The sequence below is a fragment of the Pseudomonas sp. Pmew2 genome (assembly GCF_058129885.1).
This window is the reverse complement of the sequence record NZ_CM176702.1, coordinates 5,919,134-6,034,476: the sequence shown is the minus strand read 5'-3', so window position 1 is coordinate 6,034,476 and position 115,343 is coordinate 5,919,134. Positions and strand designations below refer to the sequence as shown.

General features: G+C 56.1%; 80 protein-coding genes and 9 pseudogenes (2 of these 89 running past the window's edge). 47 read left to right on the top strand and 42 right to left on the bottom strand.

The genetic code is table 11. The annotated features are described in order from the left end of the window. Positions 1–1,692: the 5' portion of a transketolase gene (gene tkt, locus AC4ANK_RS27820; RefSeq protein WP_002555696.1), read on the bottom strand. The gene continues 306 nt to the left of window position 1, outside the view; only the first 1,692 of its 1,998 coding nucleotides appear in the window; it begins with the start codon at positions 1,690–1,692; its stop codon lies beyond the left edge, outside the window. A gap of 258 nt (positions 1,693–1,950) precedes the next feature. Between tkt and AC4ANK_RS27815 the strand changes: the two genes are divergently transcribed. The 4 genes from AC4ANK_RS27815 (at position 1,951) to AC4ANK_RS27800 (ending at position 6,672) form a co-directional block, all read left to right on the top strand. Continuing rightward, positions 1,951–2,946, top strand: coding sequence for an ArsR/SmtB family transcription factor (locus AC4ANK_RS27815; RefSeq protein ID WP_002555697.1), 996 nt, complete (start codon positions 1,951–1,953; stop codon positions 2,944–2,946). A 20-nt stretch (positions 2,947–2,966) separates the two neighbouring features. Beyond that, positions 2,967–4,157, top strand: a complete 1,191-nt coding sequence (metK, locus tag AC4ANK_RS27810) for a methionine adenosyltransferase (protein ID WP_002555698.1) — start codon at positions 2,967–2,969, stop codon at positions 4,155–4,157. A 379-nt stretch (positions 4,158–4,536) separates the two neighbouring features. Next, complete coding sequence (gene ligB, locus AC4ANK_RS27805; RefSeq protein ID WP_460383815.1) at positions 4,537–6,222, top strand: NAD-dependent DNA ligase LigB; 1,686 nt, start codon at positions 4,537–4,539, stop codon at positions 6,220–6,222. Between the two features lie 39 nt (positions 6,223–6,261). After that, complete coding sequence (locus AC4ANK_RS27800) at positions 6,262–6,672, top strand: DUF1090 domain-containing protein (protein WP_002555700.1); 411 nt, start codon at positions 6,262–6,264, stop codon at positions 6,670–6,672. A gap of 47 nt (positions 6,673–6,719) precedes the next feature. Here the strand turns inward: AC4ANK_RS27800 and AC4ANK_RS27795 are convergent, their stop codons facing one another. From AC4ANK_RS27795 to AC4ANK_RS27785, 3 genes are all read right to left on the bottom strand, one after another. Continuing rightward, on the bottom strand, positions 6,720–7,121 hold the full coding sequence (locus tag AC4ANK_RS27795; RefSeq protein ID WP_002555701.1) for an MAPEG family protein: 402 nt from the start codon (positions 7,119–7,121) through the stop codon (positions 6,720–6,722). Between the two features lie 114 nt (positions 7,122–7,235). Next, complete coding sequence (locus tag AC4ANK_RS27790) at positions 7,236–8,627, bottom strand: heavy metal sensor histidine kinase (RefSeq protein WP_044320866.1); 1,392 nt, start codon at positions 8,625–8,627, stop codon at positions 7,236–7,238. Beyond that, positions 8,624–9,298: a heavy metal response regulator transcription factor gene (locus AC4ANK_RS27785; protein WP_002555704.1), complete on the bottom strand. Its 675-nt coding sequence runs from the start codon at positions 9,296–9,298 to the stop codon at positions 8,624–8,626. The genes AC4ANK_RS27790 and AC4ANK_RS27785 overlap by 4 nt, the downstream gene beginning before the upstream one ends. A gap of 266 nt (positions 9,299–9,564) precedes the next feature. Between AC4ANK_RS27785 and AC4ANK_RS27780 the strand changes: the two genes are divergently transcribed. From AC4ANK_RS27780 to AC4ANK_RS27735, 10 genes and pseudogenes are all read left to right on the top strand, one after another. Next, entirely contained in the window at positions 9,565–10,791 is a 1,227-nt protein-coding gene (locus AC4ANK_RS27780; RefSeq protein WP_002555705.1) for a TolC family protein, read from the top strand. A 67-nt stretch (positions 10,792–10,858) separates the two neighbouring features. Next, entirely contained in the window at positions 10,859–12,112 is a 1,254-nt protein-coding gene (locus AC4ANK_RS27775) for an efflux RND transporter periplasmic adaptor subunit (protein ID WP_460383811.1), read from the top strand. Between the two features lie 24 nt (positions 12,113–12,136). Further along, on the top strand, positions 12,137–15,301 hold the full coding sequence (locus AC4ANK_RS27770) for a CusA/CzcA family heavy metal efflux RND transporter (RefSeq protein ID WP_044423942.1): 3,165 nt from the start codon (positions 12,137–12,139) through the stop codon (positions 15,299–15,301). A 280-nt stretch (positions 15,302–15,581) separates the two neighbouring features. Continuing rightward, a complete protein-coding gene (locus AC4ANK_RS27765; RefSeq protein ID WP_002555708.1) occupies positions 15,582–16,169 on the top strand; it encodes a hypothetical protein in 588 nt (195 codons plus the stop codon). A gap of 111 nt (positions 16,170–16,280) precedes the next feature. Next, a complete protein-coding gene (locus AC4ANK_RS27760) occupies positions 16,281–20,507 on the top strand; it encodes an RHS repeat-associated core domain-containing protein (RefSeq protein ID WP_460383809.1) in 4,227 nt (1,408 codons plus the stop codon). Continuing rightward, positions 20,485–20,937, top strand: a complete 453-nt coding sequence (locus tag AC4ANK_RS27755) for an NTF2 fold immunity protein (protein WP_080718958.1) — start codon at positions 20,485–20,487, stop codon at positions 20,935–20,937. Before AC4ANK_RS27760 ends, AC4ANK_RS27755 begins: the two co-directional genes overlap by 23 nt. Positions 20,938–21,069: 132 nt before the next feature. Next, positions 21,070–22,608: pseudogene (locus AC4ANK_RS27750) on the top strand (RHS repeat domain-containing protein); the annotation flags it as partial. A gap of 473 nt (positions 22,609–23,081) precedes the next feature. Continuing rightward, entirely contained in the window at positions 23,082–23,345 is a 264-nt protein-coding gene (locus AC4ANK_RS27745; protein ID WP_057431362.1) for a hypothetical protein, read from the top strand. Positions 23,346–23,430: 85 nt separating this feature from the next. After that, complete coding sequence (locus AC4ANK_RS27740) at positions 23,431–23,820, top strand: hypothetical protein (RefSeq protein WP_169790068.1); 390 nt, start codon at positions 23,431–23,433, stop codon at positions 23,818–23,820. A gap of 87 nt (positions 23,821–23,907) precedes the next feature. Further along, the gene (locus AC4ANK_RS27735) at positions 23,908–25,167 is read left to right on the top strand and encodes an IS256-like element ISPsy17 family transposase (protein WP_054082596.1); all 1,260 of its coding nucleotides are present in this window, start codon (positions 23,908–23,910) and stop codon (positions 25,165–25,167) included. Positions 25,168–25,436: 269 nt separating this feature from the next. Here the strand turns inward: AC4ANK_RS27735 and AC4ANK_RS27730 are convergent, their stop codons facing one another. Together AC4ANK_RS27730 and AC4ANK_RS27725 are read right to left on the bottom strand one after the other, a co-directional pair. Continuing rightward, positions 25,437–26,750 (bottom strand): OprD family porin, encoded by a 1,314-nt coding sequence (locus AC4ANK_RS27730; RefSeq protein WP_044423795.1) that lies wholly within the window; start codon positions 26,748–26,750, stop codon positions 25,437–25,439. 451 nt (positions 26,751–27,201) lie between these two features. Beyond that, positions 27,202–27,426: a hypothetical protein gene (locus tag AC4ANK_RS27725; RefSeq protein WP_004663296.1), complete on the bottom strand. Its 225-nt coding sequence runs from the start codon at positions 27,424–27,426 to the stop codon at positions 27,202–27,204. 217 nt (positions 27,427–27,643) lie between these two features. Here AC4ANK_RS27725 and AC4ANK_RS27720 point away from each other — a divergent pair, with 217 nt between their 5' ends. Both AC4ANK_RS27720 and AC4ANK_RS27715 read left to right on the top strand, forming a co-directional pair. Further along, a complete protein-coding gene (locus AC4ANK_RS27720) occupies positions 27,644–27,973 on the top strand; it encodes a DUF2790 domain-containing protein (RefSeq protein WP_004663292.1) in 330 nt (109 codons plus the stop codon). Between the two features lie 279 nt (positions 27,974–28,252). After that, positions 28,253–29,511, top strand: a pseudogene (locus tag AC4ANK_RS27715) (cation:proton antiporter). On the opposite strand, the gene AC4ANK_RS27710 reads toward AC4ANK_RS27715, so the two are convergent. Beyond that, complete coding sequence (locus AC4ANK_RS27710) at positions 29,512–30,411, bottom strand: AraC family transcriptional regulator (RefSeq protein WP_054072679.1); 900 nt, start codon at positions 30,409–30,411, stop codon at positions 29,512–29,514. 87 nt (positions 30,412–30,498) lie between these two features. Next, positions 30,499–31,248 (bottom strand): IS5 family transposase, encoded by a 750-nt coding sequence (locus AC4ANK_RS27705; protein WP_460382697.1) that lies wholly within the window; start codon positions 31,246–31,248, stop codon positions 30,499–30,501. Between the two features lie 303 nt (positions 31,249–31,551). Between AC4ANK_RS27705 and AC4ANK_RS27700 the strand changes: the two genes are divergently transcribed. From AC4ANK_RS27700 to AC4ANK_RS27690, 3 genes are all read left to right on the top strand, one after another. Beyond that, positions 31,552–32,868, top strand: coding sequence for an ABC transporter substrate-binding protein (locus tag AC4ANK_RS27700; RefSeq protein WP_002555711.1), 1,317 nt, complete (start codon positions 31,552–31,554; stop codon positions 32,866–32,868). Between the two features lie 39 nt (positions 32,869–32,907). After that, positions 32,908–33,681 (top strand): L-iditol 2-dehydrogenase, encoded by a 774-nt coding sequence (locus AC4ANK_RS27695; protein WP_460383804.1) that lies wholly within the window; start codon positions 32,908–32,910, stop codon positions 33,679–33,681. Positions 33,682–33,804: 123 nt separating this feature from the next. Further along, positions 33,805–34,626: a DeoR/GlpR family DNA-binding transcription regulator gene (locus tag AC4ANK_RS27690; RefSeq protein WP_002555713.1), complete on the top strand. Its 822-nt coding sequence runs from the start codon at positions 33,805–33,807 to the stop codon at positions 34,624–34,626. 110 nt (positions 34,627–34,736) lie between these two features. On the opposite strand, the gene typA is transcribed toward AC4ANK_RS27690, so the two are convergent. Together typA and thiI are read right to left on the bottom strand one after the other, a co-directional pair. Beyond that, on the bottom strand, positions 34,737–36,557 hold the full coding sequence (gene typA / locus AC4ANK_RS27685) for a translational GTPase TypA (protein ID WP_002555714.1): 1,821 nt from the start codon (positions 36,555–36,557) through the stop codon (positions 34,737–34,739). 167 nt (positions 36,558–36,724) lie between these two features. Then, on the bottom strand, positions 36,725–38,179 hold the full coding sequence (gene thiI, locus AC4ANK_RS27680) for a tRNA uracil 4-sulfurtransferase ThiI (RefSeq protein WP_002555715.1): 1,455 nt from the start codon (positions 38,177–38,179) through the stop codon (positions 36,725–36,727). A 335-nt stretch (positions 38,180–38,514) separates the two neighbouring features. Here thiI and glnA point away from each other — a divergent pair, with 335 nt between their 5' ends. The 8 genes from glnA to AC4ANK_RS27640 all read left to right on the top strand — a co-directional run bounded on the left by glnA (position 38,515) and on the right by AC4ANK_RS27640 (position 46,762). After that, positions 38,515–39,921, top strand: a complete 1,407-nt coding sequence (gene glnA / locus AC4ANK_RS27675) for a glutamate--ammonia ligase (protein ID WP_002555716.1) — start codon at positions 38,515–38,517, stop codon at positions 39,919–39,921. 164 nt (positions 39,922–40,085) lie between these two features. Beyond that, positions 40,086–40,643 carry a chorismate mutase gene (locus tag AC4ANK_RS27670; protein WP_002555717.1) on the top strand — a complete coding sequence of 186 codons (558 nt, stop codon included), beginning with the start codon at positions 40,086–40,088 and terminating at the stop codon, positions 40,641–40,643. A 78-nt stretch (positions 40,644–40,721) separates the two neighbouring features. Continuing rightward, positions 40,722–41,264 (top strand): DUF4124 domain-containing protein, encoded by a 543-nt coding sequence (locus AC4ANK_RS27665; RefSeq protein ID WP_002555718.1) that lies wholly within the window; start codon positions 40,722–40,724, stop codon positions 41,262–41,264. An 11-nt stretch (positions 41,265–41,275) separates the two neighbouring features. Beyond that, positions 41,276–41,893 (top strand): DUF4124 domain-containing protein, encoded by a 618-nt coding sequence (locus tag AC4ANK_RS27660; RefSeq protein WP_005733882.1) that lies wholly within the window; start codon positions 41,276–41,278, stop codon positions 41,891–41,893. A gap of 283 nt (positions 41,894–42,176) precedes the next feature. Further along, positions 42,177–43,262, top strand: a complete 1,086-nt coding sequence (glnL, locus tag AC4ANK_RS27655; RefSeq protein WP_002555720.1) for a nitrogen regulation protein NR(II) — start codon at positions 42,177–42,179, stop codon at positions 43,260–43,262. Next, a complete protein-coding gene (gene ntrC / locus AC4ANK_RS27650) occupies positions 43,259–44,695 on the top strand; it encodes a nitrogen regulation protein NR(I) (RefSeq protein ID WP_002555721.1) in 1,437 nt (478 codons plus the stop codon). The genes glnL and ntrC overlap by 4 nt, the downstream gene beginning before the upstream one ends. Positions 44,696–44,789: 94 nt before the next feature. Further along, a complete protein-coding gene (locus AC4ANK_RS27645) occupies positions 44,790–46,583 on the top strand; it encodes an amidase (protein ID WP_002555722.1) in 1,794 nt (597 codons plus the stop codon). Beyond that, complete coding sequence (locus AC4ANK_RS27640) at positions 46,580–46,762, top strand: hypothetical protein (protein WP_002555723.1); 183 nt, start codon at positions 46,580–46,582, stop codon at positions 46,760–46,762. The genes AC4ANK_RS27645 and AC4ANK_RS27640 overlap by 4 nt, the downstream gene beginning before the upstream one ends. Here AC4ANK_RS27640 and mgrA read toward each other — a convergent pair. From mgrA to AC4ANK_RS27620, 4 genes are all read right to left on the bottom strand, one after another. Further along, positions 46,728–47,765, bottom strand: coding sequence for an L-glyceraldehyde 3-phosphate reductase (gene mgrA, locus AC4ANK_RS27635; protein ID WP_002555724.1), 1,038 nt, complete (start codon positions 47,763–47,765; stop codon positions 46,728–46,730). The two genes, AC4ANK_RS27640 and mgrA, sit on opposite strands and share 35 nt — an antisense overlap. 82 nt (positions 47,766–47,847) lie before the next feature. Further along, on the bottom strand, positions 47,848–48,783 hold the full coding sequence (locus tag AC4ANK_RS27630) for a sulfonate ABC transporter substrate-binding protein (protein ID WP_002555725.1): 936 nt from the start codon (positions 48,781–48,783) through the stop codon (positions 47,848–47,850). Positions 48,784–48,998: 215 nt separating this feature from the next. Then, positions 48,999–50,324, bottom strand: a complete 1,326-nt coding sequence (locus AC4ANK_RS27625) for an LLM class flavin-dependent oxidoreductase (protein ID WP_002555726.1) — start codon at positions 50,322–50,324, stop codon at positions 48,999–49,001. Between the two features lie 35 nt (positions 50,325–50,359). Next, positions 50,360–52,675, bottom strand: a complete 2,316-nt coding sequence (locus tag AC4ANK_RS27620; protein ID WP_460385230.1) for a TonB-dependent receptor — start codon at positions 52,673–52,675, stop codon at positions 50,360–50,362. Positions 52,676–52,848: 173 nt separating this feature from the next. Between AC4ANK_RS27620 and AC4ANK_RS27615 the strand changes: the two genes are divergently transcribed. Then, entirely contained in the window at positions 52,849–53,895 is a 1,047-nt protein-coding gene (locus AC4ANK_RS27615) for a LacI family DNA-binding transcriptional regulator (RefSeq protein ID WP_002555728.1), read from the top strand. A gap of 160 nt (positions 53,896–54,055) precedes the next feature. Here the strand turns inward: AC4ANK_RS27615 and betT are convergent, their stop codons facing one another. After that, entirely contained in the window at positions 54,056–56,011 is a 1,956-nt protein-coding gene (betT, locus tag AC4ANK_RS27610; RefSeq protein ID WP_004663279.1) for a choline transporter BetT, read from the bottom strand. 651 nt (positions 56,012–56,662) lie between these two features. Here betT and hutU point away from each other — a divergent pair. The 5 genes and pseudogenes from hutU to AC4ANK_RS27585 form a co-directional block, all read left to right on the top strand. Next, positions 56,663–58,360, top strand: coding sequence for a urocanate hydratase (hutU, locus tag AC4ANK_RS27605; RefSeq protein ID WP_002555730.1), 1,698 nt, complete (start codon positions 56,663–56,665; stop codon positions 58,358–58,360). A 113-nt stretch (positions 58,361–58,473) separates the two neighbouring features. Continuing rightward, positions 58,474–59,442, top strand: a complete 969-nt coding sequence (locus tag AC4ANK_RS27600; RefSeq protein WP_460383797.1) for an ABC transporter substrate-binding protein — start codon at positions 58,474–58,476, stop codon at positions 59,440–59,442. Between the two features lie 73 nt (positions 59,443–59,515). Next, positions 59,516–60,367 (top strand): ABC transporter permease, encoded by an 852-nt coding sequence (locus AC4ANK_RS27595; RefSeq protein WP_002555732.1) that lies wholly within the window; start codon positions 59,516–59,518, stop codon positions 60,365–60,367. After that, positions 60,364–61,194 (top strand): quaternary amine ABC transporter ATP-binding protein, encoded by an 831-nt coding sequence (locus AC4ANK_RS27590; protein WP_002555733.1) that lies wholly within the window; start codon positions 60,364–60,366, stop codon positions 61,192–61,194. Before AC4ANK_RS27595 ends, AC4ANK_RS27590 begins: the two co-directional genes overlap by 4 nt. Positions 61,195–61,206: 12 nt before the next feature. Further along, positions 61,207–62,490: pseudogene (locus AC4ANK_RS27585) on the top strand (HAL/PAL/TAL family ammonia-lyase); the annotation flags it as partial. Between the two features lie 15 nt (positions 62,491–62,505). Here AC4ANK_RS27585 and AC4ANK_RS27580 read toward each other — a convergent pair. Further along, positions 62,506–63,255 carry an IS5 family transposase gene (locus tag AC4ANK_RS27580; RefSeq protein ID WP_460382697.1) on the bottom strand — a complete coding sequence of 250 codons (750 nt, stop codon included), beginning with the start codon at positions 63,253–63,255 and terminating at the stop codon, positions 62,506–62,508. A 76-nt stretch (positions 63,256–63,331) separates the two neighbouring features. Here AC4ANK_RS27580 and AC4ANK_RS27575 point away from each other — a divergent pair. The 5 genes and pseudogenes from AC4ANK_RS27575 to hutG all read left to right on the top strand — a co-directional run. After that, positions 63,332–63,595, top strand: a pseudogene (locus tag AC4ANK_RS27575) (histidine ammonia-lyase); the annotation flags it as partial. Between the two features lie 55 nt (positions 63,596–63,650). Next, positions 63,651–65,198, top strand: a complete 1,548-nt coding sequence (gene hutH / locus AC4ANK_RS27570) for a histidine ammonia-lyase (protein ID WP_002555735.1) — start codon at positions 63,651–63,653, stop codon at positions 65,196–65,198. A gap of 106 nt (positions 65,199–65,304) precedes the next feature. Then, positions 65,305–66,681 carry an amino acid permease gene (locus AC4ANK_RS27565; RefSeq protein WP_002555736.1) on the top strand — a complete coding sequence of 459 codons (1,377 nt, stop codon included), beginning with the start codon at positions 65,305–65,307 and terminating at the stop codon, positions 66,679–66,681. A gap of 15 nt (positions 66,682–66,696) precedes the next feature. Next, positions 66,697–67,902 (top strand): imidazolonepropionase, encoded by a 1,206-nt coding sequence (gene hutI, locus AC4ANK_RS27560; protein WP_002555737.1) that lies wholly within the window; start codon positions 66,697–66,699, stop codon positions 67,900–67,902. A gap of 11 nt (positions 67,903–67,913) precedes the next feature. Continuing rightward, positions 67,914–68,714: an N-formylglutamate deformylase gene (gene hutG, locus AC4ANK_RS27555; RefSeq protein WP_002555738.1), complete on the top strand. Its 801-nt coding sequence runs from the start codon at positions 67,914–67,916 to the stop codon at positions 68,712–68,714. Positions 68,715–68,899: 185 nt separating this feature from the next. On the opposite strand, the gene AC4ANK_RS27550 is transcribed toward hutG, so the two are convergent. Further along, positions 68,900–71,140, bottom strand: coding sequence for a heavy metal translocating P-type ATPase (locus AC4ANK_RS27550; RefSeq protein ID WP_002555739.1), 2,241 nt, complete (start codon positions 71,138–71,140; stop codon positions 68,900–68,902). Positions 71,141–71,226: 86 nt separating this feature from the next. Between AC4ANK_RS27550 and cadR the strand changes: the two genes are divergently transcribed. Beyond that, positions 71,227–71,673 (top strand): Cd(II)/Pb(II)-responsive transcriptional regulator, encoded by a 447-nt coding sequence (cadR, locus tag AC4ANK_RS27545; RefSeq protein ID WP_002555740.1) that lies wholly within the window; start codon positions 71,227–71,229, stop codon positions 71,671–71,673. 21 nt (positions 71,674–71,694) lie between these two features. Here the strand turns inward: cadR and AC4ANK_RS27540 are convergent. The 5 genes and pseudogenes from AC4ANK_RS27540 to AC4ANK_RS27520 form a co-directional block, all read right to left on the bottom strand. After that, a pseudogene (locus tag AC4ANK_RS27540) lies at positions 71,695–72,315 on the bottom strand (hypothetical protein); the annotation flags it as partial. A 122-nt stretch (positions 72,316–72,437) separates the two neighbouring features. Continuing rightward, the gene (locus AC4ANK_RS27535) at positions 72,438–73,418 is read right to left on the bottom strand and encodes an IS5 family transposase (RefSeq protein WP_044424202.1); all 981 of its coding nucleotides are present in this window, start codon (positions 73,416–73,418) and stop codon (positions 72,438–72,440) included. 20 nt (positions 73,419–73,438) lie between these two features. Next, a complete protein-coding gene (locus tag AC4ANK_RS27530) occupies positions 73,439–74,113 on the bottom strand; it encodes a hypothetical protein (protein WP_460383792.1) in 675 nt (224 codons plus the stop codon). Between the two features lie 272 nt (positions 74,114–74,385). Next, positions 74,386–79,080 carry an amino acid adenylation domain-containing protein gene (locus AC4ANK_RS27525; RefSeq protein ID WP_460383790.1) on the bottom strand — a complete coding sequence of 1,565 codons (4,695 nt, stop codon included), beginning with the start codon at positions 79,078–79,080 and terminating at the stop codon, positions 74,386–74,388. Further along, on the bottom strand, positions 79,077–79,559 hold the full coding sequence (locus tag AC4ANK_RS27520; protein WP_460385229.1) for a phosphopantetheine-binding protein: 483 nt from the start codon (positions 79,557–79,559) through the stop codon (positions 79,077–79,079). Before AC4ANK_RS27520 ends, AC4ANK_RS27525 begins: the two co-directional genes overlap by 4 nt. Before the next feature lie 249 nt (positions 79,560–79,808). Here AC4ANK_RS27520 and AC4ANK_RS27515 point away from each other — a divergent pair, with 249 nt between their 5' ends. After that, positions 79,809–81,053 (top strand): integrase domain-containing protein, encoded by a 1,245-nt coding sequence (locus AC4ANK_RS27515; RefSeq protein ID WP_460383360.1) that lies wholly within the window; start codon positions 79,809–79,811, stop codon positions 81,051–81,053. A 241-nt stretch (positions 81,054–81,294) separates the two neighbouring features. Continuing rightward, positions 81,295–82,011, top strand: a complete 717-nt coding sequence (locus AC4ANK_RS27510; protein ID WP_460383362.1) for a hypothetical protein — start codon at positions 81,295–81,297, stop codon at positions 82,009–82,011. Between the two features lie 42 nt (positions 82,012–82,053). Here the strand turns inward: AC4ANK_RS27510 and AC4ANK_RS27505 are convergent, their stop codons facing one another. Together AC4ANK_RS27505 and AC4ANK_RS27500 are read right to left on the bottom strand one after the other, a co-directional pair. Then, positions 82,054–83,127: a YagK/YfjJ domain-containing protein gene (locus AC4ANK_RS27505; protein ID WP_460383364.1), complete on the bottom strand. Its 1,074-nt coding sequence runs from the start codon at positions 83,125–83,127 to the stop codon at positions 82,054–82,056. Positions 83,128–83,365: 238 nt separating this feature from the next. Next, positions 83,366–83,542, bottom strand: a complete 177-nt coding sequence (locus AC4ANK_RS27500) for a helix-turn-helix transcriptional regulator (protein WP_460385228.1) — start codon at positions 83,540–83,542, stop codon at positions 83,366–83,368. Between the two features lie 94 nt (positions 83,543–83,636). Between AC4ANK_RS27500 and istA (AC4ANK_RS27495) the strand changes: the two genes are divergently transcribed. Together istA (AC4ANK_RS27495) and istB (AC4ANK_RS27490) are read left to right on the top strand one after the other, a co-directional pair. Beyond that, positions 83,637–84,659, top strand: a complete 1,023-nt coding sequence (gene istA / locus AC4ANK_RS27495) for an IS21-like element ISPsy4 family transposase (RefSeq protein ID WP_460383174.1) — start codon at positions 83,637–83,639, stop codon at positions 84,657–84,659. Then, on the top strand, positions 84,656–85,465 hold the full coding sequence (gene istB / locus AC4ANK_RS27490; RefSeq protein ID WP_460383172.1) for an IS21-like element ISPsy4 family helper ATPase IstB: 810 nt from the start codon (positions 84,656–84,658) through the stop codon (positions 85,463–85,465). Before istA (AC4ANK_RS27495) ends, istB (AC4ANK_RS27490) begins: the two co-directional genes overlap by 4 nt. A 790-nt stretch (positions 85,466–86,255) precedes the next feature. Here the strand turns inward: istB (AC4ANK_RS27490) and AC4ANK_RS27485 are convergent. Then, on the bottom strand, positions 86,256–86,501 hold the full coding sequence (locus tag AC4ANK_RS27485; protein ID WP_460383368.1) for a helix-turn-helix domain-containing protein: 246 nt from the start codon (positions 86,499–86,501) through the stop codon (positions 86,256–86,258). Positions 86,502–86,577: 76 nt separating this feature from the next. Here AC4ANK_RS27485 and AC4ANK_RS27480 point away from each other — a divergent pair, with 76 nt between their 5' ends. Together AC4ANK_RS27480 and AC4ANK_RS27475 are read left to right on the top strand one after the other, a co-directional pair. After that, positions 86,578–86,925 carry a hypothetical protein gene (locus AC4ANK_RS27480; RefSeq protein WP_460383370.1) on the top strand — a complete coding sequence of 116 codons (348 nt, stop codon included), beginning with the start codon at positions 86,578–86,580 and terminating at the stop codon, positions 86,923–86,925. Between the two features lie 491 nt (positions 86,926–87,416). After that, positions 87,417–88,385, top strand: coding sequence for a DUF932 domain-containing protein (locus AC4ANK_RS27475; protein WP_460383372.1), 969 nt, complete (start codon positions 87,417–87,419; stop codon positions 88,383–88,385). A gap of 400 nt (positions 88,386–88,785) precedes the next feature. On the opposite strand, the gene AC4ANK_RS27470 is transcribed toward AC4ANK_RS27475, so the two are convergent. The 13 genes and pseudogenes from AC4ANK_RS27470 to AC4ANK_RS27410 form a co-directional block, all read right to left on the bottom strand. Next, on the bottom strand, positions 88,786–90,522 hold the full coding sequence (locus AC4ANK_RS27470) for a DUF2326 domain-containing protein (protein WP_460383374.1): 1,737 nt from the start codon (positions 90,520–90,522) through the stop codon (positions 88,786–88,788). Then, on the bottom strand, positions 90,513–90,773 hold the full coding sequence (locus AC4ANK_RS27465) for an ABC-three component system middle component 6 (RefSeq protein WP_460383376.1): 261 nt from the start codon (positions 90,771–90,773) through the stop codon (positions 90,513–90,515). The genes AC4ANK_RS27470 and AC4ANK_RS27465 overlap by 10 nt, the downstream gene beginning before the upstream one ends. Continuing rightward, entirely contained in the window at positions 90,757–91,398 is a 642-nt protein-coding gene (locus AC4ANK_RS27460) for an ABC-three component system protein (protein ID WP_460383788.1), read from the bottom strand. The genes AC4ANK_RS27465 and AC4ANK_RS27460 overlap by 17 nt, the downstream gene beginning before the upstream one ends. Next, positions 91,395–92,198, bottom strand: coding sequence for an IS21-like element ISPsy20 family helper ATPase IstB (istB, locus tag AC4ANK_RS27455; RefSeq protein WP_031598096.1), 804 nt, complete (start codon positions 92,196–92,198; stop codon positions 91,395–91,397). The genes AC4ANK_RS27460 and istB (AC4ANK_RS27455) overlap by 4 nt, the downstream gene beginning before the upstream one ends. Beyond that, on the bottom strand, positions 92,191–93,690 hold the full coding sequence (gene istA / locus AC4ANK_RS27450) for an IS21-like element ISPsy20 family transposase (protein WP_122302115.1): 1,500 nt from the start codon (positions 93,688–93,690) through the stop codon (positions 92,191–92,193). Before istA (AC4ANK_RS27450) ends, istB (AC4ANK_RS27455) begins: the two co-directional genes overlap by 8 nt. Before the next feature lie 498 nt (positions 93,691–94,188). After that, positions 94,189–96,873, bottom strand: coding sequence for a TnsA endonuclease N-terminal domain-containing protein (locus AC4ANK_RS27445; protein ID WP_460383379.1), 2,685 nt, complete (start codon positions 96,871–96,873; stop codon positions 94,189–94,191). Next, positions 96,863–97,693, bottom strand: coding sequence for a hypothetical protein (locus tag AC4ANK_RS27440; protein ID WP_460385235.1), 831 nt, complete (start codon positions 97,691–97,693; stop codon positions 96,863–96,865). The genes AC4ANK_RS27445 and AC4ANK_RS27440 overlap by 11 nt, the downstream gene beginning before the upstream one ends. A 3-nt stretch (positions 97,694–97,696) precedes the next feature. Next, positions 97,697–97,954, bottom strand: a pseudogene (locus AC4ANK_RS27435) (DNA methyltransferase); the annotation flags it as partial. Next, a complete protein-coding gene (locus AC4ANK_RS27430) occupies positions 97,899–98,816 on the bottom strand; it encodes a DNA methyltransferase (protein WP_460383786.1) in 918 nt (305 codons plus the stop codon). The gene AC4ANK_RS27430 and the pseudogene AC4ANK_RS27435, both read right to left, overlap by 56 nt. Next, positions 98,816–101,731, bottom strand: coding sequence for an ATP-dependent helicase (locus AC4ANK_RS27425; protein WP_460383784.1), 2,916 nt, complete (start codon positions 101,729–101,731; stop codon positions 98,816–98,818). The genes AC4ANK_RS27430 and AC4ANK_RS27425 overlap by 1 nt, the downstream gene beginning before the upstream one ends. A gap of 386 nt (positions 101,732–102,117) precedes the next feature. Then, positions 102,118–106,524 (bottom strand): amino acid adenylation domain-containing protein, encoded by a 4,407-nt coding sequence (locus AC4ANK_RS27420; protein WP_489980875.1) that lies wholly within the window; start codon positions 106,522–106,524, stop codon positions 102,118–102,120. A 106-nt stretch (positions 106,525–106,630) separates the two neighbouring features. Continuing rightward, positions 106,631–107,907, bottom strand: a pseudogene (locus AC4ANK_RS27415) (lysine N(6)-hydroxylase/L-ornithine N(5)-oxygenase family protein). A 69-nt stretch (positions 107,908–107,976) separates the two neighbouring features. After that, positions 107,977–108,726, bottom strand: a complete 750-nt coding sequence (locus AC4ANK_RS27410) for an IS5 family transposase (protein WP_460382697.1) — start codon at positions 108,724–108,726, stop codon at positions 107,977–107,979. A 78-nt stretch (positions 108,727–108,804) separates the two neighbouring features. Here AC4ANK_RS27410 and AC4ANK_RS27405 point away from each other — a divergent pair. Together AC4ANK_RS27405 and hopAB1 are read left to right on the top strand one after the other, a co-directional pair. Further along, a pseudogene (locus tag AC4ANK_RS27405) lies at positions 108,805–108,933 on the top strand (HU family DNA-binding protein); the annotation flags it as partial. A gap of 664 nt (positions 108,934–109,597) precedes the next feature. Beyond that, a complete protein-coding gene (gene hopAB1, locus AC4ANK_RS27400) occupies positions 109,598–111,223 on the top strand; it encodes a type III secretion system effector protein HopAB1 (RefSeq protein WP_057425337.1) in 1,626 nt (541 codons plus the stop codon). Between the two features lie 340 nt (positions 111,224–111,563). On the opposite strand, the pseudogene AC4ANK_RS27395 reads toward hopAB1, so the two are convergent. From AC4ANK_RS27395 to istA (AC4ANK_RS27380), 4 genes and pseudogenes are all read right to left on the bottom strand, one after another. Beyond that, positions 111,564–112,677, bottom strand: a pseudogene (locus AC4ANK_RS27395) (IS91 family transposase). Positions 112,678–113,050: 373 nt separating this feature from the next. After that, positions 113,051–113,800, bottom strand: a complete 750-nt coding sequence (locus AC4ANK_RS27390; protein ID WP_460382697.1) for an IS5 family transposase — start codon at positions 113,798–113,800, stop codon at positions 113,051–113,053. Positions 113,801–114,048: 248 nt separating this feature from the next. Then, positions 114,049–114,804, bottom strand: a complete 756-nt coding sequence (gene istB / locus AC4ANK_RS27385; RefSeq protein ID WP_002552598.1) for an IS21-like element ISPsy14 family helper ATPase IstB — start codon at positions 114,802–114,804, stop codon at positions 114,049–114,051. A gap of 20 nt (positions 114,805–114,824) precedes the next feature. Next, positions 114,825–115,343, bottom strand: partial view of an IS21 family transposase gene (gene istA / locus AC4ANK_RS27380; protein ID WP_054082386.1) — the 3' end only. It continues 996 nt past the right edge of the window; the window shows 519 of its 1,515 coding nt (coding positions 997–1,515); its start codon lies off the right edge, out of view; the stop codon is at positions 114,825–114,827.

Genomic DNA, 115,343 nt, shown 5'->3' with positions numbered 1-115,343 from the left:
AGCCAGACCGACTTCAGAACCGGTCGCGATCAGAATTAGCTCAGGCTCTGCAGCGCAGTCACGCAGTACATAGCCGCCACGGGCAATGGCATCTATTTGCTGCTGTTCACGCGCTTGGTGAGTCAGGTTCTGACGCGAGAAAATCAACGCGGATGGGCCGTCATTGCGCTCGATGGCGTGTTTCCAGGCCACTGCCGATTCCACGGCATCTGCCGGACGCCAGGTGTCCAGGTTCGGCGTGGTACGCAGGCTGGTCAGTTGCTCGATCGGCTGGTGAGTCGGGCCGTCTTCGCCCAGACCGATGGAGTCGTGGGTGAATACGTAGATCACGCGCTTCTTCATCAGCGAGGCCATACGCACCGCGTTGCGAGCGTATTCCATGAAGATCAGGAAGGTTGCGCCATACGGCACGAAGCCGCCGTGCAGGGCAATACCGTTCATCATGGCGCCCATACCGAACTCACGAACACCGTAGTGCAGGTAGTTGCCGTTGGGGTCTTCGCCAGTGATGCTCTTGCAGCCTTTCCAGATGGTCAGGTTGGAGCCGGCCAGGTCGGCCGAACCACCGAGAATTTCCGGCAGCAACGGGCCCAGTGCGCTCAGGGCGTTCTGACTGGCCTTACGGCTGGCGATGGTTTCGCCTTTGGCGTTGACTTCGGCGACATAAGCAGCGGATTTCTCTGCAAAGTCAGCAGGCAACTCGCCGCTCATGCGACGAATGAAGTCGTTGGCCAGTTCAGGGAAAGCGGCGGAATAGGCAGCAAAGCGCTGATCCCACTCGGCTTCGGCAGCCAGGCCTTTTTCTTTCGCATTCCACTCGGCGTAGATATCAGCCGGAATTTCGAAAGGACCGTGGTTCCATTTCAGGGCCGCACGGGTCAGGGCGATTTCGTCCGCACCCAGCGGCGCACCATGGGATTCTTCCTTGCCCTGCTTGTTCGGCGAGCCAAAGCCGATGGTGGTCTTGCAGCAGATCAGCGTCGGCTTGTCGCTCTTGCGCGCGGTGTCGATGGCGGTCTTGATTTCTTCAGGGTCATGACCGTCGACATTGCGGATCACCAGCCAGCCGTAGGACTCGAAGCGCTTCGGCGTATCGTCGGTAAACCAGCCTTCGACTTCGCCATCGATGGAGATGCCGTTGTCGTCGTAAAACGCAATCAGCTTGTCCAGTTGCAGCGTACCGGCCAGGGAAGCGACTTCGTGGGAAATACCTTCCATCATGCAGCCATCACCCATAAACACGTAGGTATGGTGATCAACGATGGAATGGCCTGGACGGTTGAACTGTGCGGCGAGGGTTTTCTCGGCAGCGGCAAAACCGACGGCGTTGGCAAAACCCTGACCCAATGGGCCAGTAGTGGTTTCAACGCCTGGGGTATAGCCAAACTCGGGGTGACCCGGTGTGCGGCTGTGCAGCTGACGGAAGTTTTTCAGGTCGTCGATGGACAGGTCGTAGCCGGTCAGGTGCAGCAACGAATAGACCAGCATCGAACCATGGCCGTTGGACATGATGAAACGGTCACGGTCAGCAAACGCAGGGTTTGCAGGGTTGTGCCTCAGATAATCACGCCACAGAACCTCGGCGATATCCGCCATGCCCATCGGGGCACCCGGATGGCCGCTGTTGGCTTTTTGCACGGCATCCATGCTTAGGGCACGAATAGCATTGGCACGCTCACGACGGCTTGGCATCGCTGATCTCCTGGGAATTGTAAAATTAGGATCGGAAAAAAGACGGCCATTTTCCCTCAGGGACAGGCCGGGGGCAATCACAGATAGTCGACCATAGGCTTTTTTCCGGGGTTACGGACATTATTTGCCCTGTAAGACTGGATTACCCGTCAGCGCAACAAGTTCACAAGGCCTGACCGGTGCCACCCATCCAGCAATATCAAAACTTTTTGATATTGCCCTTGCAGCGCTCCGGATCGCTCTCTAGACTGCGCAGCTATGAACCTGCGTGTACCTGCCATTCGCCATGATGCATGCGACGACCTCTCTGCATTGTGCAAGGCCGGCGGCGATCCCTTGCGGCTTAATGTACTGCGTGTGCTGACCAACGATTCGTTCGGCGTGCTTGAGCTGGCGCAGATTTTTGCCATCGGCCAGTCTGGCATGAGTCATCACCTCAAGGTGCTGGCGCAGGCCGATCTGGTTGCAACGCGGCGTGAAGGCAATGCGATTTTCTACCGTCGCGCCCTGCCCCACACTGAATTGCCGGGTGGCAGGCTGCATGCGGCGCTGCTTGATGAAGTGGACACGCTGAACCTGCCGGACGACGTACAGAGCCGCATAGGCCTGGTGCATCGACAACGTGCACTGGCTAGCCAGGATTTCTTTGCCCGTACTGCCGAAAAGTTTCGTGCCCAGCAGGACCTGATCGCCGGTCTGGCGCAGTACAGCGAAAGCCTGCTGACCTTGCTCGACAAACTGAGCTTCGGCGCGCAGGCAACGGCGCTGGAAGTAGGCCCCGGCGACGGCGGCTTTCTGCCAGAGCTGGCCCGGCGCTTCGGTCAGGTTATCGCGATGGACAACAGCCCGGTGATGCTGGACCTGGCGCGCGGCGTCTGCGAGCGCAAGGCGCTGGCTAACGTTGAGCTGAGGCTGGCCGATGCACTGACGGACGCTAAAGTCAGTGCCGACTGCGTCGTCCTCAACATGGTGCTGCATCATTTCGCAGTCCCGGCCCAGGCCCTCAGGCAACTGGCTGAACACGTAAAACCCGGCGGTAGTTTGCTGGTAACAGAATTGTGTAGTCATGACCAGAGCTGGGCCAGGGAGGCCTGTGGCGATCTCTGGTTAGGTTTCGAGCAGGAAGACCTGGCCCGTTGGGCCATCGCTGCGGGGCTAGTTCCCGGGGAAAGCCTCTATGTAGGCTTACGTAATGGTTTCCAGATCCAGGTTCGCCATTTTCAGCGACCGGCTGGCGACACTCACCATCGGTAAAATGAAGGAAACCCGTAGAGATGAGCGAATATTCACTTTTCACCTCCGAGTCCGTGTCCGAAGGACATCCGGACAAGATCGCCGACCAGATTTCCGACGCGGTTCTGGACGCTATCATCGCTGAAGACAAATACGCCCGTGTAGCGTGCGAAACACTGGTCAAGACCGGTGTGGCAATCATCGCTGGCGAAGTGTCGACTTCGGCCTGGGTCGATCTGGAAGACATCGTGCGTAACGTCATCCTCGACATCGGCTACAACAGCTCCGACGTCGGTTTCGACGGCGCGACTTGCGGCGTGATGAACATCATCGGCAAACAGTCGGTAGACATCGCCCAAGGCGTTGACCGCAGCAAGCCTGAAGATCAGGGCGCTGGCGACCAGGGCCTGATGTTCGGCTACGCCAGCAACGAAACCGACGTGCTGATGCCAGCACCGATCACCTTCTCTCACCAATTGGTGCAGCGTCAGGCCGAAGCGCGTAAATCCGGCCTGCTGCCGTGGTTGCGCCCGGATGCAAAATCCCAGGTTACCTGCCGTTACGAAAACGGCAAGGTTGTCGGCGTCGACGCCATCGTACTGTCGACTCAGCACAACCCGGATGTGTCCTACAAGGACCTGCGCGAAGGCGTGATGGAGCTGATCGTCAAGCACGTCATCCCTGCGCACCTGCTGCACAAGGACACCCAGTTCCACATCAACCCGACCGGCAACTTCATCATCGGTGGCCCGGTAGGTGACTGTGGCCTGACCGGCCGCAAGATCATCGTCGACACCTACGGCGGCATGGCCCGTCACGGTGGCGGTGCATTCTCCGGCAAGGACCCATCGAAGGTTGACCGTTCGGCTGCTTACGCCGGTCGTTACGTGGCCAAGAATATCGTGGCTGCCGGTCTGGCCGAGCGTTGCGAAATTCAGGTGTCCTACGCTATCGGCGTGGCACAGCCGACGTCGATCTCGCTGAACACCTTCGGCACCGGCAAGCTGTCCGATGACAAGATCATCAAGCTGGTCCGCGACAACTTCGACCTGCGCCCATACGCCATCACCACCATGCTCGACCTGCTGCACCCGATGTACCAGGCCACTGCGGCCTACGGCCACTTCGGCCGTACCCCGGTCGAAATGACCGTTGGCGATGACACCTTCACCGCCTTCACCTGGGAAAAAACCGACCGCGCCGACGCCCTGCGCGCCGCTGCCGGTCTGTAAAAAACCAGAAAAAAGCCCCGAGCGACCTGGTCGTTCGGGGCTTTTTTTCGTCTGGCGATTATCGTGCGACGCTCCGCGTCGCATGCCGTTCTGGACGCTCTGCGTCCGATCTTGAATACGCGGCGCGGCACAGATCTGTGACGCGGAGCGTCACGCACTGCATTCCGACGCTGGAGCGTGCGGAACGATAACCTCAACTATCTCAACTATCTCAACTATCGTGCGACGCTCCGCGTCGTATGCCGTTCCGGACGCTCTGCGTCCTGTCATCAAACAGGCCGCGCAGGGCTTTGGCAAAACCCGGTAACCAAGCAACCCGTCTATAAACAACACCAGCAACTAGCCTCATCAAGCCCATTCCTAAAGCAAGGATGCTTCGATGTTGCCCACCATTCGCCTGATGACGCGTGCCCTTCTGTTTCTTCTGCCCGGCCTCGGCTATGCCAGTCAATGCCCTGACTGGTCTGCAGCCAAGGCGCGCAGCGAGGTCACAAACTTGCAACAGCAGATGGCTGCGTGGGACGACAGCTACCACCGCCAGGGCATTTCGCACATTCCGGACGAGCTCTACGATCAGGCGCGGCAGAAGCTGAACCTGTGGCGCTCGTGCTTTGCCGTTTCCACCCCAGAGGCCGATCCGCTAAAGACAGCAGTCGGCCCGTTGCCTCATCCCGTTGCGCACACGGGCGTCAACAAGCTGGCCGACGAAAGCAGCGTCAAGGACTGGCTCAAGGGCCGCAACGATCTGTGGATTCAACCCAAGGTCGATGGCGTGGCAGTCACACTCGTTTACGAAAAAGGTCAGCTGGTGCAAGCGATCAGTCGCGGCGACGGGCGCAAGGGCCAGGACTGGACTTCGCAGGCACGACTGATAAAGGCCATTCCTCAGCATCTATCCCACCATGACTCCCTGATCCTGCAAGGCGAGCTGTACTGGCGGTTGACCGATCATATTCAGGCAACATCCGGCAGCGTCAACGCGCGCAGCAAGGTGGCAGGCATGCTGGCCCGGCAGACAATCAGCCCGCAGCAGGCTGATGCCATCGGGCTATTCGTCTGGGACTGGCCAAACGGGCCTACCGATATGGCTCAACGACTCGCAGGCCTGCAAGCCATGGGCTTTGAAGGCAGCGAGGCGTACACGCACTCACTGGAAAATCATGTTCAGGCTGCGAGATGGCGCGAGCATTGGTACCGTAATCCTCTGCCGTTCGCGACAGATGGCGTGATCATGCGCCAGGGCCAGCGCCCACCGATGCAACGCTGGCAAGCCAGTGCGCCTTACTGGATCGCGGCCTGGAAGCACCCTTACGCACAGGCACTGGCCGAGGTGCGCAAGGTCAGCTTCAATATCGGTCGCAGCGGCAGGATTACCCCTGTGCTGGAGCTGACCCCGGTACGTCTCGACGACCGTACCGTCAGCCGCATCAGCACCGGCTCACTGCAACGCTGGCAAACACTGGATATAAGACCTGGCGATCAGGTAGCCGTGAGCCTGGCCGGGCTGACGATTCCGAGACTCGACGGCGTGATATCCCGCGCGGCTGAACGAGTTGAAATGATCACTCCGCAAGCCGACGACTTTCATGAGTTGAGCTGCTGGCAAGCCACCCCAGGCTGTGAAAGCCAGTTCCGCGCCAGACTGATCTGGCTCAGCGGCAAGAAAGGCCTTGCGCTGCCCGGCGTCGGTCCGGGGACCTGGGACAAGCTTATTGAAAACGGCCAAATAGAGAGCCTGCTCGATTGGATGACCCTGAATCATACTGAGCTTGCTAACATTCCCGGCTTCGCAGAGCGCAGCAGCGCTAAACTGCTCGCCAGCCTGCAAACAGCGCGTGAACGGCCGTTTCAGACGTGGCTCAAGGCCATCGGACTGCCGCCCACAGGAAGCGCAACACTTCCTGACAATTGGCAGGAACTGGCCGGGCGTAGCGTTGAGCAATGGCAAGCAGAGCCGGGCATAGGGTCTGGCCGGGCAGCGAAACTGAGGTCTTTTTTTCAGGCCCCAGAGGTGCAGGCATTGAGCTATCAATTGCAGGCTCAGGGTATTTCAGGTTTTAAGTAGCGGACGTCCATTTTTTGTCCGTGTTCAAACGGAGTTCATATGCAGTTTTTATCACCACTGATCCTTTTCACCAGTTGCACGCTACTGGCTACAACGCTGCTGGCAGATGAGCAGGCACCCGCACCTTCCGAGTGCCAGATCAAAAGCCAGGAAATCAGCAGCAAGATTCAGGACGCCAAGACCGAAGGTAACAAGGCCGAGCAGGCCGGGCTTGAGAAGGCCCTCGCCGAGGTCAATGCCAACTGCACCGAAACCTCATTGATCAAGCAGAGAAAGCAAAAGGTGCTGGACGCCAAGCAGGAAGTCAGCCGCCGCCAGACCGACTTGAACAAGGCCATGGACAAAGGTGATCCGGAGAAGATCAACAAGCGCAAGGACAAGCTGGCCGAGTCGCGCAAAGAGTTGCAGGAAGCCCAGACCGACCTTGAGAAAGTCCAGCCTGACGATTGATCAAGGTTGCGGCGCTGCGGATTATCGGCAGCGCCGCAACCTGGCTGTCAGGATACGGCCGGGAAAGCCGACACGCCGAACAGCGCGACGATGAGCCCCATGCCCACCAGCCAGACTATCGAACGCAGTGCGGCGAGGTCAGCCAGATAGAAGATGATGTACAACAGACGACTGGTGATGAACAGCACCGCCAGCACATCAATGGTCACCAGCTGCGCATTGCCGGCAATGTGCGCGATGATGACCGCTGCGGCAAACGCCGGTGTCGCTTCATAGCTGTTGAGCTGGGCAGCATGCGCACGGCGCGGGAAACCCTCCAGCTTGTCGAGAAAGGCGCGCGGGTCATGATTGTGTCCGCTGCCGAATTTGCCGCTGCCGAACTTGGCGATACCGGCACACATAATCGGCAGCAGGATCGCGACCAGCACGCACCAGAAAGCAACTGTCATACGTCCATCCTTATAGGTTCAGCTTCATCTGAAGCATCCGGGCACTACCCGCTCACAAGCTATGAGCCGGGGGGCAGCGAAAGGTTCTTGAAGAACGACCAGCAACCTGACGCATTACACCAGTTTAGGAAAGATCAGGCTGAACGTCGTGAAGTGTCCGGGCTCGCTCTCGACCGTCACCTGCCCTTCATGCAGGCTCATGATGGAACGCACAATCGCCAGCCCAAGCCCCGTCCCGCCCTGCTGTCGCGCGCGGCTGACATGAACCCGATAGAAGCGATCGAACAGCCGCGACAGGTGTTCGGCATCGATCCCCTCGCCCGCATTGCGCACCGCCAGTGACACTTCATCTGCATGCGTGGCAAGGGTGATGGTAATGACACTGCCGGACAGACCGTGGCGAATAGCGTTGGACAGCAGGTTCGAAATCGCTCGCTGAATCATCAGCCGCTCGCCTGTTGCCTTCGCGTTACCCTGAACCTGCAAGGTGATGTCGCGCTCTTCCGCCGAAGATGAAAACAGCTCGGCGACCTTATCGGCTTCTTCGCGCAGGTCGATGACCTCAACCGGCAACGGCGCGGCAGGCTGGCTGACACTGGCCAGAAACAGCATCTGGCTGATCATGCGCGACATGCGCTCCAGCTCCTCGGTACACGATTCCAGCGCCTGCTTGTACTCTACCGAAGGGCGCGGCCTGGACAGCGTGACCTGCGCCTTGCCCATCAGGTTGTTCATGGGCGAGCGCAACTCATGCGCGAGGTCGTCCGAGAACTGCGCCAGTTGCTGCACATCGCCGTCCAGCCGGTGCAGCATGAAATTGACCGCATGCGCCAGGTCGCGCAACTCATCAGGCAGGCCCTTCACTTTCATGCGATGAGACAGATCGCGAGCCGAGATCAGCGCCGTTACTTTTCTGAAAGCGCCCAACGGCCTGAGACCACGACGCACTACCCACCAGGCACCGAAGCCGACCAGCAGCAAGATCAGCGGCAGTATCAGGAAAGTCGATTTCAAATAAGCGTGCAGCAGCGTGCTGTCACTTTCCCGATCCATCGACAGCCTGACGAGAATATCCTGCCCTGTCTTGAGGTGTATTTCCCTGTAACCCATCAGAATCTTGTGGCCGTGTACCGACTGCAACTCCTGAAAGCCTTGAGGTATGTGATCTGCCTCGGGGACAGGCAGGTTCCGGCCTTCCTCGTTACCGACCATCATCAATTGCTGCCGAGGATTGCCCGCGTCGAGCACCATCAACGAATAGCTGTCGTGTCCGATGATCTGGTCACGCAGGGTATGAGGGTATTGAACAATGTCTTCGATGCCGAGAAAGCCCTCGCTCATGCTGTGTTCAATCTGCGCGAACTTCTCGTTCAGGCTGTCTTCGGCGCGCAGATCGAGCTGACGGGAAATAGCCGCATAAGCGAGCATTTCCATTACCAGCACCAGGCACGCAATCAGCGCAGTAACGGTCAGCCCCAGGCGCGTCGACAGACGCGTCGGTTTCATTCACGCACTTCCAGCACATAGCCCACGCCGCGCAACGTGTGGATCAGCTTGGTCTCGAAAGGATCGTCGATCTTCGCGCGCAGGCGACGGATCGACACTTCCACCACATTGGTGTCGCAATCGAAGTTCATGTCCCAGACCAGAGAAATGATCTGGGTACGCGACATGACTTCCCCGCTGTGACGCATCAGCAGGTGCAGGAGCGCGAACTCCTTGGTGGTCAGGTCGATGCGCTGGCTGCCGCGAAACGCCCGGTGCCGCCCTTGATCAAGCTCCAGATCGCCAACCTGCAACACCTTGGAGGTGGTGGTCTGCTCGCTGCGCCGCATCAACGTGCGGACCCTTGCCAATAGCTCGGGAAACTCGAACGGCTTGACCAGATAGTCATCCGCGCCCAATTCCAGACCCTTGACCTTCTCTTCCAGGCGCCCTCGTGCAGTGAGCATCATGACGCGCGTACTGACCGTCTTCCTCAGGCGACTCAACACCTCCCAGCCGTCCATTTCCGGCAGGTTCACATCCAGTATCACCACATCGTAAGCCTGATGCTGCGCGAGATAGAGGCCATCGAGCCCGGTTGCAGCGATATCGACGATATAGCCACTTTCGGTCAGACCCTGATGCATGTACTCGGCAGTTTTCGGCTCGTCCTCTACGACAAGGATTCGCATAACCAGGCTTCCTGTTTGATGAACGGATGATGACGATGCCGTGCAGTGTACTGAAAAGAAACGCTTATCTTGCTGGATAACAAAATCGTAATTTTCCAGCAATCCCTCTGATAGCTCCGGTTACATAAAGTCCCCACAGCCAACTTCAGCGCCAAGGTGCCTGTTTGTTTTTTGTTTTGATGGGGTGCTTCATGGACAGGGTAATTCATGCGACTGAAGAACAACGTACGCACTCCGCGTACCGGTCTGGTAACAGGGTGCCCGGCATGAAAGTCGCCGCACTTTGTCTACTGCTGTTGCCATTTGCTGCTCCCGGCATCGCAGCAGCCCAGGGCATCAGCCTGGCTCAGGCGCTGGACGCAGCCTTCGCCCGCAACCCGGAACTCGCCGCCGCGCAATGGGAGATCGGCGTTGCCGAAGGTGATCGCCAGCAGGCCGGGCTGATCCCCAACCCGGTGGTGTCGTGGGAGGTTGAAGACACACGCCGCGAGACCAGCACCACCACCGTGATGCTCAGCCAGGCACTGGAACTGGGCGGCAAGCGCGGAGCACGCATCGAAGCCGCCAGCAAGGGCCAGGACGCCGCCCGGCTGGAGCTGGAGCGACGCGGCAACGAACTGCGGGCCGAAGTGGTTCAGGCGTTCTACGCAGCGGCGCGGGCGCAGGCAGGTCTGGACCTGGCGCGCCAGTCCAGAATACTGGCCGAGCGCGGCCTGCAGGTTGCCGAAGGGCGTGTTCGGGCGGGCAAGGTGTCACCGGTGGAGGCCACGCGCGCTCAGGTGCAACTGGCTGAAACCGACCTGCTGGTAAGGCGCGCCGAGACCCTGAAGATCAACAGCAACCGTGAACTGGCGCGCACCACAGGTTCGCCGGTCGCCTCTTTTGAGCGTCTGGAATACACCGATCTGTCGCCGGGCAAGCTGCCACCGAGCGCAAAGCTACTGACCGCCATCAACCAGTCTGCCGAGCTACGCCTCGCTCAGGCGCAGATAGAACAGCGCGAAGCCGCGCTGGGTTCAGAACGCGCCAAGCGCATCCCTGACCTGACCGTCAGCGTCGGCAGCCAGTACAGCCGCGAAGAGCGCGAACGGGTCAACGTCGTGGGTCTGTCGATGCCGCTACCGTTATTCGACCGGAATCAGGGCAACGTACTTGCAGCATCACGCCGGGCCGACCAGTCACGCGACCTGCGCAATGCTGTTGAGCTCAAGCTGCGCACCCAGACCCAGTCCGCACTCGATCAGTGGAGTACTGCCGCGCAGGAAGTCGAGTCCTTCAATCAGGTCATCCTGCCCGCCGCGCAGCGCGCCGTCGACACCGCAACGCGCGGTTTCGAAATGGGCAAGTTCGGTTTTCTGGAAGTGCTGGATGCGCAACGAACGCTGATTTCAGCGCGCAGCCAGTACCTGGAATCGCTGGCGACTGCCACCGAAGCCCGAGTGGCTGTCGAGCGAATTCACGGTGATCTCAACCGGTTCAGCCTCAACCCCTGACTGTCTTTGTCCGCCTATATCGAGCGTATCGCAAGGTGCCGCAAGCGCCTGATCGCCGGGAGCCTTTATGAACAACAAACGAAGCATTGCCATCACGCTGGCGGTGGTGGCCATCATTGGTCTGGGCAGTCTGACGCTGAACCCGCAGATGCTGCCATTCGCAACTGGAACAGAGCCATCAGGCGAGAAACACGACCATGACGCCGAACCAGGTCATGCCGAGGAGCAAGGCCACTCCGACGAGCAGAAAACACCAGGCGCCGTAGCGTCAGAATCTTCCCATGAAGAGGAAGAAGGACACATCGAACTGAGCGCCGAGCAGATCAAGACTGCCGGCATCGAGCTGGCAAGCGCAGAACCTCGACAGATGAGCACCACTGTGACCTTCCCCGGCGAAATCCGCTTCGATGAGGACCGCACCGCGCATGTCGTGCCTCGGGTCAGCGGTGTGGTCGAATCAGTGAAGGTCGATCTGGGTCAAGCCGTGAAAAAGGGTCAGGTGCTGGCAGTGATTGCCAGCCAGCAGATCTCCGATCAACGCAGCGAACTGAACGCCGCACAACGCCGCCAGGAACTGGCCCGCCTGACGTTACAGCGCGAGAAAAAACTCTGGGAAGACAAGATTTCCGCCGAGCAGGACTACTTGCAAGCGCGCCAGGAGTTTCAGGAGGCCGACATCAACCTGGCCAACGCCCGGCAGAAGATCAGCGCCATCGGTGCCAGCCTGACCCCATCCGCAGGCAATCGCTACGAATTGATCGCGCCATTTGACGCCATGGTCGTGGAGAAACACCTCGGCATCGGCGAGATGGTCAGCGAAGCGAGCAATGCCTTCACGCTGTCCGACCTGTCGCGTGTCTGGGCCACCTTCGGCGTAGCGCCCAAGGACCTGGACAAGGTGGTGGTCGGTCGTCCGGTCATCGTCAGCGCGCCCGATCTGAATGCGCGGGTCGAAGGAAAGATTGGTTACGTCGGCAGCCTGCTGGGCGAGCAGACTCGCGCTGCCGCCGTGCGCGTGACCCTTGCCAACCCGCAGGGTGCCTGGCGTCCCGGCCTGTTCGTGTCGGTGGAAGTCGCCGCCGAGCAGACCAGCGTGGCGGTCAGCATTCCCGAGTCGGCGATTCAGTCGATTGAGGACAAACCCTCGGTCTTCGTACGCAACGCTGAAGGTTTTCAACTGACACCGGTAACGCTGGGTCGCCGCGATGGCGGCTACGTGGAAATCGTCAAAGGCCTGGCTGGCGGTACACAAGTGGCTGCCGCGGGCAGTTTCATCCTCAAGTCGGAGCTGGGCAAAGGCTCCGCCGAGCACGCCCATTGATCTGCGTCACACGAGTACACCTCCATGTTTGAACGGTTGATTCAATTCGCGATTGAACAGCGCATCGTTGTGATGCTTGCTGTGCTGCTCATGGCTGGGCTGGGCATTGCCAGTTACCAGAAACTGCCTATCGATGCCGTCCCCGACATCACCAACGTACAGGTGCAGATCAACACGTCGGCACCCGGCTTCTCGCCGCTGGAAACCGAACAGCGCATCACGTTCGCCATCGAGACCAACATGGCAGGCCTGCCCGGTCTGCAACAGACGCGCTCGCTGTCGCGCTCGGGCCTGTCTCAGGTCACAGTGATTTTCGAAGACGGCACTGACCTGTTCTTTGCCAGGCAGTTGGTGGGCGAGCGCCTGCAGATTGCCAAGGACCAGTTGCCTGAAGGCGTCGACGCGATGATGGGGCCGATTTCCACCGGCCTCGGCGAGATCTTTCTGTGGACGGTCGAGGCCCGAGAGGGCGCACTGAAAGAAGACGGCACGCCGTACACGCCGACCGACCTGCGGGTGATTCAGGACTGGATCATCAAGCCGCAATTACGCAACGTACCGGGCGTGGCCGAGATCAACACCATCGGCGGTTTTGCCAGGCAGTATCAGATTGCGCCCGATCCGAAGAAGCTGGCGGCCTACAAACTGACACTGAACGATCTGGTGGCTGCGCTTGAGCGCAACAACGCCAATGTCGGCGCAGGTTACATCGAGCGCGGCGGTGAGCAACTGCTGATACGCGCACCGGGCCAGCTCGGCACGGTGGACGATATCGCCAACATCGTCATCGCCAACGTGCAGGGCACGCCCATCAGGATCAGCAGCGTGGCCGAGGTCGGTATCGGCAAGGAAATGCGCTCCGGCGCAGCCACCGAAAACGGCCGTGAAGTGGTGCTTGGTACGGTGTTCATGCTGATCGGTGAAAACAGCCGGACGGTGTCACAGGCCGTAGCCGCCAAACTCGCCGACATCAATCGCACACTGCCCGAAGGCGTCGAGGCGGTAACGGTTTACGACCGCACCAACCTGGTCGAAAAAGCCATCGCAACAGTGAAAAAGAACCTGATCGAAGGCGCGATTCTGGTCATCGTGATTCTGTTCCTGTTTCTGGGCAACATCCGTGCTGCGCTGATCACCGCCATGGTGATTCCGCTGGCCATGCTGTTTACTTTCACCGGCATGTTCACCAACAAGGTCAGCGCCAACCTGATGAGCCTGGGCGCGCTGGACTTCGGCATTATCGTCGACGGCGCGGTGGTGATCGTCGAAAACGCCATTCGCAGGCTGGCGCATGCCCAGAAGAAATACGGCCGCATGCTGACCCGCTCCGAGCGTTTCCACGAGGTCTTCGCCGCCGCCAGAGAAGCCCGTCGACCGCTGATTTTCGGCCAGTTGATCATCATGGTCGTGTACCTGCCGATCTTCGCCCTCACCGGTGTGGAAGGCAAAATGTTCCACCCTATGGCGTTCACTGTGGTCATTGCCCTGCTCGGTGCCATGATCCTCTCGGTGACCTTCGTGCCTGCCGCCATCGCCATATTCGTCACCGGCAAGGTCAAGGAAGAAGAAGGTTTTGTGATGCGCACCGCTCGCCACCGTTACGCGCCGATACTGAGCTGGGTATTGGGGCATCGATCGATAGCGTTCGGTTTGGCCTTGGTGCTGATTGTCTTGTCGGGCTTCACCGCCAGCCGCATGGGCAGCGAGTTCATCCCAAGCTTGAGCGAAGGCGACTTCGCCTTGCAGGCGCTGCGGGTGCCCGGCACCAGCCTGACCCAGTCGGTGGACATGCAGCAGCGTCTGGAAAAAGCCATCATCGACAAGGTCCCGGAAGTGCAGCGCGTATTCGCCCGCACCGGCACCGCCGAGATCGCCGCCGACCCGATGCCGCCCAACATCTCTGACAGCTACGTGATGCTCAAGCCCCAAAGCGAATGGCCTGACCCGGACAAGTCTCGCGAAACGCTGATCGCCGACCTGCAAAAGGCCGCCGCCAGTGTGCCGGGCAGCAACTACGAACTGTCCCAGCCGATCCAGTTGCGCTTCAACGAACTGGTTTCCGGAGTGCGCAGCGACGTTGCAGTGAAGGTCTTCGGCGACGACATGAACGTGCTCAACCAGACCGCAGCAAAAATTGCCGCCACCCTGCAAAAAGTGCCAGGCGCTTCAGAAGTGAAGGTGGAACAGACCACCGGCCTGCCGGTACTGACCATCAACATCGATCGCGACAAAGCCGCGCGTTACGGCCTTAACGTGGCCGATGTGCAGGACGCCATCGCCATTGCGCTGGGCGGTCGTCAGGCGGGAACGTTGTATGAAGGCGATCGCCGCTTCGACCTGGTGGTGCGCCTGTCCGAGCAACTGCGCACCGACGTGAACGGGCTCTCCAGCCTGCTCATTCCGGTGCCTGCGAGTGCCAACAGCAACCAGCAGATCAGCTTCATCGCACTGTCCCAGGTCGCCAGCCTTGATCTGGTATTGGGCCCGAACCAGATCAGCCGCGAGAACGGCAAGCGTGTCGTTATCGTCAGCGCCAACGTGCGCGGCCGGGACCTCGGCTCGTTTGTCGAAGAAGCAGGCACCACCATCGACAGCGGCGTGCAGATCCCGGCGGGTTACTGGACCAATTGGGGCGGCCAGTTCGAGCAACTGCAATCGGCCGCCAAACGCCTGCAAATCGTCGTGCCAGTAGCATTGCTGCTGGTGCTGGCGCTGCTGTTCATGATGTTCAATAACCTCAAAGACGGCCTGCTGGTATTCACCGGCATCCCGTTCGCCCTCACCGGCGGCGTCATGGCCCTGTGGCTGCGCGATATTCCCCTGTCGATCTCCGCAGGCGTGGGCTTCATCGCCCTGTCGGGCGTGGCGGTGCTGAACGGTCTGGTGATGATCGCCTTCATCCGCAGCCTGCGCGAAGAAGGCCGCTCGCTGCACGACGCCATCACCGAAGGCGCCCTCACCCGCCTGCGCCCGGTGCTGATGACCGCACTGGTCGCATCCCTGGGCTTCATCCCCATGGCCCTCGCCACCGGCACTGGTGCCGAAGTGCAGCGACCGCTGGCGACGGTGGTGATTGGCGGGATTCTGTCGTCGACCGCGCTGACGTTGTTGGTGTTGCCGGCGTTGTATCAGTGGGCGCATCGGCGGGAGGAGGATGAGGTCGAGGCGTTGAAGCAGGGTTTCAAGTAACCGCCAAAGCTTCAGGAGGCTCGTGATAGAGCATCCTGAAGCTTTCACCTGCCCGCAGTGAACTTTCAGTTAAAGGAAGGTCGAAACACTCGCCATTGAAAGTAGCGTTCGTCCGTAGCTTTTATCCCACAGGATTTTCAGGGCTTTCCTGCTCATCAGTCCGCTCAGAGATATAGTCCGGTCCCGTTAAAGTGCTTATCGTCCAGTTACAAATGGGCCACGCGGCAGTACGTTGCCTGCGTAAGGAGATGTAGCAGTTGATGAACAACGTTCAAGCCGCATGACGCGCACCAGTCTCTACGACCGTATCTCTGAACGCCGACTGGCTGACGAAGCACTGGCGCGCGAGGAAACCGAGCGGGCTGCCGCTCAACAGGCGCTCGACATCATTCAGGCGGCTATCCCTGTCCCACAACCCTTGCTCGACGCACCCTGCAGTTTCAATTTTGGCGGGTTCCGCTTCGGCTTTCCGGAAGGGTTCGGGTGCAGCGCGATCGATGCCACCATTCAAGTCGATGGAGAGCCTGTGGTGGTCTCCATTCAGCGCAGCGATGTACCTGAAGAGGCGAACCTTGCCGGGGCGTTCGCCGAAGCGGTCAAAGCACTGCAGCCGTTGTATGGCAATGTCCGAGTCATCCGCCAGTATGAAACGTTACTGGCAGGGAATGCCGCGCTGGCGCTGGACTTCCATTTTCGCGTGGGCTTCGAAGAACGGCATGGACGCTTGATCGGTTCCATCGTACCGGTCGCCGATCAAAACGAACGCCAGTGGCTGAGCGTGGGCTGCGTAATCGACTCAGAAAAAACCGCGCTGAAAACATGGCTGCTGGACTTCGACGTCATGCTTGAAGGTATGACGGCCCCCTGAGCTCTACTTCATCGCTGACAGGACACGTTTTAATGGACTATCCGTTGCAGAGCATCAGCGTCACGTGGCTGATCGGGCCTCCACTACTCGCGGGCTACAGGAGTAATTGCGATGTTTGAGGCAGCCCGGTTACTGGATGAGATCGAACACACCGGTGCACTGACGGGCTTTTTGCTCGGCGCAGTGGTGGGTATCGCGGCAGTGGCATATGTGTCATTCACCTTCGTCACGTGCGGGTTCGGCGGGATTCTACTGGGACTGGCCGTCGGCCTGGCAGGCAACGCCCTTGCAAGTCTTGGGGAGGCCATAGGCAGCGCCTTCAGCTCTCCAGCGGGGCAGATCGAGTCTGCCTCGCCCAACGTCTTCATCAACGGCCGGCCTGCTGCTTTTGCTATCGAGAGCACCGCCGTGTGCGACAAGCACTCACCCATCGTCAAGGTGGCCGAAGGGTCCAGCAACGTCTTCATCAATGGCCTGCCCGCAGCGCGCAAAGGCGACAAACTGACCTGCGGCGCGAAAATCGGCACCGGCTCGCCCAACGTCTTCATCGGCGGAGGTACCCAACGCTACCTGCCGGTGGATGACGAAGTCTCGGCGATGTACCGCTACACCGTGGACATTCTGTTGATCGTGGCGGGCGGGGCCAAGGCCGTCACCAGTATCGCCAAACTGGGTATGCAGGCGGGCCTGAAAGCTGCTGGCCCTTGCGCACTGCGCTTCATGGGCGGTGTCTTTCTGGGGGACGCGATTTTTCGCTTCGGCGTTGCCCCCCTGGCCGAAAAAGTGCTGGGTGGCCTGCACGGCAACCCGGTCGACACCACCACTGGGCGCAAGCTGTTGATCGATGAGTCCGACTTCGGCCTGCCCGGCCTTATGCCCATCGAATGGACGCGCTTCTATGCCAGCGACCTGACTGTCGACAGCGCACTGGGCAAGGGCTGGGTATTGCCCTGGGAACAAAGCCTGCGCCGAAAAGGCAGCTTTCTGTACCTCAGTGACAATCAAGGCCGCAGCGTGCCGTTCGTGACACTGGACTACAACCAGCGCATCTACAACGCACAGGAACAGCTGTATCTGGTGCGTACCGAAGGCGGTCATTACCTGCTGCAAACGCTGGACAACGTTTTCTATTACTTCGGCGAAGTGCCCGACGACAACCAGCCGGTGCCACTGGAACGTATCGAAAACGCCCTCGGCCATTTTCTGCATTTCGTGCGCAGCGAAGACGGCGTTCTGACCGACATCTGCGCCACTGGCGGGCAACGCGTACACCTGCACTACGACGAAGTGACCAGCCGCCTGAGCACCGTCAAGCGCATCGTCGACGACAAAGCCGTTGAAACACTGGTGCGCTATGGCTACGACAGCAACGGCCAGTTGAACAGTGTATACAACCGCAATGGCGATGCCGTGCGCAACTTCAGCTACACCGACGGGCTGATGACCCGCCACGCCAATGCACTGGGGCTCAGTTGCGAGTACCGCTGGGAAACACTCGACGACAAGCCCCGCGTAGTCGAACACTGGACCAGCGACGGCGAGCACTTTCAGTTCGATTATGATTTCGAGGCGCGCCAGACGCGGGTGACGGATGTATTGGGGCGCCGTGCCGAGGTGACCTGGAACAAGGACCGTCGCGTCGTCGCCAGCACTGATTTCGGTGGTGAGCAGTACCGTATCGCGCTGGACGACACCGGCAATATCAACGGTCTGACGCTGCCCGACGGCAATCAACTGGGCTTCGAATACGATGATCTGTCACGCCTCACGGCAGAGACCGACCCGCTGGGCCGAACCACGCGTTATCAACATCACTACAAGACCACGCTGGTCAAACAGATCACCTACCCTGACGGCGCCGTGTGGAAGGCCCGTTATGATGAGCGAGGCAACCTCGTCGCCGAGATCGACGCACTGGGTCACAAGACCGAATACCTCAACGGCGAGGACGGCTTGCCCCATACCATCGTCGACCCGACGCTCAAGTCCAAATACCTGTGGTGGAACAACCTCGCGCAGGTAGAGCGCTTTCAGGACTGCTCGGGCAAAAGCACGTATTACCGTTATGACGAGCGCCATCAACTGGTCGCCGTTACCGATGCCCTGAACAACACCACCACGCTGGAGCGCAAACCCGGCGGCGAAGTGCTGCGCATCGACCACCCGGACGGCACCCGCGAGAGCTTCACCTACAACGCTCACGGTCAGGTTCTGACACACACTGACGGCAAGGACCAGACCACCCATCTGGCCCGCAACGCACGTGGCCTGCCGACCAGACGTCAGGACCCTAAAGGGCTGATGGTCGCCTACCAGTACGACAAAGCCCTGCGCCTTGCGGCGCTGAACAATGAAAACGACGCCACTTACACGTTCGCCTACGATGACTCCGACCGGCTGATCGAAGAAAAACGCATCGACCAGTTGACCCGCCGTTTCAGCTACAACCTTGGCGGGCATCTGACTCAGGTCGAAGAAACCGGCTACGGCGAAAAAGGCGAACGGCCACAGCGCAGCACGTATTTCGAGCGCGACCCGATTGGTCGACTGCTGGCCAGACTCAACAACGACGCCCGACAGGATTTCGCCTACGACGACAACGACCGCCTACTGTCCATTCAACGCACACCCACTGACGGCGGCAGAAAGCTCGGTGTCAGTGCCGAAAAACTGGAGTTTGCCTACGATATTCTGGGGCGTTTAACGCAGGAGACGTCGCTCCAAGGCGCACTGACCTACGACTACGATCCACTCAGCAACCTGACCACGCTGACCCTTCCTACCGGCCAGCACCTGAACCACCTGTATTACGGCAGCGGTCACCTGCATCAACTGAACCTCGATGGCCAGTTGATCAGCGACATGGAGCGCGACGACCTGCACCGCGAGATCTATCGCACGCAGGGCAAACTCACCAGTTGCTTCGGCTATGACGCTCTGGGGCGCAAGGCCTGGCAGTACGCAACCACCCTGCCCGCGGAAAAACTGTCACAGATCCAGAACCCGCTCATAAAACCAGAGCGCTACGTCGAACACGCCTACAACCCGATCCACCGCCGCTACGAATACGACCCGGCCGGCGAACTGAGCCGCACCCTCGACAAACTGCGTGGCGAAGTCACCTACGAATACGAAGCCAACGGCCGCCTGCTTGAACACAACCCCGAAAAACGCTTCGACGGCGAAGAATTCCGCTACGACGCCGCTGGCAACCGCCTCAACTTCAACACCAGCCGCTTCGACCGCGTCAAAGACAACCGTCTCAAGCAATGGAGCAACCACGAATACAAGTACGACGCATGGGGCAACCTGGTCGAGAAAATCGTCGGCATCGTGCGTTGGCAGACCTTCACCTACGACAGCGAAAACCGCCTGGTCAAAACCGAGACCATGGCCAACAGTCAGGTGGAAAGCACCAGCAGCTATCAGTACGACAGCCTGGGCAGGCGCGTTGGCAAACAGTGGGAGATCAAGGGTAAGACCGACCAGAAACGCTTTCTCTGGCAGGGATTGCGGATGTTGCGTGAAGAAAGTCCTGGGCAGAGCAGCCTGTACCTCTACGAACCCGGCAGTTATGCGCCGCTGGCCCGTGTTGATGAGAAAGAGGGCGAGGTAGAGAACAAGGTCTACTACTTCCACACCGACCAGATCGGTACGCCGCTGGAGATGACCGACGCCGAAGGGCAGATCGTCTGGCAGGCCAAATATCGGCCGTGGGGGGCGATTGAGAAGCTGGTGGTGAACGAGGTCGAGCAGAACCTGAGGTTTCAGGGTCAGTATTTCGATGTGGAGACGGGGCTTCACTACAACACGTTTCGGTATTACGATCCGGAGATTGGACGGTTTATTACGCAGGATCCGATTGGGCTGAGTGGGGGGGATAATCTTTATCTGTATGCGCCTAATCCTTATGGGTGGGTTGATCCGTTAGGCTGGTGCGTCAATGCCAGTGTTACCCGAGGCCCCGCAGGACAGCCTTTGCGAGCAACAGCTACGATTACCAAGGCCGACATCAAAAAAGGCGGAACAGCCACAAACGCGTCATCACGGAGCTGGGCGAGAAGCCTTGGAAATCAAAACGATGATGCTGGTCATATAATCGCTAAGCTTCTTGGTGGATCGGGTGGTAAGGATGGGGTGTTTCCGCAGTTATCAGAAGTTAATCGAGGGCTGTTCCGAGACTTCGAAAGAGTCATTGCGAACGAAGTGAAAAATAACGGACCAGTTGACATTGAAATTATTTTCAAATATGCAAATGGTGGCACACGGCCTACTAATATTTATTATGATTTTTACCGTAACGGGAAGTTAATCGATGGCACAGAGTTCAAAAACTAAAAGCGAAACAATTCTCAGCGAGGAAATTGTGGAGAAAACATTTCGTGATTTTTCGACTGCATTGTGCAACTGGGAGCTTTGGTTCTACAAACACAAAAGAGCGATGAGAGATGCAGATGATGATTTACCTGACGCGGATGAACGTGCGCATGCTGAATTACTAGCAATTTTTTCTACTCATGTTACTAGGAAAGGCAGAAACTATGACCGATTAGAAAACCTAGTATGCAGCGCACATCCTGAATATGAATTCGAACACAATTCGGTGAAACTAGAGGCACCCTCACAAAAAAAGGCAACTGTTGTATATAAGAAAAAACACGGTCTAGCACAGACATACAGATTGACTTTCTCGATAGCCGATAACGCATGCAAAATACAGAAGCGCGAATTTAAAGATAATGAAAAATGGAGAAGCACTTATATTTAAACTTTAACCTAGTCAACTATTAAAAGTACCAACTAGCGAAAACTTATCCATTGAACGCTTTTTTTGCGCCATGGATATCGAAAGTGTAAATATTGATCCTGGGTATTAAAAACCAGTTCATTAAAAACCGAATCAGACACCACCACGCTGGAGCGCAAGCCCGGCGGCGAAGTGCTGCGCATCGACCACCCGGACGGCACTCGCGAGAGCTTCACCTACAACGCTCACGGTCAGGTCCTGACACACAATGACGGCAAGGACCAGACCACCCATCTGGCCCGCAACGCACGTGGCCTGACGACCAGACGTCAGGCCCCTAAAGGGCTGATAGTCGCCTACCAGTACGACGCCTCGTGACGCTGAGCAATGAAAGCTACGACGCCCTTGGCCGCAAGACCTGGCAGTACGCAACCACCCTGCCCGCGGAAAAACTGTCACAGATCCAGAACCCGCTCATAAAGCCAGAACGCTACGTCGAGCACGCCTACAACCCGCTCCACCGCCGCTACGAATACGACCCGGCCGGCGAACTGAGCCGCACCCTCGACAAACTGCGCGGCGAGGTCACCTACGAATACGAAGCCAACAGCCGCCTGCTTGAACACAACCCCGAAAAACGCTTCGAAGGCGAAGAATTCCGCTACGACGCCGCTGGCAACCGCCTGAACTTCAACACCAACCGCTTCGACCGCGTCAAAGACAACCGTCTCAAGCAATGGAGCAACCACGAATACAAGTACGACGCGTGGGGCAACCTGGTCGAGAAAATCGTCGGCATCGTCCGCTGGCAAACCTTCACCTACGACAGCGAAAACCGCCTGGTCAAAACCGAGACCATGGCCAACAGCCAAGTGGAAAGCACCAGCAGCTATCAATACGACAGTCTGGGGAGGCGCATTGGCAAACAGTGGGAGATCAAGGGGCAGAAAGACCATCGACTATTTCTCTGGCAAGGCCTTCGCTTGCTGCGTGAAGAAAGCCCGGAACAAAGCAGCTTGTATCTGTATGAGCCTGGCAGCTATGCGCCTTTGGCCCGTGTTGATGAGAAAGAGGGCGAGGCAGAGAACAAGGTCTACTACTTCCACACCGATCAGATCGGTACGCCACTGGAGATGACCGACGCCGAAGGGCAGATCGTCTGGCAGGCCAAATATCGGCCGCGGGGGGCGATTGAGAAGCTGGTGGTGAACGAGGTCGAGCAGAACCTGAGGTTTCAGGGGCAGTATTTCGATGTCGAGACGGGGCTTCACTACAACACGTTTCGGTATTACGATCCTGAGATTGGGCGGTTTATTACGCAGGATCCGATTGGGCTGAGTGGGGGGGGATAATCTCTATCAATATGCACCTAATCCTTATGGGTGGGTTGATCCGTTAGGTCTATGCAATAGATTTTCGGGTGGTGCAAAAAAAATCGGAACGATTACTACCAGAACAACAAAGAACACCACTCGACTAGGTGGTAAGGCTGGTGAGCCGGGAGTGAAAATAACCTATAAAGACGGCACGGAATTCGATATGACCAGTACTCGAGTCAAAGAAACAGAACTTAACCCTTATGTACCTGGAGCAACACGCCCAATACGATATGAGAACCCTCTAGATACTAAAGATATCAAACGAGCTCCTACTCAGCAGGAGTTGGACTGGTTTAACAGCATTAATTGGTAGGTGAAATATGATTGATTCAAAAGTCGGAGAGAGAGTGGTGGTATCTATTCACTCGAAATATGGGCCTTACATTAGAGTATCAACATATGATGACGCAGGCGCATTAGAGGATTTGTTGGACGAGAAATATTTCGTGCTGTATTGGAATATCGACACCCCCTGAGCTGCTCGATGATGGAGGGAATGAATATTATTTTGGGAATGCTGCGGACCCGGTGAAACTACAGTTTATTTTAGACTCAATTATTTTCTGATTTCCAAAAGTGGCGATGTATAGGCAAAATATATCGAGCTGTACGGGTAGAATTTTGCGATATATAAAGATGAGGCCGAATAGCCCGAGTGGATATGTGGTAGAGTATAACGTTGAAAAGGCTATAGTCGTGAATACTTCCGGAAAGTCAACCAGCATTATTAAGGTAAATATTAGAAACTGAATCATGCATACAGCATTCACAAAATGAGATTGCGCTATGACTAATGATTTACTTAATGCCTTTTTGGAGCAGGAGTTTAACGATTCTGTCCGAGAGTTGCTTGCGACTGCTGTGAAGAAGTCTATAAAGCCAGGAGCCCAGCTCGCCATAAGAGGTTTGGAGCTCAACTGTTTCGATATTCTGTTAAACTTTGAGCGTGGAACTGCTACTTTAGGGGATGTCTTATCTTCAGGCACGGATAGTGAACAGGAAATGCCACTGCCGTTTTTTTTGAGGGCTTGTGGCTTAAGTGAGGATTAAGAGATGAAAAAACGGCAGTCAAGTGCTCATTTTAACATCATGAATACCGTATCAAAGCGAGCTCACAGCCCCGATATTAATAATCTTGAAAACCATCACCCAAATGAAAGCTAAAGATATAATAGAAAAAGTCGACTTCAAAACGTACGTTTCTTCGAATCTCTGCGACCCTATCACACGTAAATTAATTAAAAAATCCAAAATATCTGATATTTCATCCTTGCTACCTCCAGAAGTATCTATCTATGATGATCAAAATAAAAACACGTTAAAATTCATTATAGAATTCAGAGCCAGCAACCTGGCAGCCCAAGGGCGCCAACTTAATGGCGCAGACCTATGTGCAGCATCGCTTGAAGCTTCAAAAGATGAGGCATTGCGAAGCTGGGTCCCCTTGGAAATAGAAAATTATCTTGTAATTTTCATAATAAACTCTGAAAGCTTTGAGATTGACGGCTGCATGTCACTAAGATAAAAACCCGAGTTCGACACAACCAAACCCTGTAACAGAGACTGTCAGAAATTTTGTGTTCGGGCATAACATGTAGCTAGAGGTGCATGTATGCCGACCAAAAAGAAGTCCGCCAATGCAACAGCGAGGGAGTTGCCCTCGATTCCCCAAGAGCTGATCGAGCAGTTTGTTAAAGGCCCGATGAGCGCCGAAGCCATTCAAGACGCGTCCATGGCGTTCAAGAAGGCTCTGATCGAGCGTGCGCTAGGCGCCGAGCTGGGTCACCACCTTGGTTACCCTCAGGGCGCGGAGCGCCCTGAGGAGTCGACCAATCAGCGTAATGGCAAAAGCAGCAAGACGGTTCTGACCGACGACGGGCCGCTTCGCCTGGATATCCCCAGAGACCGCGATGGTAGCTTCGCCCCGATCCTGATTCCCAAGCACGAACGACGTTTTACAGGCTTCGACGACAAGATAATTGCCATGTACGCCCGGGGCATGACGGTGCGTGAGATCCGCGCTTTTCTATCTGAGCAGTATGGAACTAACGTGTCCCATGACTTCATCAGCTCAGTCACCGATGCGGTCATGGAAGAGGTGGGCACTTGGCAGCAACGACCCTTGGAACCGATGTATCCGGTGATCTTCTTCGATGCGTTACGGGTCAAAATCCGGGACGAGGGGTTAGTGTGCAACAAGGCTATTTATCTGGCGCTGGGGGTATTACCTGATGGCACGCGCGACATTCTGGGTATATGGATCGAGAGCACCGAGGGTGCCAAGTTTTGGATGAAGGTGTTCAACGACCTCAAGACTCGTGGCGTTGAAGATGTTCTGATCGCCGTCACGGATGGCCTCAAAGGAATACCGGAGGCGTTGGGGGCGGTTTTTCCTGCCACGACGCTGCAAACCTGCATCGTGCATCTGATCCGCAACAGCTTGGACTATGCCGCTTGGGATAAACGTCGGGCACTGGCCAAAGCACTCAAGCCGATCTACCAGGCGATCAATGCAGATGTGGCTGAGCAAGAGCTTAACGCCTTTGAAGCGGGCCCCTGGGGCAAGCAGTATCCGACTGTGGTTGCTGCATGGCGTCGCGCCTGGGATCGGGTTATACCGTTTTTTGTTTTCCCGGCGGGCATCCGCAAAGTGGTTTACACGACCAATGCCATCGAGAGCATCAATGCCCAGTTACGCAAGATCATCAAGACTCGAGGGCACTTCCCGACCGATGAGGCCGCGACGAAACTGATATGGCTTGGGTTGCGCAACATCACCGCCAACTGGGGTCATGCGGCACACGACTGGAAAGTGGCAATGAATCAATTTGCGATCCTGTACGGAGACCGATTTACCAGACCGAGCTGGTAAAACAAGGGCCTGCCTGACGGCAGGCCCTAACCAGCCCGAACACAAAAAAACTGATACTCCCCTGTAACAAGTTACAAACATCAGAACACCCAAAACCATCAAGAAATCAAACAATTTCAAATGCAAGCATCATCATTTGCAAAACATTAGCCAAGGATAGATGCCGTAATTCCGCTGCACATGCCAGTCATAAAACCTGGCCTGTCAGAGTATTCGCGCCTCTTCAAAAAAAAAGCGCCCCAAAGGACGCCTCACTCAATCATCCCCCCTCAAAGCACACTCAACGGATACTCCACAATCACCCTCACCTCATCCAGGTCCGATTCAAACGCCGTGGCCCGAGTCGTTGCCTGGCGCACGCGCAGCGACAGGTCTTTGAGTGACCCGGTCTGCACGATGTATTTCGCTTCGATATCGCGCTCCCAGCGTTTCTGGTCGGTCAGCGGGTTGCCTTGTGCGTCGCGGCGCATGTAGGTGCTGTTGGCGTTGGAGTAGTCGGCGTCGGTGCCTTTGCCGTAGCGGGTCATGAATGACAGGCCGGGCACGTCGAAGGTGGACATGTCGAGGTTGTAGGTGACCATCCACGAGCGCTCTTTGGGTGAGTTGAAGTCGCTGTACTGGATGGAGTTGGCCAGGTAGATGGAGTCGGACTGTCTGAGGTAGTCGAAATCGTCATCACCTTCGTTGCGCTGGTGCGAGAGCGACAGGGTATGCGCGCCGTATTGCAGGGCGACTTTTGCACTCCAGATGTCGTTGTCGAATTCGCCGAGCAGTTTTTTGCCTTCGTCAGTGGCGTTGTAGTAGTTCAGGCTGCTGGTCAGCGACAGGTCGTCAGAGAGCGGCAGCACGTAGGACGCTGAAGCGTATTTCTGATCCCAGGCGTCTTTGAGTCGGCTGGTGTAGAGGCCAAGGCTCAGCCTGTCGGTGGCCTGATAGTCACCGCCGAAGTAGGCAACCCATGGAGAGTCCACGGCACCGCCGTAGAAGGTGACGAAACCGTCGCGCTGGTTGCTGGAAACGGGCTGGCTCATGGAGTGCAGGCGACCGCCTTGCAGGGTCAGGCCGCTGATGCTGTTGTTGACGGCGGTAACGCCGCGAAAGCTTTCCGGCAGCAGTCGGGAGTCGCCGAAGGCAACCACGGGGGTGGAGGGAAAGACATCGCCCACGTTGACGACGGTGTCGAAGGCTCTGGCCTTCAGCGAGCCACCTACCTTGGTGTATTCGTCACGGGCGCGGCCTTCCCCATCGACCGGCAGCACGTCGAACGCGTTGCGGCCGTCACCGGTGTCGAGCTTGATACCGATCATGGCAAATGCATCGACCCCGACGCCGAAGGTGCCTTGAGTAAAACCTGACTGGAATCGCCCGATGATGCCTTGCGCCCACGCTTCGGAGTAACCATTGCCGGTAGGGCTGGATTCGCCGTTGCGGTGGTCGCGGTTCATGTAGAAGTTGCGGTTGAGTACGGTCAGCGTGCTGCCTTCGATGAAGCCTTCTTTCTGCTCTTCAGCGAATACGGCAGCCGGTGCGACACCGGCGAGGGTCGAACACAGGGCCAGTGATAGAGTTTTAAGTTGAGTCATGTGCGCTCCGTCCAATCGGCAGATTGTTATAAACATGTCGATCTGGCTGTTTTTATTAACCCGAGCGCTGCCAGTGGGGCACAATCTTGAAGTGGCGAATATAACGCCGAGGTGACGGAAAGATTACAAATATGAAAGGAAGTGCATTACAGCACGCCGTTGCTCAATAAAATAAAATACGCTTTGACCGGTGTAATCAGACATTCAAGATAGGACGCAGGGCGTCCAGAACGGCATTCCATGGTTCAAGTGCGTTCCTTCTGGCGGCTGTACCGGCCTTTTCGCGAGCAAGCTCGCTCCCACGGGCGCTGGAGCACGGGCGTGATAACGATTTGTGTAGATACGGGAATAAAAAAAGCGCCCCGAAGGACGCTTAAAGATTCGCCCCGACCAAAGGAGCAGGGAGCTACAAAGGGCGAATGGGGGTGCAGCGGGTCGGGCATCAAAGGCATCAGCCTTCGGACTTGGTCGACCGCTCGGCCTTGGCGTTGTCGTCTGTATTGACGTAGCGCTCGGCTTTGTTGCTGCTGTTCTGTTCCTTGAAGCGCAGTTCCTGTGCAAGACGCATCTTGTCAGCCGCTGTGCTTGCGTATTCGTTGCCGTCGTCGGCGAAGGCTGCAGTGGCGGACAAGGCAGCTACGGCGAAAACCATCGACTTGATCAGTTTCATCATCATTACCTCTTTCGGTGTGTAAGGAGTTCCTTAAAAGCGCAGTGCTCGTCAGGGATGAAACAAGCTTACGTCCGGGTAGCTAACAGGAAGGTGAGCAGAGGATGACAATACTGTTAGAAAGCTGACATCTGCGAGATTACCGATTTGTAATGTTTCAGCCACTTTCCGGTTAGTGCGCACTGGGTAAGGTTGAACCACATTCAAACGGAGACAAAAGAAAATGCGCACCGCCAAATCGTTGTTACTTGCTCTGGTCATTCTTTCGCCACTGAGTGCTTACGCTTACACCACTGATGAAGTCAAAGCCACCACAGTGATCAAGGAACACCAGGCCAGCGTGCAGAAATACGCGGCTATCCATAACAAGCCGATGCCGGAGATCAAGGAGTACAAATACGGAATGAAGCTCGACGTCGCCAAGGTCATTCGCAAATCCCCGGATCTGCAAACCTGTAGCGTGATGCCGAAACTGATGACCTACGAGGACTCCAAAGGCAAGTTGAACACCGTGCAGTACCAGGTCCTGAGCGGGTGCAGAAACAGCCAATGATTCTGAACCTGCCAGGGAGGCCACCCACTGTTACATCCCCCATCAGCCCGGACCGTTATCCGGGCTGACTTTTTTGTGTCTACAATGCCCCGCTTCTTGCGCTTTCAAGTCTGCCTCATTCACTGATTCCTGCCTTTTTTGCAACATCACCGCATCGGCGTGGTCAACGCAAACCCCACTGTGTCGTGTCGCGATGTGTCTGGACATGGATCCGGTCCATCAAACACAGGCTCGGTTACGGTGATCGAGACACTGCACTTACGGATTCTGGAATGACGGATGCTTGAACTTGCTGCTGGTTTTATCTGCCTCACTGCGCTGCTGACCTATGTGAACTATCGCTTTATCGGTCTGCCGCCCACCATCGGCGTGATGGTGACCGCGCTGATGTTCTCTTTGCTGCTGCAAGGACTGAGTTTTCTGGGCTATCCCGGTCTGGAAGATCGCGTACAACAGCTGATCGGTCAGATCGACTTCGGCGACCTGCTGATGAACTGGATGCTGTCCTTCCTGCTGTTCGCCGGGGCGCTGCACGTCAACCTTGCCGACCTGAGAAGCTATCGCTGGCCCATCGGCCTGCTGGCAACCTTCGGTGTGCTGATTGCCACCACCGTGATCGGCGCGCTGGCCTACTGGATCTTCGCCCTGTTCGGCTGGCACGTCAGCCCGCTGTACTGCCTGCTGTTTGGTGCGCTGATCTCGCCCACCGACCCGATTGCCGTGCTCGGTGTGTTGCGTACCGCCAACGCCTCCAAACCGCTGAAAACCACCATCGTTGGTGAAAGCCTGTTCAACGATGGCACGGCAGTGGTGGTGTTCACCGTTCTGCTGGGTATCGCGCAGTTGGGCGAGACGCCGACGGTTGGCGAAACCGCCCTGCTGTTCGTCCACGAAGCAGTCGGCGGTGTGCTGTTCGGCGGCCTGATTGGCTATGCCGTGTACCTGATGATCAAAAGCATCGAGCAGTATCAGATCGAAGTCATGCTGACTCTCGCACTGGTGATCGGCGGCTCGGCGATGGCCTCCGAGCTGCATGTGTCAGGCCCTATCGCGATGGTCGTGGCCGGGCTGATCATCGGCAACCTGGGGCGTAATCTGGCGATGAACTACATGACCCGTCGTTACATGGACGGTTTCTGGGAATTGCTGGATGACATGCTCAACGCGTTGCTGTTTGCTTTGATCGGCATGGAGCTGTTGCTGCTGCCGTTCTCTTGGCAGCACCTGATTGCCGCCAGCCTGTTGGCCGCGGCAATTCTGCTGTCGCGCTTTGTCACCGTGGCCCCGGCTATTCTGCTGCTGCGTCGCTGGCGTAAGGTGCCCACGGTACGATCCGCATCCTGACCTGGGGCGGCTTGCGCGGCGGTGTCTCGGTGGCACTGGCGCTGGCCTTGCCCACCGGGCCGGAGCGCGACCTGCTGCTGAGCATCACCTACATCGTGGTGTTGCTGTCGATCCTCTTGCAGGGCCTGACGATCGGTAAGCTGGTGCATGCCGTCACTCGTTCGCCTCAGGCGAAAGAGCCCGCAGAGCATTGATCAGCCGGATGCAGCGGCGCGCCGGTACTCACTGGGCGTCTGCTGCATCTCCACGCGGAAATGCCGGTTGAAGTTGGACAGGTTGGCGTAACCCACTTCAAAGCAGATGTCCGACACCGACATCTCGCTGTGCAGCAGCAACCGGCAAGCCCGCTGAACCCGCAGCTTGCGCATCAGATCAATAAAACAATGCCCGGTGGTGCGTTTGAAGAAGCGCGAAAAGCCCGGATCACTCATGTCCAGCCGTTGCGCGATGACTGACAGGCGAATATCGCTGGTCAATTCAGTCAGTAGATAATCGAACGCCTTGTTGATCCGCTCGGAACTGCGCGCATCCAGGGTCGGGGCGTACCAGGCGCTGGCCAGCAGACGAGCCTCCTGCACAGGTGCCTTCATCAGTGTATTGACCAGTTGTAGAAACAGAATCAGCCGTTCCAGGCCTTGTGCCGGGCCGATCTGCTCCAGCAGTTGCGCAGCCTGCATGGCCGTTTCGCCGGTGAACTCCAACCCGCGACGTGCCTGTTCGAACAGACGCTGCAAATCGCCCAGTTCCGGCAGCGTCTCACGTAGCGCCAGCAACGCCGCGCCATCGAACTGCAACACCACGTCACGCCCGGCCAAGTGCTCGCCGGGGGCCAGATCGCCGATCCAGTCGTGGGGCAGATCGGGACCGATCAGGGCCACATGACCGGCACCGAACTCACCGATGTAATCACCGGCCACCAGCTTGCCACTGCCCTGGCGGATCAGGTGGATTTCAAATTCTGGATGGTGGTTCCAGCGGGCCAGCGAGTAGGGATAGTCGTGCTCGTACCAGCGAAAGCAGTGGTCTGGTTGCGGGAGAATAACCTCAAGCTCGGCAGGACGCTGCTCAAACAAAGCCGCTCGGCTGTCAGGCACTGGATGCCCCTTTTATCGTTATAAATGCTCTATGGACACCTAAACATACGCCCTACGGCTCGGCCAGTGCTAGGGTCTGTTCCCGTTTCACATTGGCAGCCACAGAAAAGCGCAGGCCATTGCTATGACGCTTTCATAGTTTCTCTTGAGTTTGTCGAACCGAGAAGCCGCCGCCCGGAAATGCTTCAACCGGGCAAAGGCGTTTTCTACGAGATGTCGATTGCGATATAACCCTTTGTCCAGATCTGCGTTCCCTTTCAGAGAATTGCGCTTTCGTGGAATCACCACTTTGCTGCCTTGCTGCTCGACCTGAGCGCGTATCGCTTCAGTGTCGTAGCCCTTGTCCGCAATGATCACTTCTGCATTGGGCATCTTGGCAATCAACGAGGCCGCCTGCGAACAATCATTGGTCTGGCCTCCGGTCACGTCAAATGCAATGGGCAGCCCACAAGCGTCTACAGCCAGGTGAATCTTGCTGGTGTTACCGGCTCGGCTTTTTCCGATGGCCTGGTCCTGCGTGCTGGCAGCACCTGCACTGTGCTGATGAGCCTTTACATAACTGCCATCAATGAAAACCCACTCCATGTCAGGATCGGTCATCAGCACCTCAAGCACCTTGACCCACTTGCCTGAAGCAGACCAGGCATTGAACCGCTTGTAGACCTTGCTCCAGTTTCCAAACGCTTTCGGCAGGTCTCGCCAAGGGCAACCCACACGCATGCGGTACAGCATGCCTTCAACCGTGGTGCGCAAATCTCGCTTGTTGTAGATCGATTCGTGCAGCAAAATTTCTCGAAGCTTCGGCCAGTGCTCATCACTGAGCATTAATCGGGGCATTGCAGGCTCGTATTGGTGTTGTGTGAGAACTCCAACAATACGGGCCTGTTCTCATAGAGATCAATGGGTTACGTCGAAACGGGAACAGACCCTAGCTCACAATTAATCCGCTACTGGTACTTTTTTGCTTTCAGAGCGCCGCGTGGCAAGCGGTTAAAAAAGTATCAGCCGATCGTTCGCCGTGCGTTTGTTCAGGCCGCAACAGGCTGCTGTAATCGAGCCGTCCACCATGGTGATTCAGCCGTGGCCAACAACAAAAACAATGACTCCCGCCAGACAAGGCGCGGGGTGGAGAGCCCTGAGATGAACATCCGCAAAGCGCTTTTCCTGTCAGCGGGCGTGTCCGTCGCCCTCAGCAGCATGGCAGCGCAGGCCGCCGAGACCGTGACCATCGCTACCGTGAACAACGGCGACATGATCCGCATGCAGCGCCTGTCGAAAATCTTCGAACAGCAGCATCCTGATATCAAACTCAATTGGGTAGTGCTCGAAGAAAACGTCCTGCGCCAGCGCCTGACCACCGACATCGCCACGCAGGGCGGCCAGTTCGACGTGCTGACCATCGGCACCTACGAAACGCCACTGTGGGGTGCCAAGCAATGGCTGGAACCAATCACCGGCCTTGCGCCCGAGTACGAACTGGAAGACATATTTCCCTCGGTGCGCCAGGGTTTGTCGGTCAAGGACACGCTCTATGCCCTGCCCTTTTATGGCGAAAGCACGATCACCTATTACCGCACCGACCTGTTCAAGCAGGCAGGTCTGAGCATGCCGCAGCAGCCAACCTGGACCCAAATGGGTGAGTTCGCGGCGAAGCTGCATCAACCCGACAAGGGCGTTTACGGCATGTGCCTGCGCGGCAAGGCCGGTTGGGGCGAGAACATCGCGCTGCTGAGCACCATGGCCAACGCGTTTGGCGCGCGCTGGTTCGATGAGCAATGGAAGCCCGAACTGACCAGTCCGGAATGGAGCAAAGCGGCGAATTTCTACGTCGATACGCTGAAAAAGTACGGCCCGCCGGGCGTGTCGAGCAACGGTTTCAACGAAACCCTCGCGCTGTTCAACAGCGGCAAATGCGCCTTGTGGGTCGACGCCAGCGTGGCCGGCTCCTTCACGACGGACAAGGAACAGAGCAAGGTGGTCGACAGCGTCGGCTTTGCGCCTGCGCCGGTTGAAGTGACTGACAAGGGCTCTTCGTGGCTCTACGCCTGGTCGCTGGCGATACCGGCCACCTCAAAGCACAAGGACGCGGCCAAGACGTTCATCACCTGGGCGACGTCCAAAGCCTATATCCAGCTGGTCGCCGAGAAAGACGGCATCAGTAATGTGCCGCCTGGCACACGCGCCTCCACCTACAGCGAGGCTTACCTGAAAGCTGCGCCATTCGCCAAGGTCACGCTGCAGATGATGCAACACGCCGACCCGGCGCACCCCTCGGCCAAGCCTGTGCCCTACGTTGGTATCCAGTACGTGACCATTCCCGAGTTCCAGGCCATTGGCACGTCGGTCGGCAAGCTGTTCTCCGCTGCCGTGACCGGCCAGACCACCACTGAACAGGCGCTCAGCGCTGCACAGGCCGTCACCGAACGCGAGATGAAACGCGCCGGTTATCCGAAGTAAAGCTGCGGCCCTCAACTGTATTGGACGGATAATGAACCCATGAAACGACTTGAAGGTAAAAGCGCGCTGATCACCGGATCGGCGCGAGGCATCGGGCGGGCGTTTGCCCAGGCATATATCCAGGAAGGTGCTCGTGTAGCCATTGCCGATATCAATCTGCAACGCGCACAGGCCACGGCGAACGAGCTGGGGCCCAACGCCTACGCGGTCAGCATGGACGTGACGGATCAGACGTCCATCGATCAGGCCATCGCCGCCGTGGTCGCACAGACCGGCAAGCTGGATATCCTCATCAATAACGCCGCGCTGTTTGATCTGGCACCAATTGTCGATATCACCCGCGACAGTTACGAGCGGCTGTTTTCGATCAACGTCGCGGGCACCCTGTTCACTTTGCAGGCAGCAGCCAGGCAAATGATTGCCCAGGGGCACGGCGGCAAGATCATCAACATGGCCAGCCAGGCCGGTCGGCGTAGCGAGGCGCTGGTGGCGGTGTACTGCGCGACCAAGGCCGCGGTGATCAGCCTGACCCAATCGGCCGGGCTGGACCTTATCAGGCACGGTATCAACGTCAACGCCATCGCACCGGGCGTGGTCGATGGCGAACACTGGGATGGCGTGGATGCGATGTTCGCCCGCTATGAAAACCGCCCGCTGGGCGAGAAGAAGAAACTGGTCGGCGAACAGGTGCCATACGGACGCATGGGCACGGCGGACGACCTGACCGGCATGGCGATTTTCCTTGCTTCGCCGGACAGTGAATACGTGGTCGCGCAGACCTATAACGTCGATGGTGGCAACTGGATGAGCTGAGGTGTGTCGGCTTCAAAGATGAGCAAGTCCGTGCAAAAAGGCCCGTCGCTGCTTCCATTGCCGGAGCGATTGGCTAAGATGCGCGGACCGCCTGTTGTCTTGGCGGCTCATCAAGGAGCACGAATGTCCACTGAAGAGGAGATCGCCATTTCCGGCGGTACACCTATGATCCCCGATCAGCGCCGGGAGCTGATGCTGCGTCAATTGCGCAAGCATCAGGTACTCAGCGTTCATCAGTTGATGGAGATGTTCGACTGCTCGCACATGACCATCCGCCGCGATATCGCCCAGCTGGAACAGGAAGGCCGGGCCTATTCAGTCACCGGTGGCGTGCGTATCGCCAGCCAGGTGCACAGCGAGCCCAGCCATCAGTCCAAGGCGGTTATAGAGCTGCCGCACAAACAGGGCATGGCGAGGCTCGCGGCGGGTTTGCTGCACCCGGACATGACGATCTATCTGGACGCAGGCACCAGCACACTCGAAATCGTCCCTCATATCATCGCGCTGTCAGGCATGACTGTGGTCACCAATGATTTCGGCGTAGTCAACGCGCTGGCCGACGCTGCGCATGTGGATGTGATTCACACCGGCGGGCTGCTCGATCACCCGAACCGCTCCAGCGTAGGCGGGCTGGCGGCAGCGACGTTGCGGCAACTGGCGACCGATGTGGCCTTCATGTCGACCAGTTCGTGGGACCTGCAACGCGGCACGACTACACCGTCGGCGCTGAAAGTCGAGGTCAAACAGGCCGCCATGCAGTCAGCCTCGCAAACCGTATTGGTCGCGACCAGCTCGAAATACGGCACCTTCGGCATGTACAAGGTGGCCGGGCTCGAGCAGTTCGACACCATCATCACCGATGCCGCGCTTGCTGAAGCCGCAGCGGATGGTATCCGTAAGCAACGTATCGAATTGTTGCTGGCCCCGGTGGGTGGCAAGCGCTAGACACTTGATACCCGCCCTGAGCTTCAGCCGGTTGCGTGTCCCGATAATCCATCAGGCATAAAAAACCCCGGTCTCTCGACCGGGGTTTTTTATTCAGCGCGGGCTAAGTATCAAGCCTTGGCTTTCTTGGCAGCGCGGGTACGCTCGCTTTCGTCCAGGATCTTCTTGCGAAGACGGATGGACTTCGGCGTTACTTCGCACAGCTCGTCGTCCTGGATGAATTCCAGAGCCTGTTCAAGGGTGAACTTGACAGGTGGAACCAGGGCGATGGTTTCGTCTTTGCCCGAAGCACGCATGTTGTCGAGCTTCTTGCCTTTGGTAGGGTTCACACCCAGGTCGTTGTCGCGGCTGTTCAGACCAACGATCTGACCACCGTAGATTTCCTGACCGTGCTCGACGAACAGCTTGCCGCGCGCTTGCAGGGTTTCCAGGGAGTAGGTCAGCGCCTTGCCGGTTTCAACCGAAACCAGAACGCCGTTCTGACGGCCGGACATGTCGCCGGACTTCATCACGTCGTAACGGTCGAAGATCGAGGTCAGGATGCCAGCACCGGAGGTGAGGGTCAGGAACTCGTTACGGAAACCGATCAGGCCGCGGGCCGGGATGTTGTACTCGAGGCGAACACGGCCCTTGCCATCCGGAACCATGTTGGTCAGGTCGCCTTTACGCAGACCCATTTGCTCCATGATCGCGCCCTGGGATTCTTCCGGCAGGTCGATGGTCACGTTTTCGTACGGTTCGTGCTTCACGTCGCCTACGCGACGGATGATCACTTCCGGACGACCAACACCCATTTCGAAGCCTTCGCGACGCATGGTTTCGATCAGTACCGAGAGGTGCAGCTCACCACGGCCGGAGACTTTGAACTTGTCGGCGGTGTCGCCTTCTTCAACGCGCAGGGCAACGTTGTACAGCAGTTCCTTGTCCAGACGTTCCTTGATGTTACGGCTGGTGACGAACTTGCCTTCCTTGCCGCAGAACGGCGAATCGTTAACCTGGAAGGTCATCGAAACGGTAGGTTCGTCAACGGTCAGCGGCTTCATCGCTTCGACATTCAGTGGGTCGCACAGGGTGTCGGAGATGAACAGCTGGTCGAAGCCGCTGATGCAGACGATGTCGCCGGCAGCTGCTTCTTCAACGTCCACACGGTGCAGACCGTGGTGACCCATCAGCTTCAGGATACGACCGTTACGCTTCTTGCCTTCGGCATCGATGGCAACAACCGGAGTGTTTGGCTTGACGCGACCGCGAGCGATACGGCCAACACCGATGACGCCCAGGAAGCTGTTGTAGTCCAGAGCCGAGATCTGCATCTGGAAAGGACCGTCACGGTCAACTTTTGGCGCAGGAACGTGATCGACGATCGACTGGTACAGCGGAGTCATGTCTTCAGCCATGTCGGTGTGTTCCAGACCGGCAATGCCGTTCAGGGCCGAGGCGTAGACGACTTTGAAGTCCAGCTGTTCTTCGGTGGCACCCAGGTTGTCGAACAGGTCGAAGATCTGGTCCAGAACCCAGTCCGGACGCGCGCCTGGACGGTCAACCTTGTTGATGACCACGATTGGACGCAGGCCGGCTTCGAAAGCCTTCTTGGTCACAAAACGGGTTTGCGGCATAGGGCCGTCCTGGGCATCAACCAGCAGCAGTACGGAGTCGACCATCGACATCACGCGCTCTACTTCACCACCGAAGTCGGCGTGGCCCGGGGTGTCCACGATGTTGATGTGGTAGCCATTCCAGTTGATCGCGGTGTTCTTCGCGAGAATGGTAATACCGCGCTCTTTTTCCTGGTCGTTGGAGTCCATCACGCGCTCGTCGTTGAGCTCGTTGCGCTCAAGGGTGCCGGACTGGCGCAGGAGTTTGTCTACCAGGGTGGTCTTACCATGGTCAACGTGAGCAATGATGGCGATGTTGCGTAGATTTTCGATCACTTGTGTATCTCGATCAGAGGATTCGGTCTGCTGACTGTTTATAAGGCAGCGATTAACTATTTTATAAGGCAGCGATTAACTATTTCGAGTCGGCAAAAGCCGTTACGGCATGACGACTGGTGTCGGGGGGCCGGTGACGCAAGCCACAGGCAAACAGCCCCGGGCACTTAGCTCGGTCGATAAACGCGCACATTGGCATGCCCCTCACTGAGCAAATGGTGAGCATGCAGGCGACTCATGACGCCTTTGTCGCAATACAAAAGGTACTGGCGCGTGTCATCCAGTGCCTTGAAACGGCTGTTCAATGCGTAGAACGGCAACGTCTGTATCTCCACGCCAGGCACTTGCAGCGGCTGGTCCTCCTGGGCATCCGGGTGACGGATGTCGATGATGACCTGACCGGCCAGCGCCTGGCTGACTTCTTCTATGTCGACATTGCGGCTCAGATCGTCGATCACCCGATCGATCGAAATCAGCTTCGCGCGTTCAAGCGCTTGCTCGAGAATCGCCATGTCGAACTGTTTTTCTTCGTACTCAACGCGATTTCGCTTGGCGTTGGTCTTCGGGTTGACCGAAATCACCCCGCAATACTCAGGCATGTGGCGGGCAAAGTCGGCAGTGCCTATTTCAGTCGCCAGGTCCACGATGTCTTGCTTGTGGCTCGCGACCAGCGGTCGCAGGACCAGCTTGTCTGTAGCCGCGTCGATCAGCGACAGGTTTGGCAGCGTCTGGCTGGCAACCTGTGAAATCGCTTCGCCAGTTACCAGCACGTCGATTTCGAGACGATCAGCCACGGCGGATGCAGCGCGTAACATCATACGCTTCAAAACTACACCCATATGACTGTTATCGACTTTCTGCAGAATTTCTCCGAGAACTTCCTCGAATGGCACGCTGACAAACAGCACCCGCTGCGAACTGCCGTACTTCTTCCAGATAAAGTGAGCGACTTCCATCACGCCCAGTTCATGGGCTCTTCCGCCCAGATTGAAGAAGCAGAAGTGCGCCATAAGGCCGCGGCGCATGATCTGGTAGGCCGCAACGGTCGAATCGAAACCGCCGGACATCAATACCAGGGTCTGCTCCAGCGCACCCAGCGGGTAGCCGCCCATGCCCTGGTGCTGGTCATGAACGACAAACAACCGTTGGTCGCGAATTTCCATCCGTACGACAAGATCGGGCTTTTTCAGCTCGATTCCGGCAGCACCGCATTGCATGCGCAACTTGCTACCGACGTATTTCTCGACATCCATCGAGCTGAAATCGTGGCGACCGGCGCGCTTGCAACGCACTGAAAACATCTTGCCGGGCAGCAGGTCGGCGTAGTGCAGTTTGCACTTGGCAACGATGTCATCCATGTCGCCCAACGGGTACTCGGCCACCTGCAGAAAGTTGGCAATGCCGGGCATGCAACTTAGCCGGTCCCTGATGCCCTGAAGCACTTTGGGGTCGGTCTGGCGGGTCTCCACCTCAAGGTTGTCCCATACGCCACCCACGACAATGTCCGCGTCCATTTCACGGAGCACGGTACGAATGTTCTTGCCCAGTTGCCGGATGAATTTCTTGCGCACCGGCGGGCTTTTAATGGTGATTTCTGGAAAAACTTTAACGATTAGTTTCATGGAAACAGCGCGTGAGGTGCCGACTGAAAAAGGGGGGCGCGGATTATAGCGGAAATTGCTCAACGTTTAACCAGTTATCGTATACCCGATCATCAGCGCACCAAAAAGAGTCGACGCACCAAACTGCAGCGCCATAACGGTGCGTACTTTTCTCGGCAGACGCGTTTAAATCCCCTGAAAGCCTGCTTTTGAAGCAAAAAACCCAACACGGGGCACTGGCATGCAAATTGCTCCCTTGTGAGGCAGGTTGCCTTGGCAGAATATTCGCGCCGGCATCACCCAAATTCAAGGGACCCAGCCTATAGAAGGCGGTTCTTAGCCACCCGGAGGACACCATGTCGAAGTCGGTTCAACTCATCAAAGATCATGACGTTAAGTGGATTGATCTGCGCTTCACGGACACTAAAGGTACGCAGCACCACGTGACCATGCCAGCTCGCGATGCGCTGGAAGATGACTTCTTCGAAGTCGGCAAGATGTTCGACGGCTCCTCCATCTCTGGCTGGAAAGGCATCGAAGCTTCCGACATGATTTTGCTGCCGGACGACGAAACCGCTGTTCTGGACCCGTTCACCGAAGAACCGACCCTGATCCTGGTGTGCGACATCATCGAACCGTCGACCATGCAAGGTTACGATCGTGACCCACGCGCCATCGCTCGTCGCGCCGAGGAATACCTGAAGTCCACTGGTATCGGTGACACCGTATTCGCAGGCCCTGAGCCAGAATTCTTCATCTTCGACGAGGTGAAATTCAAGTCCGACATCTCGGGTTCCATGTTCAAGATCTTCTCTGAACAAGGTTCGTGGATGTCCGATCAGGACGTGGAAGGCGGCAACAAAGGCCACCGCCCAGGCGTCAAAGGCGGTTACTTCCCGGTTCCGCCGTTTGACCATGACCACGAAATCCGTACCGCCATGTGCAACGCTCTGGAAGAAATGGGCCAGACCGTTGAAGTTCACCACCACGAAGTGGCGACCGCTGGCCAGAACGAAATCGGCGTGAAATTCAACACGCTGGTTAAAAAGGCTGACGAAGTTCAGACCCTGAAATACGTTGTTCACAACGTTGCTGACGCTTACGGCCGCACCGCGACCTTCATGCCAAAGCCTCTGTACGGTGATAACGGTTCAGGCATGCACGTGCACATGTCCATCGCCAAAGATGGCAAGAACACCTTCGCAGGTGAAGGCTATGCCGGTCTGTCCGACCTTGCTCTGTACTTCATCGGCGGCATCATCAAGCACGGCAAGGCGCTGAACGGCTTCACCAACCCGTCCACCAACTCGTACAAGCGTCTGGTTCCAGGCTTCGAAGCACCGGTCATGCTGGCCTACTCGGCGCGTAACCGTTCCGCTTCGATCCGTATTCCTTACGTCAACAGCCCACGCGGCCGCCGTATCGAAGCACGCTTCCCGGATCCTTCGGCCAACCCGTACCTGGCCTTCGCGGCTCTGTTGATGGCTGGCCTGGACGGCATCCAGAACAAGATCCACCCTGGCGACGCAGCTGACAAGAACCTGTATGACCTGCCGCCTGAAGAGGCCAAAGAGATCCCACAAGTTTGCGGCAGCTTGAAAGAGGCGCTGGAAGAACTGGACAAGGGCCGTGCGTTCCTGACCAAAGGCGGCGTATTCAGCGACGACTTCATCGACGCTTACATCGCACTGAAAAGCGAAGAAGAAATCCGCGTTCGTACCTTCGTACACCCACTGGAATACGAGCTGTACTACAGCTGCTGATACAGACGCGCCAGCGTTGATGGCGTAACAAGAGACCTCCTTCGGGAGGTCTTTTTTTTGCCTGGATTTTGTGGCGTGAAGTTTTATTCACCCCGCAAGACTGGCCCTGATCCGGCAACTTGGCGTTAAATCTGCGTCTCATCAACAACTCGAGATGGACCGCCATGCGCCTGCTTCTGGCCTCTTCCCTGCTGACCCTGACGTGCATGTCTTCCTGCTTCGCCTTCGCCGCCGAGCAGAAGCCCTCTGCTATCGAGCCGCTGTTGCAAGCCATCAGCGAGCGCCTGACCATTGCGGATCAGGTTGCCCTGAGCAAATGGGACAGTGGCAAAGCGGTCGAGGACCCGCCGCGCGAGCTGCAAGTCATCAGCGCAGCGCAGGCCCGCGCTGCCGAGTTCAAGCTGAACCCCGATGATGTTCAACGTCTGTTCCGCGCCCAGATCGAAGCCAATAAACAGGTGCAGAACGCCCTGCTCGCCCAGTGGCACGCGGCAGGCAAAGCGCCCGACACGGTCAGACTCAGCCTGGTCGATGACATCCGTCCGAAGCTGGATCGCCTGCAAACCCAACTGCTCCAGGCCTACGCGGACTTCCAGCCACTGCGCAAGGCGGAAACCTGCCAGATGCAACTGGATGCGGCGCTGAAGCGTTATCAGACCGACCCGATTCACGATCAGGCGCTGGTACTGGCCACTGCCGACCTTTGTCCTGCGAAACTCTGACACATCAGGCGGATAGCGCAGCATAGGGCGATGTGTTCTATGCTGACGGCCAATTGTGCCATTGCTGTCGAGAGTCCCATGCGTCAAAGTCTGATTTGCCTGCTGCTGTTGATCAGCCTGCCCGCGCTGGCGCAGATCTATAAGTACACCGATGCGAACGGTAACACCGCGTTCAGCAACCAGCCGCCCAACGGGGCCAAGACCGAAGTGGTCGAGTTGCCGCCACTCAACAGCATAGAAACGCAGACGCCTTCCAGACCGGTCGTCAACAGTGCGCCGCAACCGGCCCCGGCACAACCTCAGCCACAATCACAGCCACAGACGGCCTATGACGTGCTGGAACTGACAGACCTGCCAGCCGATGAAGCATTACGTGCCAACAACGGCACGTTCATCATAGGCGTGAAGATTCAGCCACGCCTGCAACAGAACCATCGCCTGCAATTGCTGCTGGACGGCAATCTGTATGGGCAGCCCTCCAACCTGCCGCGCTTTCAGGTGGTCAACATCGATCGTGGCGAGCACAGCTTCGCGGTAGTGGTGAAAGACGGCGAGCGGATCATTCAGCAGAGCGAGACCATTACGCTGACCATTCAACGCGTGCACCTCGGCAAACCATGAACAGACACAGAATGCACAGCGCGCTGATCTGCTTGCTGCTGCTGATAGCGCTGCCAGCCGCTGCCGACGTCTATACCTACATCGACGCGCAAGGCAATCGGGTGTTTACCGACCAGCCGCGCAAGAACGCCACACGCGTTGATATTCCACCCAGCAACAACATGACCGGCACCCCGCCGACCCGAACCCTGAAAGCGCACCCCGCCAAACCCGCAGTGCAGCCGATGTTTCATTATCAACTGCTGAGAATTCTGGTGCCCGAGCCGGACGCCACGCTGGTCAATCCCAGTGGCGATCTGATCGTTACCGTCACCAGCGAACCGGTTTTACAGCCGGGTCACAGCTACCGGCTATTGCTGGATGGCGTTGCCGTCGGCGAGGCCGGACGCAGCCCTGTCTTCCCGCTGAGCAATGTGGATCGGGGCACGCATCAATTATCGGTAGAGATTTTCGACGAACTTGGCCGTGTCCTGGAAAAAACGCCGAACCAGCCGTTTCACGTGCAGCGCATTTCACTCGCGCAAAAGCGCGCGACTCATCCCTGCAAGGAGGGTGACTACGGAGTGCGCCCGGAATGTCCGCTCAAGGACAAGCCCGAGCCTAAAAGCAGCATCCTGCCTTTCTTCTGATCCTCGACAACGCAGAAGCACCTTTTTGGTGCGCCACCTGCACACCTGCGCAACAATACAGTCCAATTTGGTTCAGGAACGCACTGAAAGTAGCGCCGTATGCGGGCACTCGCTCGAAAAACGGCTCGACTTTGCAGATAAAGCGCTTCTTTTCGGAGCCTTGGTTTGGTTTTTGCAACTTCACTGAGACAGCACCGTATTGGTGGCCTTGCTCCTGCTGGCGCAGACCAACCAGCACCAGCATTGCGCAACTGCAATGTGCCAAAAGAGGTCAACACGATTCATGACTATCAGCGACGCGCTGCACAGACTGTTACTGGATAACCTGACCACTGCCACCATTCTGCTCAACGCCGACCTGCGACTTGAGTACATGAACCCGGCAGCGGAAATGCTGCTCGCCATCAGCGGGCAGCGCAGCCATGGGCAATTCATCAGCGAGCTGTTCACCGAGTCGGCTGAGGCACTGAGTTCGCTGCGTCAGGCAGTGGAACAGGCTCATCCTTTCACCAAGCGCGAAGCGATGCTCACCGCACTGACCGGTCAGACACTGACTGTCGACTATGCCGTGACGCCGATCCTCAGCAAGGGCGATACCCTGCTGCTGCTTGAAGTGCACCCACGTGACAGGCTGCTGCGCATTACCAAGGAAGAGGCCCAGTTGTCCAAGCAGGAAACCACCAAGATGCTGGTGCGTGGCCTGGCTCACGAAATAAAGAATCCGCTGGGCGGCATTCGCGGCGCCGCACAGCTGCTGGCCCGCGAGCTGCCTGAAGAAAGCCTCAAGGATTACACCAACGTGATCATCGAAGAGGCCGATCGTCTGCGTAATCTGGTCGACCGCATGCTCGGTTCCAACAAGCTGCCGTCGCTGGCGATGACCAACGTGCACGAAGTGCTTGAACGAGTGTGCAGCCTGGTCGAGGCCGAAAGTCAGGGCTGCATCACGCTGGTGCGCGACTATGACCCAAGCATTCCCGACGTCTTGATCGACCGCGAGCAAATGATCCAGGCCGTGCTCAATATCGTGCGCAACGCCATGCAGGCCATCAGCGGCCAGAACGAGCTGCGCCTGGGACGAATCACCCTGCGCACCCGCGCCATGCGTCAGTTCACTATCGGCCACGTTCGCCATCGGCTGGTCAGCAAGATCGAAATCATCGACAACGGCCCCGGTATTCCGGCCGAACTTCAGGAAACCATTTTTTACCCGATGGTCAGTGGCCGCCCGGATGGCACAGGGCTAGGTCTTGCCATTACCCAGAACATCATCAGCCAGCACCAGGGCCTGATCGAGTGTGACAGCCATCCCGGCCACACCACGTTCTCGATCTTCCTGCCGCTGGAACAAGGAGCAGCTTCGACATGAGCCGTAGTGAAACTGTCTGGATCGTAGACGACGATCGTTCTATCCGCTGGGTACTGGAAAAGGCCTTGCAACAGGAAGGCATGACCACGCAGAGCTTCGACAGCGCCGACGGGGTGATGAGCCGTCTGGCCCGTCAGCAGCCGGACGTGATCATTTCCGACATCCGCATGCCCGGTGCCAGTGGTCTGGACCTGCTGGCGCGGATTCGCGAGCAGCATCCACGTCTGCCGGTGATCATCATGACCGCCCATTCAGATCTGGACAGCGCCGTGGCGTCTTATCAGGGTGGCGCTTTCGAGTACCTGCCCAAGCCGTTCGACGTCGATGAAGCCGTCTCGCTGGTCAAACGCGCCAATCAGCACGCCCAGGAACAGCAAGGCTTGGACGTCGCACCGACCCTGACCCGCACCCCTGAAATCATTGGCGAAGCGCCAGCGATGCAGGAAGTATTTCGCGCTATCGGGCGCCTGAGCCACTCCAACATCACTGTTCTGATTAACGGTGAGTCGGGGACCGGTAAAGAGTTGGTCGCTCATGCACTGCACCGCCACAGCCCGCGTTCGGCCTCGCCGTTCATTGCACTGAACATGGCGGCGATTCCCAAGGACTTGATGGAGTCAGAGCTGTTCGGCCACGAAAAAGGCGCATTCACCGGCGCGGCCAACCTGCGTCGCGGTCGTTTTGAACAGGCCGACGGCGGCACACTGTTTCTCGATGAAATCGGCGATATGCCAGCCGACACCCAGACCCGTCTGCTGCGCGTGCTGGCCGATGGCGAGTTCTACCGGGTAGGCGGGCACACGCCGGTCAAGGTCGATGTGCGGATCATTGCCGCGACACACCAGAACCTGGAAACCCTGGTACAGGCCGGCAAGTTCCGTGAGGACTTGTTCCATCGCCTGAACGTGATCCGTATCCACATTCCGCGCATGTCGGACCGCCGCGAGGACATCCCGACCCTGGCCAAGCACTTCCTCAGCCGTGCGGCTCAGGAACTGGCAGTCGAACCCAAGCTGCTCAAGGCCGAGACCGAGGAATACCTCAAGCATCTGCCGTGGCCTGGCAACGTGCGACAGCTGGAAAACACTTGCCGCTGGATCACGGTCATGGCCTCGGGCCGTGAAGTGCACATCAGCGATCTGCCACCAGAACTGCTGAGCCTGCCGCAGGACGCAGCACCGGTCACCAACTGGGAACAGGCGCTGCGTCAGTGGGCCGACCAGGCGTTGTCTCGCGGTCAGTCCAGCCTGTTGGACAGCGCTGTGCCGACTTTCGAGCGGATCATGATCGAAACCGCCCTCAAGCACACCGCCGGCCGCCGCCGCGACGCCGCCGTGCTGCTGGGCTGGGGCCGCAACACCTTGACCCGCAAGATCAAGGAACTGGGCATGAAGGTCGATGGCGGGGATGACGACGAGGCTGACGAGGGCTGAGCCGTCTCAGGCACTGTCATTTCTGACAGTTACCCGCCCGTTAATGATTAGCTTCTTTTGACTCCACTCAAGGAGTCATAAGGAGCTGATCAATATGGAAAATAAATTACTCGGCGAACCTGACGCCCGACAGCACGCCAATAATTTACGTTTGCTTGCAGCACTGCCGCATGGTGCCAGCATTGAAAAACGCGAGCGGATTGTTGACTACGACATCGTCGAACTCGCCGCACTGCTGCGCGAGGGCAATCCTGAAAAGCTGACCTCTGAACAACTGTTCATGGCGTACTGGAACCGCATCCTTCAGTTCAATGGCCCGGAAGAAACCTACGGCAATAACGGCAAATACAACGCTTTTGTGCGGCTGGAAGATTTCTCGACACTGTTGAAGCAGGCAATACTCGCCGATCAATGGCTGACCACTCCAGACGATGAACGCGGTCCGGCACCTCCGCTGTGCGGAATCCCCTTCGGCATAAAAGACTCCTTCGCCCTCCAGGGCCTTGAAAGCAAAAACGGCACTCAGGCTTTTTCCGGCAACCTGGCATTACGTGATGCAACATGCGTAGCCCGGCTAAGGGCTCAGGGCGCAATCATTATCGGTCATACCATCTGCTCCGAACTCTCGACCCATACGGTCGGCCAGTTTGCTGGGAATGCGTGGGACCCTACACGTACGCCAGGCGGGTCCAGTCAGGGCTCGGGGGTCGCTCCGGTGGCGCGTCTGTGCGCCGCAGCGCTGGGCGAAGAGACGGCCGGCTCGATTATCATTCCTGCCGCAGCCAATGGTGCCAGCGCAATAAAACCATCGCTGGGGCTGGTGTCTGGCGCTGGCGTGATGCCACTGCGAAGCGGTTGGGATGTGGTCGGCCCCATGGCCCGTTCGATTCGCGATGCGTCGCTGATACTGTCCATCATTGCCGGCCCTGATGGAGAAAACGACCCGCAAAGCTTGTCGGCCCCATCGATAGGCGAGCAGCTTTGCATTACCCCTACCCCCGGCTCTGTTCCTCTGGAAGGGCTGACCATAGGCATTCCGCAGACGGACTGGATGTCTTCGCCAGGCCAACCACCTGCGCAGTCTTACGATCAGGACTACGGCGCTGCCTTCATCAGGTTCAAAGATCAGCTTGTAGCGCTGGGTGCCAAGGTCATCGACTTTCCTTGGCTGGATGCTGAAATCCTTGAAAACATTCCTTACTCCTCGCCAGAACCCATTCATGACCTGCTGAACAGTGATGGCAGCATTCTGATGAGCGTCAACGCTCAAGCCGTTACCAGTTACGCCAACCAACTGGAAACCCGGCACTGGTCGGCCGTGCGCGATTTTGCAGACTTGCTGGAGAATCAAGACCACAGAGACTATTTGCTACAAAGACATCCGGAGTCCTTCGATCAGGCTGCCTCACTCATTCCAGTGGGGATCAGACTTGAAGCGGAGAACAGACGTCGTCAACAACAGGGAGGTTTTGAAAAGGTACTGAATGACTATCAGATTGACTTCATGATGGTGCTACCGCTCGGAGCTCACATCGGCGAGCGGGCAGGCGCACTGGCGAAGACACTCCCGGTACAGCGTATGTACTTCGATATGCCCAACGCGCTGGCCTGGCCCATGCTGACACTGCCCATCGGTCATGGCGCGACAGGCGTGCCAAAGCAATTACCCATTACGGCGGCGTTCTGGGGCAGGCGCTTCAGTGAACCAATGCTCGTGCAGGCCGCCATCGACTTTCAGACGCACTATCCCGAGTATCACACCAAGGCGCCGCCAGACCCGGATTTCGCCCCGGCCGCAGCGTTTCATCTCTGGACACTGGACGAGATTCCATCGCAGTACTCAGCCGACCCATTGATCATTGCCGAGGGCAGAAGGAAAAAATCATGAGGACCTCCTTCTTCGTTATCCAGTGGAAGCCACTGAACAACCCGGCATTGCTGCCGGTGCAGGCGAGTGAGCCGCCAAGCGCATTTTTCAACGTGCGATGGCGGCCCACGCAGGGCCTGACTTATTACCCGGAAACGGCTGTGCTTACTCAGCCAGTGACGGCTTTTCCCACAGGTTGATTCCGCCTTCTACCGCAAAGCTGTCGATCTCGGCCAGTTCTTCCGGGCTGAACGCCAGGTTCTTCAGTGCGCCGACGTTTTCGACAATCTGCTCGGGACGGCTCGCACCGATCAGCGCTGACGTCACGCGCGGGTCACGCAGCGTCCAGGCCAGGGCCATTTGTGCCAGGCTCTGACCACGACGCTGGGCGATTTCGTTGAGCGCACGCACGTGGGCGATGTTCTGCTCGGACAGGTGCGAAGCCTGTAACGAGCCGCCGCCCGGACGATTGACCCGCGCATCCTTGGGCACGCCGTTCAGGTACTTGTCCGACAGCAGCCCTTGGGCCAGCGCAGTAAACGCGATCACGCCAGCGCCCAGCTCTTCAGTCGCGTCGAGCAGGTCTTTCTCGACCCAGCGGTTGAGCAGGTTGTAGGCCGGCTGGTGAATCAGCAACGGCACTTTCCACTCTTTGAGCAGCGCCGCTATTTCGCGGGTCTTGGCCCCGGAATACGACGAGATGCCGATATACAACGCCTTGCCCTGCTGCACTGCCGTAGCCAGCGCGCTGGCGGTTTCTTCCAGCGGGGTGTCCGGATCGAAGCGGTGCGAGTAGAAAATATCGACGTAATCCAGGCCCATGCGCTGCAGGCTCTGATCGAGGCTGGCAAGCACGTATTTACGCGAACCACCGCCCTGCCCGTACGGCCCTGGCCACATGTCCCAGCCAGCCTTGCTGGAGATGATCAGTTCATCGCGGTAGTGCTTGAAGTCTTCGCGCAGCAGGCGACCGAAGTTGATCTCGGCGCTGCCGTAGGGCGGGCCATAGTTGTTGGCCAGGTCGAAATGGTTGATGCCCAGATCGAACGCTGTGCGCAGCATGGCGCGCTGAGTGTCGATCGGCGTGCTGTCACCGAAGTTGTGCCACAGGCCGAGCGACAGCGCCGGAAGCACCAGCCCGCTGCGGCCGGTACGGCGATAAGGCATGTCGTTGTAACGATTTTCGGCAGCGATGTAAGTCATTGAATCCTCTCTTGTCTGGGGGATATTCGAGGCGTCTTGCGGTGCGTTGGCGAGCCAGAAGCGTCTGCTCGCCGCGCAAGAATCATGGCTTTTGCCAGACCACCTGCTGGATATCGACCCGCTTGGGTATCAGGTGGTTGTCGTAAAACAGATCGGCGGTCGCCTGCTGCGCACGCACGATCTCTGCTGTGATCGGCAGGCTGGGTGATTCAGGTCGATGATCAAGATACTGAGTGATGACCGCTTCGGACAAGCCCATGCTGCGCGCCAGGATCTGAATGCTTTCGTTGCGTTGCGAGCGAGTCAGCCCATCGGCCACCGTCAGTTCGTCGAGAACCTGCTGCACAAACGCCGCATTTTTCTCGGCAAAAGCCCGGCGTGCGGTATAGAACGGCCCGGACAGTCCAAGCCCTTCGCCATTGGCCAGCAGGCGGCTATGGCCTTCGTTCAGGGCGATGGAGTAGTACGGGTCCCAGATTGCCCAGGCATCGACACTGCCGTTTTCAAAGGCGGCGCGGGCATCGGCGGGGGTCAGGTAAATCGGCTGAACATCCTTGAACGTCAACCCTGCCTTGTTCAACAAGCGCAACACCACGTTATGCGAGCTGGAGCCTTTCTGAAGTGCGACCTTGCGGCCTTTCAGCTCTGCCACGCTGTGCAGCGGGCTTTCGTTGCGCACCAGTATGGTTTCCGCCTCTGGCTTGGCCGGTTCTGCGCCGATGTAGACCAGGTCTGCCCCGGCAACCTGAGCAAAGATCGGCGGAATGTCACCGGTAGAGGCAATGTCCAGACTGCCGATATTCAGTGCTTCAAGCATCTGCGGCCCGGCCGGGAATTCGATCCATTTGACTTTTGTAGCAGCAAAGCGCTTCTCCAGAAGGCCATGTTCCTTGGCCAGCACCAGCGTGATCGAGCCCTTCTGATAGCCAATGCGCAGAGTGCCAAGTTCGTCGGCAAAGGCTGTGTTGAGCAAACCGCTGAAAGCCAGAATGGCGGCGATAAACGTGAATGGTTTCATGGGGGATCCCTTAATTCTGTATAAAAATCTGCCTTTGATTCTGGCCGAAGGCCGTGGGAGCGAACTTGTTCGCGAAAGGGCCGGTACAAGCACTGAAAATTCATCGTCTGAAATACCGTCTTCGCGAACAATGCGGACCACCGCCCCGGTCGCTCCCACGCCCTGCGGGCAGAAGCCCGCTTTCTGCGCTCATCAGGACTTGCATGCGGCAACGATCAAAATTTGTAAGCAGGCCGCTGCAGCCCCAGGTTCTCGCGCAACGTTGTGCCTTCATATTCAGTACGAAACAGCCCGCGCCGCTGTAGCTCCGGCACCAGCAATTGCGCGACGTCTTCCAGACCTCCCGGCAAATGCGGCACCAGCACGTTGAAGCCGTCTGCCGCGCCGTGTTCGAACCAGGTTTGCAGCTCATCGGCGATCTGCTCAGGCGTACCGATCAGGCTGTAATGCCCTCGCCCACCGGCAATCCGCCGTCCCAGCTGCGCCAGGGTCAGGTTTTCCTGATCGGCCAGTTCGGTGAGCAGTTTCTGCCGGCTGCGCTGGCCGCTGTCAGTTAGCGGCAGCTCTGGCAACGGGCCGTCCAGCGGGTAGCCCGACAGGTCGAAATTGCCCAGCATACGGCCTAACAGGGCGACACCCACCTGAGGCTCGACCAGCTCCTGAAACGACTCGAATTTCGCTTTCGCCAACGCCTCGGTTTCGGCCACGACGATGAACACGCCGGGCATGACTTTCAACGAATCTGCGTCACGTCCGTATCCGCCAAGGCGGCCCTTGATGTCCGCATAAAACGCCTGGGCACTGGCCAGCGAGGTCTGTGCGGTGAACACCACTTCCGCGGTCTGCGCCGCCAGATCGCGGCCGACTTCAGAGGAACCCGCCTGCACGACCACGGGCTGCCCTTGCGGCGAACGCGCCACGTTCAGCGGGCCTTTGACACTGAAGTGCTCACCCTGATGATTGAGCACATGTAATTTGGCCGGGTCGTAATATTCACCGCTGGTCTTGTCGCGGGTAAACGCGTCATCTGCCCAGCTGTCCCACAGGCCGGTCACCACCTGATGAAACTCCCGTGCGCGGCTATAGCGCTCGGCATGCCCCACATGCTCGGCGCGCCCGAAGTTCTGCGCTTCGGCGGCGGCATCGGAGGTCACCAGATTCCAGCCCGCTCGCCCCCCGGACAAGTGATCCAGCGAGGCGAACTTGCGAGCAACGTGATACGGCTCGTTGTAGGTGGTGGTCGCCGTCGCGATCAGACCGATGTGATCGGTCACCGCGCTCAACGCCGAGAGCAGAGTCAGCGGCTCGAAATGATCAGAGCGGGCCATGCGGCTGGCGATATCGCCGGTGGCGGCAGCCACGCTGTCGGCCACGAACAACGTATCGAATTTTGCCGCTTCCGCGACCTTGGCCACGTGCCGATAGTGCTTGAAATCCAGCCCTGCATCGGCAGGCACATCAGGGTGACGCCAAGCCGCAACGTGGTGCCCGGTGGCCATCAGAAAAGCGCCGAGTTTCATCTGTCGAGCAGTCGTGCTCATTCTTCACTCCTTACTGTGTTACCGCGTGCCACGACTCAAAAATCCTTGCGTAGCTGTACGCCGAAATAACGCTCGTTATCACGCGGTACAGACCGGTAAACATAGCTACCACCGGTGGCCAGCATCGGCGAATAGGACTTGTCTGCCAGATTCTTGCCGAGCAGCGCCACGCGCCAGCCACTGTTGTAATCGGCCAATGCCACGCTGGCATTCCAGATGCCGTAAGCGCCTTGCTTGGTGTCCGGGTTCTGGCTGATGTCGTACTGCACTTCGCTCTGCCAGCTGTAATCGGTGCCCAACTCGATATCCAGACCGTTGTCCAGCGGGATGGTGTAGTCGGCACGAACGTAGCTTTTCCAGTCAGGGCTATACGGCAGGGTTTTGCCATCGACGTTGCACGACGCCGCTGCACCGGCCGGGCAGGCAAAGCTGTCGATGCGCGCCTTGGTGTAAGACAGCGCGCCGGAGAATTTCAGGTTACGGGTGGCCTGCAAGGCGTAATCCAGTTCGACGCCTTCAGTACTGACACTGCCTGCGTTGATCAGCCGCGTAACGACCTGCCCGGCAACGCTGTCGAAGAAGTTCGCCTGATAGTTATCGTAATCGCTATGGAACACCGCCAGGTTGGTGGTCAGGCGATTGTTCCAGGTGGTGGCCTTGACCCCGACTTCCCAGGTGTTCGAGGTCTCCGGTTTCAAAGCGTCGGTGTCACGCGGCTGCATGTTGAAGAACACGTTGTAAGCCGGGCCTTTATAGCCGCGCGAGTAGGTGATGTAGGTCATCACGCTGTCGCTCAGGTCATATTGCAGACCCAGCCGCCCGGACTTGCCATCCTCGTCCACCGAACCGGAACTGCTGGTCGCAGGCTGAATGCCGCTGACCGTGGTCGCCGATGTCGAAACGCGGCGATGGTCGTATTCCAGATCATCGTGGGTCCAGCGCGCCCCGGCAATCGCACGGAAGTCCGGGGTGAAGTTGAAGGTGGTTTCGCCGAATACCGAATAGCTGTCGGTGGTGGTGCTGTAATCGGCGATACCACGGTCCTGACGGGTTGGCGTGATGAGCGTGCGCTGGTAGGTCTCGTCGCTCTTGCCATGCATATAGAACAGACCGCCGACATACTCGACAAACTGGCCCTTTGGCGATGCCAGACGTAGCTCCTGAGAGTACTGATTGAACTCCAGATCGCCTTTGTCTTCGGTGCCGGGGAATGCAGCGGTGACGGTGCCGAGACGGTCGCCATCCTGATACTGGGTGTTATCCCAGCCCCGCCAGGCGGTGATGGAGGTCAGGGTGTAATCGCCCAGTTGCCAGTCAAGCTGGCCGGACAGGCCCTTGTTGACGTCCTCGACATGGCTGCGGTAATCACTAAGCACGTTGCGGTTGTCACTGTCGGCGCGCACCGGTGACAGCGCACTGGCGAACGCCGGGGTCAGCGCCTTGCTCACCACGCCGTTTGGCGCGTCGTCATGGGACTGCATGTAGTCCGCGGCAAGGGTGAAGGTGATGTCGTCGTTGGGTGTGAATTCCAGCTTGCCGCGTGCGCCCTTGCGGTTGTAACCGTTAACTTCCTGACCGTTGAGCTTGTTATCGACGTTGCCGTCATAGCTGCCGAACAGCGTGGTAATCGAGCCCTTGAGGGTTTGCGGAATCAGACTGCCGCCGATGCCGAAACGGGTGCGGCTTTCGTTGCCGCTGTAATACGACTGATCGATGTAACCGTGGGTCTCTTCGGTCGGCGCCTTGGTAGTGACGTTGAGCACGCCAGCCGAGGCATTCTTGCCAAACAACGTACCTTGCGGGCCGCGCAGCACTTCGATGCGCTCAAGGTCGAGCAGGTCCAGCGTGGCCTGGCCCGGACGCGCGTACACCACGCCATCGATGACTGTCGCCACTGTAGGCTCGACACCCGGCGAGGTGGAAATGGTGCCGACACCGCGAATGAACAGCGAGGTGTCCTTGTTGGACGCACCGGTACGGAAATTCAGCGAAGGCACTTGCTGAACGATGCTGGCCACGCCGTTGCGATTGTCCCGCTCCAGCTGTTCGCCCTGAATTACCGAAACTGCGACCGGTACTTTTTGCAGCGACTCTTCACGGCGCGTGGCCGTTACGGTGACGGACTCCAGCGCTACCGTTTCAGTGCTCTGCGTTGCTGCGTTATCTGCCATTGCCGGAACCCACGGCAACGCCGCAAGCCCCATCAACAGCCAGCCATAACGGCGCCCCCGCGCCGCATGAGCCTGATCGATGGCTTGCGCCAGTAGTGTGTGTTTGATGCTATCCCCATGTGTTGTGTGCATCTGCGTGCCTACCTGAAATATGCCCTGATCCGACAATGCGATACGCACTGACGCCTGTTGATTGCTGGCTAAACCGGGGTCCGGGCATTCGCGGTGGCGAGTAGCAGACAAACCATCTTTGTTAGCGCTAACATAGCCAGTATCAGGAAACGGCGAATAGATCGTCCAATACTGAAAAATTAGTTTTATATTCTTTTTACTTTTATACGAAGTGATCGAGCATGGCCGACGAGAAACCCGCGACACGCAAACGCCGAGGCGCAGGCCGGGTGACGATCACGGCAGTGGCGCGTGAGGCCGGTGTCTCGGCCATTACCGTATCGCGCTATTTCAATCAGCCGGAGCAAGTCTCGCCCGAACTGCGTGAGCGGATTGCAGCCGTGGTTAATGCGCTGGGCTATGTGCCCAATCTGGTGGCAGGCGGCCTGGCGTCGGCGCGCAGCCGGGTGGTAGCGATGGTGATTCCCAACATCTCCGGGCCGATCTTCGCCAACACCATTCAGGGTTTCAGCGACACGCTGAGCCAGCATGGTTTTCAGTTGCTGCTGGCCTCCAGCTACTTTTCCGCCGAACAGGAAGAAAGCGCAGTGCGGGCGTTTCTGGGCTGGTCACCGGCAGCACTGGTGCTGACCAGTCGTTTCCACAGCCCGGCTACCGAGAAAATGATCGAGCAGACCGATGTCCCGGTGATCGAAACCTGGGACCACCAGCCCGAACGCAGCCCGATCCAGATTGGCTTTTCTCACTATGACGTCGGCGTCACGGCAGCCCGCTATTTGTACGACAAGGGCTACCGCCGCATCGCGTTCGTGCAGAACAGCATCGCAGGCGACTTCAGCGCACTGGAGCGGCGTGACGGCTATATCGCCACACTTGAAGGGCTCGGCATCAAACCGTGGGTCTTTGTCCCTGACGCCGGACGCGCGCCGTTCGAAGCAGGCAAACAGGCCATGGAAACACTAATGAGCCAAACACCGCGCCCCGACGCCATCTTCTTCGCCAACGACAACCTGGCAGCCGGCGCCCTGCTCGCCAGCCAGCGCGCAGGCCTGCATATACCGAAGGATTGTGCCGTGATGGGCTTTGGCGATTACGCCTTCGCAGAAATGATGCTCCCTAGCCTGACCACTATCAAACCGCCAGCATTGGAGATCGGCGTACTGGCCGCAACGCGTGTGCTTGAAAGCCTTGGCGTGTTGCCGGTGGAGGGAGACATACAGCGGCTGAATTTGCTGGAGTGCCGGTTGGTAGAGCGCGAGAGTACGTGAGCCCGACGCAATCTCAAGCCTACGCTGGGGGGCGTAGAACGATGACTTCAGCCATCGTGCGACGCTCCGCGTCGCATGCCGTTCTGGACGCTCTGCGTCCTCGCCTGAACATGAGGCGCGGCGCAGAGCGTGAGGGACGATAGGTGCTCTTAATCCTCTATCACCGCACCAGATGCAAGAACTGCATATGCCGTTCGTACTGGTCGAGCACGTCGTTGATGACCTGTTCCTTGGTGTAGCCCACCAGATCGTAGTCCTGACTGCCTTCGCTCAGGTGAACCTCGGCGCGGTAGTAGCGGCGGTTGTTCAACTGTTTGGAACCCATGCCGCCACGCGCGAACGAAGGGGTGAAGAAGCCCTTCATCTGCACCTGATAGATGAACGGACGCTCTTCGCCGTGACCGATTTCCAGGGTCACCGAGTCGTTGGAAGGGTCAGGTACGTTGACCACGCTCAAGCCCTTCTCGACAAACACCGCTGTCACTTCTTCAATCGCTGGACGCACGGTCTGGTCAAGGAAGCGATACACCTCGTCTCGCGACGGGTAATGCACGGCCTGGCTCAGACGCTGACGCCAGCCGCCACGTCGTGAGCCGGACACTGGTGCCAGCGAATACAGTTGCGCAATCTGGCGCTGGGATTCCATGACGAACGCTTTGTGCAGGCCCCACATCATCAGTAGCAGGATCAGCGAGAACGGCAACGACGTCAGCACCACCGCTGATTTAAGCGCATCGATACTGCCCGAGAACAGCAGGCCGCTGGTGATCAGTGCAGTCGCCACACCCCAGAACACCCGCAGCCATTTCGGACCGTCTTCGTCAGGGTTGCCGCCTTTGGCGGAAAGCGTCGACAGCACCACCGTGCCCGAATCGGCAGAGGTGACAAAGAACACAAAGCTGATAAATACCGTGACCGCAATGACAGTCTTGCTCCACGGATAGGTTTCCAGCAGCAGGTACAGGGTCATCGACGGATCATCGATGGCCGACTGGCCCAGCGCAGTCATGCCGTGGTTGAGCACCTGATCGATGGCGCTGTTGCCGAAGATCGACATCCAGGCCAGGGTGAAACCCAGCGGGATCAGCAACACACCGAAGACGAACTCACGGATGGTCCGGCCACGCGAGATGCGCGCAATGAACAGGCCCACGAACGGCGCCCAGGCAATCCACCAGGCCCAATAGAACACGGTCCAGCCGCCCAGCCAGTCACTCGGCTCGTTGTAGGCATACACGTCGAAACTCTTGCTCGGCAGTGCACCCAGGTAGTCACCGATGTTCTGCACCAGCGTGTTGAGCAAGTGCTGAGTCGGGCCGGCAAACAGCACGAACAGCAGCAGCGCACAGGCCAGCAGCATGTTGATGTCGGACATGACGCGCACGCCCTTGTCGACACCGGCTATCGCGACCAGAATCGCCGCGCCCATCATCAGGGTAATCAGACCGACCTGAATCCAGTGGGTATGCGCCACGCCAAACAGGTAATCCAGACCGGAATTGAGGTGCAATACCCCGAAGCCCATGTCTGCGCCCAAGCCGAAGATGGTCGCAATGATGCCGAAGCCATCGACCGCGTAACCGATAGGGCCATTGATGCGCTTGCCGATCAGCGGGTACAACGCCGAACGCAGGGCCAGCGGCAGGTTGTGGCGATAAGCGAAGTAGGCCAGCGCCATGCCGACAAAGGCAAACACGCCCCAGCCATGCAGGCCCCAGTGCAGAAACAGCAACTGCATGCCCTGACGCGCGGCCTCAGCCGTACCGCCTTCGCCCTGCGGCGGTTGCAGCAGGTGCGTCAGTGGCTCTGAAACGCAGAAAAAGAACAGCGTGATGCTGATGCCGGCGGCAAACAGCATCCCGGCCCATGACAGGTAACTGAACTCGGGTTCGTCGTGGTCGGCGCCGAGCTTGATCTTGCCGAAGCCCGACAAGGCGGTGACCACCACGAAGACCAGATACAGCGTCATGACCATCATGTAGTACCAGCCGACCGTATTGGCCGCCCAGTTTTGCGCCGCCAGCAGCCATTCTCCGCTGGCTTGCGGGAAGGCAATGACAACGATGCCAAAAATCAGAATAAAGCTCGCGGCGAAGTAGAACACTGGAGCGTTCATGCGGACGTTGCCGCTTGAAGAAGTACTCGGAGAGCTCATCGGTTGCGTGCCTCCGGACTGATAAAACCAACTGCAAAAAGCGGATACGGCAAGGGTAAGCCTCCTGTTGTGAGCGGGCAGCGAACCACCGGTTTAACTTGAACGAGCGTTCAATTTAAACATGAAAGTGCCCGTAAAGACTAATCGGGGGCCAGTGAATGCTCGCTCAGGCTTGGGTATGACGCATGCTTGAGCGGGATCGTTCCCATCCTCAGGCAACACAATTCAGGCCCTCCCAACGGGGATTTTTCAGGTATCTATAAATGACCGATGTTGACCCTGCGACCCTGCGCACATTTACCGCACCATTCTGTTACCTGCCGCCCCAAAAGCGCGCAAATCACGCTTCAGGTAACACGCCTGACCTCGCCTCACACATTGTTCGCCTGCTCGGAAAAGTCCGCTACCCCTTGAAAACACTGAGCCGCAGGGCCATCGAACGATCAATGAACAGCCGCCAGACAAAGTTGGTCTTCTGATTGCATATGCTTGTATGTACAAGTAGAGACAGGCTAGACATTCTGTCTTTCTACTGGACTGAATCGGCCTGCTTCGCCAGGCACTGTTCGCCCTTCAACGGGCTGGTTCGCATTGATCGCCGAGGATTTTTTTGTGACCGAGAATAATCAAGACCTGAAGCAGAACTGGACCCGCCATCGCGAAGGCGTCGTACGGGCTGCCCGCGGCACTCAATTGACAGCCAAAAGCTGGCTGACCGAAGCGCCGCTGCGCATGTTGATGAACAACCTCGACCCGGAAGTCGCCGAGAACCCCAACGAGTTGGTGGTTTATGGTGGCATCGGTCGCGCTGCGCGCAACTGGGAGTGCTACGACAAAATCGTCGAAAGCCTCACTCAGCTCAACGATGATGAGACCCTGCTGGTGCAGTCCGGCAAGCCGGTTGGTGTGTTCAAGACCCACAGCAACGCCCCGCGCGTACTGATCGCCAATTCCAACCTGGTGCCGCACTGGGCCAGCTGGGAGCACTTCAACGAACTGGATGCCAAGGGCCTGGCAATGTATGGCCAGATGACCGCAGGCAGCTGGATCTACATCGGCAGCCAGGGAATCGTGCAAGGCACCTACGAAACCTTCGTCGAAGCCGGACGCCAGCACTATGACGGCAATCTCAAGGGTCGCTGGGTGCTGACCGCAGGTTTGGGCGGCATGGGTGGCGCGCAGCCGCTGGCCGCGACATTGGCCGGGGCCTGCTCGCTGAACATCGAATGTCAGCAGAGCCGTATCGATTTCCGCATCAAGACCCGCTACGTCGACGAACAGGCCGCTGATCTGGATGACGCTCTGGCGCGCATTGCCAAATACACCGCCGAAGGCAAAGCCATCTCCATCGCCCTGTGCGGCAACGCAGCAGAAATTCTGCCGGAAATGGTCCGTCGCGGTGTGCGCCCGGACATGGTCACCGACCAGACCAGCGCCCACGACCCGCTCAATGGCTACCTGCCCAAAGGCTGGACCTGGGACGAGTACCGTGCCCGCTCGGTCAGCGAGCCGGCCAGTGTGGTCAAGGCGGCCAAGCAATCGATGGCCGAACACGTCGAAGCCATGCTCGCCTTCCAGCAAGCGGGCATTCCTACCTTCGACTATGGCAACAACATTCGCCAGATGGCCAAAGAAGTCGGCGTCGCCAATGCCTTCGATTTCCCCGGTTTCGTCCCGGCCTACATCCGCCCGTTGTTCTGCCGCGGCATCGGGCCGTTCCGCTGGGCCGCGCTGTCGGGTGACCCAGAAGACATCTACAAGACCGACGCCAAGGTCAAGGAACTGATTCCCGACGACGATCACCTGCACAACTGGCTGGACATGGCCCGTGAACGCATCAGTTTTCAGGGGCTGCCCGCGCGCATCTGCTGGGTCGGCCTGGGTCAGCGCGCCAAGCTGGGTCTGGCCTTCAATGAAATGGTTCGCAGCGGCGAGCTGTCGGCACCGGTGGTAATCGGCCGCGACCACCTGGACTCCGGTTCGGTCGCCAGCCCCAACCGCGAAACCGAATCCATGCGCGATGGCTCCGATGCCGTCTCCGACTGGCCGCTGCTCAATGCCCTGCTCAATACCGCCAGCGGCGCGACCTGGGTTTCGCTGCACCACGGCGGCGGCGTGGGCATGGGCTTCTCGCAGCACTCCGGCATGGTGATCGTCTGTGACGGTACGGACGAAGCCGCCGAACGCATCGCCCGCGTCCTTCATAACGACCCGGCCACCGGTGTGATGCGCCATGCCGATGCCGGTTATGACATTGCCATCGACTGTGCCAGAGAGCAGGGCTTGAACCTGCCGATGATCGGACGTTAAGGGGGCTGCGGTTATCAAACCGACAGACTCGGGGGAACGGGCATGAACATGCCCACAGGCCGGATGCCTACTTGAAGCTGCCGTCATCCATTTCAGGCTTAGGAGCATCGATAATGAATATGAAAAAGGCCCTGCTGACCACCTTGGTATCCGCTGGCCTGCTCGCCAGCGCAGGCACAAGTCAGGCTGCCGGCTGGTGCGAATCAGGCAAGCCGGTGAAATTCGCCGGTCTTAACTGGGAAAGCGCGATGCTGCTGACCGACATTCTGCAGGTCGTTCTGGACAAGGGTTACGGCTGCACCGTTGACGCCCTGCCTGGTAATTCCATCGCCATGGAAAACGCCTTGAGCACCAACGATATCCAGATCTTTGCCGAAGAATGGGTCGGCCGCAGCGAGGTCTGGAGCAAGGCCGCCGCAGCCGGAAAAGTGGTCGGTGTCGGCGCGCCTATCGTTGGCGCAGTGGAAGGCTGGTATGTGCCCCGCTATGTGATCGAAGGCGATGCCAAACGCAAGCTTGAAGCCAAGGCACCCAACCTGAAATCCATCAGCGATCTGGCCCAATATTCGGCGGTGTTCAAGGATCAGGAAGAGCCCGGCAAAGGCCGCTTCTACAACTGCCCGGCTGGCTGGACCTGCGAGCTGGAAAACAGCGAAATGCTCAAGAGCTATGGCCTGGAAAGCAAATACACCAACTTCCGCCCGGGCACCGGCCCTGCGCTGGATGCGGCTATTCTCTCCAGCTACAAACGTGGCGAGCCGATCCTGACCTACTACTGGTCGCCGACTCCGCTCATGGGCCAGGTGGACCTGGTGCGTCTGGAGGAGAAAGCCGGGGTCAACAAGACGATCGATATCAAGGTCGGCGTGTCCAAAGTGTTCCACGATGAGGCCCTTGAACTGGTCGCCATCCTGGAAAAGGTCAACCTGCCTATCGACCTGCTCAACCAGAACCTGGGGCGCATGGCCAAGGAACGTATCGAATCGCCGAAGCTGGCGAAGATTTTCCTGAAAGAGCACCCCGAAGTCTGGCACAAATGGATCAGCGAAGACGCCGCGAAAAAGGTGGACGCTTCGCTGTAAACGAAAGGGCAGTCGGACTGACAAATCCGACTGCCCTGACGTTGACCCGACACACCTCATTTGAGAGCCGCTTATGTTTCCTGAAAGCTTCACTTTCTCGATCGCCAACTGGGTCAACGACGGGGTCGACTCGCTGGTGACTCAGTATGGCGATGTGTTCCGGCACATTTCCGACACCCTGCTATGGGCCATCGTCAACCTCGAAAGCCTGCTGCGCATGGCGCCGTGGTGGCTGATGCTGATAATCGTTGGCGGCATTGCCTGGCACGCGACACGCAAGATCGTCACGACGCTGGTCATCGTCGGCCTGCTGTTTCTGGTCGGTGCGGTCGGGTTGTGGGACAAGCTGATGCAGACATTGGCGCTGATGCTGGTCGCCACGATCATTGCGGTACTGATCGGCATTCCACTGGGCATTCTCTCCGCGCGCAGCAATCGCCTGCGCTCGGTGCTGATGCCGCTGCTGGACATCATGCAGACCATGCCCAGCTTCGTTTACCTGATTCCGGTGCTGATGCTGTTCGGCCTGGGCAAGGTCCCGGCCATCTTCGCCACGGTGATCTATGCCGCGCCGCCATTGATTCGTCTGACCGACCTGGGCATTCGTCAGGTTGACGGTGAAGTGATGGAAGCCATCAACGCCTTCGGTGCCAACCGCTGGCAGCAGCTGTTTGGTGTGCAACTGCCACTGGCCATGCCGAGCATCATGGCCGGGATCAACCAGACCACCATGATGGCGCTGTCGATGGTTGTCATCGCCTCGATGATCGGCGCACGCGGGCTGGGTGAAGACGTGCTGGTGGGCATTCAGACGCTCAACGTCGGACGCGGGCTGGAAGCGGGTCTGGCCATCGTCATTCTGGCGGTCGTCATCGACCGTATCACGCAGGCCTATGGCCGCCCACGGCATGAGGCGCACAAATGAGCAGCGTGGAACCGAGCAAGATCGTCGTTAAAAACGTATTCAAGATTTTTGGCAACCGCTCAAAGGAAGCACTGGCGCTGATCAAACAGAACCAGAGCAAGGATCAGGTACTGGCGCAAACTGGCTGCGTGGTCGGGGTCAACGACCTGTCGCTGTCGATCGGCAGTGGCGAAATCTTCGTCATCATGGGCCTGTCCGGTTCCGGCAAATCGACGCTGGTACGCCACTTCAACCGCCTGATCGACCCTACCAGCGGCGAGATTCTGGTCGATGGCGAAGACATCCTGCGCTACGACATGGAGGCGCTGCGCCAATTCCGTCGGCACAAGATCAGCATGGTGTTCCAGAGCTTCGGCCTGCTGCCGCACAAGACCGTGCTGGCCAACGTCGCGTACGGCCTGAAAGTGCGCGGCGAGAGCAAGGCGCTGTGCCAGGAACGCGCGCAGCACTGGATAACGACCGTAGGCCTGAAGGGCTATGAGAACAAATACCCGCACCAGCTTTCTGGCGGCATGCGTCAGCGTGTGGGTCTGGCCCGCGCGCTGGCGGCCGACACCGACATCATTCTGATGGACGAAGCGTCCAGCGCCCTCGACCCGTTGATTCGCGCCGAGATGCAGGACCAGTTGCTGGAACTGCAAGCCAGCCTGCACAAGACCATCGTGTTCATTACCCACGACCTGGACGAAGCGGTACGCATCGGCAATCGCATCGCGATCCTCAAGGATGGTCGATTGATTCAGGTCGGTACACCGAAAGAAATCCTTCACTCGCCCGCCGACGATTACGTGGACCGTTTCGTTCAGCGCCGCGTGGCTACCCTTTAAGGACCGTTGCAGATGTCGCGAGCAGAACAGATCGTCATCGGTGAAGCCCCGCTGGGCTGGCAGGACGTAGTCGCCGTGGCCCGCCATGAGGCGCAACTGGTGTTGTCGGATGCCGCCTGGGCGCGGATCGATAACGCGCAGGCCATCGTGCAGCAGATTGTCGTCAGCGGCGAGCGCGCCTATGGCGTGAACACCGGGCTCGGCGCGCTGTGCAATGTGTCACTGCAAGGCGAACAGCTCAGTCGCCTGTCGCGCAATACCCTGCTCAGCCATGCCTGCGGCGTGGGTGCGCCGCTGGCCGACGAGCAGGCTCGCGCAATCATCTGCGCCGCGATTCTCAACTACAGCCAGGGCAAGTCCGGCATTCACCGGCAAGTGGTCGAAGCGCTGCTGGCCCTGCTCAACCGAGGCATCACGCCGCAAGTACCGGCGCAGGGCTCGGTGGGTTACCTGACGCACATGGCGCACGTCGGCGTCGCGTTGCTGGGCATCGGCCAAGTCAGCTATCGCGGGCAGATCGTCCCGGCTGAGCAGGCCTTGGACGAAGAAGGTCTGGCTCCGGTCATCCTCGGTGCCAAGGACGGATTGTGCCTGGTCAACGGCACACCGTGCATGACCGGCCTGAGCTGTCTGGCCATCGCCGACGCCGAGCGTCTGAGCCAGTGGGCCGACGTGATCGGCGCGATGAGCTTCGAAGCACTGGGCGGTCAGCTGGATGCATTCGATGAGAGCATTCTTGCCCTCAAACCGCATCCCGGTATGCAGCAGGTGGGCAAAAACCTGCGCAGCGTATTGGCGGGCAGCGAAGTGCTTGCCAGCCGCCAGGGCATTCGTACCCAGGACGCGCTGAGCATCCGCTCGATTCCCCAAGTGCATGGCGCAACCCGCGATCAGTTGGCTCATGCCATTCGCCAGATCGAGACCGAGCTGAACTACCCCATGCTGCTCGGCACGCCCGATGACTGGCGCGTGGTGTCTCAGGCCAATCCGCATGGCCAGTCGGTGGCGATGGCGGCAGACCTGCTGTGCATGGCGCTGGCAGAACTGGGCTCCATCGCCGAGCGACGCCTCGACCGCCTGATCAACCCGATGGTCAGCGGCCTGCCGGCGTTTCTGGTCAGCCAGCCGGGGGTGAATTCGGGGATGATGATCGTTCAGTACGTCGCCGCCTCGCTGTGCGCGGAAAACCGCCAGATGGCGCAACCGGCGGTGGTCGATAACTACGTCACCTCCGGCCTGCAGGAAGACCATCTTAGCCTGGGCACCAGTGCCGCGCTCAAGCTGCACAAAGTGCTAGGGTCTGTTCCCGTTTCACATTGGCAGCCACAGAAAAGCGCAGGCCATTGCTATGACGCTTTCATAGTTTCTCTTGAGTTTGTCGAACCGAGAAGCCGCCGCCCGGAAATGCTTCAACCGGGCAAAGGCGTTTTCTACGAGATGTCGATTGCGATATAACCCTTTGTCCAGATCTGCGTTCCCTTTCAGAGAATTGCGCTTTCGTGGAATCACCACTTTGCTGCCTTGCTGCTCGACCTGAGCGCGTATCGCTTCAGTGTCGTAGCCCTTGTCCGCAATGATCACTTCTGCATTGGGCATCTTGGCAATCAACGAGGCCGCCTGCGAACAATCATTGGTCTGGCCTCCGGTCACGTCAAATGCAATGGGCAGCCCACAAGCGTCTACAGCCAGGTGAATCTTGCTGGTGTTACCGGCTCGGCTTTTTCCGATGGCCTGGTCCTGCGTGCTGGCAGCACCTGCACTGTGCTGATGAGCCTTTACATAACTGCCATCAATGAAAACCCACTCCATGTCAGGATCGGTCATCAGCACCTCAAGCACCTTGACCCACTTGCCTGAAGCAGACCAGGCATTGAACCGCTTGTAGACCTTGCTCCAGTTTCCAAACGCTTTCGGCAGGTCTCGCCAAGGGCAACCCACACGCATGCGGTACAGCATGCCTTCAACCGTGGTGCGCAAATCTCGCTTGTTGTAGATCGATTCGTGCAGCAAAATTTCTCGAAGCTTCGGCCAGTGCTCATCACTGAGCATTAATCGGGGCATTGCAGGCTCGTATTGGTGTTGTGTGAGAACTCCAACAATACGGGCCTGTTCTCATAGAGATCAATGGGTTACGTCGAAACGGGAACAGACCCTAGGCAACGTCACACAGATTCTGGCCATCGAGTATTTGCTGGCGGCCCAGGCGTTCGAATTCCTCAAGGCGCAAGGGTTTGGCGTGGGTACAGGTGCTGCGTGGCGACTGCTGCGCGAGCGGGTTCCGGCCTACGATGAAGACCGCTGGCTGGCCCCTGATATCGCCAGCAGCGCGGCCCTGCTCAAAGACGCAACATCGCTGGAAAGGGTTTTCCAGCACTGCCGCGATCATGCGGCAACCCTATAAAAAGCGGCGGACGGCCACACGCCGTTGCTGACATCAATCAAGGAGTAGCTGCATCGTGACCACTTTATCTGCCAAGACGCTGAACCTGATCCCCAGCCAACTGACCCTGGCGCAATTGCGCGCCATTCATCAGCAGCCGGTCAGGCTGACGCTGGACAGCAGTGCAGACCAGCAGATCGACGACAGCGTCGCCTGTGTCGAACGCATTCTGGCCGAGAACCGCACCGCCTACGGGATCAACACCGGCTTTGGCCTGCTCGCCTCGACGCGGATTGCCAGCGAAGACCTGGAAAATCTGCAGCGTTCGCTGGTGCTGTCGCATGCGGCCGGTGTTGGTCAGCCGATCAGCGATGATCTGGTGCGCTTGATCATGGTGCTCAAGGTCAACAGCCTGAGCCGTGGCTTCTCGGGTATTCGTCGGGTGGTGATCGATGCATTGATCGCGTTGATCAATGCCGAGGTCTATCCGCATATTCCGCTCAAGGGTTCGGTCGGCGCTTCGGGTGACCTGGCTCCACTGGCGCACATGTCGCTGGTGCTGTTGGGCGAAGGCAAGGCGCGTTACAAGGGCGAATGGCTGAATGCCGTCGATGCATTGGCTGTCGCTGGGCTGCAACCGCTGACCCTCGCAGCCAAGGAAGGGTTGGCGCTGCTCAACGGTACGCAAGTGTCCACCGCGTATGCACTGCGCGGCTTGTTCGAGGGCGAAGACCTGTTCGCTGCAGCGTTGACCTGTGGCTCGCTGACCGTCGAAGCCGTGCTCGGTTCGCGCTCACCCTTCGATGCACGTATTCATGCAGCACGCGGTCAGCGCGGGCAGATCGATGCCGCTGCCTGCTACCGCGACTTGCTCGGCGAAAGCAGTGGCGTGTCCGAGTCGCACCGCAACTGCGACAAGGTTCAGGACCCCTACTCGCTGCGCTGCCAGCCGCAGGTCATGGGCGCATGCCTGACCCAACTGCGTCAGGCCGCCGAAGTGCTGGAAATCGAAGCCAACGCGGTGTCCGACAACCCGCTGGTGTTCGCCGCCGAGAACGACGTCATATCCGGTGGCAATTTTCACGCCGAGCCGGTCGCCATGGCGGCAGACAATCTGGCGCTGGCCATTGCCGAGATCGGCTCGCTCAGCGAACGGCGTATTTCGCTGATGATGGACAAGCACATGTCGCAACTGCCGCCCTTCCTGGTCGCCAACGGAGGCGTCAATTCCGGCTTCATGATCGCACAGGTCACGGCCGCCGCGCTGGCCAGTGAAAACAAGGCGCTGGCTCATCCGCACAGCGTCGACAGCCTGCCGACATCCGCCAATCAGGAAGACCATGTGTCGATGGCCCCGGCCGCTGGCAAGCGGTTATGGGAAATGGCAGAAAACGTTCGCGGGATCCTTGCCGTAGAATGGTTGGCTGCCTGCCAGGGTCTGGACTTGCGTGAGGGTCTGAAAACCTCTCCGAAACTGGAGCAAGCCCGCGGCCTGTTGCGCAGCAAGGTCCCGTTCTATGAAAAGGACCGTTTTTTTGCACCGGACATCGAAGCTGCCAGTCAGCTGTTGTCCTCCACTTGCCTGAACCCGCTGGTTCCTGCACGTCTGCTACCGAGTTTGTGATGTACCGCGAGCCTGGCAGGGCTCGCTTTGGTCATTGCTGCGGGAAGCCGATTGCAGGCGTTTTCGCGGCTTTTGCCATACCTGTATGTAATGAAATGGACCTGAAATGACGTCACAAGATGGTTTGAAACGCGGGTTATCCGCCCGCCACATCCGCTTCATGGCCCTGGGCTCTGCCATCGGCACAGGGTTGTTCTACGGCTCGGCCTCGGCGATTCAACAGGCCGGTCCGGCCGTATTGCTGGCGTACCTGATCGGCGGCGCGGCGGTGTACATGGTGATGCGCGCACTGGGCGAAATGGCCGTTCACGACCCGGTTTCCGGCTCGTTCAGCCATTACGCCACGCGCTACATGGGCCCGCTGGCCGGTTTCGTACTGGGCTGGACCTACGCATTCGAAATGATCATTGTCTGCCTCGCCGACGTGACCGCATTCGGCATTTACATGGGCTTCTGGTTTCCGGAGGTGCCGCGCTGGATCTGGGTGCTGGGCATCGTGTTCCTGATCGGCGCGCTCAACCTGTGCAATGTGAAAGTCTTCGGCGAAACCGAATTCTGGCTGTCGATCCTCAAGGTCAGCGCCATCGTGGCCATGATCGTCGCAGGCTTCGGCATCATGATCTTCGGCATCGGCAGCTCGACCAGCGGCACCGAAATAGGCATCAGCAACTTGTGGGCACACGGCGGCTTCATGCCCAACGGCGTTACCGGCCTGATCGCTTCGTTTGCGGTGGTGATGTTTGCCTTCGGCGGCATCGAAATCATCGGCATCACGGCAGGCGAAGCCAAAGACCCGCAACGCAGCCTGCCACAGGCGATCAACGCCGTACCGCTGCGCATTCTGCTGTTCTATGTGCTGACACTGTTTGTGCTGATGTGCATTTACCCGTGGCCGCAGATCGGCACCCAAGGCAGCCCGTTCGTGCAGATTTTCGATAATCTGGGCATTGCGTCGGCGGCAACAATCCTCAATATCGTGGTCATCTCTGCTGCGGTGTCGGCCATCAACAGCGACATCTTCGGCGCCGGGCGCATGATGTATGGCCTGGCCCGTGACGGTCAGGCACCCGCGAGCTTTGCCCGCGTGTCGCGGCATGGCGTGCCGTGGATGACCGTACTGGTGATGGGCATAGCGCTGCTGGGCGGCGTCTTGCTCAATTATCTGATACCCAAAGACGTGTTCCTGCTGATCGCTTCGCTGGCAACGTTTGCCACGGTCTGGGTCTGGCTGATGATTCTGCTCACCCAGGTTGCCATGCGCCGTTCGATGAGCTGCGAAGAGGCCGCACAACTGAAATTCGCGGTGCCGTTCTGGCCTTACGGACCGGCCGCCGCCATCGTCTTCATGCTGTTCATCTTCGGCGTGCTGGGCTATTTCCCGGATAACCGTGCAGCCTTGATCGTCGGCGCAATCTGGATTGTGCTGCTGCTCATCGCCTACGGGTTGTGGGTCAAGCCAAAGGCGCTCAACAAACCCCACTGACCAAAGAGGCCCGGAATGAAAACGCTCTGGAAACACTGTCACATCGCAAGCATGGCGCACGGTAAATACTCGATCATCGAGAATGCCGCCATCGTGACCTCCGGAGCGCTCATCGAGTGGATCGGGCCTGAAACCGAGCTGGCCGAGCCGGAACATGACAACTGTATCGATCTGGGCGGAGCATGGGTGACGCCCGGCCTGATCGACTGTCACACGCACACAGTGTTTGGCGGCAACCGCAGCGGCGAGTTCGAACAGCGTCTCCAGGGTGTGAGCTACGCCGAGATTGCCGCAGCAGGCGGCGGTATCGCCAGCACGGTGCGCGCGACTCGTGCGGCCAGTGAAGATGAGCTGTACGCCAGCGCCGAGCGACGCTTGCGACACTTGCTCAAGGACGGCGTGACTACCGTCGAGATGAAGTCAGGTTATGGGCTGGACCTGGAAAACGAGCGCAAGATCCTGCGGGTGATCCGCCGCCTGGGTAATACCCAACCGGTCACCGTACGCGCCACCTGTCTGGCCGCCCACGCCCTGCCACCGGAATACGCGGATCGCGCCGACGACTATATCAATCACATCTGCAACGACATGCTGCCGACACTGGCTGCCGAAGGGCTGGTGGATGCCGTGGACGCGTTCTGCGAGTACCTGGCGTTTTCACCTGCGCAGGTCGAGCAGGTGTTCATCAGCGCAGGGCAGTTGGCGCTGCCGGTCAAACTGCATGCCGAGCAGCTTTCTTCGCTGGGCGGGTCAAGCCTCGCGGCACGTTACAAGGCGCTGTCGGCGGATCATCTGGAGTTCATGACCGAAGACGATGCCGTCGCCATGGCCGCTGCCGGGACCGTCGCAGTGCTGCTGCCGGGGGCGTTTTACTTCCTCCGTGAAACACAGCTGCCGCCGATGGAAGCGCTGCGCAAGCACGGCGTGCCGATTGCGATTTCCACCGACCTGAACCCCGGCACCTCGCCAGGGCTGTCGTTGCGTCTGATGCTCAACATGGCCTGCACGCTGTTTCGCATGACACCTGAAGAGGCACTGGCGGGTGTGACATTCAATGCCGCCAAGGCACTGGGCATGAGCGCGACCCACGGCTCGCTGGAGGTCGGCAAGGTAGCGGATTTCGTCGCTTGGGACATTGAGCGACCGGCTGATCTGGCCTACTGGCTGGGCGGCGATCTGGATAAACGCATCGTGCGCCACGGCGTCGAATCATCGATCTGAAGGAGAGCCCTGTGGATAACGTTCTGACATTCAAACGTGGCCGCGTTCCGCTGCTGATCAGCATGCCGCATGCCGGTCTGAAACTGACCCCAGTGGTCGAAACCGCGCTGGTGGACGAAGCATTGAGCCTGCCGGACACCGACTGGCACATTCCGCGTTTGTATGACTTCGCCGCTGAATTGGGCGCCAGCACCCTGGCCGCCGAATACTCGCGCTTTGTCATCGACCTCAACAGGCCGTCTGACGACAAGCCCATGTACGCCGGTGCGACCACCGGCCTGTTTCCGTCGATCCTGTTCGATGGCGTACCACTGTTCAAGGACGGCCAGACGCCCAGCGCCGAGGAACGAGCGCGGTATATGCAACAGATCTGGACGCCGTATCACCAGACGCTGGAGCAGGAACTGCAGCGCATGCGTGACGAGTTCGGTTATGCGCTGCTGTTCGACGCCCACTCGATTCGCGGCCACATCCCGCACCTGTTCGACGGCCGCCTGCCGGACTTCAACCTCGGCACCTTCAATGGTGTGAGCTGCGACCCGGAGCTGGCCAGCCGAATGGAGCAGGTCTGCGCTGCGGCCAAAGACTACAGCCATGTGTTGAACGGGCGCTTCAAGGGCGGCCACATCACCCGCCACTATGGTGACCCGGCCAACAACATCCATGCGGTGCAGCTGGAACTGGCGCAAAGCACCTACATGGACGAGTTCGTTCCGTTCAACTACCGCCCGGACCTTGCTGAACCGACCCGCGCGGTGCTGAAACCGTTGCTGGAAACCTTCATTGCCTGGGGACAGGAGCGGTTTGGCTGACTAAGTCGGACGCAGAGCGTCCATAAAAGCGCTACCACGCAGAGCGTGGGAGCGATACTAATAACTCTGTGGGAGCGAGCTTGCTCACGAAGACAGCCGATAGCCACACCGATTATCGTTCCCATGCTCTGCGTGGGAATGCCGTTCTGGACGCTCCGCGTCCGCCCTTCAACGCCCTCGACTGATCACTTCTTGAGCAACCGCAAGCCGTTGAACACCACCAGCAAACTCACGCCCATGTCGGCAAACACAGCCATCCACATGGTCGCCATGCCCGCAAACGTGATGCCGATAAACAACACCTTGGTCGCGATTGCCAGAACAATGTTCTGCTTGAGCACTGCCGAGGTCCGACGGGACAAGCGAATGAACGTCGGTATCTTGCGCAGATCATCGTCCATCAGGGCGACATCCGCCGTCTCTATAGCAGTATCAGTACCCGCTGCCGCCATCGCAAAACCAATCTCGGCCCGAGCCAGTGCTGGTGCATCATTGATGCCGTCACCCACCATGCCTACACGATGGTTGCGAGCATAAAGGGCCTCGATGGCACTCAGCTTGTCGGCAGGCAGCAAGTTGCCTTGCGCTTCGTCGATACCGACCTGATCGGCAATCGCCTTGGCGGTGTGCGGATTGTCGCCAGTCAGCATGACCGTTTTGATGCCCAGTTCATGCAACTGAGCGATGGCTTCACGGCTGGTTTCCTTGACAGTGTCAGCCACCGCAAACAGCGCGATCGGACCGGAGGTGTCCAGCAACAGCACCACGGTCTTGCCCTGCATTTCCAGAACATCGAGCTTCGCCTCCAGCTCTGGCGAACACAGACCCAGCTCTTCAACCAGGCGATGATTGCCCAGGTGATACATCTGGCCGTTGATTGCGCCCTTCACACCGCGTCCACCCAAGGCTTCAAACGCCGAGACCTCATGCAGCTTCAGGCTGCTGTCAGCCGACTTGGCAATCGCTTGCGAAACCGGGTGATCGGAGCGACCCGCAAGGCTCGCAGCAATGGCCGGCGCAGTGTCGGCGACCGTCGGCTCCAGCGGCACGTAGTCGGTCTGCACGGGCTTGCCGTGGGTCAGCGTGCCAGTCTTGTCGAGGGCCAGGTAATCAAGCTTCTCGCCCATTTCCAGATAAACGCCGCCCTTGATCAGGATGCCTTTGCGCGCCGCTGCCGCCAGACCGCTGACGATCGTCACCGGCGTAGAAATCACCAGCGCACAGGGGCAAGCGACTACCAACAACACCAGCGCGCGGTAAACCCAGTCAAACCATTCGCCGCCGAAAAACAGCGGCGCAATCAGCGCCACGCCCAAGGCGACAACGAACACCACCGGCGTATAGATGCGCGAGAAGCTGTCGACAAAGCGCTGGGTCGGCGCACGCGAACCCTGAGCCGCTTCTACCGCATGGATGATGCGTGCCAGCGTCGAATTGTTCGCCGCAGCGGTCACACGATATTCCAGCGAGCCCGCCTGATTGATAGTGCCCGCGAAGACCTTGTCGCCGACAGTCTTCTCGACCGGCAGGCTTTCACCTGTGATCGACGCTTGATCGATGGTCGAGTTACCGGACACCACCTCACCGTCGAGCCCTACGCGCTCACCTGGCTTGATGCGGACAATAGCGCCAATTTCAACGTTTTTAGCTTCAATTTCCTGCCAACTGCCGTCCGCCTGTTTAACGGTGGCCAGTTCCGGCGTCAATTGCATCAACCCGCTGATAGCGTTTCGGGCGCGGTCGAGGGACTTGGCTTCGATCAATTCGGCCACAGTAAACAGGAACATCACCATTGCCGCTTCAGGCCACTGTCCGATCAGAATTGCACCGGTCACCGCAATGCTCATCAGGGCATTGATATTCAGGTTGAAGTTCTTGAGCGCGATCCAGCCTTTCTTGTAGGTCGTCAGCCCACAACTGAAGATCGACACCAGCGCCAGCAGAGCAACGACCCAGGTCGGGCCGAGTGACGCCAAATGGACCACTTCAGCACCCAGTGCAGTAACGCCGGACAATGCCAGCGGCCACCAGTGTTTCTTCACGACCGGAGCCGCTTGGTCAGACGCTGCACCCTCCTCGACCGGCTCGGCCTGCATGCCCAGCGAACTGATGGCCTCACGAATCGGGTCGGTGGACGGCAGATCGTGCCAGACGCCCAGCAGGCGATTGATCAGGTTGAACTCAAGCTTCTGCACCCCGGCCAGCTTGCCCAGCTTGTTCTGGATCAGGGTTTGCTCGGTCGGGCAATCCATGGCTTCGATACGAAAGCTGCTCAAGCGACTACCTGATGCCAGCGCATCGTTAAAGGTCACCACAGCAGGTTGTGCATCGCTGGAGCAGCACGCATGAGCATGTTCTACGGGCTTTTGCTCAGGCGCATGCTCGCCGTGGTCATGTGCGGGGGAATTCTTGATCGTCGTGCCCATTCGTTGTGGCTCCAGGATTCTGCTTGTTGCCAAGTGAACACCCTGTAGCCACTATAGGGTCAAGCACTCAAACGAGATGAGTCCAAATGAAAATCGGCGAACTGGCAAAACTGACCGACACCCAGGTCGAAACCATCCGCTATTACGAGCGCGAAGGCCTGCTGCCCGCCCCTGCTCGCAGCGATGGCAACTACCGGCTGTACACTCAGGCACACATGGAGCGTCTGTCGTTTATCCGCAACTGCCGCAGCCTGGACATGACCCTGGAGGAAATCCGCAACCTGCTCAGCCTGCGCGACAGCCCGCAGGACCAGTGCGAAAGCGTCAATGCGCTGATCGACGAACACATCGAACACGTCAACGCCCGCGTCGCAAGCCTGCAAGCGCTTCAGGAACAACTACTCGACCTGCGCCGCCGCTGCAGCGATGGCGCAGCAGAGCATTGCGCGATACTGGAGAGGCTGGAAGTGACCGGGGCTGTGGCAGCGCCAGAGGGCGAGCCTTCACATGTGGGGAGGAGTCATGGGCATTGAGTTGGGTTTGACATCTCTCGTTTAACGCTGCGCAGCTTGCACCACCGCCACAAGCTCAGTGATCGCCTTTACAAGCTGATCTTTGGCAGCTTTCTCTTTCGCAGCCTCTTCACCCGCCCGCTCAGAATCAACGCGCTTGAAAGCTTCGCGTACTTCTTCGCTGAAGACGCTGATCGAGACAATATTTTCCTGCCGAAAACCAATAGGCCTGAGCGGTGTATCGCTTGGATAATCGGTCGTGTACACCACTTTAAGGGTGTCTTTATCCCGATAGCCACTGACGGTGGGTATTAGCAGAATCTCCTGATTCACACCCGTCACTTCGGTAGGGGCCCCGACATCCATGATGTAGCCGACGTAGACCTTTCGATCTGCCATCGTGATCATCACTTCATCCTTTTCGACGAATGCATCGAAAAGAGTCGAGCAGATAGGGCTGTGATCTACAGACTCGCCCAGCAGATAGGCCGCAATTTCTTCTTTTTTACTGGCACCCAGTTGCCACTTGAGAATCCTGACAGTAATAAAGGCCCCCAGACTTGGCATCGCCAAGGTCAGTAAACCTGAGAGGGCAAGGAACACACCCACTTGGCTAAAATTCCTGCCCGTGATGTCGAAGTCCTGTCCCAATTGACCTAAGGATGCTCCGATCAACTTGCCGCGCAGCGGTGGCAAGCCGTAATTTGCCAGGCACATAGCGCTATTTTTCTGAAAACGGTCTGATGCAGTGTGAGTCGAGCGCGTTTTTCGCTCGGTTTTCCGTGTTAAGCGCGCAACTCACCCAAACCCATTAGTCGCTTTCGAGCCATCCACAGGTTCGACAGGGCGAACAGCGTGGTCAGTTGGGCCGTGTTTTTCATCAGCCCACGAAAGCGTACTTTCACGTAACCAAACTGGCGCTTGATGACCCGAAACGGATGCTCGACCTTGGCGCGTGTCTGCGCTTTGCAGTACTCGATCTTGCGCTTGGCTTTGTACAACAGGCTGCGTTTGTTCAGCTTGGAATACGTGCTGCGCCGCGCCGCGATTTGCCAGATCACGTTACGATTTTCGTGCTCTTCACGCTTCTCGACACCGGTGTAGCCAGCGTCCGCATAGACCGCGTTTTCTTCCCCGTGGAGCAGTTCGGCGACTTGAGTGACATCGGCCACATTGGCCGCAGTGCCATGGACGTGATGAACCAGTCCAGACTCAACGTCAGCGCCGATGTGGGCCTTCATACCGAAGAAATACTGGTTACCCTTCTTTGTCTGATGCATCTCGGGATCACGCTCGCCGTCTTTGTTCTTGGTCGAGCTTGGGGCATGAATAATGGTGGCATCGACGATGGTGCCCTGGCGCAGCGACAGGCCTTTTTCCTGCAAATAACCGTTGATGACCGCGAGGATTGCAGGAGCCAGTTGATGTTTCTCCAGCAGGTGCCGGAAGTTCATGATCGTGGTGTCTTCCGGTATCGGCGCACTCAACGTCAGGCGTGCAAACTGGCGCATGGGGGTGATTTCGTAGAGCGCTTCTTCCATGGCCGGATCACTCAGGGAGAACCAGTTCTGCAGCAGGTGAATGCGCAGCATGGTTTCCAGCGGATAAGGTTTTCTGCCACCGCCGGCCTTGGGGTAGAACGGTTCGATCAGGCCCAGCAGACCTGTCCAGGGGACGACCTGATCCATCTCGGCGAGGAAGCGTTCGCGGCGTGTCTGCTTGCGCTTGCTGGCATATTCGAAATCGGAAAAGCTCATCTGGCTCATGGGAGGCTCGGATCAGGTGGTCAGGCGATTTTCGCATAACCGGGACTTGTTCGGAGATTCCCTAGAGCGATAGGATTGTTACGTAGAAACAGCGGCACTATATAACTTCTACCACCCGCCATCAAAATCGAAAACAACTCAATAATGAAAATATCCCAACAAGCCGAGGCGCGAAGCAGGCAGCGGGTTTCGCGATGGATTTCGAGCCTTGAAATCCCCTCCCGGGCAAATGCCAATATAGAGGGAAATGCTTGAAATATTATCTTTGAGTTACCTGTAGAGCCTGATGTCAAAAAACAGATCGAGGGAAAGCAATTGATCGTCGCCTCACTAAAGCTACCAGACTTTAATACCATCCCATTATAATTTATGGACGCCACATGAGAGCCGGCTAATTCGCACGAGCCTTCAGATACATCTTCAAACACAGCCTCATAGGGGAAATCATTAAAATAGTCGCACGACACATCAATATCGACCCATAACACCTGAGCATTTGCCTTAATGCAGGCAAGATAAACCACCAGAGCGGATTGACTCACTGGGGCTTTTATCAAAACACGCTTGGCTGTTATAATCGGGAGGCACAAGACACACTGAATCAACTCGTTCAAAGAAATGAATTGTCCGTCAATAACAATCCCTCCCCTCTCGCTCTGAGCTTCCAGCAAAGCCAACCAGATTTCGTTATCCAAACAAACCTCCAAAGCCTGAACACTACAAGCAAGACAATTGATGCACGCAATATGCTCAGCAATTAAACCATCCCTCACCAAACACACAGCAATGCAAATTATCTATACGACTTAAATATAAAGCATCGACGATGACATATCAAAGGTTTTTTTGTGATGTATAGCCGGATATTTTCACCCTATACATATAACCACCGACTCCTTACGATCAAAAACATCTGACCCCGGAATAAAACATTCCAAGATCATTACTTTTCACACCGAGAGCTTCTTCAGACATCTGAAGCCAGCACCTCAGAAACGAACTCGCTCACTACAGATTCGAACACACCTAAAATATCCACGCAGACGGACGAATCAATATTATCACTTGGATAATAAACAACCGCGTGAAAGCTCGTATTGACCACAGTGACTACCAGACTGATATCCAGCGACGGATTATAGAATCGTTTTATCTTCGAAAAATACACACTATTGCCAGACAGTTGTTGGCCGAGCAAAGTTGTCGACGTCACCTTAGCGGTACGTTGATTGTACTTGAATACAAAATTAACGCGAGGCTCTTCTGGCATCAAATAAGCTGCGACATCGCCTGGATACTCCTGATTTTTTAAGCACTTCACATAATTTGAATAATACCTTTCGAAGCGCATTTTCAGCGAAACGTCTGCGTCGTGCTCCATGACCAAATACACAGTATTACTCAGAAAGCCTATTGTCGACTCGACCTGCGGCCGATCACGCCCGTCCGTATGAATCCGGAAGCTGATTTTTTGTCCGGCATGAAACGCCTGAACCGCCAAGCCAAACGCAAAAGAGAGGATTATCTGAGGCGTCGTCTGCAGTCGCTTCGCTACCTCTAGAACACGGAAACCCTCCAGTTCACGACTTACCTGCCCACTGCTCTTGATCTCTCCCTGCACTGAAGACGCGCTGATATTGCTGTAACGATTCATCCATACGTCCCCGAGCAGGGTCTTCCAGAAATGTCGTGTAGAATGATAACGCTCACCCTTGAACATATTCCGCTGGCTAATGCTGAACCCCATGAAGCCATCCTTGACGCTTCGCTGGATACGGTCCTGCTGTAAATAATTTTGCTCCAGCTCTGCGATCAGCACATCCTGAGAATAACCATCGAATATCAAGTGGGGCACGGAGAAAAAGACAATCACACCCTCACTTGAAGGAAAGAGGACGACCCTCAGTAACCTGTCGCGCAAGAGATCGAAATCCGCTAGGCTCAGTTCGATTCGGTCGGCAATCTGATCAGTGGACATGCCGTTGAAGACCTGATGGTCAAAGGTTATCTCCCGTCCCTGCGACACTCTTTCCACCACACGCACACGACCGGCAATCAATGCAAGGTTGCTGCGCAATAGAAGGTGGCCATTGACCACTGTTTGCAGCGCCCCCAAGAACCTTGACACATCCAGTTCGGCGGGGTAGCGCTGCGCCCAGTAGACACTCCGGTAACCCGGAGACACTCCCGCCATCTGCCGGTACATTATTTCTTGGCGAATCGAGGCCGGCCCGCGATCAAGAAATTCGACTCCATCTATCGTGCATGCCGTATCCACCAACGAACCCGCATTAGGGGTAACTGGACCGGCCGCGCCCTGCTGCACTGCTATAAGGCGCTCGACCATCGCGGCACAATAAGCGGCGGTCATATTGGCGAATACCGCACTTAATGGAAGTGAAACACCATAGATGTTCCGAACTTTTTGAATGAACTGAGTCAGCAGGATCGAGTGCCCGCCCATTTCGAAAAAATTGTCATGCCTGCCAACACGCGCGACTTCGAGCAGCACCGCGAGTATTACGCACAAGCACGCTTCGATTTCCCCCTCAGGTGGTACATAAGAACCGCTTCTTGTCGCTTCCAGATCGACTGCTGGCAGCGCCGCGACGTCTACCTTGCCGTTTATGCTCAAAGGCAGCTCTGTCACAAACACGACAGTATTCGGCACCATGTACTCTGGCAGACGTTCTCGCATTCGGGTTTTCAATTCCGACGCGTCTGTCTGGCTTCCCACGACGTAAGCAACCAGCCGTTTGTCACCAGCACCCCCTTCTTGTATTACGACCGCGACTCGCTCCACGCCATGACAATCGAGCAAGTGCTTTGCAACTTCGTTCAGTTCCAGACGTTGCCCGCGCAACTTGACTTGTTGGTCTGCTCGCCCAATGAATTCAAGAACGCCATCATTTGTCCAGCGGACAAGGTCACCCGTTCTGTAGAGTGGTCCGCCCCCCTGCAAAAAGGGATTTGCCACGAAGCTTCGTCGGGTCAATTCCGGCCTGTTGAGATACCCCCTCGCAACACCAAGTCCACCGATGTACAACTCCCCCGTTACCCCATCAGGCTGAGGTACTCCCGCTTCGTTTAACACGTAGAACATCGTGTTTTGCATGGGGCCGCCAATCGGAATAGTCCTGTGTTTGTTCTCCATCTCGCACGGCCAGCAACTGACCCCGATGGTCGTTTCGGTGGGCCCATAAAAGTTAGTCAGTTGACAGCCACGTGACTGCGCATGAAACGCTGCTACCAGACTGGCACTTAATCTCTCTCCACCACTGATCGTATGCCTGAGTGAAGTCACGTTCTGCCAGGCAGAGTGGGTGATAAGCACTTCAAGCATGCTGGGCGTCATCTGCATCACTGATACGTCTTCAGCGATAATAATGCGCAGCATTTGGTCGGGATCTTTTTGTGCACCAGCCGGCGCGATCACTGCACGCGCCCCGAACAGCAACGGCCAGATCAACTCCATCACCGAAACATCAAAACCGATGGGTGCCTTGACCAGCAGACTTTCATCTTGCTCAAGCAGAACTTTTGTTTGTATCCAATCAAGGAAATTGATCAAAGACCCATGTTCAACCAGCACGCCCTTAGGCTCACCCGTGGAGCCTGAGGTATACAGAACGTAAGCCAGGTCGCTGAGAGCAGGTTCGTAGTCGAGGTTATCCTTAGGCAGCTCGGCGATCATCGAGGCCTGAGCGTCTAGCCACACTATCTCGTCAGTCCTTTCCTGCAGCAATTGTGCATGAGCGCTCACACTCAACACCGCGCGGGGAGCAGCATCGTCAAGCATGAATGCCAACCGCTCCTTCGGTAACTCGGGGTCAAGGGGAAGGTATGCGCCACCCGCCTTGAGAATCGCCATTACCGCCACACTCCACTGCGCAGAACGCTCGATGCATAACCCGACCAGATCATCACATCCAACGCCAAGCGCACGAAGGTGGCAAGCCAGTTGGTTCGCTGCGTTATTGAGCTCTAAGTAGGTATAATTGCGCTCGGGGCTCGATATCGCTAGATGCTCTGGTGTGATAGTTACCTGCCGCTCGAACCAACTGATGACTGTTGAAACTTCAGCGCTCAGCTGAGTGGTCTGGTTACGTTGTCGAAGCAGCACATCCAGTTGGCTATCATCGACTAAAGGCAGCTCAACCATCTTTTGACGACTACCCTTGATGATGCTTTTCATCAGGGTTTCGTAAGAGTCGCACATCATTTCGAGCCGCTTGGCGCTAAACAGATCTGTACTGTAGTCCCACACGAGTTCGATCGTTTCGCCCTTGTCCACTGCACTTACCGCAAGATCGAATTTGCTTACAGCAATACCCAGTGGCTCTGGCGAGGCCTGCAGCCCCTCCAAATCCAGGCCGCTCCCCGCAACCTGCAAATCAAACATGATCTGAAACAACGGACTGTACGCCGCACTTCGTTCCGGATTGATGAGTCCGACCACCAATTCAAACGGTACTTGCTGATAGGAAAGCGCCTCATTGATCATCAAATTTGACGATGACAGAAACTCTTCAAATGCCTGTCCTGGCTTTATAAGCGAGCGCAATACAATGGTGTTTACGAAGCATCCAACCGTGGACTCAATCTGCTTGACAATACGATTGGCCACTGGGACACCAATGCTCACGTCGGCAAGCCCGCTCAGGCGGTAAATTAAAAGCGCGAGCAACGATTCAAGCAAAGTAAACAACGTACAGTTGTTCTGCTGCGCGAAACGTCGCAGTGCGGTGACGAGAGCAGGATTGAGTGTCCGCCGCATACTCGCTCCGCTGTAGCTCTGGACCGGGGGACGAGGATAATCAAGCGGTAGCGCATGCAGCGCCGGCAAATCCTTGAGTTGCTTCCCCCAATAGGCCATTTCATCGTGCGCTCTGATTCCGCCGTAGTCATGAGCCTGCCATTCAGCGAAATCGGCATACTGGAACGCCGCAGTCTCGAACTCCGCAGTGCCATTCGCCTTCAATGAGGTGTAGCAATGCTTCAACTCGTCGAGAAAAACCGATGCAGACCAGCCATCAAAGGCAATATGATGAACGCTGAATACAATCACGTGCTCAAGTTCGGACAGTCGAACAACTTGGCAACGCATCATCAGATCACGGGTGAGGTCAAATCGCGCCATGGCATTACGCCTTAAGATCTCGCCCAGAATCTCTTCTGCAGCAGGCGGCGCCATGCCGCTCAAGTCTTTCTGGACCAAGTAAAAGGGCACATGCGGCATTACAACCTGGACCAATTCACTCTCACACACTTCATAGACACTGCGCAGCACGGTATGCCTCTCAACGAGACAGTCGATCGCCTTCTCCAGGGCAACGATATCCAGCTCGCCTCTGGTGCGATAAGCCATGCAAATGTTATATGCAGGTACATCTGGAGACAGCTGCGAAAGGAACCAGATCCGCTGCTGAGCCCAAGAAGCGTCAGCCACTTGCAACCCTTTGGCAGTCAGAGCCTGAAGGCGCTCCTGATAGTCTCTCTCTTCCTCGATCAGCCTGATGAGCTCTCCTTTGTGGCTTACGATCGCCTTTCGGATGTCACTCGGAAAAAGAATGGGATCGGTGTCCAACCAAAGATTTTCGTCAACCACACCCACTTCCACGCCTTCACGTCGAAAGAAATCAAAAACATCAGTTACTGTCACAGCTGAAATCCTTTTGTAAAGTCTCGTGTTTTGCTGGCGATCTTCAGATCACCTTTGGTCCTGAGTTCCTGTACAGCCTGCGCAAGATCAATCAGTTCCGGCCACTTAAATATTAAGCTTTGCGGACACTGCAATATGAAAAATGCATTGATCTCATTCGTACACTTGATAGCCAGCAACGAGTGTCCACCCAACTCGAAAAAGTTGTCATGGCGACCGACCTTGTCCACCTTCAGCACCGTCTGCCATAGCGTTGCCAGCGCTCGCTCCATCTCGCCCTCAGGGGCCTCATACACCTGCAGGCACAATGATTGCGCATCCGGTTTGGGCAAGCGCCGCTGATCCAGCTTGCCGTTGACGGTCAGGGGCAACTGCTCCAGCATGACAATGGCACTCGGCACCATATAGCCCGGCAGATAGCGCCCCAACTGGCGACGCATGTCAGCCACGCTTGCCTGGGCCCCCACCACATAGGCCACCAACCGCGAATCACCCGGCTCGTCTTCACGCAATACGACCGCGGCCTGACTGACTCCGGCTCCACCACTTTTACATCTAAAGACGTCCAAGGGCGTCTTTTTTTGTGCCTGAAATCCAGTAAATACAGGAGTTTAAGGTCCAAAGGGGTCCGATGGTGTCTGAGCTCATCCTACAATTCGTGTATTCCACGTGGTATTCCAAGCCCACGACTGCTATTTTTTGGAATACACGCAGTATCGGAGATTCTCATGGGTGCCCAAGCTACGCGGCTTTCAGATGTCAAAGTCAAAGCAGCGAAACCAAAGGAAAAAGACTACATCCTCACCGACGGCGACGGCCTTCAGATGAGAGTGAGAGCCAATGGCTCAAAGCTGTGGAATTTTAACTACATTCACCCAGTAACCAAAAAGCGGATCAATATGGGGCTGGGTACGTTTCCGGAGGTGAGTTTGGCCCAAGCCAGGAAACGGACGGTCGAGGCCAGGGAGCTGGTGGCGCAGGGGCTCGATCCGAAAGCGAAGCGTGACGAAGATCGTCAAACATTAAGAGCGACTACGGAACATACCTTTAAAAACGTAGCAACTGCATGGTTCGAGCTTAAGAAAGACTCGGTTACTACTGCTTATGCTGAAGACATCTGGCGGTCGCTCACGCTGCACCTCTTTCCCGACTTGGCCGCTACCCCGATCTCAGGGATCACTGCTCCGGCGGTCATCAAATTGCTTAGGCCACTTGAGACCAAAGGCAGCCTTGAAACCGTGAAGCGACTGAGCCAGCGCCTGAACGAAATCATGACTTATGGGGTGAATTCCGGCTTGATTCACTCGAACCCCCTCAGCGGGATTCGCTCCGTATTTAAGAAACCAAAAAAGAAAAACATGGCGGCACTTGCGCCCGATGAGCTGAAAGAACTCATGGTTACAGTTGCCAATGCCAGCATAAAAAGGACTACTCGCTGTCTGATCGAATGGCAGCTTCACACCATGACTCGTCCGGCGGAGGCAGCTACAGCACGCTGGGAAGACATCGACGTAGAGAAGAAGATCTGGACAATACCGCCAGAGCGAATGAAAAAGCGGCGCACACACATCATCCCGCTCACGGAACAGACTCTGGGGCTCCTGCACGCGATAAAGCCGCTTAGTGGGCACCGCGAGTATGTCTTCCCGGCTGATCGCAATCCCCGTACCCACTGCAACAGCCAAACAGCGAACATGGCTCTGAAGCGTATGGGGTTCGAAGGCCGTCTGGTTAGCCACGGCATGCGCTCGATGGCCAGTACCATCCTCAACGAACACGGGTGGGATGCTGAACTAATCGAGGTCGCGCTGGCTCACGTGGACAAAGATGAGGTGCGCAGCGCCTATAACCGGGCTGATTACATCGAACGCCGAAGGCCAATGATGAAATGGTGGAGCGAGCATATTCAGGAAGCTGCTATCGGAAGCCTTTCGATGTCCGCGATCAATGACAATCTGGATATAGCCCGGTAACGCAGTAACTTCGGCGGTGCATTACATCAATTGCGCGGGACTTTCCAGGCATAGTTGCCGGTCTTAAATTGGGACTAGGCGCGTAAATCCCCATCATTCTCACCAAGGTTGTAAGATAGCGCTAGCGTATGACGAGCGAGACCAGACTGAAGTTGTCTATTCGCTAACCGCCGTCATTAATAAACGACGCTTAATCATGTATAACTAGGCTAGGCTAGGCTCTTAACGAAGTGGACCAATAATGACCGAACTTAACAAGCTTCCACGTGACAGCTTTTTCCCAAACATTCCTAGAGGACTAGCAGATACCATCCAGTGGCAATATGAAAAGCTACAAGAAGTAAGCCTCGCCATTAATGACCCTGAGAATCTCGATAAGTACCTAGACAAGCTTACTCAAGAAATCGAGAGTGGTGTTTTCACTCAAGATACCTTAGCAGACATAAATGCTGATGCAATATTTTCTAAAAATATAATAGTCCGTTATCAAGCTCTGTTTAAAAAATCTTCCGTCGCATTCATATATGCGAAAAAGAAGGTTCATAAAGTTCAAGAGACGGCGGTGTGGCCGCTGCTATGCAACGTTAGCTACCTGATAGCAACAGCGGAATCAGCCGCAGGTATAGTTCATCAGGAACAAGAAGCTCAACGAGTCTTAAAAAATGGAGAACCGGGTAGGCAAAAAGGCGGCAAAGCAACTAGCGAATTATATCGTCCGATTCGTGATCGCATGATTGAACTGCTGAGAGATCGTAAGCCTATTGGAGGATGGCGCACTAAGAAGCAAGCTGTCGAGGCAATCCATGAAGATTTAAAAGCATTTATATCGAACGCTCCCGAGCTAAAGGTCGTAATTTCTGACGTTTATGAGACAGCAGACAAGTGGCTAAAAAGCACAGGAAACCCGGAAATAATTGAGGCTTACAAAGCGAATGCTGCACCTGCAAAAGTAAAATGAGAGATCAGAAATAAGAATGGCGCCCTAATTAGGGCGCCATTTTTATTTCTCTCTTGGACGACCGCGATTAGATTTAACTTTAGGGATTTCAGCTCCTTTCCCGAAAGCCCTTCCTTTCCCAGGTATCGCAGACCGAATATAGTAGTCAGCCTTGACCAGATAACTCGCTGCTTTTTTTAAATTGGCCATTAGCTCTGGAGAGCTGTGTGGTATTTCTCCTATCCCACATTCCCGATAGCCACTCTTGTTCGCATTACAGTTCCAAAATCTCCCTTTCCCTCCTGTAACTACATCTTCCCAATGACGACCAATTCGCCATCCGGCGTTAATATCTCCACGAACCTTAGAGGCATCTAGAAATATCAGCATGTGGTAGTGAAACGTGTTCATCAAACCGTACTCGAGCTTCCAAACGAATCCGACGAAAGAGCCTTTATATAAACGCTTCCTCAAGTCACTAATTAAAACCTCTCGATGCCTGACCGCCTCTTCGTACTTTATAGGTGCATCACTATCAAGACCATGCTCTCGCCCATACTCCAAATCGACGCGAATTACACGGAGTTTAGATTTGTGGTAAAACAGCTTATCTATAAAAGCATTAAGACTTGCTTGGTTCTTATTTGAGTTCCTAGCGTGATGCCGAATTTCCTTCACAAACGCCTGCGCTTTAGCTGCCTGGCGAACATTATCAACAAATTGATTCAGCTTTACCGCAGAGCTCTCTGATTCTTCCTCGCTAATAGGATGAAGCAGTTTATTTTCCTCTAGGAGATTCAGTTCAAGAGCCTGGACTTGCTTTTTGAAGATTCCAAAGTACGGATTCAGTTCGCTATATGGAAATAGGGTGTCGAATTTGTCATAGTCAATGCTTATTGCTGCTTTAATAGAGGCCGCCAACGACTTGACTTTACGGTCCTGCTTAATTCCTTTCTTGGACGTATTGAACAACGTGCCACTTGAACCAGCTATCAGCTTTGTTGCTGCAACAACATTCGCTAGGTCCCCGATCGCATTTATAGCATTCGATAAGTCTTGGGACGTTTTATCAGAAGTAACCGACTCTAACAGGAGGTCGTCAATATGGGAATTCAGGATTTCTTCTGGGGTTAGCATTTTCTTGTTTCAATGTAATGATCGGATAAGAAGCCATCACCCCTTTGAAGGGTGAGCACTCCACGACATCAAAACCATACACCTTCAGGTGCTTATCCCTACAGGGTAATAACATAAGATCCTAAATTCGAAATATGAATAATCGTACCAACAAGCAATATTCCGCCAGCAAGACACAAACAATTCAACATAGCTATAAAAAATCAAAACTAAAGTTAGTACCTAGCGCCCTCCAACGCTACTGGCTAAAACGTTGCTTCAACCATTCAGTGATAGCAGATTCAAACCAGCCAATAGCAGATGCGCCTAACTTCACAGGACGGGGAAACGTGCTATCGAAGCGAGGTGAATTTGGGTCCATGCGATCGTAGATCGTGGAGCGACTAAGGCCAATCCGGTCCTGGACCTGACGCAGGCGCAGTATCTGTCACCGCCACTGTAAAAATGACCCCCTAACGCCAACCTAGAATTGACCCCCTGGGTAAAACTGGCGGCTTTGAGCTGCCAATATGTTGACCCAGGAGCAGTCTGTGGAAATTAAAGTATTGGCCCGTCAGGGCCATGGCATCAAATTCATCGCCCGTGAGCTGGGTATTTCGCGTAACACCGTGCGCAAGTACCTGCGAAAGGCCCGGTCGCTACCCAGTGACAAGGTGAGACCCGCACGTCCGTGCAAAATCGACCCCTTCAAGGACTACCTGCATGAGCGTATTGAGGCAGCGCGCCCGCACTGGATTCCGGCGACCGTCCTGCTGCGTGAGATCACGGCATTGGGGTACAGCGGCGGCGTCAGTCGTCTGAAGGCTTATATTCGCCCCTTCAAACGTAAGGCAGAAGAGCCGGTGGTACGTTTCGAAACTCTGCCCGGCAAGCAGATGCAGGTGGACTTCACCACCATTCGACGAGGCCGTCAGCCGCTTAAGGCGTTCGTGGCGACACTTGGTTTTAGTCGAGCAAGCTTTGTCCGTTTCTCCGAGCGAGAGGACAGCGAAGCCTGGCTGACAGGGCTTCGGGAGGCGTTCGCTTACTTTGGCGGCGTGCCCGAGCAGGCATTGTTTGATAACGCCGGAACCATCATCACCGAGCGAGACGCTTTTGGGGAGGGCCTGCACCGTTGGCATCCCCGATTGGCTGCGCTGGCCGATGAGTTTGGTTTTATTCCCAAGGTCTGCCGCCCTTACCGTGCCCAGACCAAGGGCAAGGTTGAGCGCTTCAACGGGTATCTGAAGGGCAGTTTCATTACCCCGTTGGCCGCTACGCTCAAGAGTGCGGGTCTGACGCTGGATGTGGTGACGGCCAACGCACATATCGGCCAATGGCTCGACGAAGTCGCTCATCAGCGGATTCACGGCACGACGGGTGTTCAACCAGCGGTACGTCTGGCCGAAGAGCAGCAGGTACTATTACCACTGCCAACACAGAGCCTGCGCCCACAACCCGCCCAAGGCCTACGCCTGGGGCGGGTCCTGCCGTACGAGAGCTTGCAGCATCCGCTGTCGGTTTATGAGCAACTGCTGGAGGTGAGAGCATGAACCTTCAACATGCTCGCCTGACAGAACTATGCAAGGGGCTAAAGCTTGAGCGCGTCGGGGTGGACTGGCCGCACCTTGCCCAACAAGCAGCAAGCGGCGAAGACAGCTTTGCCGACTTCCTCGAAAAGCTGCTGGCTGCCGAGACCGATGCCCGAAGTGAACGCTCTCGACAGGCCCTGCTGAAAACTGCCGCGCTGCCCGCCGTGAAAACGCTGGAGCAATACGACTTCGCGTTTGCCACCGGCGTCCCCCGGGCACAGCTCCAGGAGCTGGCAGCATTGAGTTTTGTTGGGCGTACCGAGAACATCGTGTTCCTGGGGCCTAGTGGTGTAGGCAAGAGCCACCTGGCCATCGCCCTGGCCTACCGGGCAGTGATGGCCGGTATCAAAACCCGCTTCGTCACTGCGGCTGACTTGATGCTGCAACTGACCGCTGCGCACCGCCAGGAACGGCTCAAGGAATACTTCAGTCGTGTGGTGATGGCCCCCGGGTTGTTGGTCATCGATGAAATCGGTTACCTGCCGTTTGGTCGTGATGAAGCCAACCTGTTCTTCAATGTTGTCGCCAAGCGCTACGAGCAAGGCAGCCTGATCCTCACGAGTAACTTGCCGTTTACCCAGTGGGCCGGAACCTTTGCGGATGATCAAACACTGACAGCGGCCATGCTGGACAGGCTGTTACATCATGCCCATATCGTGCAGATGACAGGTGAAAGCTATCGACTCAAGGACAAGCGCAAAGCAGGAATCAAATCGTCTCGGGCCGAACCGGCTCGAAAATATGAACCCGAGGGGGGTCAAAACTAAGTTGGCGATTTAGCACGGAAGGGGGTCACTTTTTAGTTGGCGTTGACAAGTATCTTCAAAACGTCGCCAGTGGCAGCTTTCATGTCTGTCTCCTATAGGCCGCAAGTTGGGTGTGTTTCCAGCTTATGCGACTGTCCTACCGGAGCGTAGCCAAGCGCTGCCGTGTATTTTTTTACCGCAGCGAACCAATCGCGCAGCCCAACCTGGAGCGCTGTCATCCATCGGTGTCGACGTGGCCTCTGCCAGAGCACTCCAGCTCGCAAAATTGGTTCCTACCTCCCCTAAAGTTAGATCCTTAGCCCGCCAACCTGGGCCTACGCTGGTAATCCCAGCTGAGAAGCCAGCCTAGAAAAAATTGGACATATATCACCCATCTGAGAGCTGGCAATTTCATTTGAATTAGCAAACCACCGCTTTCACGACCAATCAAAACATCACCTAAGGGTATAAAAAATGATTTGTTCAAGCTGCGATTCCACTCACGTGAAAACGAAGAACTACGGGAAAAAGGTAGGGGGTGCTGTAGGGGGCGTCACGGGCGCCGTTGGAGGCTTGACCGGCGCAATGAGCGGTGCCGAAGCAGGAGCGCTTATCGGCTCATTCGCGGGTCCTATCGGACTGACGTTAGGGTCAGTAGCTGGCGCTATCTTTGGCGGGCTGTTGGGCGGGGCAGCGGGCGGGGTCGCAGGAGCGAAGTTGGGCCAGGCCGTCGACGAAGAAGTGCTTGATAACTTCGAATGCTTGGATTGCGGCTTCTGCTTCAGCAGCCGTGTATAGCCCAATTCAGAGCCTACAGTCCTGCATCGTTCAGCAAATCCGAAGGCTTGCAGGCCAAGGATTCTGCGATCTTAACGATATTCAGGAACGTGACGTTCCTTTCCCCTCGTTCAATCTTCCCCATGTGGGACCGGTCAATCCCCGCAAGATCGGCGAGCGCCTCTTGAGAGAGGCACAGGACGTTGCGTCGAGCACGCACCGCTACCCCGAACCGGGCCAGGTTAGCATCTTCGTCGCGCGCACCGGAGACTCTTGTCATGGCGACGATGGTGTAGATATGATGCCTATACGGCCACGGTATTTACGACCCATTTTGAGCCGTCTTAAGGAGTAATGTGAAAAAGGTACTTTCTTTTATCGTGATAGGTTTCCTCGCGGCGAGTGGTGCAAATGCCTCAAGCCATGTTGGCCAATGCGTATTCCCGAAAACCAAAATCCTACCCAACGGCAATCTGTCGTTTGTACATGCCATCGACATCTCTGATCAGCCGTCACCACAGGCAGCTATCAAGCCGCTTGTTTCAATGGAGGCTTATCAAATCAGCGCTGAAGAGAAAGGCTTTATTAAGCTCGTTACGGTTCCGGACTATTCGCTGGCCGACCCACAGGTCAACGCTGGAAAAATCGTAGGGTGGGGAAAGATTCGTGACTTTGACTTCCAAGCACAACGTAATTGCAACTAACACGTACGACCGCCGCACTTATCAGACTTCTTTTGGGTCTAGACCAATCTCGGAGAGACGATGAGACCTATATTCGGTCCTTTGCTATTGACCACGCTAATGTCCATATCGGCTTGCTCAAAAGCGGATAAACTACCACTCGAAATATCTGTTGGCGAAATGCAAGGCGTCCCAACGATAGTGGTCACCTCAGTCGCTGACAAAGTAAAATTGCTGGGATACACAATAAACAGGGGCAATTGCATCGGCAGATCTGTTTATCAAATGCCGGTAGACATTCTGTTCGGCGGCGAGTTAAAAATATTTGCTAATGGCGGCTGCAATATTCGGGAAGTTACTCTAACCACAGATACTGGCGAGTTTACGTATTCGAATTAACACTTAAATACGACCCGCTCCAGCCCCCAATAATTGTACCAAGCGGCGCGGTAATTACTCACAAGAGGCCAGACTATATGTCTGGCCTTTTTTATGTCTGTCGGGAGAAAATAATGTCGCACCTAATTGCAAATATGGCGTACACCGGAGCTACCCCATGGCACGGCCTTGGAAACAGACTATCCGAAAAACAACCTATTGAAGTATGGCAGCGTGAAGCAGGCATGGACTGGAAAATTCAGGACAGTCCAGTCCATTTCAAGTCCAACAGCGTCGGTGTTGTAGGGTCGATTCATACCTACCCTGAACAGAAAGTACTTTACCGCTCAGACACTAAGGCGCCGTTGTCAGTGGTTTCTCAGCGCTACCAGGTCGTGCAGCCGCGTGAGGTATTGGAGTTTTACAGGGATCTTACCGAAGTCTCAGGCTACGAATTGGAAACTGCTGGAGTGCTAAAAGGCGGTCGTAAGTTCTGGGCTTTGGCCCGTACTGGACAAGGTGCGACATTGAAGGGTACCGACCAGGTGAATTGTTATTTGCTTCTAGCCACCTCCTGTGATGGTACCTTGGCTACAACCGCAACGCCTACCACCGTGCGTGTAGTTTGCAATAACACCCTGGCCATCGCCCTAGATAGTAGCCCTTCTGCAATCAAAGTCCCGCATAATACTCGCTTCGATCCGCAGGCAGTAAAGAAGCAACTGGGCGTCGCAGTCTCTCAGTGGGACGAGTTCATGTACCGCATGCAAGCATTGGCGGAACGCAAGGTGCAATGGCATGAGGCTATCGGCTTTTTCATGAATGTGCTTTGTGGCACTGCACCAGAAAAAACCATACCAGAAGTGATACCTAATGAGCGTGCTCTTCGTAGAGTACAGAACCTCTACGAGGGTGCTGGAAGAGGTGCAACCATGCCTTCCGCTAACGGTACGGCTTGGGGTCTTCTGAATGCGGTGACGGAATATATTGACCACGAACGCCGAGCTAGAAGCACTGAGTATCGGATAGACTCTGCATGGTTCGGACAAGGGGCGTCCCTCAAGCAACGAGCGCTTTCCGCTGCATTACAACTGGTGGCGTGATGAAGACAATAAACTTTTCAGCAATCTCACAATAAACGACAAAGGCATTTGCAATCAGAAGCAAAGTTCGCAACAAAAACATCAAGTGTGGTGCTTCCGGATGAGCTCTCTTCCGGAAGCCATCGCCTTTACTACAAATACCAAACAATTAAAGGCAGAGTACGGGCCACCATGATCATTATTTTTCATCAAATCCGCCTCGGATGGATGATCCATCGCCATGCACGAATTTTACCGGTTTATTCAACGCCAAAAAACGCTGCTTAACCCTATCACTCAGCACCGCTCAAACCAAAACCTAACAATAACAGACACTTAGAGCTGTAGCCCTGATACGATAAATACCATTAGGGCGGTCGCTATTTTTTTAAACACAATCATCCTAAGGACAGACAAAAAATTACTGATAATGCATATCCACCTGAAGCCCTAAAAGCTTACCCTCAGGGCCATCATCGCTTAGTTTCAGAACAATACTTTCAGAAAGCTCTTGCTTTTGTTGCTCGGACAGTTCTGGAAGGATTGTATCAATCTGGTCTTCATTGACAGTCGCTATATATTGGAAGCCATATTGTTTAGATAGCTGCATCGCCACCTGAAACAGAACTGCACGCTGCCTTGGATCGATATCACTAAAGAGACGGCTATCATGCCAAATAAACCGTACATTGTGATTTGCTCGTAATATCGCTACAGTTAAGTCATAGCAAAAAAGCTTAACGGCATTTATACCATCTGATCCATCAGCTTCAATACGGACATCAAAATCGTAGCGAATCTTATTGTCCCCAGAATTGTTATTCAAAACAATTCCAGCGGGAGCTTCCGGATAAAACCGTTTTGCGAGCTTCGAAAATACCGAGAGTTTTTCACGGCGCTCAACATCAGTATCATCAAGATATGTATTTGTTTTTATATTTTGTTCGGCCAACGATATTTTGACCTGAGCAGCTTCCTCTCTACTCTGATGTAGCAGTTGTTGATAGTCCATTAGCTTATGTAGTTTTGCTTTAACATCCGATAGCTGAGCGCTGACTGCAGCATATTGATCTAACGCTCGTTTATCTGAAAGATAAGAGAGCTTCTGATCAAGACCTAGACTTTTTACCTTAATGTCAGAATCAATACTACTCAACTCTAACTCTATACGGCTTCGCTCTTGGCTGAGGCGGGCGACGCGGTTTTTTATAATACTTTTATGGAACGCTTCGACTTCCGCAAGGCTTTTTAAAGCTTCAGGCTTGAATGCACTGAGCAGCTCCCCATAGACGCTCTTGATAGTCTCGAGTGGGATATCATTTCGAGTTTCCAAGCTTCGAATTATATTTTTTATCGCGTTCTCTGCAATCACCCGCCGATTCTTAAGCTCCCTTAACTCAGCTGCGAGTTGGTTCGCCCATTTTTCAATATCGTAAAAGTCATCCGCAACGGTGAATTTTTCTAAATCACTAGAGAGTCTTGCAACTTGCTCTTCGAGGAAACCAGACTGCAATGACGCATCTTTGTTACCGGTGTAATACTCTTTGATAAATGGGTCTGCCTTGAAATTCTTCTCAAAAAGCTCAAGCTGCGTCTGCCGAGATCTAAGCTGGAATTTTTTCTCAATCAGAGAAACGTCTACACCTAATAGAAAAAGATTCCTCAAAAGGACAGTATAGGGTTCCCTATCAGAAGTCGTAATTCTAGGGTCATTGTAATCAGACTTTGCACGTCTAATAAAACGTGAAACAAGCGCTCTAAACGTGAGCTGGCTACTGCTGATGGAGTCCGAAAACTGGAACGTATTCCTGGCCAAAAAATCCGTGTAGCTTTTTAACTTTAGAGCCTTACCATCAATGTAAACTTCTCCTTGCTTACTAGTTGACCTGACAATCTGTACCTGACGCTCCCCCAACAATGTAATCAGGGTGAATTCCCACCCGGGCAAGTGCTCCTTGAACGCCTTGCTTGTACTTCCTCCTAGGCAGAAATGAATTATTTCTACAAGAAGCGATTTGCCTACTCCGTTATAAGACTTTGTATCATCATCTAGATGCAGAGGATCCCTACGCGAGCCGACCACTAAAGACGCACCGGCTTCATTAAACTTTACGCGCTTGAAGCTAGAGCGATTAGCATACAGCTCAATTAAGCGCATATAGAAACATCCACTTCCCGCCGTTCAAGCTCACCATATTCATTAATACTCACTACTCCAATGGCATATAGAGCATCAATCGCGAGAACTAAATTTTCGAAATTTTGATAAGACGGATAGTTTTTTGAATCTCGCTCAAACACTCGCCACACTTGATCAACAGTCATAGGTTCGGATAGCTTCGCCAGTACAAATGACCCAAGACCGAGAAGCGACTCAGCAAAAGTGATGTGTTTAGCTGGCAAAAACATTTTTTGGCTCCTCGAAAATATCACACGTTTCGAAATATTTAGACATAAGCACCAGCGCTGCATCCTTTCTCAGTCGGTCAACCGAAGGGGAAGGATGGTGCGGTGCTATCTTCTCTAAGATGTAGGCGAATCGCAAGTCACCAGCGGAGCTTCCGGCGGACGCGGAGGGAACGGAAATAACGCTCTCAGCATAGTACGCTGCCAATGAGTCTCGTAAAGTCTGCTTTGCAAAATCACTGTTTTTAGAAAAATAATCGTCTATCTGCCAGACTTCCCGCTGCTTAGCTCTAAGCCAATCGCCATTATGCTCCAGATCATTAAAAACAATTTTCTCGTCAAAGTCTGGGCTTATCAGCTTCGAATTCCTGCTGAAGGGTGAAGGAGTTTCAAGTATGTGTTTAATTACGCCAGCTAAGACTGTGTAGTCTAGGTAGTCGGAGCTATCAATATTTGGAATGCCTGTTGGCGCTGATTGAAAACTGACCCACCCTGCCGATTGAAAATTGACCCAGGACGGATTGCTGATTTTTGCCCCAGCAATTGTGGATAAGCTTAGCAGCAGTGTTCCGATTGAAGACGCATCAAGCCCCACCGCATGCAGCAGGGCATTTATGGTGCGGATCAAAATGGCTCATCGTCCTCGATATCATTTCCGTCCTTTCGCTTTCGTTCGCGTGTTTTGATCTTTGTCTGGGCAGCCAATGTGCTGTGTTGTAGGCGGTAGGACTCGTTGCCCGTTTCGACGATGTGGCAGTGGTGTGTCAGCCGATCCAGCAACGCGGTGGTCATCTTGGCGTCGCCAAACACACTCGACCATTCCGAGAAGCTCAGGTTGGTGGTGATGACCACGCTGGTGTGTTCGTACAGTTTGGACAGCAGGTGAAATAACAGGGCGCCACCGCTTTGGCTGAAGGGCAAATATCCGAGTTCATCCAGTATCACCAGGTCTGTGCGCAGCAGTGCCTGGGCGATTCGCCCTGCCTTGCCATCGTACTTCTCACGCTCCAGCAGATTCACCAGATCCACCGTGGAAAAGAAGCGCACGCGTTTGTTGTAGGCCGTGATTCCGGATACAGCCAAGGCACTGGCCAGGTGTGTTTTCCCGGTGCCAGGGCCGCCGATGAACACGACATTCTGCGCGGTTTCAGTGAACGCCAAGCTGGATAGATCGCTGACCAGCCGGGCATCAGCGCTGGAAGCGCTGAAGTCAAAGCCAGCTAAGTCACGGTGCATGGGGAGTTTTGCCATGTTCATCTGATGATTCACCGAGCGCACCGCGCGATCCGCATGTTCCTGCTGAAGCAGATGTTCCAGCAGCCATTTCGATGAAGCCGTCGACGCTGTTCCTTGAGAGACCAGTTCTTCCCAAGCACTGGCCATGCCGTGCAGGCGCAGTTCTTTGAGTTCAGTCATTAGGTCACGCATTGCGATTCTCCTCATCGGTCGTACGGAGCCGGTCGTAGCGTGCTGTATTGGCAACCGGCGCCACTTTGAGTTGCAGGCTGGTTTCTACACAGGGAGGTGGTGCGGTGGAGGTCAGGCGGGCAACGACATTGAGGATGTGATCGGCGCTCAGACTTCCCGATTCAAGTACCAGCTCCACCGCCACCAGCACTGGTTCGAGACCGGCGATGGGCACAGCAGCCAGTACCTGCATCATGATTCGATCACCGTTGGTGTGACGCCTCAGTCCGCGTTTAAGAAGCTGTAACGGTTTTGGCAGATCAGCAAATGGAGCGCCATTGCGCAGTGCACCAGGCTTGCGTTCGATGAGTGGGATGTAGTGCTGCCAGTCAAAACCGATCTGATCTCGATCAAAGAGGCGCTCGTGACTGGCGATCACCGTTTCGTCGGCAATGACCACGATTCGCGAAGGGTACAAACGGCTGCTGACCCATTGACCCACACGCTCGCAAGGCACCGAATAACGATTGCGCGCCACGCTGATCAGGCAGGTGCTAGAGACACGGACGGTGCGTTCCACGTAGCCATCAAAGGCCGTCGGCATTGGCATCATTTCAGCCTGCTCCAGCTCCAGGACTTCTGCCACCGTCAAACCGTTGTACTGCGGATGTACAAGTTCAGCCCAGAGCGTACGACAGCGTTGGCCGAGCCAGACGTTCAGCTCCTCGAAGGTATGGAACATGCAATTTTGAGCATCGAGCCAGATTCGCCTCCGGCTGTCTTGCACGTTCTTTTCGACGATGCCTTTCTCCCAGCCAGAGGCCACGTTGCAGAAGTCCGGATCGAACAGATAGTGCGCGCACATCACGGAAAACCGGGCATTGACCGTGCGGCCTTTGCCTTTGTTAACCTTGTCGACAGCCGTTTTCATGTTGTCGTAGATGCCGCGACGTGGCACGCCACCCAACGCTCCAAACGAACGTGTATGGGCATCAAACAGCATCTCGTGGCCTTGACTGGGGTACGCAACCAACCAGAACGCGCGACTTGCGCACAGCTTCATATGGGAGACCTGGATACGTCGAAACAGGCCACCGATCAGCAGGCCTTCTTCGCTCCAGTCAAACTGAAAGGCCTCACCGAGGGCAAAAGTCAGCGGTACAAAAGCGCGTACAGACTTGCCTTGCTCGCACCGCCAAGAGCGGACAAACGCCGTGAGCTGGCTGTAACCGCCGTCATAACCCTCGGCCTTGATCTGCTCAAAAAGTGCCTTGGCGCTCCTACGGTTGTGTTTTGGCCGGAACGAATCAGCCTTGAGCGCCTGCTCTAAGGTCTCGTGAAAAGGGTTGAGCTTATTGAAGGATGCGCACCGTTGGTACGCTGGTTGATTGGCTTCGGGCGCTCTGACCCATTTTCGGATGGTGTTTCTCGACAGCCCGGTACGCTTGGCTATCTGATGCAGCGAGAGCTTGTCGCGGAAGTACATCCGCCGGATTTTTCCCAACATTTCCATGCTGATCACCCTGTGTTCTCCTGCTCAAAAAGTGAGCAGAAGCAGTTGAGCACCTGGGTCAGTTTTCAGTCGGCAGAACAGCCTCTACTGGGTCAGTTTTCGGTCAGCGGCAACAACCGCCCTATATCAGGCTCATAGGCATCATTCCCACGATCTCCCTGGTTACCGTATGGTTTTACCTTTCGGAAACGAGGCCTTGCATACCCCATGATCTGACCGAAAAGGTTCTCATACTCAAAACCGTCCGAGCGATAAACTTTCAGCTGAAACATAGTCCTAGCAAGCTGCTTACGCTGGGGGGTCATATGCCGTGCCTTGCTAGATGATGAGGTTTTAGAATAGAACGCAGCTCATTTTTCTTACGCTGCGGCATCCACTGATTATCACACTGACCGTCGCGCAAGGACAGCCTGATACCTGCACCATGGGAGAAAACGCTGACCTAGGACCTCGTATGGTAGCTCTAGGTCAGCGTATCTGCTTGTTAGCCGTCTGTGACTACAGCAACGCCCTGAAGTGGCGCTTGTCCGCATCCGATGACTTCAGAATGCGGTATTCCATTCCGCTAGCGACTGCGATCTGCTGGGCGAAATCTTTCTTCGCCTGCACCACGGCGTCCTCGATTTGGTAGTCAGCCTTTACCTCGACGATCACGTATTTAAGGCTGCCGTCCGGCTCCTCTCGCTGAAAGATAAAATCCGGGTAGTAGCTGCGGACCGTACGCGAATCGGGATCGATGTACTGAATGAAAAAATCGGATTGCCCGTGGGTCAGCATCCCGGTGAAGTAGAGCTTCTTCACACGCTGCTCACGTAAGAGGTCCCAAAATAGCCAGTTTTCCGACCCAGAGTCGAAGCAATAAGTATCGAGGTGGAAGCTTTTGGCACGTTCGACTTCGCTAATTTTTGGATCCTCACGCCGCACGATCTTATCCTTAGCTGCAGTCATTTCGTAGTAGCCACTGATCGGCACTTTAATTAGATCAATCTCCCGCTCCTCCGTTTCCTGGGTTTCATCCAGATCGTAAAGTAGTCGAAACAGACGGGGAATGATTTCGTCATAAAGAAGCTCGTTGAAATGGTTGGTCATAACTACCAACTCGTCAGTGCCTTCTTTGGTCGAGCCTAGCAGTTCCTCGATCTCCAACGGGCTACGATTTAGATAACGCGACACCTCAGCTACCAGAGTGATGGACGAGAAAGTGCGCTTCTCGCGGCGTACCGTCAGGTCAAAGGTGCGGCTACCCGACGCACGAGCAGCATCGGCGGCAGTCAAACCATCCTGCTGCGTCTCGATCAACCGGTACTTTTCAATGAGTGTATTCCAGCCTTCCTTATCGCCACGATCTAGGCCCAATGCTTGACCGGGGATTAATTTTTTCTCCCTAACTTGAAACTGCTTTCGAACGCGCACCAGTTTTATTTTTACCGGCGGTTCAGTCACGCGCACTTCTACCCTCTCTTTGTCACTACCTGTCTTTTGCAACTCATCGGCGCTGATTCGGAAATTCTGCTGCAACTCGTCATTCAGGATGTTTAGGTTTTCTTTAGATAAGAAAACATGTCCGGTGTGCTGAGCTTCGCCAATAGAGCGCAAACAGCGCATCGTCGCTTGCAATACAAACACCTTCGACTTAGGTGCCCGAAATAGTCCTACACCAAATAACGAACGACAGTTCCAACCCTCCCGCCCTTTATTCACTAAAAGGATAAACTGCTTTTCGGAGCTTTCAGTATCGAGCCGGTTAAACTCGCGAATATCGTCGTTGTTAGTTAGCTTATTGTCACCAACGTTGATCAGAATACGCGAAGTCGGAATACCGTGTTTCAGCAACGCGCGTTCGACAGCAGGCTTTAACTCGCTAGTCAGCTCATCGACGGTCGCTGCAAAAAAGGCCAGCTTAGGCAATAGGCCCTCTGGGCGGAGATCAACTGTCTCCCTAAGGAAAGCTTCTATGGCGATGCCTACAAACTCGTCCGTGCGAGTATTCGCATAGCCATGCAGCATCACTTTCTTGAGGTAGCCTTTGTCGACGGCCTCTTTCAGACCATACGCGTATACCACCTCGGGAAGTACCTCGTTCCCGACGTAAGGAGTACCAGTATAGTTGTAACAAGCAACGACCCTCGTGCCTGCTGCATTAAGGCTGGCTGCGAGTATGTCAATAGTAGTGCGCAGGCTGGTGTCGGCTTCTTTGGCCCCAACACCCATATCCTTAGCGAGCGCCTTGCCAAAGGCGTGGTGTGCCTCATCCACATAAATCCCGAGTTGCTCCAGTCGACGTAGCTTCTCAAAACGCTGGTTAGTGGTGAGTTCGCCTTCTTCCTCAGGCTGATCAAAATTGTATAAGTCTGCAGCATCAGCGTAAACACCCGTAGCAGCCAGAGTTTCACCGGTTTTGCCAAACAACTTATCGACAGAGTTCTTTTCCTTGTGCTTGCGCTTAAGGATAATCTTTTGCGTATTCGAGACAATTATGTTGAATCGCGAACGGTCCAGAGTATCTAGAGATGAGCCGGCCTCTTCAAGATAGTGGAATCGCAAATGCATGGTCAGGAAATTTACATATTCTGGCGGTACCACTCGAGTGAGGTCGAAGGACTCAATCTCCTTCAAAGATTGAAGAACAGTCTTATCCGGTGCAAACACTAGAGCGTTGTGGCAATAGCGCGCATCTTTTTCAAACTTGTTACCCAGCAAAAACTCATAAAAGATGCAGGTCGCCATCAAAATTGTTTTGCCAGTACCCATCGTCAGCGCGAATATATAATTCGGGTAGACACGGGAGTTCTTCCGCATTGCCGTGAAAACGGACTTATACTGATCTTGAGTAATCTTGTCGAAAAGTCCCACTTGTCCTGAGTTACCGGTCGCAACCCCGCCCTCTGTGCGATCTGCAAAACGGCCTTGCTTTTGGAACCACTGTTGAAAAATTTCCTCGACCTTGGCGTTACCTAAGAATTCCTTGAGGAAAACGTAGATTTCTAGTGCCTCGAACTGTGGCTGTCGCAAAAAAGCTTTAGGATTTCTTTCCGGATTATTAAAATCGAGAAACTTACGAGTGAGCTCTTTATAGTTCTGGCGGACGACACCGCGGTTGGCTTGGTAGAACTGCCATAGAAACTGAAAGAAAGCGAAGTCTAATGACGCGCTCACAGTCTTAACTGCACGCTTAACCGCCATGACTGATGCTCCCTTCCCAAGACTCCGAAAGTAGATCGGTGATCTTCACGCGAATGGTGCCTGCGTCCTCCGGCACTTTATAAGACCCCTTAACTAGCTCGTTCTTGCCCGGAACGTCTACCACCGTTGGCTGCAACACCGCACCGTCGTAGTTCCAGTCAATTAGTACTGACTCTGCCAGCTCTTTCCAATCGACCACAGACTCTTTCTGCAGCGAGAGCTTCTGCAACAGATTCATTGGATAGAACTTCTCAAGGATCAGTTCCCCCCCTTTTAAGGCGATCTGTGCCTGCGAATCACGTTTGAACTCTAGGTTAGCCTTATCACGTAGTATATCCACCACCTCCACTTCGATCTTGAAGGGCTTTGCGGCTATTTCTAGTTGAGCGGCTAAGTCCCGCTCGTGCCCCATGCAGACGAGCGTTATTTTCTCGACCGGTCGATTCGGACTTTCGTTTTGCTTTCGCTCCCAGGCTTTGTAATCGAATCCCGCAATTAGCTCATTCAAATCCGCACGATTGGCGATACGGTTGACGGGCATGATCTTGACCATAAACCCGTCTTTTTCACCGTCGAAAACGGTACTGAACTGCAACTTCTGCACCTCCAATGCCTCGATCAGAAGTTCTTTGGCCTGAACTGGATTTCGGAAGATGTCGTAGTGATTGACGTTATAGGTCTCAAACCCTGTGAAATATTTAGTTTCGGGATCAAGCGACTTCTGACGCAGGCCATTAGCAACAGTGATGAGACGTTTGGTTGTTGTCTGAATGGATCCTAAATTAATGTCTACCCCAATAAATCGACGTCCAAGCTTCATAGCTGCAGCTTGGGTCGTACCTGACCCCATGAAACAGTCAAGTACCAAGTCACCGGGATTCGAAGCAGCCCGAACAATCCGCTCAACTAATGATTCAGGCTTCTGTGTTGGGTATCCCACTGCCTCGACAGCTAAGTTGTGCAGCTTGTTGATATCTATCCATAGATCCTGAATTACCGTCCCTTCATGCTCGCTCTCATAGCGCTTAAGACGAGGAACCCCCCCCCGACTTCGGATAATGGATGCGCCCCTCACGGTCATAAGCTTCCATTTTGGCCTTGGTCGTTGCCCATGTACGCCCTGCTGATGGCCAGACACCCTTCCACTCATATACCAGGTTTCCCCCGTCGCCGTGACGGGGCGCATCCATCGGGAGCCGGTTGTATCGCTCATTTCGCTCCGTATCGAACGAATCGAAAAATGTTTCGACGTACTCCTTATCAATTTTTTGAAGTACTTTGTTCCACGTGCGATCCGGAGACTTGGAAAAGTAATAAATAGTGTCGTGAATGCTTCCGCATCGCCCCGGATCGTTATGCGCAAAAGCCTTGCGCCAAATTATCTCGTTTACGAAGCGCTCCTTGCCGAAGATTTCCTCGAGGATGCAGCGTACAAAATGGGTTACTCCGGTTCCAACATGAACGAAAATTGCTCCCGTTTCTGAAAGAAGCTCCCGCAATAGAACCAGCCGCTCATAGAGAAATTGGAGATACTCATCGTTGTTCCAAATGTCAGTGTATTGCTTTTCCTCGAATGAGGACTGGTCGCCGACGGCCTTCTCGGACTTCAGTTGAATTGATTTTTTGTAATCTGCTTTTGAGTCGAAAGGCGGGTCGATATAGATCAGATCCACCTTGCCTCGGTATTCCTTGAGCAGATGACTCATCACCTGAAGGTTATCGCCCCAGTAAACCTTGTTGCGCCACCCGTCTACCTCTTCGCCGTGAATTTCTTTCAACTGCGCAGGGTAGTACTGAGTAGAAGAGAACGGGCGTTTACCGCGCCAGTTGAGCATCGGATAGCCCTTGATAGGCTCGAACTGATACTTCTCGACGTTGATGGATCCGTCATCAGGTGCAGACATCTGCAAACTCTGCTGCTCTGGAGTAATATTTTTAGTCACTAGTCGTTGTTCCTGAATTTCCAATTCTTGGTGTCGCAGTAGGCGCGCATGTCACAGCTCTGGCAGAGCTTGGCAGGACGCATAGCGATGCGGTAGTCCTGATGCTCGATGCGCGCAACGATGTCGTCGAACTGCGCGATGGTCTTTCCAATGGAGCGGTCGTCCTTGCTGAAAGAAACGTAGGGGTTGCCTCCGTCCTCACCTGTGTAATAGAGATGCATCCGACTCACCTTCTGGCCGGTGCGCTCCTCCACCAGGTGGGCATAGACCTCCAACTGGTGCCGGTACTGCTGGAGGCGGCTCCGATCCTTTTCCATGTCGGGCTTTTTCTCCGACTTGAAATCGATAATTTCAACCGTGTCATGCTCTCCCCGAATGAGGTCGACGCTGCCTTTAAGGATGTAATTATCCTTCACTAGCGAAATCTCGACCTCGGCCTCCTTGATGCGATCCCAATTTCCGCTTTCACGCTCGAAGTAGCGCATCACATGCAACAATGCCGCCTGCTGCGAGCTAGGGGCCAGGTATACGCGTTCCTTCTTCGAAATCTGGGCATAATTTCCCGAGAACCAGGAGGCAACGCGCTCTCGAGATAACGTACTTTCTTCGCCACGCAAAACAGTTTTGTGGATGTCTTCGATAGTTTGATGGACAAGTGTACCGAACAGCATCGGGCTTTCACGGATTGGCGCGAACTCCAGTTCCTTGAAGAAGCGATACTGTTCGGCGCAGTTTTCGAACACGGTGATGTGAGAGGTGAACGAGTACTCGCGCTTGAGACTAATCTGCTTGACCTCCTCGTAGCTGAGGGACTCGAGATCAACATCACGCCAGCTTGGCAGCTCGTAGAACAACCGCTCGAAATATTTGGACGGAGATTTACCGTGCCCTTGCTTTTCTTGAGTCGCCAACACCAGCAGATTCTGCGCGCGGGAGAATGCGGTATAAAACAGCCTCCAAAAATCAAAGTTTTTGATGTGATCGAGAGGTTCAAAACGTTTCTTCGAGAGGTAACCTCCGTCTTCTAGCAGCACATCTAGCGCGCTGTATTGCTTCCGTGGCACCGCCTCCAGGGATCCGCAGATCACCACAGGGAACTCCAGCCCCTTGGATTGATGAATAGTGAGGAAAGATACGCAGCCCTTAGGCGCGTACTCTGTCTCGTCCTCATACTCGCCAATACCTCCATCCACCAGAAAGCGTAGAAACTGGTTGAACAAGTCACGGATGTTCTTCTCCAGCCATTCCGGGTTGAGCACACTGACGAAATGTAGGTACTCAAACTTCATGAGCAGCTTGGAAAATGTACCGAGGTTGCGCGCTGAGCGGCCTTTATCCACCCCTCGAACTGCATCTTCGGAGAGAAAGTGTGCAAATAGGGGGAACTGGAGCAGCTGATAAAACAGGCCAGAGAATGCATAGTCGGTGTTCTGGGTCAACGCCGCATGGCGTTTGGCCAACGGGCGAGCCCAATCCAACAGAGGCTTATTCTCCGGCTTTCGCAGTTCCGTGATAAAGGCTGCGAAACACTGTCGATCGTAGTATTCCCAGATTGGTAGAGTGATACCTTCTGCCCACGCCCGCACCTTGGGGAACTGCGGAAACAGAAAGATCAGCGCGCCGATCATTAGGCGGATTTCTTCACGCGCGAAAAACATGTTTGAGCGCGGCGAGAACACGGGCACACCTTGGGTTTCGAGAAAGCGCGCGAGCGCGACCGCCTTTTCGCTCTTCACCGAGCGAAATAGAAAAGCGATCTGATTCCAGTCCGTCAGCTTGCCCGTAGCCTTCATGTTGTTTAGGAAGGACAACATTTCGGCGTGCCAATTGTGGTTTTCGTCATTGCCGTCAGCGGCAGCAAGTCGTACCACCGTAGGCACGTCGGGGAAGTCGTCCTCACGGGGAACGATTTGCTTGGCGAAGCGGAAGGTATGCGTGCCGTCGTCCCACGTCTGCTCGCGCATCCACTCGTTGTAAAAGCGGATGATGTCTGGATGCGAGCGGTAGTTGACAGTAAGGGCAACCTGCTTGCATTGCCCCTCATCAAAGAGCGACGGAAACTCTAGGATGTTGCGAATGGTCGCCCCACGAAAGCGATACAGACCTTGATCATCATCACCCACAACGCATAGGTTGCGCTTCTCACCCGCCAGTATCAGGAGGATACGCTCCTGAATGGTGTTGGTGTCCTGGTACTCGTCCACCATCAGGTAAGTCAGTTTCTTGCGCAATTGCGCCGCCACTTCCGGATGCTTTTCAAGCAATTGCAGCGCCTCGAACTGGATACCAGAGAAGTCGAGAGAGTTGTTTGCATGCAACAGCTCCTGATACTTGAGGAAGCACGTGACCAGCGCACGGATCTCCACTTCAGAAGCCGCCGACAGCGTCGTGAGGTCGAGGGCTTCTTCGCCGACTTTGTTAAGCCACTTGAGCAGGCTCTCTGACTGTGCCCAGCGGCCCGATTGATCGATCCCCATGATGAGATGAGAGTCAGCCAGCACACGGAAATCCTTGATGTGCTGGTAGATAAAGTATTGCTGATCGAACTGATCGAGTAGCGTGAAGCTGCGTTTGAGCCGTGTGAACTCGCGGAAGTCCTCTAATATCCGTAGACAGACAGAATGGAAGGTACCGAGGTACATTTCATTCAAATTGAAACGGATGCCGAGTTCGGCGAGACGATTCGAGATACGAGTGGTCAGTTCCCGCGCAGCTTTGTCAGTGAAGGTCACTACGAGTAAAGACTCTGGTGATACCCCTTTTTGTGTGATCAGGTAGACAATGCGTTCTACTAGAGTGAAGGTCTTACCAGATCCCGGACCGGCAATGATGAGCACCGGGCCATCGGTGGCCAGGATCGCTTCAAGTTGCTGTGGATTCGCTTTGCTTTGAAGGTGGGTCTCGCCGGAGGTCATTCCGTTTCCTCGTTATCTACCGCCCCCGTAACGGGACGACTTTCAGCCCACCAATCTAGGTCCTTGGGAGGAGGCACCTGAATCACCTAGGTACAGACCCCTCAGATTACCATCCGCAGCAATACGATAAATAGGGCTGACCATCCAGAGACTATTTCTCAAGCACGATCATGACTGGTAGAGCCGCAAGGGTGGGCTAGGTGTACATAGGTGTGAATGGGTATCGAAAGGGGCATATGCTTCGATCGGACCAGGTGAATGGCATCGGAATAGATGATCAAGGCTCAGGGCGTCACTAAAGGACTCAGTATTCCAAAGGGTATTCCAAAGAAAATATTAAAAAATATAAATCCACTAAATTCAACAAGTTATAAGCGCGGTTCAGATTACCCCGGCCAACGCAGCAGGTGATGTTCAATCTCCCCGGGCTCAAGACGCTGACCACGCAGCTTGAGTTGCTGGTCGGCCCGTCCCACGAACTCGACAACCCCTTGCGCCGTCCAACGTGCCAGATCACCCGTACGATAAAGCCGTGAGCCCGGTTCTCCCCACGGGTTATCCACAAACATCTGACGAGTCAATTCAGGCTGTCCCAAGTAACCACGGGCCAGCCCGACCCCCGCGATGTGCAGCTCCCCGACGACCCCCACCGGCTGCGGTTGACCGCTCGCATCAAGAATGTGCAGCTGCATGTTCTGCATCGGGGCGCCAATCGGAATCACGCTACGCTTGTCGCCGGGTTGGCAGAGCCAGCGGCAGACCCCGATCGACGCTTCCGTCGGACCATAGAAGTTGCTCAGTTCACTGCGTGTGCCACTGGCGAAAAAGCCCTGCGCCAGATCACCGGACATCGCATCGCCGCCACAAATTACGTGACGCAGTGCTTTCGCATTGCACCATCCGGGCTGGTTAATCATCACCTGCAACATCGAAGGCGTCAGTTGAACCACCGATATCTGCTCCCGGACGATTGCTTCAAGCAGATATTGCGGGTCACGTTGCATGCCCGGCGGGGCCATCACTGCCGTCGCCCCCGCGACCAGGGGCCAGAGCATTTCCAATGCCGAAATATCGAACCCGATAGGTGCCTTGACCAACAAACGATCTTCCGCGCCCAAACCGATCTGTTTGTGAATCCAGTCAACGAAGTTGATCCAGCCACGATGCTCGACCATCACTCCCTTGGGTGCTCCCGTCGAACCCGATGTGTACATGACGTAAGCCAAATCGCTACAGCCGGCCAAAGTACCCGGATTGTTCATGGGCAACGCTGACAAAGCACTGCGCGCTTCATCAAGCACAAACAAGGTTGACGGTTCAACGTCCAGTTGGCTCTGCGCCCGATCGTGGCAAAGCACCAAGGCGGCAGCACAATCCTTCAGTATCAGGTTCAATCGCTGCAATGGAAGCTCGGGGTCGAGTGCAACATACGCTGCACCTGCCTTGAGCACGCCCAGTACGCCGACGACCAGATCCACAGAGCGTTCCAGGAGCACTCCAACCAGGCTCCCCACCCCTGCTCCGCGTGCTTGCAGTGCATAAGCCAGCTGATTCGCCCGCTCGTTGAGCTGACTGTAGCTCAAGCACTCGGCACCACATATCAGCGCTACGGCATTCGGGCTACGCTCGACCTGCGCCTCGAAAAGTGCTGACATGCTCACGTCGGCTGGATAATCCGTCGCCGTATCGTTGAGCGCTTGCACAAAAAGCCTGTCTTCATTCGCCACCAGATCAAGCGTATTCAGCCGCTGACATGGATCATCCACAATGGCAACCAACAGGGTGGTAAACGAATTCGCCAGACGCTGGACCGTGGCCTCATCGAACAGATCACTCGAGTAATTCCAGTCAAATCGTATCCCATAAGATAACTGACAATAGCCCACCACAAGGTCGAACTTAGCCCCAGGCAACTTCAGCTCCTGCACGCAGGTCATGACATTCGATATCTCAATGACTGGCATCTGTGGCGCTTCGGCCAGCATGATCTGAAACAAAGGATGCCGGCCCGGTTCTCGAGCCGGATTGAGCAACTCCACCACCTGATCAAACGGCAAGGGCTGGTTGTAATCCTGCAGGATGCGCTGGCGCGACACCGCCAGAAAATCGATAAAAGTTTGCTGCGCGGCGCAATCGAAACGCAATGCCACCGGGTTGACGAAATAACCGACGACCCCTTCGAACTCTTTGCGCGAACGCGAAGACGATGGCACACCAATAACTACATCCTCGCTGCCACCATAACGCGCCAGCAATAGCGCAAATGCCGTCTGCAGCAATATCGTCAATGTTGTGCCATTGCTCATTGCCAAGTGTCGCAGCCGATCGCCAAGGACATCGGACAGTTCACAACTCAAGGTCCGTCCGCCATGATCCAGGGCGTTCAAACGAGGTCGATCCGTCGGCAATGCATGAACCGGAGGTAGATGCGCCAACCGCACCATCCAATATGCCTGCCGTTGCTGCACAACCTCCCCGACCAGAACATCCCGCTCCCAATTGGCATAGTCCAGGTAACGCACTGGCAAAGCGTCGAGAGCGAGGGTGGTACCGTTCAGCTTCGCCGCATATATCTGAACGAATTCATGCAGCAGAATCTGCACAGAATGTTCATCCACGGCGATGTGATGGAAGGTCAACAACAGACGATGTTGATCGACCACTCGTACCAGACTGCATCGAACCATCAACTGGCGCTCAAGATCGAATGCCTGTAGCGCCTGGTTTACCAGCCAGACCTGGGCCGCGCCCTCATCGATAACTTCATGCATGGCCACTAACAATAGTGTACCGACCTGATCCATGGGCAGGATGTGCTGCCAGGCGTGACCACCCCTCTCCCGATACTGAGTCCGCAGGATCGGGTGTCGCTCGATCAGGACAAGCAATGCTGCTTGAATGCGTCCGTCTAGGATCAGTTGCAAAGGTATGTTGTACAGGCCTGGAGCGACGCCAAAGCGCTCAGTCATCCATATCTGCTGCTGGGAAGAAGACAATGGGCCCTGCACAATCTGCTGCGGATCGGAAATCACCAAAGCTTGCGTGTTCGCGCCAGTCAACAGGTCAATCTGTTCAGCCAGTGCGGCGACCGTAGGGTGTTCGAAGATCTGCGAGAAACGCACATCGGCGTTGAACTTGGCATTGAGCTCATTGGCTAGATTGATAGCCAGCAACGAGTGTCCACCCAACTCGAAAAAGTTGTCATGGCGACCGACCTTGTCCACTTTCAGCACCGTCTGCCATAGCGTTGCCAGCGCTCGCTCCATCTCGCCCTCAGGGGCCTCATACACCTGCAGGCACAATGATTGCGCATCCGGTTTGGGCAAGCGCCGCTGATCCAGCTTGCCGTTGACGGTCAGGGGCAACTGCTCCAGCATGACAATGGCACTCGGCACCATATAGCCCGGCAGATAGCGCCCCAACTGGCGACGCATGTCAGCCACGCTTGCCTGGGCCCCCACCACATAGGCCACCAACCGCGAATCACCCGGCTCGTCTTCACGCAATACGACCGCGGCCTGACTGACTCCGGCGCAACGCAGCAGGTGATGTTCAATCTCCCCGGGCTCAAGACGCTGACCACGCAGCTTGAGTTGCTGGTCGGCCCGTCCCACGAACTCGACAACCCCTTGCGCCGTCCAACGTGCCAGATCACCCGTACGATAAAGCCGTGAGCCCGGTTCTCCCCACGGGTTATCCACAAACATCTGACGAGTCAATTCAGGCTGTCCCAAGTAACCACGGGCCAGCCCGGCCCCCGCGATGTGCAGCTCCCCGACGACCCCCACCGGCTGCGGTTGACCGCTCGCATCAAGAATGTGCAGCTGCATGTTCTGCATCGGGGCGCCAATCGGAATCACGCTACGCTTGTCGCCGGGTTGGCAGAGCCAGCGGCAGACCCCGATCGACGCTTCCGTCGGACCATAGAAGTTGCTCAGTTCACTGCGTGTGCCACTGGCGAAAAAGCCCTGCGCCAGATCACCGGACATCGCATCGCCGCCACAAATTACGTGACGCAGTGCTTTCGCATTGCACCATCCGGGCTGGTTAATCATCACCTGCAACATCGAAGGCGTCAGTTGAACCACCGATATCTGCTCCCGGACGATTGCTTCAAGCAGATATTGTGGGTCACGTTGCATGCCCGGCGGGGCCATCACTGCCGTCGCCCCCGCGACCAGGGGCCAGAGCATTTCCAATGCCGAAATATCGAACCCGATAGGTGCCTTGACCAACAAACGATCTTCCGCGCCCAAACCGATCTGTTTGTGAATCCAGTCAACGAAGTTGATCCAGCCACGATGCTCGACCATCACTCCCTTGGGTGCTCCCGTCGAACCCGATGTGTACATGACGTAAGCCAAATCGCTACAGCCGGCCAAAGTACCCGGATTGTTCATGGGCAACGCTGACAAAGCACTGCGCGCTTCATCAAGCACAAACAAGGTTGACGGTTCAACGTCCAGTTGACTCTGCGCCCGATCGTGGCAAAGCACCAAGGCGGCAGCACAATCCTTCAGTATCAGGTTCAATCGCTGCAATGGAAGCTCGGGGTCGAGTGCAACATACGCTGCACCTGCCTTGAGCACGCCCAGCACGCCCACGACCAGGTCTACAGAGCGCTCCAGGTGCACTCCAACCAAGCTTCCGCCCCCTGCTCCGCGTGCTCGCAGTGCATAAGCCAGCTGATTCGCCCGCTCGTTGAGCTGGGTGTAGCTCAAGCAATCGGCACCACAGATCAATGCCGCAGCATTGGGGCTACGATTGACCTGCGCCTCGAAAAGTCCAGCCATGCTCACGTCGGCCGGGTAATCAGTTGTCGTATCGTTCCATGAATGAATCAATGGCTCATCGTATTCATGTACCAAACTTTGCTGCGGCATTGTGAAAACGTCCTTGTCAGATGACTTCATGTACACGCGCTGCGTCATAGTGCGCAATATCATCGAGGATCTCAGCCGAGCGAGCAGGCAATATCGACAGTAGAGTGTCACTCAGCCCATGAGAGGCCTCACAGCCTCCCTGCAGATAGACATTGCAATCAGGATGCTTGGGAAAGTTAAGGCGATATTGTCGGGAAATAACCGCAGGACCTTGCAACTGGAAAGATTCCAACAATGAGAGGTAAGAAGAGCGCTCGTAGCCTGTTGCCAGGAAAACGGCATCGTATTGGCCCTCCCATCTCCGACCTCCCATTGCGGAGTGAAGCTCTAGGTCCAGTACAATCGTCTCCCCAAGCGTTCGCACCGATTCGATCCGGGTCGAAAGATGAACTGAGTGCCTGCTGTGCCCCACCACGCGCTGCTGGTAAATATGCTCGTACATGCGTTCGATGACATCCTTGTCTGCTACTGAGTAATTGGTTGAGGCAAACGCTTCAAGGAACGCCTTTCGGTCGTGCTGAGATCGCCCATACATTTCGTCGACAAACAGCGGGTCAAAAATTTCATTGACGAAAGGACTGTCATCTGCGACGCGAAGCGCCTGACCTCTGCAGAACAAATCAACACTGGCTTCTGGATAACGCTGCGTTAAGTCAACAAATAGCTCAGCAGAACTCTGACCTGCTCCGACCACCGCAACTCTGCTGATCGCAGGAAACTTTTCGATAGCTTGCAAATATCGGGACGAATGGTAAACATTGGATTCTCCGACGAAATCAGTGAACGCGGGGGGCACTCGACCACGCCCGCCCACACCGATAACAACATTGCGTGCGCGATAATAGAATGTACTTTGAGCATTGCGTGTCACAACCTTAATGACTCCGCCAGCCTCAGGCTCTATCGCTACGACCTCCTGGCCGTAGTGAACCGGAACATCCACCCGCGACGCGACCCACGCCAGGTAGTCATTGAACTCTATTCTACTGGGAAAGAACGTCTGCAGATTTATGAACTCCGAGAGCCGCCTTTCTCGTGCAAATAACTGATAAAGGTATGCCGACTATGCGGATTCCTAAGCGTGACCAAATCTTTAAGAAAGCTGATTTGCATCTTGCTTCCAGGCAAAAGCATGTCCTGGTGCCATACAAAATTATCCTGCTTTTCTAGAAATAAAGTGCTCAAGGGACGAGATACCGAACACTGACGTTCTTCGACCGCTACGGCAAAGGCCAGATTGGATGGGCCGAAACCTACACCTATCACATCCAAGATTTGATTTCCCAAGTCCATACTTCGATCCTGATTCCTTGATTTCAAATACTTTTAAACTTGCTTGATAACCTAGGGTCTGTTCCCGTTTCACATTGGCAGCCACAGAAAAGCGCAGGCCATTGCTATGACGCTTTCATAGTTTCTCTTGAGTTTGTCGAACCGAGAAGCCGCCGCCCGGAAATGCTTCAACCGGGCAAAGGCGTTTTCTACGAGATGTCGATTGCGATATAACCCTTTGTCCAGATCTGCGTTCCCTTTCAGAGAATTGCGCTTTCGTGGAATCACCACTTTGCTGCCTTGCTGCTCGACCTGAGCGCGTATCGCTTCAGTGTCGTAGCCCTTGTCCGCAATGATCACTTCTGCATTGGGCATCTTGGCAATCAACGAGGCCGCCTGCGAACAATCATTGGTCTGGCCTCCGGTCACGTCAAATGCAATGGGCAGCCCACAAGCGTCTACAGCCAGGTGAATCTTGCTGGTGTTACCGGCTCGGCTTTTTCCGATGGCCTGGTCCTGCGTGCTGGCAGCACCTGCACTGTGCTGATGAGCCTTTACATAACTGCCATCAATGAAAACCCACTCCATGTCAGGATCGGTCATCAGCACCTCAAGCACCTTGACCCACTTGCCTGAAGCAGACCAGGCATTGAACCGCTTGTAGACCTTGCTCCAGTTTCCAAACGCTTTCGGCAGGTCTCGCCAAGGGCAACCCACACGCATGCGGTACAGCATGCCTTCAACCGTGGTGCGCAAATCTCGCTTGTTGTAGATCGATTCGTGCAGCAAAATTTCTCGAAGCTTCGGCCAGTGCTCATCACTGAGCATTAATCGGGGCATTGCAGGCTCGTATTGGTGTTGTGTGAGAACTCCAACAATACGGGCCTGTTCTCATAGAGATCAATGGGTTACGTCGAAACGGGAACAGACCCTAGCGCCGCTATCGAAATCGCTGCCAAGAAAGTCGTTAAGCTCGTTCCAGCCAAGGTGCTGAACGACGCGATCAACAAGGGGAGCCCGCAGAATTCGGGAAAAATCGTACGTTAAGCACTGCCGACAGGAGGCATGCCTTCGCGCAACCTGGAATGTGTCCGATTGAAGCACACCTCAATCCGGCGTCAGGCTACTCACTGGCACCGCGTGAGACTAGGGCCGTTTTCTGCATTTTCTGACGCCGAGGCGTCTATCTTTATGGTTTCAACTGACAGGTAGAATGCTTAGCGTACGATTTTGTCCGTTTTCTCTACTCCCCCCGTAAACACCAGAGGTCATGACTGATCACCTTGTAAGGCGTTAGGGCGAGGATCATGAGCGGATAAAAGGATCAATGTGCACTGCCGTCGTTGATGTGAAGCGGGTTGGACCTGCGTGAGGGATACCTGAAAAATCGTATGGGAAATTCAGTCCCAATTAGCGAACGAGGCCCTCACGTGCGTCTTTCATCAGGGTCCGAGCGATCAGCTCAAGATGACCGTTTGTAGTACCGCAGTCCTTCACCTTCTTTCCGAAGGTCCGGCACATGCAGCGGAGTCAAACAGAAACTATTGGGCTTGTGCTCAATGGGGAAGCCCTTGTAGTACGGTTTTGTCCGTTTTCTCTATCGACCCCATATGCATCAGTAGTGGAACCATTTATGTCCGATCGCCAACTCATGTCCAATTGCCGAAGCCGGAACAGTTCGCAACCATGAGATCAGGAGTGGAGAGTCTATATGCCGGGTATCAACGGAGCAGGACCATCAAATTTTTTTTGGCAGTGGCGCACAGACGGCGAGCCAGTAACTGAGCGCGAACATGACTCCAGTCGCAGTGCCAGCTCGGCGAACAGTCCGGAGTTGCCGCCGCCCGCATCTCCTGCGGAATCCGGACGCCAGAGGTTGCTACGATCCAGCGCGTTGTCGCGGCAAACCAGAGAATGGCTGGAGGCAACGCCTGCCCGTGTCCAAGGCGCCAATCCGCCCGCAGAAGCCAGGCAGTCGCCTGAGGCACAACAGGCAGAGCGCATCGTTCAGGAGTTGGTCAGGGGAGGCGCTGATCTTAATAATGTTCGCACCATGCTCAGAAATGTAATGGATAACAACGCCGTAGCTTTTTCTCGAGTCGAACGGGATATCTTGCTTCAACATTTTCCTAACATGCCTATGACTGGAATCAGCAGCGACTCGGTGCTCGCTAACGAGCTCCGGCAGAGGCTTCGTCAAACGGTCCGCCAACAAAGAGCTTTGGTACAATCGTCAACGCCTGCCCGCCTCGCAGACTCATCATCAGGAAGCAGCCAGCGTTCGTTAATTGGGCGGTCCACTATGTTGATGACACCGGGCCGAAGCTCGTCTTCGAGCGCGGCGGCTTCTAGAACATCGGTCGACAGGCATCCTCAAGGCCTGGACCTGGAATCAGCACGCCTCGCCAGTGCTGCGAGGCATAATCATAGTGCCAACCAGACTAACGAAGCACTGCGCAGATTGACTCAAGAGGGAGTGGACATGGAGCGCCTGCGCACCTCTCTTGGTCGCTATATAATGTCGCTTGAACCGCTACCCCCAGATTTGAGGCGCGCGTTAGAAAGTGTAGGCATTAATCCCTTTATACCAGAGGAGTTGAGCTTGGTGGATCACCCCGTGTTGAACTTCAGTGCTGCGCTGAACCGCATGCTCGCTTCGCGTCAGACCACTACGAACAGTCCGGAATTGCCGCCGCTCGCATCTTCTGCGGAATCCGGACGCCGGAGGCTGCTACGTTCCCCACCGTTGTTGTCTGGCCAAAGAGAATGGATTGAGCAGAACATGCGGCAAGGAGCAGAGCCTCAATCCTCACGCCTCAATAGGGCTGTAAGATTGGCGGTGATGCCACCGCAGAAGGAAAATGAAGATAATGTGGCTTACGCAATACGCTTGCGTAGACTGAACCCGGGTGCGGATGTAAGTAGGGTAGTTGCATCCTTTATAACTGACCCGGCGGCTCGACAGCAAGTTGTGGATGATATCCGCGCAGCCTTGGATATAGCTCCACAATTTAGTCAATTGCGTACAATCTCGAAGGCAGATGCTGAATCTGAAGAGTTGGGTTTCAGAGATGCGGCAGATCACCCCGACAACGCGACGTCCTGCCTTTTTGGTGAAGAGTTGTCACTGAGTAATCCGGATCAGCAGGTAATCGGTCTAGCGGTTAATCCGACGGATAAGCCGCAGCCTTACAGCCAAGAGGTAAACAAGGCTCTTACATTCATGGATATGAAAAAACTTGCCCAATACCTGGCAGACAAGCCCGAGCATCCGCTGAACAGACAAAGGCTTGATGCCAAAAATATCGCTAAGTACGCTTTTAAAATTGTTCCATGACCGTCAGCGTTTTTCAAGAGAGCATCGGTCGCCAAGGCGAAATCCGTGATCGGACCACTGAGGGTCAACATTACCGTATTGCCGACCTGCATTTGCTTGCGGCGGTCATCAACGGTACATCTCGGTCGTGCGGTCACAGAGCGGCGAAATGAAGGGCTTGATGCATAGGAATTTCAAAATGCCTATGCATCAGGCTGACGCTATGAAGGAGGCGTCATGCCTTCATAGCGATGCGTAGTAAGACGCTGATGCGTTACTTATGCAGTGCAAATACCTATAAATAAGCGTTAACGCAGGTTATTTAACCGCGAAGCTTAGGTGCGGACGCACCTTCCCCCTGTCAGGGCTTCACGTACCTCATCTGCGCGATCGCCTGAGCGTTGAGGATCAGTCCCAGCACCGTCAGCCCGCTGATTGCCGCCGTGTATATCATCCGCGCGCCACACAGCCACGCAACGGAGCGGATCGACGTTTAGAAAGGCTTTGGCCATCTGCACAAAATACAGCTTCGGTGTTGGTCCTGGCGTCGCCATCTTCAGTGCTTCATAGACCTTTGGCACGTACTGCCCGCAGACCCGATTGGCCAGAAAACCAAAATACCGGATCATCCGGAAATGCTTCTCCGGGATGTGCTGCACCACCCGGCGCAGGATGTCGGCCTGGCTTAGCGTTTCCTGCTGATAGGTCTGCGTGCGGTGATCCAGGTAGGTGAAGCTCAACGTGGCCCCGCAGGTGTAATGCGCCAGACGACTGCCCGAGATCGGCGGTTTTTTCAGGTAGCGGCCCAGGTAATTGACGGTCTTTCGCCCGTTTTTCGTCTTCTTCGACAAGTGGATGTGCCAGTGCTGACCACCAGCGTTGAGCACAAGGTGACGCCAGTCATTTTCGCTCTGCAGATGAGCGTTTTCAGGTGGGACGGTGGTGTGCTCCCACTGACTGAGCAGGTACTGGCGTACATTCCACATCCAGCGTCGACGCAAGGCTGATGGATGAAACGACAGATCTTTCCATACACCTGCGTCATCGATTCCACCCAAGGTGACCGAGACATGGATGTGTGGGTGCCAGTTAAGTCGCCGGCCTTAGGTGTGAATGGCGCAGAAAACACCCACCTCCACGCCCCGGCGTCGGCCCGCATAGAGCAGGTTGTCGACGGCCAGGCGACACAAGGCATCGAGCCAGTGACGGTTATGAAAGAACAGCGGCCACAGGGTGTCAGGCAATGTGAACACCAGGTGTTGCCAGGTACACTCGGGTAAGCGGTGCTGTTGATTGGCGATCCACTGATCGGTAGCCTTTTTGCCGCAGGATGGACAGGCGCGGCAACTGCAGGTGTTGCAGAGGTATTTGACGTGCGGGCAGCTGTCGTTGCCGCAGGTGTAGTGTTTGACGCCCAGGATCGAGGTGCCGCAGGCCAGCATTTTGCTGACGGACTCGACTTCGATGTCGCGCAAGCCGCCCTCCTCGAGGAGGTGTGCCTAGCATTGATTGGCGGTGAAGAGGTTTTTGAGCGGTCGAGGTGTGTAGGCTGGACTCATCTGAAGCAGCGGCGGTGGGTAAGCAGGCTTCATGATGATCAATAACGGGCCTCATGACAAAGCTCAAATCCATGTTTCTGCTGCTACGCGATCGCAAGAACGGGGCGATTTGCAGCCGCAGGCTGCCCTGTTCTAACCCGGAGCGAGCTGCACTTGACCCTGGTGATGAAACCGAAACGGCGTTGCTTGCCACACAGCAGGTTCATCTATCCAGGAGGTCGACTCAATGCATCGTCCTATCACCGCAGGCCATACCACCTCACGTCTCATCCTAGGGTCTGTTCCCGTTTCACATTGGCAGCCACAGAAAAGCGCAGGCCATTGCTATGACGCTTTCATAGTTTCTCTTGAGTTTGTCGAACCGAGAAGCCGCCGCCCGGAAATGCTTCAACCGGGCAAAGGCGTTTTCTACGAGATGTCGATTGCGATATAACCCTTTGTCCAGATCTGCGTTCCCTTTCAGAGAATTGCGCTTTCGTGGAATCACCACTTTGCTGCCTTGCTGCTCGACCTGAGCGCGTATCGCTTCAGTGTCGTAGCCCTTGTCCGCAATGATCACTTCTGCATTGGGCATCTTGGCAATCAACGAGGCCGCCTGCGAACAATCATTGGTCTGGCCTCCGGTCACGTCAAATGCAATGGGCAGCCCACAAGCGTCTACAGCCAGGTGAATCTTGCTGGTGTTACCGGCTCGGCTTTTTCCGATGGCCTGGTCCTGCGTGCTGGCAGCACCTGCACTGTGCTGATGAGCCTTTACATAGCTGCCATCAATGAAAACCCACTCCATGTCAGGATCGGTCATCAGCACCTCAAGCACCTTGACCCACTTGCCTGAAGCAGACCAGGCATTGAACCGCTTGTAGACCTTGCTCCAGTTTCCAAACGCTTTCGGCAGGTCTCGCCAAGGGCAACCCACACGCATGCGGTACAGCATGCCTTCAACCGTGGTGCGCAAATCTCGCTTGTTGTAGATCGATTCGTGCAGCAAAATTTCTCGAAGCTTCGGCCAGTGCTCATCACTGAGCATTAATCGGGGCATTGCAGGCTCGTATTGGTGTTGTGTGAGAACTCCAACAATACGGGCCTGTTCTCATAGAGATCAATGGGTTACGTCGAAACGGGAACAGACCCTAGATCAGTTACAACAAATATCACGTACCCCATCGGAAAGTACCGCGCAATCTGCGAATTCCACGTCATCCGGACACTCAGCCCACCAACATCCGGACACTCGTTCCACGCTTATCCGGACAGGCAGTCGGAGCGCAGCGACGCAGGTTTGCATTGTTAGTCTGAAGCCCCTGCCGCCGTCAATTTCGTTGCGCGCCTGCGCATCGATTCACCCTTCAGTTCAATTCGATAAGCGTTATGCACCAGCCGGTCGAGGATCGCATCGCCCAAGGTCGGATCGCCGATCAACGCATGCCATTTGTCCACTGGCATTTGGCTGGTCACCAGCGTCGAGCGGTTGCCGTAGCGGTCGTCCAGCAGCTCAAGCATGTCGCGCCGTTGCGCGGCGGTAAACGGTGCCAGGCCCCAGTCGTCCAGGATCAGCAGGTCAGTCTTGGCGTAGCCGGCCATCAATTTGGCGAAGCGGCCATCGCCGTGGGCCAGGCCTAGTTCTTCCATCAAGCGCGGCAGACGCAGATAGCGCACGCTGTAACCGTCGCGGCAGGCTTTGTGAGCCAGCGCGCAGGCAAGCCAGGTTTTACCTACGCCCGTCGGCCCGCCGATGATCAGGTTCAGGCCATCGCGCAGCCATTGGCCGCTGCCCAGTTGCAGGATCAAGGCCTTATCCAGGCCACGCGGGCTGCGGTAGTCGATGTCTTCCAGGCAGGCGTTGTGGCGCAACCGCGCGGCTTTGAGGCGGGTGGTCAGGCGGGCGTCTTCGCGCTCGGTCAGCTCGCGATCGACCATCAGACCGAAGCGTTCGTCGAAGCTCAGATCATTGATATCAGGCGTTGCGTGTTGTTCGCCCAGCGACTTGATCATGCCGTGCAGGCGCAAGGTTTGTAGCTTGTCGAGCGTTGGATTCGGTAGCATTTCGAAGCTCCTTTCTCAGGTCAGTGGTAGTAGCCCGGGCCACGCAGGTTGATGTGCTCGTCAGGCAGCAGCGGCAGGTTTTGCTGGGCCAGCGGCAGGCGCTCCAGCCCTTGGCGCAGGATCGACTCGAGGCTTTTGTAGCTGCATGCGCCCAGTGCCAGCGCCCGCTGGCACGCGGCTTCCAGCCGCGCTTCGCCGTGCTGTTTGCTCAGGCGCAGGATGCCCAGGCAGGCGCGGAAGCCGTGTTGCGGATGGATTCGGCGTTCGAGGATGTAGGTGATGACGCCGGCGGTGTTAGGCCCGGTCTGCTCTGCCCAGCGGATCAGCCGTTGCGGTGTCCATTCGGCGTGCTCGCGGTGGCTCTTGGGCATGTGCTCGGTTTGGGTGGTGTGGCGGCCTTTGTGCTGCGAGCGAAGGTGGCTGGCCACGCGCTGGTTGGCGTGGAAGCACTCGACGGTCTGGGCCGTGAGCCGCACTTCGACTTGGTGCTTCACCAGCTGGTACGGCACCGAGTAAAAGTGGCCATCGACCTCAACGTG

Coding starts and splice junctions, on each gene's coding strand:
- AC4ANK_RS27815 (WP_002555697.1), top strand. CDS start 1,951: ATGAACCTGCGTGTACCTGCCATTCGCCATGATGCATGCGACGACCTC.
- metK (WP_002555698.1), top strand. CDS start 2,967: ATGAGCGAATATTCACTTTTCACCTCCGAGTCCGTGTCCGAAGGACAT.
- ligB (WP_460383815.1), top strand. CDS start 4,537: ATGTTGCCCACCATTCGCCTGATGACGCGTGCCCTTCTGTTTCTTCTG.
- AC4ANK_RS27800 (WP_002555700.1), top strand. CDS start 6,262: ATGCAGTTTTTATCACCACTGATCCTTTTCACCAGTTGCACGCTACTG.
- AC4ANK_RS27795 (WP_002555701.1), bottom strand. CDS start 7,121: ATGACAGTTGCTTTCTGGTGCGTGCTGGTCGCGATCCTGCTGCCGATT.
- AC4ANK_RS27790 (WP_044320866.1), bottom strand. CDS start 8,627: ATGAAACCGACGCGTCTGTCGACGCGCCTGGGGCTGACCGTTACTGCG.
- AC4ANK_RS27785 (WP_002555704.1), bottom strand. CDS start 9,298: ATGCGAATCCTTGTCGTAGAGGACGAGCCGAAAACTGCCGAGTACATG.
- AC4ANK_RS27780 (WP_002555705.1), top strand. CDS start 9,565: ATGAAAGTCGCCGCACTTTGTCTACTGCTGTTGCCATTTGCTGCTCCC.
- AC4ANK_RS27775 (WP_460383811.1), top strand. CDS start 10,859: ATGAACAACAAACGAAGCATTGCCATCACGCTGGCGGTGGTGGCCATC.
- AC4ANK_RS27770 (WP_044423942.1), top strand. CDS start 12,137: ATGTTTGAACGGTTGATTCAATTCGCGATTGAACAGCGCATCGTTGTG.
- AC4ANK_RS27765 (WP_002555708.1), top strand. CDS start 15,582: ATGACGCGCACCAGTCTCTACGACCGTATCTCTGAACGCCGACTGGCT.
- AC4ANK_RS27760 (WP_460383809.1), top strand. CDS start 16,281: ATGTTTGAGGCAGCCCGGTTACTGGATGAGATCGAACACACCGGTGCA.
- AC4ANK_RS27755 (WP_080718958.1), top strand. CDS start 20,485: ATGGCACAGAGTTCAAAAACTAAAAGCGAAACAATTCTCAGCGAGGAA.
- AC4ANK_RS27745 (WP_057431362.1), top strand. CDS start 23,082: ATGACTAATGATTTACTTAATGCCTTTTTGGAGCAGGAGTTTAACGAT.
- AC4ANK_RS27735 (WP_054082596.1), top strand. CDS start 23,908: ATGCCGACCAAAAAGAAGTCCGCCAATGCAACAGCGAGGGAGTTGCCC.
- AC4ANK_RS27730 (WP_044423795.1), bottom strand. CDS start 26,750: ATGACTCAACTTAAAACTCTATCACTGGCCCTGTGTTCGACCCTCGCC.
- AC4ANK_RS27725 (WP_004663296.1), bottom strand. CDS start 27,426: ATGATGATGAAACTGATCAAGTCGATGGTTTTCGCCGTAGCTGCCTTG.
- AC4ANK_RS27720 (WP_004663292.1), top strand. CDS start 27,644: ATGCGCACCGCCAAATCGTTGTTACTTGCTCTGGTCATTCTTTCGCCA.
- AC4ANK_RS27705 (WP_460382697.1), bottom strand. CDS start 31,248: ATGCCCCGATTAATGCTCAGTGATGAGCACTGGCCGAAGCTTCGAGAA.
- AC4ANK_RS27700 (WP_002555711.1), top strand. CDS start 31,552: ATGAACATCCGCAAAGCGCTTTTCCTGTCAGCGGGCGTGTCCGTCGCC.
- AC4ANK_RS27695 (WP_460383804.1), top strand. CDS start 32,908: ATGAAACGACTTGAAGGTAAAAGCGCGCTGATCACCGGATCGGCGCGA.
- AC4ANK_RS27690 (WP_002555713.1), top strand. CDS start 33,805: ATGTCCACTGAAGAGGAGATCGCCATTTCCGGCGGTACACCTATGATC.
- thiI (WP_002555715.1), bottom strand. CDS start 38,179: ATGAAACTAATCGTTAAAGTTTTTCCAGAAATCACCATTAAAAGCCCG.
- glnA (WP_002555716.1), top strand. CDS start 38,515: ATGTCGAAGTCGGTTCAACTCATCAAAGATCATGACGTTAAGTGGATT.
- AC4ANK_RS27670 (WP_002555717.1), top strand. CDS start 40,086: ATGCGCCTGCTTCTGGCCTCTTCCCTGCTGACCCTGACGTGCATGTCT.
- AC4ANK_RS27665 (WP_002555718.1), top strand. CDS start 40,722: ATGCGTCAAAGTCTGATTTGCCTGCTGCTGTTGATCAGCCTGCCCGCG.
- AC4ANK_RS27660 (WP_005733882.1), top strand. CDS start 41,276: ATGCACAGCGCGCTGATCTGCTTGCTGCTGCTGATAGCGCTGCCAGCC.
- glnL (WP_002555720.1), top strand. CDS start 42,177: ATGACTATCAGCGACGCGCTGCACAGACTGTTACTGGATAACCTGACC.
- ntrC (WP_002555721.1), top strand. CDS start 43,259: ATGAGCCGTAGTGAAACTGTCTGGATCGTAGACGACGATCGTTCTATC.
- AC4ANK_RS27645 (WP_002555722.1), top strand. CDS start 44,790: ATGGAAAATAAATTACTCGGCGAACCTGACGCCCGACAGCACGCCAAT.
- AC4ANK_RS27640 (WP_002555723.1), top strand. CDS start 46,580: ATGAGGACCTCCTTCTTCGTTATCCAGTGGAAGCCACTGAACAACCCG.
- mgrA (WP_002555724.1), bottom strand. CDS start 47,765: ATGACTTACATCGCTGCCGAAAATCGTTACAACGACATGCCTTATCGC.
- AC4ANK_RS27630 (WP_002555725.1), bottom strand. CDS start 48,783: ATGAAACCATTCACGTTTATCGCCGCCATTCTGGCTTTCAGCGGTTTG.
- AC4ANK_RS27625 (WP_002555726.1), bottom strand. CDS start 50,324: ATGAGCACGACTGCTCGACAGATGAAACTCGGCGCTTTTCTGATGGCC.
- AC4ANK_RS27615 (WP_002555728.1), top strand. CDS start 52,849: ATGGCCGACGAGAAACCCGCGACACGCAAACGCCGAGGCGCAGGCCGG.
- betT (WP_004663279.1), bottom strand. CDS start 56,011: ATGAACGCTCCAGTGTTCTACTTCGCCGCGAGCTTTATTCTGATTTTT.
- AC4ANK_RS27600 (WP_460383797.1), top strand. CDS start 58,474: ATGAATATGAAAAAGGCCCTGCTGACCACCTTGGTATCCGCTGGCCTG.
- AC4ANK_RS27595 (WP_002555732.1), top strand. CDS start 59,516: ATGTTTCCTGAAAGCTTCACTTTCTCGATCGCCAACTGGGTCAACGAC.
- AC4ANK_RS27590 (WP_002555733.1), top strand. CDS start 60,364: ATGAGCAGCGTGGAACCGAGCAAGATCGTCGTTAAAAACGTATTCAAG.
- AC4ANK_RS27580 (WP_460382697.1), bottom strand. CDS start 63,255: ATGCCCCGATTAATGCTCAGTGATGAGCACTGGCCGAAGCTTCGAGAA.
- AC4ANK_RS27565 (WP_002555736.1), top strand. CDS start 65,305: ATGACGTCACAAGATGGTTTGAAACGCGGGTTATCCGCCCGCCACATC.
- hutI (WP_002555737.1), top strand. CDS start 66,697: ATGAAAACGCTCTGGAAACACTGTCACATCGCAAGCATGGCGCACGGT.
- AC4ANK_RS27550 (WP_002555739.1), bottom strand. CDS start 71,140: ATGGGCACGACGATCAAGAATTCCCCCGCACATGACCACGGCGAGCAT.
- cadR (WP_002555740.1), top strand. CDS start 71,227: ATGAAAATCGGCGAACTGGCAAAACTGACCGACACCCAGGTCGAAACC.
- AC4ANK_RS27535 (WP_044424202.1), bottom strand. CDS start 73,418: ATGAGCCAGATGAGCTTTTCCGATTTCGAATATGCCAGCAAGCGCAAG.
- AC4ANK_RS27515 (WP_460383360.1), top strand. CDS start 79,809: ATGGGTGCCCAAGCTACGCGGCTTTCAGATGTCAAAGTCAAAGCAGCG.
- AC4ANK_RS27510 (WP_460383362.1), top strand. CDS start 81,295: ATGACCGAACTTAACAAGCTTCCACGTGACAGCTTTTTCCCAAACATT.
- AC4ANK_RS27505 (WP_460383364.1), bottom strand. CDS start 83,127: ATGCTAACCCCAGAAGAAATCCTGAATTCCCATATTGACGACCTCCTG.
- istA (WP_460383174.1), top strand. CDS start 83,637: ATGTTGACCCAGGAGCAGTCTGTGGAAATTAAAGTATTGGCCCGTCAG.
- istB (WP_460383172.1), top strand. CDS start 84,656: ATGAACCTTCAACATGCTCGCCTGACAGAACTATGCAAGGGGCTAAAG.
- AC4ANK_RS27485 (WP_460383368.1), bottom strand. CDS start 86,501: ATGACAAGAGTCTCCGGTGCGCGCGACGAAGATGCTAACCTGGCCCGG.
- AC4ANK_RS27475 (WP_460383372.1), top strand. CDS start 87,417: ATGTCGCACCTAATTGCAAATATGGCGTACACCGGAGCTACCCCATGG.
- AC4ANK_RS27470 (WP_460383374.1), bottom strand. CDS start 90,522: ATGCGCTTAATTGAGCTGTATGCTAATCGCTCTAGCTTCAAGCGCGTA.
- AC4ANK_RS27465 (WP_460383376.1), bottom strand. CDS start 90,773: ATGTTTTTGCCAGCTAAACACATCACTTTTGCTGAGTCGCTTCTCGGT.
- istB (WP_031598096.1), bottom strand. CDS start 92,198: ATGCGTGACCTAATGACTGAACTCAAAGAACTGCGCCTGCACGGCATG.
- istA (WP_122302115.1), bottom strand. CDS start 93,690: ATGGAAATGTTGGGAAAAATCCGGCGGATGTACTTCCGCGACAAGCTC.
- AC4ANK_RS27445 (WP_460383379.1), bottom strand. CDS start 96,873: ATGGCGGTTAAGCGTGCAGTTAAGACTGTGAGCGCGTCATTAGACTTC.
- AC4ANK_RS27440 (WP_460385235.1), bottom strand. CDS start 97,693: ATGAAGCTTGGACGTCGATTTATTGGGGTAGACATTAATTTAGGATCC.
- AC4ANK_RS27425 (WP_460383784.1), bottom strand. CDS start 101,731: ATGACCTCCGGCGAGACCCACCTTCAAAGCAAAGCGAATCCACAGCAA.
- AC4ANK_RS27420 (WP_489980875.1), bottom strand. CDS start 106,524: ATGGCTGGACTTTTCGAGGCGCAGGTCAATCGTAGCCCCAATGCTGCG.
- AC4ANK_RS27410 (WP_460382697.1), bottom strand. CDS start 108,726: ATGCCCCGATTAATGCTCAGTGATGAGCACTGGCCGAAGCTTCGAGAA.
- hopAB1 (WP_057425337.1), top strand. CDS start 109,598: ATGCCGGGTATCAACGGAGCAGGACCATCAAATTTTTTTTGGCAGTGG.
- AC4ANK_RS27390 (WP_460382697.1), bottom strand. CDS start 113,800: ATGCCCCGATTAATGCTCAGTGATGAGCACTGGCCGAAGCTTCGAGAA.
- istB (WP_002552598.1), bottom strand. CDS start 114,804: ATGCTACCGAATCCAACGCTCGACAAGCTACAAACCTTGCGCCTGCAC.